We start from the raw sequence: 115,343 nt of genomic DNA, 5'->3' as shown, positions 1-115,343 counted from the left end.
AGTAGTTCAGGGCTTAGTTGCTATACTGTCAGCTATTTGGACGACAATTACTAGCACAGCGTCGTCTATGTGGTCGGCGTTAGTGAGCACAGCGTCGTCAATTTGGTCGTCGCTAGTTAGTACAATAAGCTCAATCGTCTCTAATATTGTTAGTGTCGTTAGTTCGGCGTGGTCGTCGGTACTAAGCACAACAGCATCAATATTTAGTTCGGTTGCCTCTACGGTATCAAGCATATGGTCGTCAATCGTGAGCGCGATAAGCTCATTCATTTCGAGCATTATTAGTACAGTAAGCTCAGGCTTCTCATCAGTATTGAGCACCGTGTCATCAATTCTAAGCTCCATAGCTTCGACTGTATCAAGTATATGGTCGTCAATTGTGAGTACGATAAGCTCATTCATGTCAAGCATAGTTAGTACAGTGAGCTCAGGTTGGTCGTCGGTATTGAGTACCGTGTCATCAATCCTAAGTTCAATCGCTTCGGCCGTGTCAAGCGCATGGTCGTCAATCGTGAGTGCGATAAGCTCATTCATGTCGAGCGTTGTCAGCACTGTAACAAGTGGTTGGCAAAGCGTCCTAAGCGCTATTACATCGGCTATGAGTGGCATTGTCAACGCTGTAACATCAGGCATGAGCCGTGTGGTTAGTGCTGTTTCATCAGGTGTGAGCAACGCAGTAAGCACGGCGAAATCATTCGTTGGTGCTATGGTGTCAGCTGGTGCAGACCTTATCAGAGGTATGATAAACGGTATTAAAAACATGGCAGGCTCATTAGTAAGCGCAGCAAAAGGCGTAGTGTCAAATGCTGTCAAAGGCGCTAAGAGCCTATTAGGCATACACTCGCCGTCGAAAGTGTTCAAAGAAATCGGTCAATACACTATGCAAGGTATGCAAATTGGCCTTAACGACCGAGGCAAGAAAGTAGTTCGTGACACAGCACGTATTGCACAATCTATGACAAACGGCTTTAACCCTAACTTGCAGGCACAGCCAATGGTACAGGGTATCAATCGAGAACTCGATAATATTTCAGCTAAAGGCCGAGTGCAGGCAAACCACACTACGACGTTTAAAGCCGAGCCCAATAAAACGACATTACATGTACAACTCGACACAGACGACGAAGTGCTTACGGCTAAAGTCAACGGCATAAATGCTCGTGACGGCGAGGTACTTTCATTTTAGGAGGTTAGACAATTGGACTTAAAAATTACAAAGCTAGACGGCTCCAGCTACACGCTGGGACAATATGGCGTTACGGTTAAAGATGTTGTCATCAGTCCGATTGAGGTTGAGCAGGAAAAACGAAATATCAAAGGCTTGCACGGAACATTTGACGCAGGTATGACCTACAAGGAGCGCAGTATTAGCGTTCCATTTGTTTTTGTTACCGAGAGCTTGTCATCATATCCACTATACAGAGACTTAATCTTTGAGCTGGTCTATGATGAACAGCCTTTTTATGTGCAGGAAATGCGCAGACCTCAGAGACAACAATATGAATTTAAAGACACGATTTACAATGATACAGCAGTCACAACAGACCAATACGGCTATGATACTGTGTTCGACAGCTCTCAAACAGACAACGAGGTCTCAACAGGTAAGCGCTACTTAGTGCGTATTACTGAGTGTGAGGAAATGGAACAATCAGGCAAAAAAGGTAAGGGCTCTATGAAGTTCACCACGACTGAGTTACCTTTTGCTGAAAGCATTGGCACGTCCTTAGACCTTGAAAGCAAAGGGCTTAACTACACTGAGGAGCCTATATGGTCTTATGGTATGGGCTTAATGCACGACCCTGATACTCGACACTACACATTTGATATTAGCCAAAGTAAAGAACATGATGTCTATAATTTCGGCAATGTGAAGATAGACCAATTCAACCAGCATTTAATTTTAAGGCTAACTTTCAATAGCAAGCCTAAAGGCAAAATCAAGTTTGGTTTTAATGGCACACAATGCGAGATTAATACAGACGAGGCCAATATCAAAAAAGGCGATGTCGTTACATACGAGTCAGGTGGCTACTTCAAAAATGGCCTTAGCATTTTAGTCAATACAAACTATGGTATTCCAGTAATGCAAACAGGCAAAAATAAACTTACATTCAACGAGAACTATGACATTGAGGCTCAAGTTGAGTGCAGATACTACTACTTATAGGAGGTCATTTGAATATGGCAAGAGACATCATTACAACGCCTTTAGACCTGAAAAACCTTGAAAACCACAATCGCAACTACAAAGAGTTGTATAACTTGATAGACGCAACTGATACACGACTCAGCGAGAACATGTGGGACGAATTAAGGAACGCAAACACAATGAAAATGCTGGAGCCCGTACAGACACATGAACAGCTACCAGCAGAAGCAAAAGAAAAATCACTCATCACAGTCATAGACGAGCAAAAGGTTTATGCCTATGTGCATGATGAGTGGCAGCAATTTAGCGAAATTGATTTAGATCCCTTTAGTCCTTTTAAAGATGAATTACAGACAATGATAAATAAACATGAGACAAAGGCTAACCAAATATTATCTGATACACAAACAGAGCATGATAAAGCTGTTGCTAAAATTAATGATTTAACGTCTGATTTTAATAATAATTACCAAACTAAATTAGATGCTTTTAATCAAGACTATCAAACAAAATCAACGCAACTCAAAAATGATTATCAAACTTACAGTTCACAAATAGATACGAATACAACAAATAGCTTATCTGATATTGATGATGCAAAAAATAATGCATTAACAAAATTAGATAACTTCCAAAATACCGATACATCGGAGTGGCAAAAACATAAATTAACTCGAGATGATGGCAAAACTAAAGCTTTATCTGACATTGATTTCGGTGATACAAGTCAATTAGATAGTCTAGAAACAGGTTTTTATTATGTTACTACAGCAGAAAATATTCCTGTTGGAGCGTCAAGTTACAACGGGTTTCTTGCTGTTTATCGACGAGATACTGACGAGGTCAAACGTATTGAATTCAAACCTTATGATTCTACTCAAACGTTTATAAAACGATTTTATGAAACATGGGGCGAATGGGAACCTGTGGACGGTACAAAGATTGAATTATTTACTGGAAGTGTTACTGAACCAGATGAACCTATTAACTTAAACGATGACCCGAGAAATTATAATTATTTAGTCGTTGATTTAAATCATATAGGTGGCGACGATACGGTTACAACTACTTGTGTTAAAGACTATATAGCCATTAGGACTTTTAATTTAGGCAATAGTGCAAGTGGGGCTACACTTATAGAAACAACACTAAAACTAGATAGTGACGACCCTACCGTGCTTAACACAGATGTTCATGTACGTGTTGAAACCGATACAGCAACAGGCGAAAGTTACATGCCTGAAATACTAAGAATTGTAGGTGTTAAATAATGTGGCATAAAAGAACTACGGCAAATATCAATGTAAATGAAGATAAAGAAATAACGTCCTATGCGACTGTCGGGGGCGTCGGTGGTATTGATGTCCCTTTAGACATTTTACCTGACGACTTCAGAGAAAATTTCGCTAGTAAATTCTATCTATATGAGGACGGCGTAATCAAACGCAACCCTGATTACACGCAAACTAGGTTTGATGAAGAGGAGCAATAGCCATGGCTTTAATTCTTAAAGACCTAAACAGGAACGCCTACCCTGTCGAAACGGTAACCAATCACATAGTGAGAATGAACGATGAGGGCATGTTGACGTTTAATGTTATTGAGAACGACCAAACAAAAGATTTTATAAATGACATATCAAAAATGTGGCGTGTAGAGAACGTGACAGGCGAAGCAGAGTCGCAAGCATACATTGTTGTCATTGCTAAGCGTAAAGCCTTAAAGGATAAGCAGGTCGTTGAAGTTACAGCTAAAGAAGCGCAGTTTGACTACCTAACCACACAACGAGTTTATGAAAATGTAACGGGTAGCCGAACAGCCGTAGACTTTCTCAATCTCGTTTTTGATGACACGCCTTACAGCTATGTCATGCTCGATAGTGCTCCAGCCATAGAGTGGGAAAATGCAGGCGACGGACAAACTAAGTTCGACATGTTCCTCAAATGGCTTAAAAGAAATAACTTCGAGTTTCAATACGAGGCTACATCAAAAACATTCAAGTTGGGCGAGCATATCTCTCGCCGTCCAGCTTATTATATATCTAAAAGACTGAACGCAAACGACATCAGTTTTGAAGAGGACGCAACAAGTTTCTATACATATGTCAGAGGCTTCGGCGACTATGAGGGCGAAGATAACATGCATGAGGCGAATTTAATTCGTGAATATCCTAAAGACGCTAAGAGCCCTATGATTGAATTATTCGGTATCAGAGAGGCTGAGCCTGTTACAGATGGACGTATCACAGATGAAAAGACTATGGACGCTAGGCTCAAAAAGGTTGTCGAAGAGTCGCTCAGCTTGAGCGTTGAGCTTGATTTCGTAACGTTAGGCAAAAACTACCCATTCGCTCAACCTGAAATCGGCGACGAAATACCTGTCATTGATGAAACGATTGACTTTAACAGAGTGCTACGCATACAAGAGATAAAAACAACTCGTGACGCACACCATAAAGTCATTAAGCAATCAATCGTGGTCGGCGACCCTAAACGCGAGACAAGATACAAGCGCAGTCAGGCTGGTACGATTTCAGACATGAAAGAATTGATCGCAGGACGCTCAAATATTCGTGAGTCTGTGTTGCCTAGTGCGATTAAAGAGGCCACTAAAATGCTACAAGACACTTCAAGTGAATTGTCATTTAGTGAGCAAGGCATTATGGCCGTTGATAAGGACAACCCAAACTATGTGACGCTACTCAATTCAAGTGGCTTAGGTGTCAGCAAAGACAGTGGGCAAACGTTCCACAATGCCATTACTCGAGGACAGATAAACGCAAGCCTCATCACAACAGGGTCTATGAACGCTGATTACATACGCAGTGGAACATTAGACGCAAACCTTGTTGAAGTAGTCGGAGGCGAGGGCGACAAATATGTCTCAATCGTCAATGATGAGTTAAGGCTAAATGGTACATTTACAAGAATGTGGCGAGGCGATACTACCACATACAACATCTTTACAAGTATGAAAAATGGTTATTTGAGATTTAGAAATAATGACCTAGACCGTTCCCTTTATTTTTCTGAGTTCGGTATTTCAACCTATGTAGACCAAACAGGGGAATATGTAGATGCTCCCGGTAACTCATCAGGGACGATTGCATGGTGGGATAAAACTTACAGCCCTGCAGGTTCAAATGGTATAACGATAAACTCCTACGGTGGGGTTGCAGCACTTACCAGCAACAAAAACCGTGTCATGGTACAAGCAGGTGGCTCAGTCAATTTGGAAAGCACACACTCTAACGTTTATATTCGACCTGACATTAGTCAACTGGGACAAAATACTTTCTCATTTAATATTGCAAATAATCGACAATATAAAGACGGTTACATTATGTTCGGCGACCATGACAATAATGCTTATGCGAGTGGTGTTCGTTTTAGCCGTGCATACGCTCGACTTGAGATAGTCGACACGAATTACAGCACAGGTGGCGACACGACAATAGAGGCAGGTTATGGCTCATTTAACACAGTAACTCGACGATCAGGTAACAGCTACGTGAATATCGCCCACCCTGATGTATTCAAAGTCGGGGCTGATGATAACGGCGACCGAGTAGCCTCAGGCACGATATACAACCGAACTTATTCAAATGACGCCAATGTCTATGTTACAAGTTACGGTACATTAGGCCGTGCTACATCAGCAAGCAAGTACAAACTGAGCATAGAAAATCAACATGACACGCCTGAATTACAGTATAGACACTCTAGCAAGTTGTTAGACCTTGACGTTAAGTCGTGGTTTGACAAATCAGAGTCAGAAATCACAGCCAAAGAGTGCGAGACAGGCAAACAGTGCAGTGAGGATAAGTTCAAACTACAAAGACATGTCGGGCTCATCGCAGAAGAGGTTGAAAGTGCTGGGCTATCTGAACATGTTACCTATGGAGCTGATGGCGAGGTCGAGGGTATTGAGTACGGTCGACTATGGATACACTTAATCCCTATCATCAAAGACCAGCAGAAACGCATTAAACAATTGGAGGCAACTATCAATGGAAAATAGTCAAATTAAAGAAGCAGTATTGCAAAATCGCTTAATGGAAGAAATTCAGCGAAGTACCAACCTACAAATTGAACTCGAAATGGTCTATCAAGAGTTACAACAATACAAAGCAGATAACGCTGAACTCGAACAATCCTCGTCTAATTAGTTGAGGGTTTTTATTTTGCGAAAAAGGCAGGTGGCTTTATGGGACATACCAACCCAAGCCGAAATTTTGAGCAGAGGCTAGGGGTTTTGGAAGAAAAAGACAGATATAATGATAGGCGTTTCAGAGACATTGAGGAAAAAGTCAAAGAGGATAAAAGGGATACAGATGGTACAGTCAAAAAACTGTACACCTCTTTAGAAGAAATCAAACAAAGCCAGCACACGCAAGAAAAGACAAATTTGAAAATGGACTACACGCTAAATTCAATCAATCGTGAACGTGAGATTGAAAGAGAAAACAAGAAGCAAAGCCAAAAGGACTTTAAGCAGTTGCGTTTCATGATGTTAGGTACAGTTGCAACGCTTTTTGGGTCTTTGCTATTAGCTTTAATCCGTAGTTGGTTAGGCATTTAAGGAGGTGAGGCAAATGTTAAACTTTTTATTTGAGCATGTAACCTTAGGCGCAAGTTTTTGGCAATGTTTTTGGTTTGGAAGCTGTAAATAATTAAGACGAAGTCGGCACATAGTGTGTCGGCTTTTTATTTTCTAGGAGGTATTAATTTATGGAACAGATTATCGCATTTGCAGGTGTCATATCAGTAATTACAATCGCATTAGTGCAAGTATTGAAAAAATCTAAGGTAGTACCTAAGAACTGGTTACCTGTTGCAGGTATGGTCGTTGGTGTTGTCATTGGTGGCGTCACGCAGTTCATTCCTGAAATTGTAACAGAGCTTTCATTCGGTGGCCGTTTATTAGCTGGTTTGATAAGTGGCTTAATGGCTACTGGCGTATGGGAAACTTTTAAAAATAGAGAGGGCAAGAACACAGAGAAACTAGGCGCAGGCGCACAAGCAAAAGCACCTAAAAAATAATTCATTTCAAGTCGGCACATGATGTGTCGGCTTTTTATTATGGAGGCTAAAATATGAAGAAACAAGAAGCAGTGAATTGGGCAGTCAAGCACATAGGCAAAGAGCTTACAGCAGGCCAGTCAAATGGTGCTCAATGTGCGACGTTTATTATAGAGTTTTTAAAAGACCATTTCGGCGTACACCCTACAGGTAACGCCAAAGACTTTATTGACTACAACTACCCTAAAGGCTTTCAAGTGATTAAAAATACAAAGGAATTTGTGCCACAAAAAGGCGACATTTTCGTATTGGATAACGGCAAGTATGGGCACACAGGCATGGTCACAAACGCCAATCAATACTTATTTGATAGTATAGACCAAAACTGGTATAACGCCTCTTCAATGGGCAGTCCAGCCTCATTTATACAAAACCATGTATATGATGATTTCGTAGGTGTCATTCGCCCACCTTACGAGGACGCAGAAAAAGGCATTACGACAGAGGCCACAAAGCTAGAAACGATTAACCACTCAATCAACTACACAATGAACAAACGAGTTGGCTCTCTTGACGGTGTGGTTATTCACAACACAGCTGACAGCATTTCAGCTAAAACGCAGTATAACCGTTTGAGCAATGCCTCAGTGGCACGCTATGAGGCAGGTGTTGCGCACTACTACGGCGACCACAAGACAATGTGGCGTGCAATCGACACGTACCGTATTGCATGGCATGTCGCAGACACATACGGCAACGGCCACTATTTAGGCTATGAGGTGTGTGACTCAATGGGTGCCAGCAACAAGGAGTTCGCTAAGAACGAGCAGGCTGTATTCAAGCAAGCAGGCATTGACATGCTCTACTATGGCATGGAGCCTAATAGGAAAACAGTCAAACTACATAATCAATTCGTACCTACGGCATGCCCACACAGAAGCATGGCGTTACATGTTGACTTCGACCCTGTCATCAGTGGTGCGCCACCTAGAGCGAAACAGCTAGAAATGCAAGATTATTTCATCAAGGAAATTAAGAAGTATTACAACAACCCAACACTTGAAGCTGGCGAGCCTGACAATGTACCTGACGGCGTGACAATCCCAACAGACAAACAGAAGAAAAATCTTGTTAAGGCTAAAAGTAAGAAAGTCGGCAATAAGTGGCGTAGAAATACACACGGCATTTTATGGAAACCTGAAAAAGCTACATTCACGGCCTCATCAGACATCTATACGAGATACAACGGCCCTTGGACTGGCTGGGCAATTGCAGGCATGCTGTATGCAGGTCAGTCAGTAAATTACGATGAAGTGTACGACTTCGACGGCTACATATGGATAGCATGGACGACAAGTTCAGGCTCAAGAGTTTACATGCCTATAGGCTACTCAGCAGGTAACGGCCAACGTGCAGGCGAGGCATGGGGGACATTCTCATAAAAGGCGTTGACCTTTAAAGTTTTTAGATGATAATTTGGAAATACAATTCTAAATTACTCTCTGTCATATAATTTAGAAAATATATTTAAGGGGAACTTTAAACGATGAAAAAAGGAATATTTGGCTGTTTTGGCTGTCTAGGTTTAATCGTCGTGATTATTGCGTTTTTTGCTATTATGAGTGCAATTTTCACAGGAGGTAATGACTCAAGCTCAGAAAGTAGTAAAAAGTCTACAAGTAAGGATAATGGGAAAACTTACAAAGTAGGCGACACAGTCAAACTAGACGGATTAGAATTTACAGTGAACGACGTATCAACAGCAAACCAAGTTGGGACAAATGGCGTTGAACAAAATGCCAAAGGCGAGTTTGTTGTATTAAACGTTACTGTGAGGAACAACAACGATAAGGGCTTAATGATGAACAGCAACTACTTTAAACTTATCAAAGGGGACACAACGAGTGAAGCTGACACCGTTGCTAGTACATCAGCCAATCAAGAAAACTCGCCCGATGATACAGGCTTTTTAGGGGAAACAATCAACCCTGAAAATGAACAAACGGCTAAGGTCGTGTTTGATGTCAGCTCTAATATAGCTAACTCAAATGACAAAGTAGTTCAAGTACAATCAGGCGCATTTGGAACGAAAACAGCAAAAATTAAATTGAACTAATCCTAATAGGCAGGTACTCTCTAAGTGCTTGCCTTATTTTTATATAAAATATATATATGCTTACAGTAAACTTTCTTTTAAAATAAGATAGCATAAGTTAAATAGGTATGTTACGGTGGAATTGTGCTTTCTCATGAGCACCTCGTTATTATCTTTAACAGGCACTACGGTGTCTGTTTTTTGTTTTAAATAGAATTATATGATATATTACAGTCAGAGTTTGGAAACTCTTTTGAATTCTCTTAACTAGAAGTGGGTAACTTTAATCAGTTGCTCACTTTTTTTAGTATTTATAAACATCATTGTTAAAACTTATATAATATGTTAAATTACTTCACAGAGTTCACATGAACTCCGAACAATTTAAATGTTATATTTCAGACAGGCTCCCCCAAAAGTCTGTCTGATTTTTACGTTTAATAGGATTATTAGTGGGAATAATCATAAAACATGCATTGAATACACGATTTTCTTTTTACTCGGAATTGTTAATGATCATCTAAGCATGTCCCTAGATGGTCTATTAATTTAAAGATTGTAATATTTAGAAGTGAGTGTTAAAGTATTAATTGTCCTAATACCTCTATTAGGTTTTATATTTTCATTTCAATGACAAGCATTTATTGCTTGTCTTTTTTTTAATGTTTATTATAATATTTAAAGTGTGTTGATTTATAGATTGATGAGTATCTATAGATTAATATATGAACATCTTTTCAGAGTGAACATTCTATCGGATTGTTTGCTCTGTTTTTTATTTATATGTTATCTTTTAATTACATGCTATTGAAAATTAAAGAAAGCCCTAATTTAAATTTACACTAATTTAAGACTCCGTGATTTTAATTAATCAATTTAATTTGCTTTGTGCTGTCTATGCATGTCCCTAGACAGTGCTTTTTAATATAAAGTTGAAAATGAGTTTGTTAAATGTTAGGATTAATTTATCCTAATTACAACTAGGACACATTAATTTTTTTATATTCAGAGTAAGTTATCCCCATAGCTTGCTCTTTTTATTTATCTTGTGTTATCTTACATTCATACCACTGTTCAGAGAGTAGGCATTTAGATGCTTGCTCTCTTTTTTGTGTTGAATAATAATTTATGCTAAATTAATAATAGAGTTTAGCCAACTCTATACATTCATTTTCCGAAAATCGTTATAAGCTTAAGTAGACAGAGCCCCAAACTCTGTCTACTTTTTTGTATTATAACAACTGAATATAAGAAAAATTATGCATTATTACCTTTACATAGCTATTCTAACATGTCCTTGGGTGGATGTTTTTAGATCGCTTTTATGTTTTATCTAATCTTGATTAAATAAATTACTTAGTATATAGTCAACAGCAAAATTATTAGCTATAATTAAGTAAAGTATGATAATATTATAAATCTACCTTTGTTTAATAATTGGTAGAAAAATTATGGTAGTGCGTAAATAGAGTAGTCTCCTAGGGCTACTCTTTTTTGTGCAAAGATATATGTTTGTTGAATATAATTGGATAAATAAAGCTATGTATGTTATTGTTTATTAATCCTAAGTACAAGTTAGGATTATTTATATTTATATCGAAGAGCGGGCTTACTCTAGAAGCTTGCTCTTTCTATTTGTTTTATATAAATATAAGTGTTAATCTATTTTATAGAAAGTCATACTTTCTGTTTTCTTTATTAAAATTCTCTGACATGAGCAGGCTACCCGTAGCCTGTTCTTTTTTGTTTAAATAAATTACTTAAGGGTATAAAGCACCACATGCAAAATAATAACAAATTGAATTGAACCCCAATTAGTTATGCTATTTTATGTTAATATTCTTCAATTGCCCAAGCATGTCACTGGGCATATTATTATGATTGTTAGTAATCACAAATAGGATAGGAACTTAGGTGCTTGCCCTATTTTTTTGTGGTATAATATAGGTGTAGTATACGAGAGATACCGTAGGCAATAACTAATCCCGGCTGGTGACTTCTTCCAGTCCAGTATCTAACAATGAGAGTATGCCCCTCACCATATGAGAAGGTAGAAATCGCAATTGTATTAAGGCATAGTGCCACGGGATATTATTATCCTTTTTTAAACAAGCCACTGAAATATTTGTGGCATGATAGGGTGCATTTGTACTCATATCAAGAGCTATAGGCTCACCCAACCACCCATGACACTGGGTGGTTATTTTTTATGATTTAGTTTAATTTTATAGGGTATAATAATTATCCCTTACTACTGTCTCCAAATAAATAAAAAGGAGATTTAATATGATAAATATTATTTCAGCAATTGGCTCCATGGGAACATTTATAATGGCAATATTTTATTTTGTATCGGTATCAGTTCAACTTTATCAAATGAAAATTAGTTTTATACCTGCGCTAGGTTTTAATCAAATTCTTTTAGAAAAAGACAAGAATAAAAAACTAAACTTGAAAAACATGATTATGAATTCTAATGAACATGAAGATCATTTAAAGTTGTATAATCTTGGTGGCGGGGCAGCTAAGAAAATAACTATTGAAATTTTATTAGGAGAAAACAAAGTTATTCAGACTAAATATGTTAGTATGTTGCCTAGTAAAGAAGGATATATGTTACCTCTTAATAAAAAAGTATTTGATGAACTAGATAAAACTATTCAGAACAACGGTTATGAGTCAGATTTGAATATAAAGCTAACATACTATCATAATGTGAGTAGAAAACAGCACGAAGTATTATTAAGAGGAAATATTGATAGTTTTAATACCTATGAAAATAAAAGTATTTATGAGTTACAGTTTATTCAAGTGAATTAGCAATATTTATTTACAAAAATATAAAAATCATTTATTGTTAATTTTGCACACCTTAGGGTGTGTTAAGACAAGGGGAGAATTGTTGCACACCCAATAGGTGTGTGAAGACGTTAACTCCCGTTATAGTCTTAGAAGAGCCACCCTTAACTGGGTGGTTTTTATGTTTATAATATAAATATCTGTGGTAAATTAAAATAAGCGTCATAGAACGCTTCCCAAAACTCTTTGAACAATCTCTTAACAAGCTCACCTGTTTAGGTGGGCTACTTTTTTATTTACATATACGAACATTTGTTCTATTATATAGGTGAGGTGATAATTATGAAACTCAATTTAGATTGGAATAAAGACTTCCAAGAATTCCAAGAAATACTTAATTCAAATATAAATCCTGAATGGCTATACAATGCTAAAGCTAATATGATATTGACCCCTGCATATACTGGCGAGGGGAAACAATTCTTTTACACTCAAGATATAATTAAAGCTAGTGAAACGATACCATTTTACTGAAGGTGTTTATATGAAAGTCATTAATTCTGATATGCCAGAGCCCTACAAATACGAAACCGATTATCGTAAAATACCCCGCGAATATCTTAATCAACGCATACCAAAGGGGAGAGGGTCAGTCAAATGGCAACCCTTTACTACAATACCTGAGTAATATGAACGTATAGAGCAATTTATTGAGAAGCAGAACAAAATTGATAAACCTATTCTAAGTGATGACCAATTAGCAGAGTTGAATGATAAACTTGCCTATAAAATGTTTAACAACCCTGAAACAAAAGTGAAATATTATAGTCGAGGCTACATTGAAATGTTAAATGGTTTCGTCCATAAAACAGATGCACTAAAAGGTGTGCTAGTTTTAAATACTAAAGGTGAAGATATAGAAATTCCCTTAACAGATATAGTGTATATAGAATGAATTTATATACGATTTATTAATTTATAGTGAATTAATATACATTATTCACTGAGTATCCAAGTATCCACTCTTTTTGAAGTGTAAAATTTCCCTAGTATCCACCGTATCCCAAAAATTTTTTTGGATACTCGGGTGGATACGGCACGATGCTATGGCACACCTGGTCTCAAGGGGTATAGTATCCATAGTATCCATAAAATCCCTAATTGACTTTAAAATAAGATTAGGGGGTATAGAGAGTGTAATATTTCCTATACAACTCCATAACACGTACTTATAAAAGTTTGAGCGCAGTTTTTTAGTGCATTTGGGATACGATAAGGGTTGAGACCAGTAGTGGTATGGTATTGAGCCGTATCCACTTAAAAATTTAGGGATATTTGAAAAAATGTATAAAATACTCAACTGAAAAACAATTAAGCTCACTTTCATTTAAGTGAGCTTTTTAGCGCTGTTTTCTATAAATGTCTTAATGACAGTATTTTATGATGTCTGGGTTTTTGGGTGTTCAACGTTTATTGCACTGCCGCCAGTTGGATTATTATAAGCAATAGTAATGATTGATAGCGTAATAAAAATGACTGCTAATAGTAAAGTGGTCAAACGGTATTTCATAATTCGTACACCCCGATGTTTAATAAATTAAATATATTGTGACATATAGCTATTTGGGTGTCAAAATACATTTTTATTACGAACAAAAAATAGCCTAGACATCAATTTATAATGTCTAGACTAATAATTATCTACTGCTGTAATGCTATGTTGGAATCCTTGATAAAAAACGTCTAAATTGTCTAAAAAGCTACCTACCATGACAGCGATGACAACGCAAGTGATACTAAGTACGATTTGTTTAGAAGAAATGCTACCATGTTTTTCTTGTTTATCTACTAAATTATATGCAATAAAGACGGCTGCGATTGCACCAATTAAAATTGTTAAGACCATTTAAGCCCCCTAGGTTTAAATACTTTGTTTTCAATACAAGTTAGTGTAACAAATGGTTGCCTAGCTCTAAAGTTAAATAACAATAAAAAACCTTACAATTATGTAAGGTTTTTTACGAAGTTCTGTTATAAAGTTATTAAAAGGTGACAATTTTAACTTCAAAACACTGACAGAATAACTATTAAAGCTGTCATAGGTTTGTAATGTATACGATATTTTACGGAGACTATTTATCTATAGCTTTAGTACTAATATCTTTCGATTTTAAGAATTTCTTAATTTTATCTTGTTGTTTTCCGTTTACTTGACCAGCGTATTTTGTAGAAACATCGACTACGTTTAATTCATTTTGAGGTTGGTAATCAAGTTGTTCGATATCATCATCGACGTTTTTAATTGTGCTATTTAATGATGTGAAATATTTGATGATGCGATCTACATTTGTCTTGTACCCTTTAGGAAGGTTATTATTTTCGACGAATTTTTTAAATCTAACATCATTTTTAATGGCATTACGTGATAAGTCTGACAGGCGTTTTGACTGTTTATCCGTAATTTTTTTATCTGAATTTGATTGTTTATCTAATTTGTATTGCATTAAATATTTGTTATCAAGAATTACTGAATTAACCTCTAGATATTTTTTGATAGCCTTATTCATTTCTTCTTTGCTTATATTTTCGCCACTTTTATTAGAGTGGAAAATATCTTTTTCAGTAAGGACTTTTACGTTTTTAGGTGCATGCTTTTCGCTATGTTGGTTGTCATCATGATCTTCATCGTTTGAGCAAGCTGCCAGTACGACGGCTAATATCATAATGAGCGATAATAAAATACGCTTTTTCATTTCGTGTAGTAATCTCCTTTATAAAAAATTAATCATTAATTGAAATGTTATTAGTATACATACTATAGCCTACCATTTTTAAAAGTGTATTCAAATGACATTTTTTGCGAGAAACGCACAATCTAATGAACAAAATCTCACAATTTCAGCATGAGAGATTGTTTAAGAAATAATGCTTAATAATTATGATAAGGATTTTAACTTGTGTTCAAGGACTAAATAAATCATACATAAAGTGATGATATAGAGTAATGCTTCTGCGATTAATAAGCTACCGTTTCTATATGATATAATCAGCAGCAAATCAATAATAGTAAATGGTATGCCAAGTGCAGCATAGAGTTTGAAGAATTTTTGGTTTAACTTTTTATATGTAAGTTGTGCGGTTTCCCAATGGGTAGTGCTTAGCATAGCGCGTTTAGTTTGATAAAGCATAGGGCTTTTTTGGGTAGTGTTTTTATGTGTAGTAATAATCCTTTTGGAGAAATGTAAATGGATTATTGCTGTGATAAGTAATAACATATAAGGTCGTCCAATCACGTTAAAGTAAATCATATGGTATAGCATAAAAAAAGAGGAGTCAACTTAGACTCCTCTTAAAACTACATAATATTTGATTCAAGTTTAGTGACGAATAATATAATCGAAAGCATTTAATGCGGCATTTGCGCCTGCACCCATTGAAATAATGATTTGCTTATTACGGTCGTCTGTTACGTCACCAGCGGCAAATATTCCAGGAACACTTGTCGCATTTTTACGGTCAATCGTAATTTCTTTAGCTTCATTCAATTCAACATATTCATCTAACCATTCAGTGTTAGGTAATAATCCAATTTGAACGAAAATACCGTCTAATTCAATAGTATGCTCTTCATTTGCACTGATATCATTATATTTTAAACCGGTTACTGACTCTTCACCAATAACTTCGGTAGTTTGAGCTTGTTTAATAACTGTTACGTTTGATAGAGAGTTTAATCGTTGTTGTAATACATCGTCAGCTTTTAACTCTGCATTTCTTTCTAGTAAAGTTACATGTTTAACTATTCCTGCTAAGTCAATGGCAGCCTCAACGCCAGAGTTACCTCCGCCTACAACTGCAACATCTTTACCTTCGAATAATGGACCATCACAGTGAGGGCAGAATGCCACACCTTTGTTGATAAGTTCATCTTCACCAGGAACTTGTAGTTTACGCCAACGTGCACCAGTAGCAATAATTACAGTTTTACTGCGTAATTGCGCATCATTATCTAAAGTAATAACAATGTCTTCATCTGTTTTCTCGATACCACTAGCACGAACGCCAGTCATAACATCGATATCATCATATTGTTTAATATGATCTTCTAAAGCAGATGAGAATTTTGGTCCATCCGTTTCTTTAACTGTTACAAAGTTTTCAATGGCAGCAGTATCATTTACTTGTCCGCCAATGCGGTCTGCAACGATACCTGTGCGTAACCCTTTACGCGCTGTATAAATGGCAGAAGTACCACTTGCAGGGCCACCGCCAAGGATTAAAACATCGTAAGGTGCTTTGTCGTTAAATTCAGATGGGTCAGCCTGACTACCTAAACTAGTTAAAATATCTTGTACTGTCATACGACCATTACCAAACTCTTCTCCATTTAGGAAAATAGCAGGTACAGCCATTATATTTTCGGATTCTTCTTTAAAGATAGCTCCGTCAATCATTGTATGAGTGATGTTAGGGTTTAATAAACTCATTAAATTTAAAGCTTGGACTACGTCAGGACATTTTTGACAAGTTAAACTGATATAAGTTTCAAAATGTAGTGGACGGTCTAATGCTTTGATTTGATCTATAACTGCTTGTTCTTCTTTTGGTGGGCGACCACTAACTTGTAATAAAGCTAGAACAAGTGAGTTAAATTCATGACCCATTGGTAAACCTGCGAAAGTAACGCCAGTATCTTCGCCTGGACGGTTTACTGTAAAGCTAGGTGTACGTTTTAGGTCAGTTTCTTCTACACTAATGTTAGATGACATGCTAGAAACTTCATCTAAAAGTTCTTTTAACTCTTTAGATTTATCGTCAGAACCAAGACTAGCTCTTAATTCTACGTCACCTTCCATTAATTGAAGTAATTGCTTAAGTTGTGATTTCAACTCATCATTTAGCATTTGACATCAATGCCTCCTTAGATTTTACCTACTAAGTCAAGTCCAGGTTGTAATGTTTCTGAACCTTCTTCCCATTTTGCTGGGCAAACTTCGCCTGGATGTTGACGAACATATTGTGCTGCTTTGATTTTGTGAACTAATGTGCTTGCGTCACGGCCAATTCCGTCAGCATTAACTTCTGCTGCTTGAACAACACCATCAGGATCAACGATGAAAGTACCGCGTTGAGCAAGACCTACTTCTTCGTCTAAAACATCAAAGTTACGAGTGATAGTTTGAGAAGGGTCACCAATCATTTGATATTGGATCTTGTTGATAGCTTCTGAATGATCGTGCCAAGCTTTGTGTACGAAATGAGTATCAGTAGATACTGAATATACATTAACGCCTAATTCTTGTAATTTATCATATTGACCTTGTAAGTCTTCTAACTCAGTAGGACATACGAATGAAAAGTCTGCTGGGTAGAAGCAAACGACACTCCATGAACCTTTTAAGTTTTCGTCTGAGATTTCAAAGAATTCATCTTTCTTTGGGTCATAAGCATTTGCTGTGAATGGTAAAATTTCTTTATTAATTAAAGACATAAAAAAACATCCTCCTAAATTGTATGTTGACTATCTTGAGATTAGAATTACAGAACAGATTGTTCTGATTGTTTATTTATAATAATTCTAATCTTTGAAACCTATTATTACATTTAATTTTTATTTCGTCAACATAGATGTTTCGTGCTTGTAATGATAAGGAATGTAGATTTTAAAAGGTTTTGGGACGACATATAGAAAGTATAGTTTGTTAATTTCTATAGTTCATTATTAAGATAATTTTACATTTCCTTAATATCAATTAGATATTTTTATTCTCAACTAACTCATTTATTTTAAAATTGTTAGGGTTATTTTAATTGATGATATTGATCAAAGGCAATTGTGTGTTGGGTGTTATCGCTTACATAAAATTTGTAATACATCGTGATAATAGTTATGAATTTTCATTAAATTCTTTGTCGCTTTAAATTATAAATTAATTTAGTGAGATAGCTTTAAAATCACTTAAAATAGGGTAAGCAATAAGTAAGTATATTGTTCTTATATTTGTTATTATTTATTAAACAAGCACATAGAAAAGAGGTTTTAACGTGACGAATTATGTTTACGACTTAATGAAAAAACACCATTCAGTTAGAAAGTTTAAAGACAAACCACTTTCTAATGATGAAGTTAAAAAGTTAGTTGAAGCAGGTCAAAGTGCTTCTACTTCTAGTTATTTACAAACTTATTCCATTATAGGTGTCAATGATCCACGAGTGAAAAAAGATTTGAAAGAAGTTTCGGGACAACCATATGTTGTAGATAATGGTTACTTATTTGTATTTGTAATGGATTATTATAGACATTCATTAATAGATGAAGATAAGAAAAGCGACATGGATGTCTCAATAAGTTCTACTGAAGGGCTTTTAGTAGGCTCGATTGATGTAGCATTAGTAGCTCAAAATATGGCAGTGGCAGCAGAGGACATGGGTTATGGCATGGTTTATTTAGGTTCCTTACGTAATGATGTTCACCGCGTGAAAGAAATACTTAATTTACCTGAACATGCTTTCCCACTATTTGGAATGGCTGTTGGTGAACCTGCTGACGATGAAGATGGGGCACCAAAACCGCGGTTGCCGTTTGAACATATTTTCCACGAAAATCTATACAATAGTAATGAACAAGAACAACGTAAAGCATTAGAAGATTATGATAAAACTGTAAGTGATTATTATCATAAACGTACAAATGGTGAACGCAATGAAACGTGGTCTAATCAAATTGCTCGCGCATTAGGAAGTAAGCAAAGATTAGACATGTTAGATGAATTGAAGAAATCAGGTTTCTTAAAACATTAAAGTTTCGTGTTAAGTATTTTTCTGTGATTTACGCGATTAAAAGTTAATTATAAGGAAGGAGTTGGTTGCATTGAGCATGTTTGATAAATTATTTAAAAATAATGATGACAATCGTGATTGTACACCTGAAGAAAATAATGCTAACCAACAAGTACAGGGCAATGAAGATGTACTTACTCCTTCGCAAGCACAAGACTACTGGGCGAAAATTGCTAGTAAAGTTATTGTCAGTGCAACGAATTGTGTAGATCATATGGCTGAACGTATCTTTATACTTATATCGTTTGATGAGAAATCGCCCACCATGGATATATTTTTCCAAATGAATGGTCAAATTAGAATGTGGAATGATTTAGACAATCCGCAACAAAAAAAGGTGATTTATCAAAGTTTGTTGCCACAAGCTGTAAACGTAGTAAAGCAAGTGAATAACCTGTATGACCGTGCAGACGTGACGCGTATTGCCTACTCTCAAATTCAGTTCGAATTTGAAAGTAAAACATGGTACTTACATGATATTTCACAGGCATCAATGGAAGCGCAATTAGATAAAGAAGCAGCATTCTTAAAATGGTTTGATGATGTCTCACGTGAAATTAAGAATCTAGCCGTTGATAGTGAACAAAAAATCACATGGGGTCCATTTAAACCACATAACCATTAAAAAAGCTCAATAGCGATTGCTATTGAGCTTTTCTCTTATATATTAACTTAACTATTGGCCGTTAATTCACCGTAAGACTCTTCGTGATAAACATCTTTATCTAAGTCGTTAGTTAATTTTGCTGTACCTACACCTGCTAACATTGAGTCATTAACGTTTAATGCTGTACGTCCCATATCAATAAGAGGTTCTACAGAAATTAAGACACCTGCTAGTGCAACAGGTAAGTTTAATGTTGATAGTACTAAAATAGATGCGAATGTTGCACCACCACCAACACCGGCAACACCAAATGAACTAATAATAACGATACCAATAACTGATAAGATAAACTGTAAGTTTATTTCAACGTGAGCTACTGGTGCTACCATGATAGCTAACATTGCAGGATAAATACCGGCACAACCATTTTGACCTATTGAAAGTCCAAATGAAGCTGAGAAGTTCGCAATCCCGTCAGGTACACCTAAACGCGTTTTTTGAGTTTGAACGTTTAAAGGTAATGAACCTGCACTTGAACGTGATGTGAATGCGAAAAGCAATACTTCACCAGTTTTCTTAATATATGTTAAAGGGTTTAATCCCAAAATCATAAGAATAATCATGTGAATGATATACATTAAGATTAACGCTACATAAGATGCGATAACGAATTTACCTAGCGTCCAAATTGCTGCAAAATCGCTTGTAGCAATTGTTTTAGCCATGATAGCTAAAATACCATATGGTGTTAAACGTAAAACGAAAGTAACGATAGCCATTACTAATGCGTATACTGCATCGATACCACGTTTAAGTAAGTTGCCTTGTTCAGGTTGTTTACGTAATACGCGTAAAAAGGCGAAACCGATAAATGCTGCGAAAATTACAACGGCAATTGTTGATGTTGCACGTTGACCCGTGAAATCTAAGAATGGGTTACTTGGTAACAACTCAATGATTTGTTGTGGCAGTGTTTTAGCACTCATATCTTTCGCTTGGCTAGCTATTTCGCTACCTCTAGAACCTACCGTGCCACCTAAATCGATAGATGAAGCATCTAAATGGAAAACGATAGCAGTTAAGATACCGATAATAGCAGCGATACCAACAGTTCCTATTAAGAAGATGAATATCCACATACCAACTTTGGCGAACTTATCACCAATTTGTATTTTAGTAAACGCAGAAACGATAGAGATAAAAATTAACGGAATAACAATCATTTGTAAGAGGGAAATATATCCATCTCCAGCAATACTTAGCCAATCCGTAGTTTGTTTTGTTATTTTGCTATCCACACCATAAATTAAGTGTAGCGCAATACCGAAGACGATACCCACGCCTAACGCAGAAAAAACACGTTTAGGGAATGATACGTGTTTTTTAGCCATAATACTTAATCCGATGATGAAGGCCACAAAAATAATAATGTTTAAAATAGTAAGTAACATTGTCAGGACCTACACTTTCATATAATATTTTTTAATAAGCCGAGTTACTTAATAAGGATAGTAGCATTTATAAATATATTCAAGAGGGTTGCTTAATAAATATATATAATATTAAAAGATTATATATTCTGACAATTATAATTGTTTGGTATGTAAAAAGATCCATAATAAGGAAAATATAGATAAGAAGTTGACTTTGAGTAAAGCAAAATTAAAACAGCCACAACAGTTAATCGTGTTGTGGCTGTTAATTAAAAACTTATAAGTTAAATAAACGTGCGAAGAATCCTTTTTTCTCTGAAGACGGTGTTTCTTTAGTTAATGGTGATGATTGTGATGTTGTTGAATATCCATTGTCATTTGTTTCATCAGAAGATGATTCAGCTGAATGGCTATTTTCGTTATTGTTGTTTGTTTGGGCAGTAGATTCAGCTGAAGGAATTTGTGTAATTTCTTCTTCGCTTGTTTTACTGCTGTCAGTTGTATCTTCTTGTACATCTGATACAGAAGTCTCTTCATCAGTTGAAGACTGTGCCTCTGCTGATTGTGAATCGACTTGTGTGATTTCTTCTTCAGTAGCTTTTGTTTCGTTCTGTTTATTATTCTCTACAGTAGTGTTGCTGTTTTGTGGTTCTGCTTGTTTAGCTTCGTCAGTTGTTGCACTACTGTCTTCAGTGGCTTGAACTTGTTCTGAACTTTGATTAGATTGTGGTTTAGAACTTTCGGTATCATTAGCGACATTTGTTTGAATTAGAGCAGCTTGCTCAGATTGCGTTTTGTGAATTTCTGCTTGTGTCGTTTTGATTTCATCAGTAGAAGATTGAATTGTTTTTAAGGCTTCAGTGTTAGTGTCGAGTTTAGCAGTAATTTGATTTTGTAACTCGCGCAATTCGTTTTGCTGATTATGCACTTGGCTAATCATTTGGCCTAGCATATGACGTTCTTCGCGAATTTGTTGAATCTCGCTACGTAATTCTTCTACGACTTGGCTAACATTTTGGTTCGTAGGTAGGTTACTACTATCGTCTTTGACTAGCACTTGTAAGAAATCTTTTTCTTGTTCTAATTCATCGAAAGCTAAATCGTAACTATTTGTTTGTTTAACTTTTTCGGCGATGTCTTGGAATAACTCGATATCTTCTTCTTTAAAATCTGTAGCTTCTCTACCTCGATATTCTGTCTTGCTGAGTTGGTATCCACGTTCTTCTAAATGCTGAACTATTTTACGAACTTGCTTTTCGCTAAGTTCCACACGTTGGGCGAATTCTTTCGTTAACATAGAAATAAATCCTTTCTAAAAATAAATTTATGTATAGGGACGTTTGTCTTCGGTCAGTGAAACGTCAGTCTAACTTCTATGTCATTTTACCCCGTTTTAATAATGATTTCAAGTGTTGGTATACTTTAAACCTGCTTACGTAGATCCATTTGTTCTAACATAGGATAAATAATATGGCGTGAGATTTTATTAGCAAATACATACTTTAATATATAATTTGATTTGATACTTGTACCATAGATGTCTTTCGTTAATTCAATATTTGATTTAATAAATAAGTCCATTGGCTGCTCTTCAAAGTTATTTTTGATTGGTTGTCTAGGTGCTATGTAATCAATATCGTGTTGTTGTTCAAATCCATACTCCATTAATAAGCGACGTCTTTTATTAAGTACAATTGTTTTTTCATCGTCTATTGATTCATCTTCATCGATTTCTTGATCTACTTCGAGCATGATGAAATTAATGTCATGAGCGTGCAATTGGTTAGATAATTTATTTAGTTCTTTTTCCATCTCTTCAAGCGTTAGTCTAATCGTGGTGTCTCTATTTCCGTTATTTTCAGCTAACAAATAAATTAAAAAAGCTGAATTTGTAGTGGCTTCGTAATGCGCTGTAGCAATACTTACGACTGAGTTGTTATCAATACCAACAAGGAAAATATAATCATGTTGAGTATATTTATTTTCTAATGACTGACGGAAAATCTTTTCTCCTTCTTTAATAGAAACGTCTAACTTACCGTCGTATAAATTTAAGGCTTCATCGAATAAAGGATCTTGCACGGTTTTAACTATTTTAAATTCCATCTTCAACCTCCGTACTGTAGATTATTTGTGCTTATTGTAGCATACAGGTTAATTCGGTGTAATTATCAATTGTGCTAGCAAGCTTTATAAATAAAAAAAGAGTATTAGCCGTTACACTAATACTCTAAAAATTATTTAGCATTAAGATTTTGGTCCTTCTGTTTCTTCAGAATAATGATTACCAACAATTTTGCTATCATTATCATTTTTGCCTTCAGTAGCATATGCAGCGTTGTAGTTTTCTACTTCGTTATGTGAAGATTCATCTTTAGATATGACTAATATATATTTTCCTTCTTGGAGTTCATTTTTATAATGTTCCACTTTGTCTTCAGGCATATTGTAATGTGCAAATACAGCTGCTTCAGTATCTTCACCAGTAAGCAATTTAGCTGCCATATCACTTATGCCACCTGTAGTTGCTGTTAAATTGATTTCAGAATCATGTAAATCATCTAAATGCAGTTTTTTCTTACTAATTACAGATAATTCGTAATCATTATAACCTTCAGCTCTTTTTTGTTTAATTGCTTCATATAATTCATCTTTACCGTCTACAACTTTAAATTCAGCCATGGTTGTACCCTCCAATTAACTTCTTTCGATTACTCATTCTTTACCCTGTTACTCTTGATGTGAAACGATTTAATTAAATTATAAAACGAATATCGATTACTTACAAATGTTATTATACTCTATAATTAACCGCTTACAACTGTAGATTAAATAGTTAATGAGCATACACTTTGTATAAAGTGTATATTGAAAGGAATATGAAAATTTGGTATTATCGTATAATAATTTAACTAGCTCATATAATCTAAAGAATATGGCTTTAGAAGTTTCTACCGTGTTGCCGCAAACGACATGACTATGAGTAACAAGACAATACATACAATAACTATATCTTAATCATGTATAACCAAATGACAGTGATTTGGTTCGTACCATCCTAATTATTGGTTTACTAGCGGGAAAGGTAATTAATATTTAGGAGCATACAGCTGATTATTTTGGTCATTGGTCGCGTTTTTGTATTGCATGTTCACTCATAGATCCTGAAACTTCATTAGTTTGGGGTCTTTTTTGTACACATTACGAGGAGGTTTTTTCGAGTGGATTTGTTGAAACAAAGAGTTAAAGAGGATGGCGTGGTCATTGATGAAAAGATTTTAAAAGTAGATGGCTTTTTAAATCATCAAATTGATGCGCAACTTATGCATCAAATTGGTAATACTTTTCATGAACAGTTTAAAGATGAAGGGATTACTAAAGTGTTAACTATTGAAGCATCGGGCATAGCTCCAGCGATTATGGCAGCACTACATTTTAATGTACCTTGTCTGTTTGCTAAAAAGGCAAAGCCAAGTACATTAACAAAAGGTGTTTATCACGCAGATATACACTCTTTTACTAAAAACAAAACGAGTACTGTCATAGTGTCAGATGAATTTCTTTCCGAAGACGATCGTGTGCTAATTATTGATGACTTTTTAGCAAATGGTGATGCTTCATTAGGACTTAACGAAATTGTGCAACAAGCTCAGGCGACGACAGTTGGAATTGGAATCGTCGTCGAAAAGAGTTTCCAACAAGGTAGACAACGCTTAGAGGGGGCAGGATTAAATGTATCTTCTCTATGCAAGGTTGCCTCTCTAAAAGGGAATAATGTCACATTCGTCGATGAAACAGTAAGTGAGGAAGTATGAAGACCTTTATTTTAAGTGTTCAACATTTACTTGCTATGTATGCAGGCGCAATACTTGTTCCAATCATTGTTGGTACAAGTTTGCATTTTTCATCCGAACAAATTGCATTTTTAGTAACCGTTGATATTTTCATGTGTGGTGTCGCTACATTTTTACAAGTATGGAAAGGTACTGGGACAGGATTACCTATAGTATTAGGTTGTACCTTTACAGCGGTAGCACCGATGATATTAATTGGCCAAACCAAAGGTATTAGCGTGCTCTATGGTTCGTTATTACTATCAGGTGTTTTAGTAATCATTATTGCACCGTTTTTCTCTTATATAGTAAGGTTCTTCCCACCGGTAGTAACTGGTAGCGTAGTAACAATTATTGGTATTAATCTTATGCCTGTAGCAATGAATTATTTAGCAGGTGGGGAAGGTGCTAAAGATTACGGTGATGGTAAAAATATTCTTTTGGGGATCGTTACGTTACTCGTAATCTTGATTGTACAACGATTTACTAAAGGATTTTTAAAATCAATTGCCATTCTCATTGGTTTAGTTGTGGGCACAGTACTTGCTTCGTTTGTTGGCGTAGTTGACGTTAAACAAGTAGGTGAGGCACATTGGTTTGCATTACCACAACCGTTTAGATTTTCCGGACTTAGTTTTGATTTAGGTGCGACAATCGTCTTTTTCATTGTAGCTTTAGTTAGCTTAATTGAGTCTACAGGTGTTTATCATGCTTTAAGTGAAATTACGGGTAAGCAATTAACACGTAAAGATTTTCGTAAAGGATACACAGCTGAAGGGATAGCTATTGTATTAGGCGCAATTTTTAATTCTTTTCCATATACCGCTTATTCACAAAACGTAGGCTTAGTATCTTTATCAGGTGCCAAGAAAAATAAAGTTATTTACGGTATGGTAATATTATTAATAATTTGTGGATGTATTCCAAAACTAGGCGCAATGGCTAATATGATTCCGTTACCTGTTTTAGGTGGCGCGATGATAGCTATGTTTGGCATGGTGATGGCATATGGTGTTAGTATATTAGGTAATATCAATTTTAAAAATCAAAATAATATGTTGATAATAGCCGTTTCAGTTGGACTAGGTACGGGCATAAGCGCTGTTCCTCATGCTTTTAAGGCGCTTGGCAGTCAGTTTGCTTGGTTAGTACAAAATGGTATCGTACTCGGGGCATTATCAGCGATTATTCTGAATTTCTTCTTTAATGGCATTAAGAACGATCAAAAATCATAAGTTATGAAAATAACTATAAACAAAATGGAGGCTGCTTAATAATGTGGGAAAACAAGTTTGAAAAAGAATCTTTAACTTTTGATGATGTATTACTATTACCGGCGGAGTCAGATATTTTACCTAAAGAGGTAGATTTAAGTGTTCAACTGTCAGATAAAATTAAATTAAACATTCCTGTCATTTCTGCAGGTATGGATACTGTAACAGAATCAAAAATGGCAATTGCAATGGCAAGACAAGGCGGGCTAGGCGTTATTCATAAAAATATGAATATCGAAGATCAAGCAGATGAAGTCCAAAAAGTTAAACGTTCTGAAAATGGTGTCATTACTGATCCATTTTACTTAACTCCATCAGAAAGTGTATTCGAAGCAGAAGCGCTTATGGGTAAATATCGAATTTCAGGTGTACCAATTGTTAATAATGAAAAAGAAAAGCAATTTGTAGGAATCATTACAAACCGTGACTTACGTTTTATCGAAGACTTTTCAATTAAAATTTCTGATGTTATGACGAAAGAAGATTTAGTTACAGCACCTGTAGGTACGACACTAGAGGAAGCAGAAGATTTATTACAACAACACAAAATCGAAAAATTACCATTAGTTGAAGATGGCAAGTTAAAAGGCCTTATCACTATTAAAGATATCGAAAAAGTATTAGAATTCCCTCACTCAGCTAAAGATGAACACGGTAGATTATTAGTTGGTGCAGCAATTGGTATTGCGAAAGACACTGATATTCGTGCAGAAAAATTAGTAGAAGCAGGCGTGGATGCATTAGTTATTGATACTGCACACGGACATTCAAAAGGTGTTATTGAACAAGTACGTCATATTAAAGAAAAGTTCCCTCAAGTTACATTAATTGCTGGTAATGTTGCTACTGCAACAGCAACTAAAGCACTATATGAAGCGGGTGCTGACGTAGTGAAAGTTGGAATTGGACCTGGTTCAATTTGTACAACACGTGTTGTAGCAGGTGTGGGCGTTCCTCAAATTACAGCTGTTTATGATTGTGCCACTGAAGCACGTCAACACGGTAAAACAATTATCGCAGATGGTGGTATTAAATTCTCAGGCGATATTATTAAAGCACTAGCTGCTGGTGGCCACGCAGTTATGTTAGGTAGCCTACTTGCAGGTACTGAAGAAAGCCCAGGAGAAACTGAAATATTCCAAGGTAGACAATATAAAGTATATCGCGGTATGGGCTCATTAGGTGCAATGGAAAGTGGTTCAAATGACCGTTATTTCCAACAGGACAAAACACCTAAAAAATTCGTGCCTGAAGGTATCGAAGGACGTATTGCTTTCAAAGGTGCTTTACAAGACACTGTATATCAATTAATGGGCGGTGTAAGATCAGGTATGGGTTACACTGGTTCTAAAAACTTAGAAGCATTAAGAGAAGAAGCTCAATTTACACGTATGGGTCCTGCAGGACTAGCAGAAAGTCACCCACATGACGTTCAAATTACTAAAGAGTCACCAAATTACTCATTCTAAGTCAAAGGAGATAAACACTTATGGAAATGGCTAAAGAGCAAGAGTTAATTCTTGTTTTAGACTTCGGAAGTCAATACAATCAATTAATCACGCGTCGTATACGTGAAATGGGCGTATATAGTGAATTACACGACCACGAAATTTCTATTGAAGAAATTAAATTAATGAACCCTAAAGGTATTATCTTATCTGGAGGACCAAATTCAGTATATGAAGAAAATTCATTTACAATTGATCCTGAGATTTACAACCTAGGTATTCCAATTTTGGGCATTTGTTATGGTATGCAACTAACTACGAAATTATTAGGTGGTAAAGTTGAACGTGCCAATGAACGTGAATATGGGAAAGCAATTATCAATGCTAAAACAGACGAATTATTCTTTGGTTTACCTGAAGAACAAAATGTTTGGATGAGTCACTCTGATAAAGTTATCGAAATTCCTGATGGTTTCGAGGTTATTGCAGATAGTCCAAGTACAAATTATGCAGCTATTGAAGATAAATCACGTCGTATCTACGGCGTACAATTCCATCCAGAAGTACGACACACTGAATATGGTAATGATTTATTACGTAACTTTATCCGTCGCGTGTGTGAATGTACAGGCGAATGGACAATGGAAAACTTTATTGATATCGAAATAGAAAAAATTCGCGAGCAAGTTGGCGACCGTCGTGTCTTATGTGCAATGAGTGGCGGTGTTGATTCATCAGTCGTTGCAGTATTGCTTCATAAAGCAATTGGTGATCAATTGACATGTATCTTTGTTGACCATGGCCTGTTGCGTAAAGGTGAAGGCGACATGGTTATGGAACAATTTGGTGAAGGCTTTAATATGAATATTATTCGTGTTAATGCGCAAGAACGTTTCATGAACAAATTAGCCGGCGTTTCAGATCCAGAACAAAAACGTAAAATAATTGGTAATGAATTCGTATATGTTTTCGATGATGAAGCATCTAAGTTACAAGGTGTAGACTTCCTTGCACAAGGCACACTATATACTGACGTTATCGAATCAGGTACAAAAACAGCTCAGACGATTAAATCACACCACAACGTAGGTGGCTTACCTGAAGACATGGAATTCCAACTTATAGAACCAATCAACACGTTATTTAAAGATGAAGTACGTGAATTAGGGATTGAATTAGGTATTCCTGAACACTTAGTTTGGAGACAGCCATTCCCAGGTCCAGGACTTGGTATTCGTGTATTAGGTGAAATCACTGAAGATAAATTAGAAATCGTTAGAGAATCTGATGCTATCTTACGTCAAGTTATCCGTGAGGAAGGTCTTGAACGTGAAATATGGCAATACTTTACTGTATTACCAGGCATCCAGTCAGTCGGTGTCATGGGAGACTACCGTACGTATGACCACACAGTAGGTATCCGTGCAGTGACATCTATCGATGGTATGACAAGTGACTTTGCCCGTATCGACTGGGAAGTCTTACAAAAAATCTCAAGCCGTATCGTTAACGAAGTAGACCACGTTAACCGCGTAGTCTATGACGTAACTTCTAAGCCACCAAGCACAATTGAGTGGGAATAATAGGATAGAATGAATTACCCCCTTAAGCACAGGCTTAAGGGGGTGTTTTTGTGTGTTGAAAATATGCTAACTTTGTGAATAGAGTTTCTTAATCTATATTTTTATAAGATGAATTTTGTAATGATTATGCTTTTTATTAACACCATAGATTAACTGTTGTCTAGAACATTACCCATTGAAATTTTTCTTCATAATACGTTTCTCTTAGTTGATATTTTTACGTGAAATATATTATGCTTTAATTTGAAATTATTTATTTCTTCATCTGTTAGTCTATTAAAAACTCAAATTGAATATGTCTTTTGTATTAGTGTATGATTGAATATTTATATGAGTAGAAATATCATATAATATCGAATGGATTATTTAACAATCAAAGCATGTAAGTATTTGATGAATAGAATCCGCTAAAGACAGTTACACCCTTAAAATATAAGGTGACAAAAATAAACGTGTAACTTTGACTAATAAAAATGTTTGAAGGTTGTGATTATCATAAATAAGAAAGAAAAAATTGTGCAAGCTGCTATTGATATATTTTGTGAAAAAGGTATAGATAAAGCCAATGTATCTGACATTGTAAAAGAAGCTAATATTGCTCAGGGCACTTTTTATTTATATTTTTCGTCTAAATTAGCAGTTATGCCGTCTATTGCAGAAGTAATGGTTAATAAAATAATAAATGAATTAAAAAGCGAAGTTGATAGTTCTTCAATTGATCAACAAATCAAACAAATTATTAATGTTATTTTTAATGTAACGAATGAATATAAAGAACTTACAATGTTAGTATACTCTGGACTAACTCAAACACAGTTTATAGGGGACTGGGAAAGTATATATAAGCCTTTGTATGATTGGATAGAAAGCTTATTAATGAGTGCTAAAAAGGGTGGATTAATTAATTCAACAATTAATATTAAATATACTGCTAAAATTATTGTAGGTGCCATTGAATCATCAGCAGAACAAATCCACATTTATGATAGAGAAGAAATAGACAATGTTAAAGAATATAAAAAAGAATTAGAAAAATTTTTACTTAACGGTTTGAAAATATAAATTTTTATAGTAAAATGACTGACAGTCAGTCATTTTTGATTTTTTAGGAGAGATTGTATGAATAAAGCTTGGTATTACGTTAAACTAACGGCTTTATTTGAAGTATTATGGATTTTTGGATTTAATGTTGCTAGCAGTTGGTGGCATTGGCCAATTATAATACTGATTATTATTTTAGATTTTACTTTTCTTTCAAAAGCATGCGAAAAGTTACCAACTGGAACTGTTTATGCTGTTTTTGCTGCTTTTGGCACATTGGGAACTGCATTCATGGATATTTTTATATTTGGTGGAAGTATTAATTTTATAAAAGTATTTTTTATGATTGTCATAGTTATTGGCGTAATAATATTAAATTTTGCAGATAATAAAACAGAGAAATCTCCAAAAGAAGGAAGTAATTGAAATGGGTTGGCTATACGTTTTTATTGCAGCAATATTTGAAATAATTGGCGTTGTTGGCTTAAAAAAGTTTACTTATAAAAAAAGTGTTACTAATTTAATGTTCTTTAGTGGAGGATTTTCCGGAGCTTTTATTTTTCTTTATATTTCCTTCAATTATCTTCAGATTAGTATAGCTTATGCTGTTTGGATTGGTTTAGGAACTGCTTCTGCTGTTTTGATTAATATGTTGTTCTTTAATGAATCTAAAAATATTGTGCGAATAATAGGCCTTTTCATAATAGTTATAGGAGTAATAGGCCTTAAAATTGTTTCGTAATTACTTGAAAATTAAATTTATAAAAAAGGGGGGAGTAGTGTGATGGATGCTAAGAAAATAAAAAGAAAAAAGATTGATGAAAGAACATTTTGGTCTGGCATGATAGTAGTGTGGTTAAGTATATTGATGTTTACGCCTTTATTCATTTTTATTTTTATACGTCAATCCCAAGGTTTAAGCCCAGCTGAATTCGCAATGCCTGATATGAATATGGCACAAATGGGTGTGTATTGGTCATATCCGATTCTACAAGCATCAGGAATAATAGCGTTGTTTTGGTCATATTTAAGTGTATTATTGGGGCTTATGACGTCCAGCAAAGGAATAAAGTGGCTACCGATTAAAAAAGCAAAGATAAATAGTTTACATCGACAAATATCGCTACTAGTAATCGGAATGATCCTTGTTCATGCAGTGGCTACATCTTTTAATAATATGGGAGATAGTTTTATAACATCTTTTATTCCATGGCAGGCACCATGGGAAGGTGGTAATTTTAGTTATAATTTAGGTATCTTCGGCTTCTACCTTGCAATATTACTAGGTCCTACTTTCTATTTAAGAAGCAAATTAAGTACAAAAGCTTGGTTGTTTGCACATAGGTTTACTTTACTTATTTATATACTATCTTTATGGCACACTTTAGTTTTGGGTACTAATATTTCTTATTATTCTTGGGTTGAGCCATTCATATGGATTCTTCAAATTCCACTATTATTACTTTTGATTAGACGACTTTTGAAGTCTTCAATTAGTAAAAAAAAGTATACCAAAAATGGATATTTTTGGAATCGAATAATCCGTTATGGAATGGTTGGCCTATGTGGAGGAGCTATAATCATAGTTTTTATTATTATATTAACAGGGAATACTGGGTTTCTTTCAATGACTTAAAAATAAATCAATAATTAAATACAGGAGGTATTATTATGAAAAAATTAATGTACAGTTCAGTGCTATATACTATATTAGGGTTGTTAAGTGGACTATTTTATAGAGAGATGACTAAAGCTGAAAATTTTAGTGATTTCTCCCAATTAAACATTGTTCACACACATTTACTAGTATTAGGAACGATTATGTTTTTAATATTCATGGTTATTGAAGCACAATTTAAATTGACAAAAAACAAGAAATTATTTAATAGCTTCTTTTATATATATCACTTAGGTTTACTTGTAACTGTAGCAATGCAATTTGTAAATGGCATCTCTACAATTAAACAATTAAGTGTAAGTCCAGCTATTGCTGGTATTGCAGGTTTAGGTCACATATTATTATCTATAGCATTTGTCTTTTTCTTTATTTTATTAGGGAAAAATATTGATAAGAAATAAGATTGATTTGCAAAATAAGAAAAGCATAGTTTGTAGAATTGAAATAAGGGAGATCCATTAAAAAGCAAAATCAACTTAATATGTTATAAGCACTATTATATAGTTAGTATAAACATAAAACATTATCTATAAAATCAAATTTAAGACTGATTGGGACATAAAGAAATAAAATAATGCCCCCTTAAGCACAGGCTTAAGGGGGTGTTTTTGTGTGTTGAAATGTAAAAAAGGGGCAGATTAAGAAAATGTTATAAAATTTAAGCAAATTTATTTATAGCTTTTACCAAATAATTCGTATGTTAACCAACTAATTAACATCAAAATGATTGCAATTGTAACGGGCAAAGCTCCTTGAAGGAATGGTAGTACTTCATGATTAGTAGCAAGTGTAATAGCTTTTAGTACAAAAGTAGTTATTAATAAAATTAATCCTAATAGCCCTATCAGTTCACCTACATTAAATAAAATAGGATGTTTGAGTTTTTTACTATCTTTGATAATTTTATCTGTCAAAAAATCATCTCCTTTGAGTAATTCATCAATAGTTATATCGAAAATTTTACTTAACTCGATAAGTGTTTCAATATTTGGATAACCTTTTTCACGTTCCCATTTTGAAATCGATTGTCTACTTATATTTAACTTTTGTGCTAAATCGTCTTGAGATAAGTTAAGTCTTTTTCTTTCTTCTTTTAATTTGCTATGAAATTTCATTTTCCTTCCCCCTTATTGATGAATTTAAATGATGATGACAGATTATGTAAGAGCGTTCTAGTAGCAATGTGTAACTATATAGTTGCATTATTGATGTGATACGTTTTACAAGAATATTTTTATTGTATTTTCTCTAATTTATTCATCATATCTTTACCCATTTGCTCAGTTACATAACTATAAATTTGTAAGGGAGTCTTATATGGTCAGTGTGACCTACGTCTTTCATTATCGGTTTCAGAGATAAGCCAAGATGTGATTATTAAATACACTAAAGATATTATTTAATAACTTTTACTATCTAAATATTTATTGTCAATTACATCTTTTGTGATGTGCTCTAATCGAGATTTATCCATGTTGCCATGTTTTTTATGATTTCTGCCATGTTTATTGGATAATTTGTCAGTGTAATCATCTAACATATAAAGTTTAAAATTATGTCTGGTATCTAAATCAGAAGGGTCTTTAATTTCATAATGGTTAACGATAGAGCGCCATTTTACATTTTTGATTTTGTTTTTATTTTCTTTTTTATCAATGTCAAATTCAATACTTCCGCCTAAATCATTACTAGTGGTACCGGTTTCTTGTCCATTTAAAAAATTACCAAGTGAATAAGCGACTAATGTTTTATGACCATTTGTCCCTTTTTTCCATTCGACTGGTTGTATTACGTGGGGATGCATTCCTATGACAACGTCGACATTTTTCTTTGCTAAAAAGTCAGCAATGTCTTTTTGTTTTGAGTTTGGTTGGTGACTGCCTTCATTACCCCAATGCATAGAAACCATGACAACGTCACTTTTCTTTTTAGCTTTTGCGATATCTTTGCTCATATTTTGTTTGTTTATATAATTTATTTGATAAGGGTGATCTGGCTTCAAACCATTTGTACCAAATGTATAACTAAGCATAGATATTTTGGTGCCTTTTTTATTTAATATTGGCGTCTTATCTCTTTCTTTCTTTGAATCGAACACTCCAGTAAATAATGCGTTTGTTTGATATTTTTTCCATACATCAATATTATTTCTTAAACCTTCCGTTCCTTGGTCAAGAGCATGATTATTTGACCCGTTAATTAAGTTGAATCCTGTATCAATCACGTCTTTTGATATTGAACTAGGCGTGTTAAATCGCTTAAAACCAGAATAAGGTATATCATCACCACCTAAAGGTGATTCTTGATTTATATATGCGACATCACTATTATGTATATAAGGTTTAATATGGCTATACATTGGTTTGAAATCAAAAGTATTTTTACCTACCTTTGCATCATTATAAACTACCGGGTGTATAAGGTTGTCACCAACCGCAACAACCTTTAAATTTTTACTATCTTTTGGTAAAGAAAAACCAACGACTATTACTGCTAAAATAATTAGGGTTGAAATAACGACTAAAAGTTTTTTCATGACTGACTCCTTAGCTATAAAACAATGTTCTTTTTTTCTTAAATCTGTAAATCAAATAAATATTGCTGGCGCAAATATAGATACACATAAAAGAGGGATATATAAAATTATATAGTTGCAATCTTATTTGTACTTGCCAAACTACATAATATCCCTCTAATTTAAGTTATATTACTTCCTATTATAGTCATCTATAGTAACGCCATTTTTTTCAACTTGTTTCTTGTTTGATCTGATTAACAATGAGCTGTTTATTACAAATAAAATTGCTAAAATTACTAATGCTACAGTTCCACCTATATGAGTGAAATTCAATATGAATAATATAATCATAAGTATAATGTTGATTGTATGATGTATCATCAGTGCTTTACTCATTTTATCCCCCTTTAAAATAATCCTATTTCTTTTCCTTACTTTTGAACAATTTACGTTTGCTAACTTTTAATGGTAGTTTAGAAATTATTTTTCTTTAAATAATTTACCTAAATAAGTTCCAAATAATAATGAACTAATCGCTACTAAAACAGAGACGAGTATATTTGCAAATTGTTCGTCAAAGTTACTAAAAATAAAGTAATATATCAAAAATGAGAGTACTAACCATAATATAATTGAAATAACTATTTTCATATTAATCCTTTCAAATCAAAATTTGATGAGCTAGGTTTAGCTAAAATAATTGGTTTGTTTAGATTAATTTGGTCTCTTTTTGAATTTCACCAAGTAGATTTTTAGTTTTAAACTTCTTTTTGAACATATCATAACCAGTTAAAAAATCAAGACCATATAAACATTATAGTTTATTTAAATATATAAATTGAGTGCTACTAATTTTAATTTGTGATAATAAATTAAATAGGCCAATCGCATATACATTGCCTTGCCGGGTATAAAAATCATATAAAGATTAAAGGTAGGGGTAATAATTATGGGAAATGTAAGAGGTATTAATCATGTAGGTCTAACAGTACCTAGTATCGATGCAGCAACGCAATTTTTTAAAAAAGCATTTGGTGCTAAGGTAGCATATGATGGATTGAGTTATGGTGATGAACCTAGGGAAGGTGCAGAAGTTGAAAGACAGTTAGGCCTCTCGCAAGGTGCCAAGATTGTTAAACAACGAATGATTGTGATTGGCCACGGTGCCAATATAGAAATGTTTGAAATTGAAAGTAGTAATCAAGCTGATCCATTAGAATTAGAAGATTTAGGTTATAACCATATTTCGTTATTTGTAGAGGATATGGATCAAGCGATTCAAGATGCTGAAAGTGCAGGAGCAAAGCCGTTATCAGAAAAACATGATAACTCTAGATATGAAGATAGTAAGGGCAGTAGTAGTGTTTATGTGGAATCGCCGTGGCGTAGTTTGATTGAACTACAGGCAATACCAAATGGCTATTATTATCCTGAAGATAGTGAAAGTACAGTCTTTATTCCAGATGAAACAAATTAATTAAAAAAACCCCTCGAGCAGAAGCTTGAGGGGCTATTTTTTTAATGAACACCACGCATTAATAAACTAAAAAAGTAATTGTATAAGTTATAAAGGGATAATACTGTTGGACTAAAAAAGAGGGTGAGAAAAGGGATATGGTGTAGAGGGTATTATATTTTGTGGCATTATAAAGAGGAAATGCAAGTATTATCAAAAGGGCATATTACTTATTAGCTATTTGTGAAACTAAAAATCTATAGAAATAATTTCTTAGAAATCACAACATAATACGTTGTGTTCAAGCTTCACCCCATTTCATGATTTTTTGATAATGCAAACAATTTACGGATTATCTAGTGTAATGTAAATTGTATCTTTTCTCTCTATTGGTTTAATTTTACTACATAATAGAAAATAAAAACTTTCTGAAATTTACTAAATAGGAATTATTTTTTAATTTTTTCAATATTAAAGTCGGTTTTTATATTAAAAACTTTAACGTAAGCAAAGTTATAACGGGATTGATTTTAAGAGTGATCGTTATTTAATTGAAAATATGTTATGTTTTACACAATGATATTATCAGGGAGGAAATGATTGTGAGGAAATTTAGTATACTAGTAACGCTAACTTTATCAGCGATTATGTTGGCTAGTTGTGGTAATGATAATTCTCAAAGCAAAGATAAGCATCAAAATGAAGAGAAGGATAATACTCAAAGTAAGCAACATGATAGTAACAAGCATAAATCTAGTCAGGATAATAAAGAAAGTAGCAACACTCATGATGCTCAAAACGACAATAAAGAAAATAGCAATACTCATGATGCTCAAAACGATAATAAAGCAGCTCAAAGTAAAAAAAGCCATTTAACTCAATCCAATTCGGAAGAAATTGAGTATGCACGTGTTTGGAATCAATTAGGGCCATTGAAAAACAACATGGAAGGTATGAACGAACTTAATGTAACTAAGATTGCTAAAGGAAGTAAAGTTAATCCAAACGTGAAAAATAGTGCGGTTTATCCAGAAGATGTTGTGAAATTAGCTGCACCAATGAAAGCCGGAGGTTCTGTTACGTATAGTAGTAATGGAGATGGCACAATTAATGTGTATAAAAATATTCCATACAATTGGGTTGATTCTTCTCAAAATGATAGTAGTAAAACAGAACAAGCAACTAAAGAAGCAATTTCTAAAAATATTCAAACAGTTAAAATTAAGCCAACTGATAATGAACAAGTAGCCCAGTTAGCTAGTAAAATAAAATACCAACAACAGTAACGTAAAAAGTTATTATTTATAAAAAGCATGATACATAACGACAATCCTAGTCTTATGTATCATGCCTATTTATAGCAGTTTTATTAAGTTGTACCATTCAACACCACCATGAGTTGAATCTGAGACACCATAATTTGTATAACCGTATCCTTCATAAAATGATGTTAATGAAGCTCTACAAGTTAAAGTTACTCCATTTCTATTGTGCTTTTTAGCTAGGTTTTCAAAGCGTTGTAACAATTGACCTGCTAAACCCTGACCTCTATATTCTTTTGCGACAACTACACCTAATATAGATAAATAACCACCTTCAGATGGATTAGGTTGTATAGTTTCGAATAAGTCATCCGTAATATACATTGTGCTAACGACAGGGCCATTAATATAACCGGCTATTTTATCCTTATCTAATGCAACGATAAAAGTGTCATTAATATTATGTATTCTATCAATGAGCGCATTCTTGGTAGCGGCTTCGGCTGATGTAAAGCCAGCGTTTTCAATATCTAAAATTTGGTTTAAGTCGGTTATTTTAGCATTTCTGAATTCAAACATGTTATTACTCCTTTCAATTTTAATTCTCTAAAGAAAAATCATATTATTAATATACGCTTATATGTTTCATTATGACAATAAATAACGACACACTTATTTTATTAAAAACAGAGATGACATTGCGTATAACAATAATTAATGAAAAGCGGTTCCCAACCTAAATTGAACTCATTAGACGCATATGATTAAATTAATGAATTAGAGCACTATAAATAATATTGAAAAAATTGAAGGTGAGACAATGAAATCAAGTGCACAGATTACAGCTCAAGGTGCTTATGTACCACAAAAGATTATGACTAACCAAGATTTTGAAAAAATTATAGAGACTTCAGACGAATGGATACAACAGCGAACTGGAATAATTGAACGTAGAATTACTGCACAAGACGAGTATACGAGTGATATAAGTTATAAAGCCGTGTTGGATTTACAACAAAAATATAATGTCGAATTAAGTGATGTTGATATGATTATTAACGCGACTTTGACGCCAGATTATAAAACGCCTAGCGTGGCCTCATATGTACAGGCAAGATTAGGAATTAAAAATGCAGGTGCTTTAGATATTAATGCAGCATGTGCCGGTTTCGCATACGGTCTTAATTTAGCAAATGGATTAATAACTTCAGGTCAAAATAAAAAAATATTAGTAATTGGTGCTGAGACATTATCAAAAATTACTGATTATGAAGATAGAAGCACATGTATTTTGTTTGGTGATGGTGCAGGTGCCTTTTTAGTAGAATATAGCGAAACCGAAGCGAGTTTTATTGCGAGTACATCAGGATCTGATGGCGACAAAGGCCATAATTTATATTGCAGTGAATTATCTCAAGAAATGTTTGGCGAACAATTAGAAAATGAAGGCAATATTGTTCAAAATGGTCGCGGAGTATATAAATGGGCGGTTGGCAATGTCCCAAATATCATCGACGAAACAATCAATAAGAGTGATTATAACAAAGAAGATATAGATTGGTTTGTGCCACATAGTGCCAATGCTAGAATGATTGAGTCAATTTGTGATAAAGCTAATATTACTAAAGAAAAAGCACTCATGAGTCTGGCTTATTATGGCAATACATCATCAGCTACAATACCGCTTGCTATTGATTTAGCTGTTCAAGAAAATAAAATTAATAATGGCGACATATTAATGCTTGTCGGTTTCGGTGGAGGACTTGCTTATGCTTCGACATTAATTAAATGGACCTTATAAATTAAAAACTAAAGACATGCGGTTTCTAATTTCTTTGCTTGAAAAATTCAAAAGCATTACTGTAGTAGCACTATATGGCGTTTTTCATACTAGTTACAGTGAAGGCGTAAGTGTACAGACTATAATGTAAAAGGTGACTAGGTGTTAGTGTTATTAAATAATAAGAAGAAGCGGACCCGTTTCATCGGGCCCGCTTTTGTATCCATATGTGTGCCATCAACAAGAATGAATAGACGTAATGACTGTACCTAATTTACATATTTAGGGTTAATGCCGTATTTATTTGATTGTTCATTACCTCTCGTACAACACACTGCAAGAGAGATAATACCTAATATTAAGAATGCAGCAACTATAACGATGAAGATAACAGCAATAATTATATTAATCACATTATTAAAAGTAAAATCAATATTTATACTTGGTATTAAATCGTTAATGTCAGCTAAAATTGAAAATACAAATAAAATAACAGGTATTTTCATCGTCATATCTAAATCGTGAAACCGTCTTACAGTCACTGTAAAGCTAGGCACTAAATTCACAATTGAAAATACAGTAGCTATTGTATAAGTCAACCATGAAGGTAATGGTAATACTGAATTAAGTATGCTTGCTACAATTTCAATAATTAATGTAGCTAATATAGGATACCAAAATTCCTTACGTCGAGCCCTACCATGAATTTTTAAAGCGTTAAGCCAGTATAACTTATAGTAATGTAACATATAGTAGCCACCTTATTTGTAAATAATTTATATTGTGTTAAATAATAATACGTTTACACTAATATACCAAATTATTATAAATTAAAAAAGTGATTATTAATAGTTTATAACAATGTTTCGTATGAAACATTTAAAAAGACCACACACCACTATATAGGTGTGTGGTCTTAATTTATTTATTTGTAGTAAGAGACGTTTGTTTTTTGTCGTTTTTTATAAGTAATGTACAAATAAATCCAATGATTAATAAGATAGTTGTAAAGATAAATGCAGCATCTATACCTTGTACTGTTGCGTGCTGATTCATCACTGTTTTGCTTTCTGTCATCGCATGTTGAGCTGCATAACTTTTTCTAACGATGGCTAAAATAGTAATCATAACTGCCGTACCAATTGCACCTGCCATAATACGTAAGAAGTTCATAATAGCTGTACCATGAGAGATATTTTCGGCATTTAGTGAATTAACACCTTTCGTATTTAAAGGCATAATGATTAAAGCTACTGAAAACATTCTTATTGCATATATTACGACAACGTACCAATAAGGTGTGTTTGATGATAAGAAACAATGTAATATTGTCATTATTATCAATAGTATAAAACCAGGAATAGCCAATACTTTCAAACCGTATTTATCATAAATTTTTCCTGTGTAGACTGACATAAATGCATTTACAACCGCGCCGGGTAAGATAACAAAACCTGAAAGGATTGCAGATAAACCTAAACCAGATTGGATATAAATAGGGATTAATAATGCTGGCCCAACGATACCGATAAATAGAATCATTGAACTTACTGATGATAATGCAAAAGTTCTATTGGCGAATACGTTTAAATTTAATAAAGGATTATCGATCTTAATTTGTCTAGTTACAAAGATACCAACAATGACTAAACCGACAATTAATGAAATAATAACGATAGGTGAATTAAAGCCTAAGTTACCTGCACTACTAAAGGCATACAACATTAGACCAAATCCTAATGTAGAATAGACGACAGATGTCTTATCTAATTCTCTATGTTTTGTAGTGTTATTACTTTCTACAAAGATGATACCTATAATAAATGCGATAATTGCTATTGTCGCAACAACGATAAAAGGTGCTCTCCAACTAAATGTATCAATTAAGAACCCTGTAAGTGTTGGTCCGATAGCTGGTGCTGATTGTGCAACAATACCAGTAAGACCCATCGCGAAGCCACGTTTTTCGGAAGGGAACAAAGTAAATACTGTAAATTGCATTAACGGAAGTAACAAACCAGCGCCAATAGCTTGAATTACTCTGGCTACCATCAGTAAACTAAAGGTAGGAGAGAAGGCTGCCAAAATGGAGCCGATTAAAAAGGCACTCATCGAGAAAATATATAATGGTCGCGTGTGGAATCGATCCATTAGAAAAGCAGTTAATGGAATCATAATCCCATTGACTAACATAAATCCTGTGATAAGCCACTGGGCAGTCGTTTCATCAATCTTTAACCCAGTTGTAATAGCTGGTAAAGCAGTGTTAAGTAATGTTTGGTTAAGCATTGCAACGAAGGCACTGCCAAGCATTACTAAAATAATTGTATTTCTTTTTTTAGTCGATATCATTTCGGACGACATAAACATTACCTCTTTTCTAAAACTTCACAAGTATAAATTTTAACGCTTTTTAGTTAGCAAAGCAAACCTGTTGGTTTTAAAAACTAATATAAAAATTATTAGAATTTTTAAAACATTAAAGTTATGGGTTAGAAAAAGAGGAATAAAAGTTTAAAATAGAGTGTATATAAGTAAAAAAATGTTAAGTGTTTTCAAAGCAGTATAAGTGTGACAATGATGAATTTTATAATAAATAAAAATAGAGTTTACATATAAATTGGAGGAGTAGCATGGATGAGTCAGCTAAAATAACTAAAAATTGGGCAATCGTCTTTGCGATTGTGTTCGTAGCTTCTACATTACGTGCGCCCTTAACTTCAGTTGGTCCAGTTATAGAGCACATAAAAGATGCGATGCATATTAATAATAGTGTTGCAGGTATTTTAACAACAATACCATTACTCGTATTTGCTATAGTTTCGCCTGTGGTATCAAAAGTAGTTGATAAGTTAACGATGTCACGTACGATCGTTTACAGTACGCTATTATTAATAATAGCGCTAATCATAAGGGTGTTAGGAGATTTCAATTTATTTATAATTGGGACGATATTGTTAGGTATAGCGATTGCTTTTGGTAACGTCGTATTACCAAGTTACGTCAAATGGTCGTTCCCGGCTCAAATAGGTATTGCGACTGGGATGTATAGTGGGACAATGAATTTCACTGCTGGGATAGGCGGAGGAGCGAGTGTGCCATTGTCTCAAATGACCTCATTAGGCTTCCGTGTTTCATTAGCATTTTGGATTGTATTTGGTATTATTGCTTTGGCACTGTGGTTGCCTAACGTGAGTAAAGGCGTCAAAAGTGAACAGCGAGATCATATCAATCAATCAAAACAACCAGATAGTAATAAAAAAGTTAAAGTACTTAAATCAAAATTAGCATGGACGGTAGCTATGGTAATGGCATTTCAATCGATGATTTTTTATACAAATGTGGCTTGGATGCCTACTATTTTGATAGATCGTGGTTTAAGCCCAAGTACTGCAGGTTACTTATTTATGCTAAGTCAATTTGCACAAGTACCCATGACTTTTGTTTTTCCTATATTGGCATCTAAATTGAAGGACCAAAGAATATTAGTTATTATAATTGCGTTTTTATTTATTACTGGATACTGTCTATTCTTTACACATGCTTTAATATTCTTAGTGATAGGTATCCTCATTATAGGATTGGCAATGGGCGCGTGCTTTAGCCTTTGTATGACATTTTTCTCTATTCGTGCCCGTACTAGTAAAGGTAGTATAGCCTTGTCAGGTTTTGGACAATCTATTGGTTATTTGATAGCTGCAGTAGGACCATTTTTTGTAGGTTGGTTGCACGATACAACGGGAGATTGGAATTCAGCAATTATAGCTTTGATAACGATGGCGGTACTCGTACTAATATTTGGTTATCCAACTGCTAAAAATAAAGTGATTGAGGATCAGCAATAATAATTTCATAAAGATGTATACTTAATTTTTGACTTACTAACATGGAGTGACAAATAAAAATGATTAAAGTAAAAGAACCTAACCCAATTTATTTAGAAAATGAAGACGCGCAACATGCAGTATTATTATTACATTCATTTACTGGAACAGTGAGGGACGTAAAATTGTTAGCCACTAAACTAAATAAAGCTGGTTATACTTGCTTAGTACCTGCATATCGAGGACATGGACTAATGATTTCGGAGTTAATGCAGTATACCATACAAGATTGGTGGCAAGATGCATTAGCAGGTTACCAACAATTAAAAAATGAAGGATATAAAAAAATTACAGTATTAGGTGTCTCGTTAGGTGGCCTATTATCTTTAAAACTTGCTGAGGAACAAAAAGTACACTCAGTAGTAGCCATGTCTACGCCATATAAAAAAGATGATGCAAGTTTAGAAATGCGTCTAAGACATTATGGTTCACGTATGGGGCAACTTATTGGTTTAGATAATGACGAAATTAATCGACAAATTGAATTAATCCCTCAATATGAAGCAGGTTTATATGAGTTTAAGCGTATGGTTGATGATATTATGTCTAATGTTAAACATATAGATGTTCCAATTGCGATCAAGTATGGTAAAGAAGATGAACTTTCATATGAGAAAAGTGCTAATTATATTTATAAACAAATTCAGCATTCTGAAAAGTCGATTAAAGGTTATGACTTAGCCCACCATTTAATGACGCAAGGCAAAGGTAAGGAAGCAGTTGAACAAGATACATTAGCTTTTTTAGCGCAATTTAATTAATAGAGAATTAATGACGACAAGCAGAGTGAATATTCACTCTGCTTTTTTTTATTCATAACAACGGAAACTTTTGGTGATTTTTTACTTTTCTAACGCTAGATTTTACTACTTTACTAATTCGACTTCTCAATAAAAATCAGAAGAATATAATAACATCAGAAAATAATTTTTTAAGTGTAGAGAGGAGATTTCGATGCCACTATGAAGAGATATTTTAATGATTTAAGTAAAAAGAATTACAAAAATTATTCATTAAGAAAGTACAAAGTAGGCGTTATTTCAGCATTAGTTTCTTCAGTTTTAATATTTGGATTATACAATGACACAATTGAAGCTGCTGAAGGAGAAAATAAACAAATTAGTTCAGCAAAAGTTACACAAAGTAACCAACCAGCAGTTCAACAAGGCAAAGCATCAACTGCACAGAGGAATAAATTAGGAACAACAGTTGGATCGATTTTAGGTAAAGGTGTGGCAAGTGTAGACAAAAATGGTTTTGTTACGCTATCAGACGGCACAAAAATACCTTTTATTGGTAGTTTCTCAGGTTCCCCAGCTAAGCCTAAAAAGTCACCCAGTCAAAATAATAAACAACCAACGGTACCACCAGTCTCAACACCACCAGCTACTGATAAACAACCTGATGTAAAAGATAATCAAGCTAGTAAACAAAATGGCGTAAATAGCAATGTTCCGCTAGAAGGTAGTAATACAAGTAATAGTCAGGTCCAACCACAAGACAACCAACAACAATCTGGTAACCCATCACCTGAATTGAAAGGTGTTAAACCACAAGATAGCGCCCAGAACGATATTAAAAAGCCACAAAACGAGGGTACACAAGATAATCAAAATAATAAACAGCCAACGGCACCATTTATTAAGAAGCAACCTGACGCAAAAGATAATCAAGTTAGTCAGCAAAACGATACAGCCAATGATAAAGCGATTAATAGTAGTCCGCTAGAGAAGGGTAATGCAAGTAAAAGTAAGGTCCAGCCAAAAGACAACCGTAAACAACATGGCGCAACAGATGAGCAGAGAAGAAAGATAAAAGAAGCGGTTGAAGAAATTTTTGGTAAAGGTTCTGTGGAAACTGTAGACCAAGATGGCACTGCTACACTAAGAGATGGCACAGTAGTACCTTTTGTAGGTAAATTCTCAAATCCACCATCTCAACCAAATAAGAATACAGTAAAACCAAGTCAAAATAATAAACAGCCAACGGTACCATCAACCTCAACATCACCATCCAAGGAGAAACAACCTGACGTAAAAGATGATCAAAATGGAGTATCAGATGAACTGAAAAAGCAATTGAAAGAATCAGTTGAAGAAATTTTTGGTAAAGGATCTGTCGAAAGTGTAGACCAAGATGGCACTGTAACGCTAAGAGATGGCACATTAATACCGCTTGTTAAAAATTTACCAAGTCCACCATCTCAACCAAATAAGAATACAGTGAAACCAAGTCAAAATAATAATAAGCCATCGGCACCACTAGCCCCATCACCATCACCATCGCCTTTCGGGTCGCCTTATGGTAATGATAATGGAGCAATAAGTCCTGAATTGTCTGATTGGCTTTTACCAAAACGTCCGAAAAACAAATCGGAAGTAAAGCCGAAACCACAACATAATAATTCAGTTGGACCAAATAATAGCGACTCTCCGAAAGGGCAAGAAGTTCCTAAAGGCGGAAATACATCTTCAAATAATGCGAGTGTAGTACCACCAGTTTCACCGTTATCGCCTTATGGTAGTAATAATGGAACAGTAAGCCCCGATTTAGCTGGTTGGCTTTTACCAGAACGTCCGAAAAACAAATCGGAAGTAAAACCACAAACTAATGATTCAGTTGCACCAAATAATAATGACTCTTCAAAAGAGCAAGAAATTCCTAAAGGCGAAAATAAAGGTGGAAATGCATCCTCGAATAATACGAGTGTAGTACCGCCTAGTAATAATACTCAAGGTTCTCAAAACCCATCACCAAAAGAAGTTCCTAATGCGATGTCTAATTCACAATCTCAGTCGTCTCAACAAAATCAAAATTCACAGCAAAAACCAGACGCAAAAGATAAAGAAAATAGTAAACCAAACAGTGGAATCATTAATCAAATACTAAGCAATGTTCCGATTGTAGATGGCAATGCAAATAATAGTCAGGATAAACAAAAAGACAATCCGAAACCAGAAGTAAAAGATAAAGAGAGTAGTAAGCAAAACAATGGAATCATTAATCAAATACTAAGCAATGTTCCGATTGTAGATGGCAATGCAAGTAATAATCAGGACAAACAAAAAGATAATCCAAAACCAGACGCGAAAGATAAAGAAGGTAGTGAACAAAATAGAGGAAATAATAATCAACCATTAAGTAATGCTCCACTAGAAAATAGTAATGGAAGTAATAGTCAGGCCCAACCACAAGAAAATCAAGAACAATCGGGTAATCAAGCATCTGAAATGAAAGACATGAAACCACAAGATAATGCGCAGAAAGATACTAAAAAGCCACAAAACATGGGTGAAGCAGAGGGACAAAATAATAACCAACCACTAGCGCCTCCATCTACGAATCAACAACCAGACGTGAAAGATAAACAGGATAGTGAGCAAAACGAAGGAAACAGTGATAAACCATTAAGTAATGCTCCATTAGAAAATGGTAATGGAAGTAATAGTCAGGCTCAACCACAAGAAAATCAAGGACAATCGGGTATCCAAGCACCTGAAATGAAAGACATGAAGCCACAAGATAACGCGGAGAAAGATACTAAAAAGCCACAAAACATGGGTGAATCAGAGGGACAAAATAATAACCAACCACCAGCGCCTCCATCTACTAATCAACAACCAGACATGAAAGATAAACAGGACAGTGAGCAAAACGAAGGAAACAGTAATAAACCGATGAATAGTGCTCCACTAGAAAATGGTAATGGAAGTAACGGTCAAGCCCAACCACAAGACAATCAAGGACAATCGGGTAATCAATCACCTAAAATGAAAGATATGAAACCACAAGACAACCCGCAAGAAGATATTAAAAAGCCACAAAGCATGGGTGAATCGGAGGGTCAAAATAGTAACCAACCGCCAGTACCACCAACTGTTGAGCCACAGCCTGAGGTTAAAGATAGAGGAGATAGTAAGCAAAACGAAGGAAACAGTGATAAACCGATGAATAATGTTCCGTTAGGGGAAGATAATGGAAGTAATGGTCAGGCCCAACCACAAGACAACCAAAAACAATCGGGTGATCAAGCACCTAAAATGAAAGACATGAAATCACAAGATAATGCGCAGAAAGATATTAAAAAGCCACAAAATATGAGTAAACAAGAGGGTCAAAATAAAGTAGCACAACCTCCAAGAGATGCTTCAAGTAAATTAGCTACAAAACCAAAAGCTAATCCATCTGATCACAACTTAAATAAAAATGGAAAATTAGCATTAGACCAATCTAAAGGCCATAAAGTGAAAAATGATGATTCACGTGTAGCGAAAGCTAATAATATGATGCAATCAACGCCAAAAGCAGCTAATGTTAAAAAAGTTCAGAAAGTGGCAGCGACAAATAATAAGGCGAATGTTGTAACTGCACAAAACATGAAACAAGGAAAAACTACTACGTCTGCAACGAAAAATAAACAAAATGCATCTAATAAGAAATTACCAAATACTGGGGATAGTACTCCAGCCACTACACCAATGCTAGGTGCAGTATTATCATTATTAGGTACTATAGCTTTAATAGGTAGACGTAAAAAGCAACAAGATTAATACTAATTATAAAAGGCATACCATCAATAAAAATTGATGGTATGCCTTGATTGTTGTAGGTATTATTGTTTCACCCAAAAGTTTGTATAATCTTGTTTCTCGGATATTTTGAAGTCTATAATCTTTTTCAGTAATTTATAGTCTACTTCTTGTGTCCATAAAATACGATATAAATTTGCAGTTTGACTGTAGCCAGCTTGTTCTATTTGAGGACTAAACTGTTTCATCCCTGTGGCTTCTGGATTAATGGAAAAATGTTGTTTAGCGCTACTAAATCCAATTATAAATGTGCCATGGTGTGTGAACATTGGTTGATTCCATTTTATTGTAGTTTCTAGTTCTGGATAATTTTCATGAATCCAATTAAATATTGTTGTTAGTTTATCTCTATGGTTGTCGTCTTTTATCGTTTGTAAATATTCATTAAATATTGCCATTTTTCATAGCCTCCTAATCAGTTGTCCAATATTTAATAACAACTGTTAGCATCAGTATATATTACTTATACTATTTAATCAGTTGAAATGTATTGTTTCTAACTGAAAGAACAAATCAATGTATTAAGACATGCTTTGTTGGGATTTATTTCTTAGGAAATAATCTATGATTAGTCCTAGTATAGCTAATATTATAAATGGCAGTAGCCACGCTAATTGATAATTTGAAAATGGTAAGAGTTTATACAAGGCGTTAATGTTTTTACTAATATTGAAATCGGATAAAATTTGCAAAATTGATATAACCAAAGTAATAATTGTTGGAATAATAAAAGCATATTTTAATTCGATTTTGATAAACATACTAACAAAGGACATTAACACTAAAACGATAGATGTTGGATAAATAAATGTTAATAATGGTACTGCTATTTGTAAGATTAAATTTAAACCTAGTATTGATACGATAAAACCGAGTAATGAAAAGAGTAAAACGAATTTTTTATAAGATATCTTAGTCAACTTTTTCATTGCAAATGCTGAACATGCATTCACTAAACCAATACAAGTCGTTAGGCAAGCAAGTATTACGATGATTCCGAAAATAAGATTGCCTAAAGGTCCAAATACGCGTAATGTATTATAAGTTAAAATATCAGTACCATTTTTAAAGTCGTGATGTACTGTTGTTGCACCTAAATAAGCTAATGAAAAATAGATTACTGCTAAAAGAATGGCAGAAATAAAACCAGATTTAGCGACACTTGTCATTAGTTGTTTGTGTTCAGAAATACCATTTAGTTTAAATGTTTGGACGATGACTACTGAAAATGCGAGTGCAGCAACTAAATCCATAGTGAAATAACCTTGTAGCACACCTGAAACGACTGGCATATGAACATATTCACCGGTAGGGTGTTTTATAGATGTTTCCGGGTGAATAAAGACGAGTACACATAGTAATAAAATAATAAATATTAATATAGGTGTTAAATATTTACCTAAATTATCGACAATTCTATTAGGATATAATGAGACAATATAAACTACAAAGAAAAATAATAATGAGAAGATAATTAGTGTAAAGTGATTATGTACGGGCAAAATATTTTTAGTTCCTATTTCATATGCTACGTTAGCGGCACGTGGTATACCATATAAAGCACCAATAGATAGGTAGACACATATTGCGAATACTAGACCGAATATCGGATGTACTTTACGTCCAATACTTTCAACGCCGCCGTTCATATAGGCGACTACGATAACTGTTAAATATGGCATAATAATACCTGTGATAGCAAAGCCACACATTGCTAACCACATATGATTTTGTGCAGTATAACCTAACATAGGTGGGAAAATAAGATTACCTGCTCCAAAAAAGAATGAAAAAAGCATTAATCCTGAGATTATAATTATTTTATTCATGTTGATGTCTCCAACTATTTTTATATTAAATATTCTAGAAAATTAAATTTCCGAAAAACGAATATAGCATAACATAGTATTGTACAGAGTACAAAGAATTTTCTGATAACAAGACTTTCAAATTCACAAAAAAAGACATTACTAAAAAGTAATGTCTTTAATTCTGTATAAGCTAAATGTTATTAAACTGATTGCTTATCTCTATCAATAGTCTTATTGGTTTGCTTAATATTCATATAATAATTGTAAGGTTGTTTACCCATTACGAACCTAAAGATTTTAAATTCTTTTAAAAATGTGCCAACGCCTATACAGATACCTAATACGAGTAGTAATGAAATTGCTAAAAAGACGACTGTATGACGTTCGAAAATACTTGTATATTTAAATAAAGATTCCAAAATAATTGGGTGTAACAAGTAAATAAAGAATGAAAATGCACTTACTATGGCGACACTGTTGTACATTAGTTCATTGAAATGAATACATATGCCTAATAATAGTAAAAACATAAGAACATTAAATACAGTTAAAGTATCTGTAAAGCTTGTGACATTCCAATAATCGTGAGGATAGGCGGTTATAAACACAATATATGCTATAGCAGCAAGTGTTATAACAATGACAATATAATTTTGTAAAAATGATAATATCGCTTGATAATTATATCCGATAAATCCACCTACGAAAAAGTAAAATATCCAACCAAGAATAAATGTGTTTTCGCTTAATGGATAGTAATGTAAAAATGCATCATGAAATTGTTCATGCGAGTTAAAAAAGTATAAAAATGTTTGTTGTACTATAAATGATGCGATCAATAAAACCTTACTATTAAATAACTTATGGTTAATTTTATAAATGATATAACTTAAGATGAAAAATTGCATTATTATTAAAATGAAATAGCCATACCATTGGCCTAATATTACATTTTCTAAAAATTGATGTTTAAAAGATGAAGCTGTATATAGTGCTTCACTGTAACTATAAAATGTGCCCATAATTAAATAAGGTATAAATATATATTTAAATCGTTTAATAAGGTATTGAATGTTTACTTGTTTATAACTGAGTGTCGTTAGTAATTGAGACAACATTATAAAAGCAGGTGTCCCAAAAATAATAAGGTTACGTAAATAATAAAGAAATTTTAATGAATTTTGATCGATATGTTCATTTTCTAATGTTAGCTGTGTTAAAAGATGGGTGACGATTATAATCATACATGTAAAAGTTCTGAGATAAACAAGTTCAATCTTATTTTTCTTCATTATGAAAACCATCCCAACGTTTTATTAATTTATTGAATGAATTTTGATTGACGAGTATTCTCGGTAATAAATAATTATTAGTATTTGGTGTAATAGGTTTTTCTTCTAAGGTGAATCCATATTTTATGCCTGCTTTCTTTACAGCCGGGATGCTTGAGCGATTCATCTGACCATAAGGGTAAGCTATAGCTTTATTGTTAATATTGAATGTTTGATGTAGATATTGATTACTGTCTTTAATATCTTCTGTAAGTTGCTTTTGAGGTACTGTTAAAAATTTAGGTTTATCATGTTTTTGTAAATCATGAAGATTATTTGAATGAGAAGCAAATTCCCATAAACCAGAATCTTTCATTTCTTTAAGTTGATTAATGTTGATTAAATTTAAATTATGAAAATCTTGTGATCCAACGTGTTGCGTTATCACAAACCCAGTACTCGGAACTTTATGCTTTTTCAAAATAGGATAAGCATTATCATATATATCCTGATTCATATCATCAAAATTTATCCATACGCTCCGTTTCGGGAACTTTCCTTTTTTCTTGTATTTTATAACTTCATTAAGTGTTAAAAAGCGAGCATGATGCTGTTTTAACCATTTAATTTGTGAATCGAATTGCTTTGAAGAAACACTATAATTTTTCAATTCTTTACTGCTTGAAAAATTTAATAAAAAGTTATTATAAAGATTGTCCTTTCTTACTCTATGATAATTTAAAGCTAGAAGACTATTATCACTATAATCTAATTTCTTTTTGGCTTTCGCTTCAGTATTATGTGAATAGGCGATTAATGTGAATGTAACGACAAGTAACAAGGATATAATTAGTTTAGTTGTTTTCATGTATATCTATCTGCCTTTTTATTAATGATCATTCGTATTATAAATAATAGAAAGATAAAAATTGTGAAAATTCCCATAGACGTAAGTAAATTAATAAGCTCGCGACTTTCTATATTTAGTACAACCCTAATTAATGCCACGGACTCAATATTTGATCTGAAAAGCGTTCCCAAATATACAACGATAACTGTTAAACAATAGACCCAAAAAACTAATGAAACCAATATTAGTACACTTTCACGAAATAGATTAAGCGTTGATGTTACTGTTGGATATTTCCTCTGTCTGGGCTTGACCATGTCGCGTATCCTCCTTTTTTCCTTTTGATTGCGTTTGGTAATGCAAAGATAACTACAGCGGCGTTAATTAGCCAATACATAACTGGATACCAACTTAAGAAGATTAAACCAAAGAGATTTTTCTTTTCATAACGACTGTCTATAGCTAAAGCAATGGTGAACTGAATAATGTTAATAAACGTCATTGTAAAAGCGGACAGTAAGAATATTGAAAAACTGTATTTAAAGAAATAATAGTCAAAGAAATTTGCTGAGATAATTATAAAGGCGAGGTATATAAGAACCAAATATACCCAGATAATTGAGCATAGTTGTTCAATCATTAAAAAGATAAGTGCGAAGCGTTTTGATTTCATTGTTGCTATAAAGTCCCTCAATATAACTTCATGTCCACCTTGAGCCCAACGCACTCTCTGTTTCCACAAACTTCCCAACATTTCTGGAACTAACATCCAACAAAAAGCATTCGGTTCATATTTAATTTGAAAATTGTGGAGATGTAATTTCCATGAAACTGCTATATCTTCTGTGATCATGTCGGTATCCCAGTAACCCACTTTTTCCAATGCGCGTTTATTGAAGAGCGTAAATACACCAGAAACAGTGTTTATTGCACCACATAGCGATTGGCTGCGTTTGATACAACCAATGATACTAGCGTATTCGATTGTTTGAATTTTACCTAAAATTGAACTTTTATTTCTAATTCTTGGGTTTCCTGTAACTGCCCCTAGATTTGGATCGTTTTTAAAATTGCGTATCATCCAATAAGGCGCGTCTTGGTCAACAATGGCATCAGCATCCAAACACATAACATAATCATATTTGGCATGTGTAACACCAGCATTTAGTGCATTTGCCTTGCCTCTATTATTTAATAAATCTACAAATTTAAAATCATATTCATTTAGCATCTCACGTACAATGTCTGCCGTATTATCAGAACTACCATCATTAATAACGATGATCTCTTTATTCTTATAATTTAAAGCCAAGACATTATGAAGCGTGTTTCTAATTGTTTCACCTTCGTTATAACAAGCGATCAAGAATGAGATTCCTAATTCATCATCATAACGAGATAATTTTTTTGAACGGCCAAACTCTTTACTTAAGTAGTATATTAAAGAGCCGACAATCCAATAAATCGACATAAAAATGGGATAAAATAATAAAAAATTAAAATATTTTATTTACACAACCAACCTTCCGTTCGGTAGTTCTGGAAACTAATATTAGTTTAAACTGTTTATTTTTGCAACTTAAAATTGCTATACTTAAACAGCAACATTTGTTACTTAAATGTAATATCTTGTAATGAAGATTGTTCAAAACATAAATGAGGTGCTACTGTTTTGAAAGATAAGATTATAGATCATGCAATAACTTTATTTGCTAAAAAAGGTTACTATGGTACGACTTTAGGCGATATTGCAAATCAAGTTAACTTGAAAAAGGCAAGTATATATCATCATTTCAGAAGTAAGGATGAAATTTTTACTGAGAGTGCATATGAATGTATAAATTATTTACGTGATTTTATTGTTAATAACATGCGTGAAAACACCTATTCAAATAGTGCTCTATATCAATTTTTATTTAAATTCATCTTCGATGTGGAAGATCGTTATATAAGACTTTATGTTCAATTAGCTTTTATACCGCAACAATTTAGTGAAGAAATTTATAATAAAATACAAAGTATTCATAAAATAGTTGATGAAGAAATAGTTAAGTTTTACCAACAAAACCAATATTCAATTAACGTAGAAGAATTTCATAATATGATTATGATGTTTTTAGAAAGTTGGTATTTAAGATGCACTTTCATAGAACGTTTTGGAGATTTGGAAGAAAATAAGAATAAATTTAAAGATGAAGTCTATTCAATTATTAATCAAATGACAAATGAATAATTATATATTTTTGTAATAAACCAAAATATTTGTAATAATAATTACACAAATTTTCGTTGTGTGCTATTAAGAAAAAATAAAAATTTGACTATTTTTATTTAACTTGAGAATATGAAATGATGTGTAAAATTTATTAAACCTAGTTCTTAATTAAGGACTAGGTTTTTTTATGTGAATTAATTTGTTTCTATTGAGTTCCTTTGTTAGACATGATATATTATTTTCTGCGCTCATTGAACGCTTTAACGTAATAAAGTTAGAAGGATGACGATTATGAAAAATCAATCGCAATGGAAAACATCGACTGGATTTATTTTAGCCAGTGCAGGTTCTGCTATAGGTTTAGGTGCAATGTGGAAGTTTCCATACATGGCGGGCGTATATGGTGGCGGCGCCTTTTTACTTTTGTTTTTAATTTTTACGCTGCTTGTAGGTCTACCTCTATTAATTATGGAATTTACAGTTGGTAAAATGGGGAGAACTTATACCACTAAAATATATGAAAAATTAACAGCGCGTAAATGGCTAAATATAATTGGGTGGAATGGTAACTTAGCTGTATTTATTTTATTTGCCTTTTACAGTGTTATTGGCGGATGGATAATCATTTATCTATTTAAAGTGCTTATGCAATTAGTTACTTTTAATGACAGTGCATTAAGTAAAATTAACTTTGATCAAATTATTACTAATCCATGGCTTACTATTGTTGGCCAAGGTATATTTATCTTATTAACCATGATTATTGTCATGTTAGGCGTAGAACAAGGGTTAGAAAAAGCTTCGAAATTTATGATGCCATTATTGTTTATATGCTTAATTATTATCGTCATTAAATCACTATCATTAGATGGGGCAATGGCAGGCGTGCGTTACATATTGGAACCACGTTTAGATGATATATCGGTAAAAGGGATCTTATTCGCGTTGGGACAATCGTTCTTTACGTTATCATTAGGAACGACTGGTATGATTACTTACGCAAGTTATGCATCGAAAGAAATGACAATAAAAACTTCGGCAATCTCAATCGTTATCATGAACATTTTGGTATCAGTATTAGCAGGACTAGCTATTTTCCCAGCAATTTCTGCTTTCGGTTATAAACCAACTGAAGGGCCTGGATTATTGTTTAAAGTGTTACCTAGTGTCTTTGAACAAATGTCTTTCGGTACGTTGAGTTACTTTGTATTTTTAATTTTATTCTTGTTTGCGGCGCTAACATCTTCTATATCATTATTAGAACTTAACGTTTCTAACTTTACCAAAAATGATAATACAAAACGGAAAAAGGTAGCTGTAATAGGTAGCATTTTAGTATTCCTATTAAGTATTCCTGCAACGTTATCGTTTGGTAGTCTAAGTCATATACAATTTGGTGTTGGATCTATATTCGATAATATGGACTTCCTCGTTTCTAATATATTAATGCCATTAGGTGCGTTAGGAACGACTTTAGTAGTGGGACATTTATTGAAAATAGAAGAACTCAAAGCGCATTTTGGTAGAGACAAATTTAAATTGTTCATACCATGGTATTTATTGATTAAATTCGTACTACCTGTGGTTATTGTTGTTATCTTTATCGTCCAATTTATCTAAATAATTTAGAAGCTTTGTGGTGTTTTACCACAAAGTTTTTTTAAAAAACATTTTTATAAAAAATTAAATTGTACTTGACTATTGACTATAATAAAAACTTATAGTAAAGTTTTATTACATTTCATTCTATATAAATATTTATATAGAATATTTTTTAACATCTATATGTAAGCGGTTGCATTTTGCGACTCATAATTTTTGTGATAACGATCAAATTAAAATAATAAGGGGCGTGCTAAATTAGATAAAATTGCTTAACTTTATATTTTGATTTTCCATTGAGACAAAAGGACGAAAAATTGAATTTTGTAGTAACTAAACTGTTTAATAGAGGTGTTAGAAATGAAAGACAAACAACAAAAGTATAGTATAAGAAAATTTAGCGTAGGTGTATCGTCCATTGTTATTGCATCTTTATTTTTTATAGGTGCTGGAACGGCGTCTGCTGATGAGTCACAACAAGCCATTCAAGATAATGACAACAAGACGGAGACGACCTCTCCTGATCAAAGTAACCGTGCGAAAGTTGACGAGGGGCAACAAAATAATGTAGATGATACTACTGTACATAATAACGAAAACGTCGCTAATACAAATAATTCAATAGATGTAACGAACGAGCACAATGCACAAACTAAGCAAGCTCAAGAGAATAGAGAAACAGAAGCAAATAATGAATCAATTAATGATAAGAAAAATGAAACTAATGAAGGAGTTTCACAGCAAGAATCACAACAAGCTTCTTCAAAAACTGATTTATCAAAACAACAGCAGACAAGCGATAATGACAACAACCAAACAACAGAACAAACAGATGAAAATGATGCCAAAGAACAAGTAGTAAATAAAGCTACACAAAGTGAAGATAATCGTACTTCTAATAAAGAAAATCAACAAAATACAAAAAATAATGATAGTGTTGATGATAAGAAAAATGAAGTAGATACAGCTTTACATAATAGTAAGAAGGATAAACCAAAAGATGTAGAAGAACCATCAAATAAGCAACAAGACATCGAAAACGAACAAGACTTATACAATAAAACAGATGAATTAAATGCAAGCACACAAGAAACAACAAAAAATAAACAAGATGCTATAAACGATCAAACAACAGTAGCAACACAACAAGATAAAGAAACTTCATTAAATGCATCAAATAAAAATAAAATAGCGAACCAAAGTGAGAATGTTAATAATAACAAAGTAACTGAACATGACGAAGATACTAGCACAGCTACTAGTAACAAGCAGGATAGTGCATCTTATGACAGTATAGAAAAGTTAGCAGCTGAAAAGACAGCAAATCATAAAGATGATAAGGCACCGGCAGACGGTATCAAGTCTTTAAAAAATAACGCTGTTGCTACAACGAATACAAAAACGACACAACGTGAATCAGAAAATGTAACAGATCAACCTGGTAAAAAAGCGAAGCAAGGAGAATATAAAAATCAGGATCCAATTATTTTAGTGTATGGTTTTAATGGGTTTACTGATGATAAAAATCCTATCGTTTTATCTCATTACTGGGGTGGAGATAAATTGAATATTACACAAGACTTAGAACAAAATGGTTATAAGGCATATGAAGCAAGTATCGGCGCATTGAGTAGTAATTACGATAGAGCTGTGGAACTTTATTACTATATTAAAGGCGGTCGCGTTGATTATGGTGCTGCTCATGCTGCTAAATACGGTCATGAACGATACGGTAATACGTATGAAGGCGTTTATAAAGATTGGCAACCAGGTCAAAAAGTCCATTTAGTAGGGCACAGCATGGGGGGACAAACTGTACGCCAATTAGAAGAATTACTAAGAAATGGTAACCAAGAGGAGATTGATTATCAAAAAGAACATGGTGGTACAATTTCTCCACTATACCAAGGAGATCATGATAATATGATTTCTTCAATTACGACTCTAGGTACACCACATAATGGTACACATGCAGCAGATGAACTCGGTAATGAAGCGATTGTACGTCAAGCTATTTATGATTTTGTGAAATTAAGAAGTAATAAACTTACGAATGTTAATTTTGGCTTGGATCAATGGGGATTCAAGCAACGCCCAGATGAAACATTTATAGACTATGTAAAACGTGTTAAAGAAATGAGTAAGTTGTGGACGACTAAAGACAATGCGCTTTATGACTTAACAAGGGAAGGCGCTACGGAATTAAATCGTCAAACATCGATCAATCCTAATATTGTATATAAAACTTATACAGGAGAAGCGACACATACTTCATTACTAGGCAGACAAAGAGCCGATTTAAATTTATACTTACCATTTGCATTAACATCTAATGTTATAGGCAAGGCTAAAGAAAAAGATTGGCGCGAAAATGACGGTCTTGTTTCTGTTGTTTCTTCACAACATCCTTTCAATCAACCTTATACGGATGCAACTGATAAGGTACAAAAAGGCGTATGGCAAGTTACACCTGTACGTCATGGTTGGGATCACGTCGACTTTGTGGGGCAAGATACTTTGGATGCCACACATAGTAGAAAAGAATTACAAGACTTTTGGCATAATTTAGCTGCAGACCTTGTTCGTGATGAACAAGTAACTTGATTAATAATTTGAATAAGGAGGCTATACTATGACTGGAGATTTTGTGGGATTATTAGCATCAATATTTAGAGTGCTTAAATCAATATTTTCATAAGTTATAAAACAACCTGATTATATAATCAGGTTGTTTTTGTATTCGGCAATATTTTATGAATATCTAAAAAAGGGTAAATAAATAGAAATTTCACAAGAACAATGAGCACCAACAAATGGCAATATTATAGGCGTCTCGTATTGTTGTAAATATGAAGGAAAAATCAAGATACTAAGCGATAAAATGGACCAAATATTAAAAACTAAATTGTTGAACAATACTAGGAGGGCAAAGTAATGAAACTAATAGAATATACCACATCATATTTTAAACAGCTTGAAGATTATCAGTTATCTGAAGCGCAACTTCAATTTACTGGTCGTCCATTAGAAAATATATATAAGCAACAGGGTAAAAGAAATCACCCAATGCTATTATTGAATGATTGCGATGAGATTGTTACTTATTTTGGACTGCAGCAAGACCATGAATTTCACGAATACTATCCCAATCAACAAACATGGCTTATGCGTTCATATTCAACCGACTTACGCCATTTACGTAAAGGCTACGGCAAAGCGTCATTAACATTACTGCCAGATTTTATGCACCAAAACTATCCTGAGATAGAAACTGTGATATTGGCAGTAAATGAAAAAAATCAAGCGGCACAAAAATTATATAAATATGGTGGGTTTGTTGATAGTGGTCGTCGAGTATTAGGAGAAAAAGGAACATTAATCATTATGGAACTAACTTTATAAGGGTTGGGTGCTGTTAAGTACCCAATCCTATTTATGTAGAATTTCATCATTAATGAAATAAGTAGCAATAGATTAAATAGAATAAATAAAGATTCGAAAAAATCAGAAAATAGTGTTGACGATATATAGTGAATACCATATAATTCATATAATCTTATCAGAATAATAAGGAATATTGGAGGTGCTAGCGTTGATTGAGTTTCGCAATATTGACAAGAGATTTCATAAGAAAAAAGAGACCATTCACGCATTAAAAGATGTGTCATTTACTGTAGAGCAGAATGATATATTTGGAGTAATTGGTTATAGTGGCGCTGGTAAAAGTACACTCGTTCGATTGGTCAATCAATTAGAGAGAGCCACAAAAGGACAAGTCATAGTCGATGGACATGAGTTGGATACATATAAAGAACAAGAATTACGTACTGTAAAGAAGCAAATTGGCATGATATTCCAACATTTTAATTTGTTAAATGCTAAAACAGTTTACAAAAATGTAGCAATGCCACTGATTTTAAGTAAAAAAAATAAATCAGAAATAAAACAAAAAGTAGAAGAAATGCTTGATTTTGTTGGCTTAGCAGATAAAAAAGATCAGTACCCAGATGAATTATCGGGTGGACAAAAACAACGTGTAGCAATTGCTCGTGCATTGGTCACTAACCCTAAAATACTTTTATGCGACGAAGCAACAAGTGCTTTGGATCCGGCTACAACGAGTTCAATTTTAGATTTATTACAACGAGTTAATAAAACGTTCGGTGTCACAATATTGATTATTACCCATGAAATGGGCGTAATACAAAAAATATGTAATAGAGTAGCTGTTATGGAAAGTGGTAGTGTAGTTGAATTAGGCGACGTTAAGCAAGTTTTCAGCCACCCTCAAACACAGACGGCTAAAAACTTTGTGTCGACAGTTATCTCAACAGAACCTTCAAAAGAGTTACAGCAAACTTTTGACAGCCGAGATGACGATAATTATCAAGACTACAAGTTATTTTTAGATTCCGCACAAATTAATCATCCTATTATTAATGAACTTACCCGACATTATCATTTAAATGTTAATATTTTATTCTCATCAATGTCTACGATTCAAGATGAGACGGTGTGTTATTTGTGGTTAAGAATAGAACGAGATAATAGTTTTAATGAACAAAGTATTAAACAATACTTTGACACTAAAGCAATATCATTTGAGGAGGTGCACTAACATGTTCGGATCGAGTATCGACAGTAGTCAATTGTTTGAAGCATTATACCAAACGCTTTATATGGTAACTGTATCATTAATAATTGGTGCTATTATAGGTATCCCATTGGGTATATTACTTGTTGTTACACGTAAAAACGGTGTTTGGCCCAACGTAGTACTTCATCAAATTTTAAACCCAATAATCAATATTTTGAGATCTATTCCTTTTATTATCTTATTAATAGCAATCGTACCATTTACGAAGTTATTGGTAGGTACTTCTATAGGTACAACTGCAGCAATCGTACCATTGACTGTGTATGTTGCACCTTATATTGCACGGTTAGTAGAAAACTCACTATTAGAAGTTGATGATGGTATTGTAGAAGCGGCTAAAGCTATGGGAGCTTCTCCTATTCAAATTATATGGCATTTCTTATTGCCAGAAGCGCTCGGTTCATTAATATTAGCCATTACGACGGCAATAATTGGTTTGATTGGCGGTACAGCTATGGCTGGTGCTGTTGGTGGCGGAGGTATTGGTGATTTAGCTCTTGTCTATGGCTACCAACGTTTTGATACATTAGTCATTATTATTACAGTAGTTGTGTTAGTTATTATAGTTCAAATTATCCAGTCATTAGGAAATTATTTGTCTAAAAAAATTAGAAGAAATTAAATATATAGGGGACATGCGTAATGAAGAAATTATTATTTTTAGTCGTCGCAGCATTGGTTGTTTTAGCTGCTTGTTCAGGTGGGAAAGAAAAGGTAACTGTAGGCGTTGCATCAAATGATACTAAGGCATGGGAAAAAGTAAAAGAATTAGCCAAAGATAAAGATATTGATTTAGAAATCAAGCAATTCTCAGACTATAACGTGCCTAATAAAGCATTAAGTGATGGGGACATCGATATGAATGCATTCCAACACTTTGCATTCTTAAATGAATATAAAAAATCGCATAAAAATGCTAAAATTTCTGCTGCTAGTACTACGGTTCTAGCTCCGCTTGGAATTTATTCTGATAAAATAAAAGATATCAAAAATGTGAAAAATGGAGCCAAAGTTATTGTTCCTAATGACGTGTCTAATCAAGCACGTTCATTGAAGTTATTAGAAGCTGCTGGGTTAATAAAATTAGACAAAGGTTTCGGTTTAACAGGATCTATTAAAGATATTAAAGATAATCCTAAGCATTTGAAAATAAAAGCAGTAGATGCGCAACAAACGGCGCGTGCGTTATCAGATGTTGATTTATCAGTAATTAATAATGGCGTTGCATCAAAAGCGGGATTAGATCCGAAAAAAGACCCATTATTCCAAGAGAAAACTTCATCTAAAGCGGTTGAACCGTATATAAACGTAATTGCTATAAATGATAAAGATAAAGATAATAAAACGTATAAAGAAATAATTAAGTTATATCACTCTAAAGAAGCGCAAAAGGCACTTAAAGAAGATACGAAAGATGGCGAAAAATCAGTCGATTTATCTCAACAAGAAATTAAAGAAATTGAGCAACGATTAGCAAAATAATATGTAAAAAAAGTGAAGGGCGAACCTTCACTTTTTTTTATGAAATTTAATAAAAAACCTATATTAAGAAGCATTAGAGTCATATGATATGATTAACTTTTAAAAAAAGTAAAATTGTTTAACACAATAAAAAAAGAAAATATTTTTTTTAGCTTTGCGAACCATTGTAATAATAATGTCATATAAATAATACACTAATGTCAAAATAAAAGTTGTATAATATGAATGTGAGTAAAAGTGAATCGTGAAAAATACAAGTTTGGGAGGACTGAATTTTGCATAAAAAAATTATAGCTACTATTTTTGGGACTAGTGCACTAGCTGCTGTAGCAGCAACGAATGCGGATGCCGCTACTACTTATAAAGTAAAAAGTGGGGACTCTTTATGGTCGATCGCAGATAAATATAAAATATCAGTAAGTAAGTTAAAATCATTAAACAAGTTAACTTCAAATGTGATTTTTCCAAATCAGGTGCTTACTGTTTCGGGTACTACAAGTACAAAGAGTACTACAACTACTACATCAACCGCTAAAACATACACAGTTAAATCAGGGGATTCATTATCTGCAGTTGCGTCAAAATATGGTACAACTTATCAAAAATTAATGTCACTTAATGGTTTGAAGACTACAGTTATTTATCCGGGACAAAAGTTAAAAGTATCTGGTACTGCAACAACTACAACTACGAACACACCTGCTAAGACTACGAGTACAGCTAGTACATCTACATACACAGTTAAATCTGGAGATACTTTATCAGTGATCGCATCAAAATATGGTACAACATACCAAAAGATCCAATCACTAAATGGTTTATCTAACTTTATTATTTATCCAGGTCAAAAATTAAAAGTACCTGGTACAAGTACAACAACTAAAACTGGATCATCTACTGCTTCATCTGGTTATAATACACCTATATTCAATCATGCTAATTTATATGATTGGGGACAATGTACATGGCATGTATTCAATAGACGTGCTGAAGTTGGCAAAGGCATTAGTACATATTGGTGGAATGCGAACAATTGGGATACAGCAGCTGCACAAGATGGTTATACAGTAGATCATCGTGCTACAGTAGGTTCTATTTTGCAAACAGATGCTGGTTATTATGGACATGTAGCGTTCGTTGAACGTGTAAATAGTGATGGAAGCATTTATGTTTCAGAAATGAACTATAGTGCTGCGCCAGGAACTAAAACATTTAGAACAATTCCAGCAACACAAGTTTCTAGTTACAAATTTATTCACTAAGATATTAAAAAGCAGTTTATTTAGCTTTAAGCTAAATAAACTGCTTTTTAATCGTTACGTAAAGATTTAATACGTTTAGCCGTAGTTAACAATGTGCTAGCAAAAGTAAACGTTGAAAATACTTTAGCAAATTTTTTCGGAGACTTTAAAGCTGTATAAAAGTCTAAAGTAGCACCTATAGTAGATATTGCCATACTAGCGTATAATAACTTTTTATTTCTAGAATGATAGGCATACCAGTTGAAACCATCAATCGCTATACCAGCAAAATTCACTGCGTTTGATATGCGATTAATGTTATTTTTTATAGCCATTTTGTTATAACCTCCTGATATTACTGTGGATTAATGTTTAAAATTATATAAATATTTAGTTTAATCATAGATAATATTAAATACGCTATATCTCATTTTTACAAGACAATATGATAACATAACTTATAACAGTGTAAAAATAATTGAGATATAAATGAGGGGTAATAATGATAACTTGTGTATGTTTAGTAGTTGAAAAGGGTGATGCCTTATTACTCGTTCAAGCGAGAGATAGGGCGAAGTATTATTTTCCAGGAGGAAAAATTGAAGAAGGCGAAACTTATGAACAAGCACTCATCCGTGAAATTGATGAAGAATTAAATGTGACGCTCAATCCTAATAAATTGAGTTATATTAATACAGTGATCGGCGAAGCTTATCCGCAAAAAAATACATTAACCAAACTTATTTGTTATAAGACTACAGATACAATAGATTGGGAAAATATACGTTCGTGCAATGAAATTACGGCTGTAAAATGGATGTCGAAATCAGAAACGGAACACATTGCACCTGCCGTATTAACATGGATAGAACAAATTGAGAAAGCGTAGGTGGATAATATGATGTTTACAAAATACACATTGTCATCATGGCGCTATATTAAGAACTTCAATATTGTCGAAAGTGATAGACGTTTTACAAAGACACCTGCGGAAAACATCCAGTTAGCACAAAAAAATTCAGAAAGATTTCCAACATTAGTCTTTAACGATAATCAGCAGTGTGTCGCCTTTTTTACGCTACATATCGGAGAAGGGGTTAAACCTTATACAGATAATCCAAATGCTATTTTCTTCAGGTCTTTTAGTGTAGACAGCGAATTCAGAGGAAGAGGCGTTGGTAAAGCTGTAATTGAAAATTTACCGGTGTATATTGCTGATACATTTCCGACGGTAGATGAAATTTATTTAACGGTAAATACCGACAATGAAGTCGCATTACAACTATATAAGAAATGTGATTATTGTTATGTAGGAGATGCTGATTTAGAAGGTAAACCAGTACATATTTTAAAATATACTATATAGCCATGTCATGAAATGTTACACATTAAGTAACATTTCATGACTCATTTTTGCTATTAGCTAAACGCCATTGTATTATCCAAAACAAAGGAGTGGATGCAATGAGTGTTTATGATACATTATTCTTATTTTTGTGCACGTTACTTGTCTGGTTGATGACACCGGGTTTAAGTCTGTTTTATGGTGGTTTAGTACAATCGAAAAACGTTTTGAATACGGTGATGCAAAGTATGTCTGCCATTGTTATTGTTACATTTGCGTGGGTGATTGCCGGGTTTTCTTTTAGTTTTGGTCAAGGGAATGCGCTCTTTGGAGATCTTACATATTTAGGATTAAATCATGTTGGGTTCGACGTTCAAAAAGACTTATCTCCACATGTCCCTTTAGCCTTATTCATGTTGTTCCAATTAATGTTTTGTACCATAGCAGTCTCAATTTTGTCTGGTTCCATAGCCGAAAAGATGAAATTTATTCCTTATTTAATATTTGTTTTTTGTTGGGTATTGCTCGTTTATAGCCCTGTAGCACACTGGGTTTGGGGCGGTGGCTGGATTGATCATATTGGTGCTATCGATTATGCTGGCGGAACAGTAGTACATATATCTTCAGGGGTTTCGGGGTTAGTACTGGCAGTCATGATAGGTGCTGGGAAGAATTTCGATAAACGACCACCACATAATTTAGTTATTACGTTAATTGGAGGCATATTTGTTTGGTTAGGCTGGTATGGTTTTAACGTAGGAAGTGCTTATACTTTTGATTCGATCGCATTAACTTCATTCGTTAACACGGTACTAGCAGCAAGCGCGGGTGCCCTTGGTTGGTCTATTGTAGAATACGTTCAGAAAAGAACGGCAAGTCTCATAGGTATGTTATCTGGAATGTTAGCTGGTCTAGTAGCTATTACACCTGCAGCTGGATTTGTGAGTTATGGCAGTGCAATTATTATTGCTATCATCGGTGGTGTATGCTGTTATTTTGCAATTAATTATATCAAAGTTAAATTGAAATATAATGATGCATTAGATGCCTTCGGAATTCATGGTATTGGTGGTGTAGTCGGAGCGATTTTAACGGCGGTGTTTCAATCTCATAGTGTAAATAGCTCTATAAGTAACGGTGTCATCTTTGGCGGTAATATTATGGCGCTAGTCGTACAAATTGTTGCCGTAATTGCGACGATTGTGTTTAGTGGTGTAGTGACGTATTGTATCGCTAAAGTTATTAGTTTTGTAACTGAGCTTGGTACTTCAGAAGTGGAAGAAGAAAAAGGTTTGGATAGCATAGTGCACGGTGAAAATGCTTATTTTAATGGAGAATTAAACAAATTAAATAGACGTTATTAAGAACAAAAACCAAGATATTAATATCTTGGTTTTTTTATTCGTTATATTCTTCTGTAGTTTGTATGGGGTGTTTGCTAGATTTAATCATTTTGGCAGTTAGCCAAGCTGTAATCGGTATGCTAATTGCCACTGCAATCCCGCCTAATATAATAGATACAAATTCTTGAACGAAAATTTTAGAGTTTATAATGTGGCCGAACGAATAATTCAATTTAAAAAACCAAAAGAATAACGTTAATTGGCCACCGAAATAGGCGAGATAAATCGTGTTGGCTGAAGTAGCTAAAATTTCTCGACCTACACGCATGCCGGAATGGAACAAATCAGCCTGTGATAAATTATTATTCGTTTCATACAATTCATAAATAGGCGAACTTATCGTTATTGCCAAGTCGATCACAGCTGCAATCACGGCTAATAAAACAGTGAAGACCATAAATTTAACCATGTCGACACCTATGTTCATCGAAAATACATACGTTTCGTCTTGTTGTTCTGTCGTGAATCCTTGTAAATGACCTATAGAAACAGATAGGTAGATACCGGCGATTAAAATGATAGTTGTTAATATTGTAGCGTAAAAGGCGGCCTTAGTTTTGATATTGTAACTATTAAGTACGAATAAGTTACAGGCAGCAACTGCAATACAAAAAATTACGGTTACGATATAGACAGGTGCACCTAATACGATGAAAATGATAGCGAATAAAAGAATTACAAAGTTTAAAAACAACGTTAAAAATGAAACTAACCCTTTTTTGCCACCAAATATAATCATCAATGCAAAGAGAATAACGGCTAAAATAGTTATTGCATTCATTGTTTCGCCCCTCTCAATTTATGAACAAATTGCATTAGTAAGATGGTTACAGGGATTGTTAGGACGATACCTATACCACCAGTAATCGCTCGTGCTACTTCTAAGGACCAATTCATTGATAATGTATAAGTGATGGTATTGGCGTTTTTAATATAGAGTAATATCATCGGTAAACTACCTGACAAGTAAGAAAATAATAGGATGTTTGTCATCGTTCCCATAATGTCTTGTCCGATATTACGACCAGCTAATGCCCAACGTGTCATTTCTATATTTGGATTACGTCGTAATATTTCATACATGCCACTTGCTATAGTTATTGCTACGTCCATTACAGCACCTAAAGAACCGACGATAACTGAAGTTAAAAAGACTTCTTTAGGAGGTAGTGTTAAAAAGGTCATTGTTTCAAATTTTAAGCCTTCTCCACCAGTAAGTGCTATGACCAGATGTGTGATACCGATACAAATAAAGGTGCCTAGCAATGTACTTACGATTGTTACTAACGTTCGCCAATGCCATCCGGTTACTAAGAGTAATGTACATGTTGTAGAAACAATTATTGCTATACTCATTAAGCCAAACAAATTAAAATCTGGCGCAACGTTATGAATAGCAATGGCTGAAAGTACCGCTGCTGTATTTATAATTAAGGATAAAATAGACTGTAAACCGACTTTTCTACCTACTAAAAGTATTGTTAGTAAAAATATACCAGTTACAACGACGACTAAACTATCCCGTTTTTTCTCCAAGATATAGCCGTCACTTGGTTTTTTATCTATGTGCATAAGAACTTTATTATTTTTAGAGAATTTCTCACTGTCGGCTTGTGAGGATACATATGAATTTTTGATTTTTGCTGTTTGGCCTTCAAACTTGCCATTCAACATATGTATAGTCAGTACCTGTTGATGCTTTGTATCTGAATTATGATGTTCATCCGTTACTTTAGATGTTTTGACATTTTGTACGTCAGTAATTTTTCCGATAGGCATATGATAGAATTTATCATTTACTAAAGTAAATAAAAACAAACCGATAAAACAGACGCAAAAAATAAGAATAATCCAATTAAATGGACGCTTGAACTTTGATTTTAAATTCATGAATATGACTCCAAACCTACTTATTTTGACAACGTGATTATACGCCCGCAGTAGTAATATTTCAAAAATTTATACTACGGTTAGCGTATTTTATTTTAATGATAGGTTGATGCTCTACTTAGTAAATTGTTGATCGTCGTCTTTAATTCTTTGATGTCGTGTTTATGATTGTCTTTACGTAACGCACAACAAATTGTGCGTTTTAATTGTGTGTGTTCGAGAGAGATTTCAATCCATTGTTGATCGTTTTTATCTAGCGTTTGGTATGAAGGCGCAATAATATAGCCTCTTTTTTTGGTTAATAAATACTTTGCGAGTTGTTTATGTGTAATGGTACGAACTGGTTTTTTAGTTTGTTGTTCTATTGTTTGTATAATGTTCGAAGGCATACTGTATAGTTGATATATTTGTGTGTTTGTAAATTGTGACAATGGGGGATTTGTTGCCATTGCTATAGGATTATCTTTTGGTACGTATATATGATATGTTTCTTCAAATAACGGTATAACTTCAACGTCATTATTATGTTTAATGTCAGGCGTTAAATCCATTAGTGCAACATCGATTTGATTAGAGAAAATTGCATTAGCAATTTCAGTTTCTTCCATTAACATGGGTTCGATTTTTGTGTCGCTAGCATTTTCAAAAGTTTGGATGAGTAATGACAGTACTTGAGAAATATAACTGTTTACATACCCCAGTTTAATTGTAAAATTATCGAGTTCTGATTGATTATGGAATAATCGTATCGTTGACTCGGTCTGTTCTATAATTTTTTTAGCTTCCGTAAAAAGCGTTTGTCCTGCTTCGGTTAGATAGATATTTCTACCTTGTCTTTTAAACAAAGTGATTTGTAACTCTTCTTCTAATTGTGTTATTTGTCTACTGATTGCTGATTGAGCAATATCAAGTTCTAATGCGGCTTCAGAAATATGTTCGCGTTTAGCAACTTCTATAAAATAACGTAATTGCTTAATTTCCAATGGTTTTCACCCTTCCTCGCACAATCGTTCTAATAATTAGAATAATATCATCTATTTTATATATTGAACAGAATAATAAGGTGATATATAGTATAAGCTATTCATAAAATATTCTGAATTTTTCGTAAAAGGGGTGAACGTCATGCTCAAAAAGAATGGCACAAAATTAGGCTTATATGATAGTCGAGAAGAACATGATGCTTGTGGTATTGGTTTTTATGCCAATATGAATAATAAACGTACGCATGATATTGTATTGAAATCATTGGAAATGCTACGTAGATTAGACCATCGTGGGGGAATTGGGGCTGACGGTGTAACTGGTGATGGCGCAGGTATTATGACTGAAATACCATTTGAATATTTTGAAGAACATGTCGATTTCGACCTACCAACCGAAGGGCAATATGCCGTTGGGTTATTTTTTACTAATGAAAAAATTGCTGGGTCTAAACATGAGAGTCCATTTAATGCTTTCTTTGAAGGCGAAGGGCTTGAAGTATTAGGTTATAGAGATGTGCCTGTAGATACTGATGCAATCGCACCTCACGTGGCAAAAACGATGCCTCACATTCAACAAGTATTTGTGAGTTTGAATGATGTTGCACACAAAGAAAAAGCACTTTATTTAGCGCGTAAACAATTAGAACATTATGGTAATGATCAAGAGCTAGAGTTGTACTTCACTAGTCTTTCACACAAAACAATTGTTTATAAAGGCTGGTTAAGATCGGACCAAATCAAATCACTATATAGAGACTTATCGCATGAATCATACGTTTCTAAATTGGGGCTAGTACATTCACGTTTTAGTACTAATACATTTCCTAGTTGGAAACGTGCGCATCCAAACAGATTATTGATGCATAACGGTGAGATTAACACTATTAAAGGTAATGTTAACTGGATGCGTGCACGTCAAGCACGTTTGGTCGATACTGTATTTGGTAAAGACAAACATAAAATACATGAAATTGTCGACGAAGACGGTAGTGACTCTGCAATTGTAGATAATGCACTAGAATTTTTATCATTGTCGATGGAACCAGAGAGAGCGGCGATGTTGTTAATTCCTGAACCTTGGTTATACAACAAATCCAATGATGCCAACGTACGTGCATTCTATGAATATTATAGTTATTTAATGGAACCATGGGATGGTCCTACAATGATTTCGTTTTGTAATGGAGACAAAATCGGTGCGCTTACAGACCGTAATGGATTAAGACCGGGTCGTTATACAATTACAAAAGATAATTACATTGTGTACTCTTCAGAAGTTGGTGTGGTCGATGTACCTGAAGACAATGTTGCATATAAAGGACAATTGAATCCAGGTAAACTATTATTAGTAGATTTTAATAAAAACAAAGTAGTCGAGAACAATGAATTAAAGTCACATATCGCAGACGAATTGCCATATGAAAGTTGGTTAAGTCAATTTAAAGTAGATTTAGATCTACGTAACGTCGCTTATAAATCATCAACATGGGATGAAGATACGTTAACGCGTCTGCAAAAGCAATTCGTTTATACCAAAGAGGAAATGGACAAGTATATGACTGAACTTGTCGAAAGTAAAAAAGATCCAATTGGTGCAATGGGGTATGATGTGCCGATTGCTGCTTTAAATGAAGAAGATGAATCGCTATTTAATTATTTTAAACAACTATTTGCACAAGTTACGAATCCACCGATTGATGCGTATCGTGAAAAAATAGTGACGAGTGAGTTGTCTTATTTAGGCAGTGAAGGTAATTTGTTAAATCCTACAGAAGATGCCTTGAATCGTATCCAATTATCTAAGCCAGTGCTTACTGAAGCGCAATTAGAAGCGATAGAAGAAAGTCGTTTTAATGTAAAACGATTATCTACCGTTTATAACAAAGGGCTAGAAGAAGCACTCGAAGAACTTGGCGATGATGCGATAGCAGCTGTTAAAAATGGTAGCGAAATTATCGTATTAGATGATAGCTATTTAGTATTGCAAAATGGCTATGCAATTCCGACGTTATTAGCAGTAAGCCATATTCATCAATTGTTAATTCGTAAAAACCTACGTATGGATACAAGTATTATTGCGTTATCCGGTGAAACGCGAGAAGTACATCATGTTGCCTGTTTATTAGGTTATGGTGCAAATGCCGTTATACCTTATTTAGCGCAACGTACAATTGAACAACTGACACTTAATGGACGTATCGAAGGTGAAATTGAAGAGACGGTTCAAACGTATACAGATACTTTATCAGAAGGTGTTATCAAGGTTATGGCTAAAATGGGTATTTCTACAGTTCAAAGTTATCAAGGGGCACAGATCTTTGAAGCAGTAGGATTAGCTCATGAAGTTGTTGATAAATACTTTACCGGCACTAAATCTAAATTGTCCGGTATTTCTTTAGAATTAATTGATAAAGAAAATAAGGCAAGACAAAGTAAGTTGAGTAAATATATTCAACCAGGTAGTACGTTCCAGTGGCGGAAGCAAGGTCAGTATCATGCGTTTAATCCAACTTCTATTCATTTATTACAACATGCATGTCGACTCAATGATTATGAACAATTCAAAGCATTTTCAAATGAAGTAAATACTAAACGTACAGATCACATTCGTCATTTGATGGAATTTAAAAAGCAAGCACCAATTAGTATAGATGAGGTAGAACCTGCAAGTGAAATCGTACATCGTTTTAATACGGGAGCGATGAGTTATGGTTCTATCTCGGCAGAAGCGCACTCTACATTAGCCGAAGCAATGAACAAAATCGGTGGTAAGAGTAATAGCGGTGAAGGTGGCGAAGACCCTAAACGTTATATTATTGACGAGGAAGGTCGCAACCATTCGAGCGCAATTAAACAAGTAGCTTCTGGACGTTTTGGGGTAACAAGTGATTACCTTCAACATGCGAAAGAGATTCAAATTAAAGTTGCGCAAGGCGCTAAACCAGGGGAAGGCGGACAATTACCAGGTAGTAAAGTATATCCTTGGATTGCTGAAGTAAGAGGGTCTACACCAGGTATCGGTTTAATTTCACCACCGCCACATCATGATATTTATTCAATTGAAGATTTAGCACAGTTGATTCATGATTTAAAAAATGCAAACAAAGAAGCAAATATAACAGTAAAACTTGTATCGAAAACAGGGGTCGGTACAATAGCAGCAGGTGTAGCTAAAGCATTTGCAGACAAAATCGTCATCAGTGGTTACGACGGTGGTACAGGAGCTTCGCCAAAAACGAGTATTCAACATGCAGGTGTGCCATGGGAAGTTGGCCTAGCCGAAACACATCAAACATTAATGATGAATGATTTACGCTCACGTGTGAAAGTTGAAACAGATGGTAAGTTATTAACTGGTAAAGACGTGGCATATGCATGTGCACTTGGTGCAGAAGAGTTTGGTTTTGCTACAGCGCCACTCGTAGTACTAGGTTGTATCATGATGCGCGTGTGTCATAAGGATACATGTCCAGTTGGTATAGCTACACAAAACCAAGATTTACGTGCTTTATTTAACGGTAGAGCTGATCATGTAGTTAACTTTATGCATTTTGTAGCAGAAGAGTTGCGTGAAATTTTGGCGGAATTAGGATTAAAATCTGTAGATGAATTAGTTGGCAGAACAGACTTATTACAACGTGCACCTCATCTTAAAGATCGTCCAAAGGCAAATACAATGGATGTCGAAGCGTTGCTATATAAACATGACGGTGATCGTTTTAACAAAATTGAACAGAATCACCATCTTAAAGAAGGTTTTGACTTAAATTATTTATATCCAGATGCTCAAGAAGCACTAGAACAAGGTAAATCTTTTAAAGGTGAATATACTATTAATAATGAACAACGTGATGTAGGTGTAATTACAGGTAGTGCTATCACACGTGCTCACGGCCCAGAAGGCTTACCTGAAGATACGATTTTCGCCTATACAGAAGGTCATGCAGGTCAGAGTATAGCTGCATACACGCCTAGTGGATTAACTATTCATCATACTGGCGATGCAAATGACTACGTTGGTAAAGGTCTATCCGGAGGTAAAATTATTATTAATGCTCCAAATGAAACACGTGAAGATGAAATCATTGTCGGTAACGTTTGTTTCTATGGTGCTTCTCAAGGTAAAGCGTTTATTAACGGACGCGCAGGTGAAAGATTCTGTATACGTAACAGTGGCGTCCAAGCTGTCGTCGAAGGCATTGGTGACCACGGTCTAGAATATATGACTGGTGGACGTGTACTCATACTTGGTGACGTTGGTAAAAACTTCGGACAAGGTATGAGTGGTGGTGTAAGTTATATTTTCCCATCAGATGTAGAACGATTTAAAGAAGTGAATAAGTTAGATACTTTAGATTTTGATTTTGTAACAGTTGAAGAAGAACGTAACGTAATTAAAGCAATGTTAGAAGAACACGTTAAATATACAAATAGTAAAAAAGCAATTGAGGTACTTAATGATTTTGACAATATAGCTGATAAAGTGGTCAAAGTCATTCCGAAAGATTTCAAATTAATGATGCAAAAAATCGATATTCAAAAACGTGAAACACCTCAATTAGATGAAGCGTTACTTAATGCATTTAACGATAAACGCACTCATTTAGAGCCAAATCAACAATTGACAGCTGTATATTAATCATTAAGGGGGGATTTGCATGGGTGAATTTAAAGGATTTATGAATTATGATAAACAACAACTCGATGAATTATCGTTAGTTGATCGTTTGAAAAATCACTCTGCATTCCAGCAGCGCTTCACACGTGAAGAAGCATCTATACAAGGTGCACGTTGTATGGATTGTGGTACACCATTCTGTCAAACGGGTGAACCATTTGGACGTGAAACGATTGGTTGCCCTATTGGCAACTATATTCCTGAATGGAATGATTTAGTATATAGAAAAGATTTTAAAGCTGCATATGAACGTTTGATGGAAACAAATAATTTCCCGGAATTTACAGGATATGTTTGTCCAGCACCATGTGAACAATCATGTGTAATGAAAATCAATCGTGAATCAGTGGCCATTAAAGGCATTGAACGAACAATTATTGATGAAGCTTATGAGAATGGTTGGGTGCAACCGACTGTGCCTGAAGTTCGTAAGGATGAAAAAGTGGCAATAGTCGGTAGTGGTCCAGCTGGGCTAACTGCGGCTGATGAATTGAATAAATTAGGCTATAACGTGACGGTATATGAACGTGCGCAAGAAGCGGGCGGACTACTTATGTACGGTATTCCTAATATGAAACTAGATAAAGAAGTTGTACGTAGAAGAATCAGAGTTATGGAAGAGTCAGGCATCGAATTTCAAACGGGCATTGAAATTGGTGTTGATATTTCAAAAGAAGCATTAGAAGAATCTTATGATGCGATTATTTTATGTACAGGTTCACAAAACGCACGTGATTTACCTTTAGAAGGCCGTATGGGTCAAGGTATCCACTTCGCTATGGATTATTTAACGGAGCAAGCGGAATATTTAAATGGTGAAATCGATGAAACAACAATTACTGCAGAAGGTAAAAACGTCATCGTTATTGGTGCAGGTGATACAGGTGCCGATTGTGTTGCGACAGCATTAAGAGAGAATTGTAAATCAATTGTACAATTCAACAAGTATACAAAACAACCTGAAGCAATTGAATTTGAGACGAATGAACATTGGCCATTAGCAATGCCAGTATTCAAAATGGATTATGCACATAAAGAATATGAGGCTAAATTTGGTATGGAACCAAGAGCTTACGGTGTGCAAACAATGCGTTATGACGTCGATCATATTGGTAATGTTAAAGGTGTTTATACTCAAATTTTACAGGAAACTGAAGAAGGTATGGTCGTCGTAGATGGTACTGAACGTCATTGGCCAGCCGATTTAGTTTTATTATCAATTGGTTTCGTAGGTACAGAAACTACAGTGCCTCATGCATTTGATATCCAAACTGAACGTAATAAAATTGTTGCAGATAATAAAGACTTTAAAACTAATCAATCTAAAATATTTGCGGCAGGTGATGCACGAAGAGGCCAAAGTCTAGTTGTTTGGGCAATACAAGAAGGAAGAGCTGTAGCCGATTCGGTAGATAGTTTCTTAAAAGCGAAAGCGCCTGTTTAATAATAAGTATTTTTATTGACTTTTAAAACGAGCTATAATATTATTAATATTGTGTTCGTTTGGAGGAATACCCAAGTCCGGCTGAAGGGATCGGTCTTGAAAACCGACAGGGGCTTAACGGCCCGCGGGGGTTCGAATCCCTCTTCCTCCGCCATTAATAAATAATCCAAGACTAATAGATACAAAAGGCAAGTATTCAATAATTTGAATGCTTGCCTTTTTTAATGTGTTTGGCACATACGACCCAATAAATTTCTAATTGGTAAGTGAAGGTTACGTTTAAATGAAAGCCTTTACATAACTTGTCTATACATGTATAATCTCATTAAGATATAAAGATGGGAGTGGATTATCTTGGCTGTAAAAAGAAAAGATGTTCAGGATATAGTTGCAGCAATTGGGGGAAAAGAGAATGTCGACACAGCCACGCACTGTGTCACGCGTTTACGTATAGTGTTGAAAGATGACGATAAGGTAGATAAGGATAAATTAAGTGAAAACGATTTGGTGAAAGGTCAGTTTAAGGCGGATAACCAATATCAAATCGTTATTGGTCCTGGCACAGTCGATGAAGTATATAAACAATTTATCGAAGAAACGGGTTCTTCTGAAGCATCTAAAGATGATGCGAAAGTAGCAGCGACGCAAAAGGGAAATGCGTTGCAAAGACTAATCAAATTATTGGGTGATATATTCATTCCGATTTTACCAGCTATCGTTACTGCTGGGTTGCTTTTAGGTATAAATAACTTATTAACGATGGAAAATCTATTCGGCCCAGATCCATTGGTTAAACAATTCCCGCAACTTGGAGATTTCTCGGATATTATTAACGTCATTGCGAATACAGCATTTACATTTTTACCGGCACTTGTGGGTTGGAGTAGTATGCGTGTATTCGGTGGAAGTCAAATTCTAGGTTTGGTATTAGGTTTAATACTTATGAATCCTCAATTAGTACCGCAATCTGAGATTGCTAAAGGGCATATCCCTACTTGGAATATTTTCGGCTTACACATTAAACAATTAAACTATCAAGGACAAGTATTACCAATATTACTAGCAACATATGTGTTAGCGCAAATTGAAAAATTCCTAAATAAACGTGTGTTAGACTCTATTAAAATGCTCGTTGTAGGACCTGTCTCATTATTAATTACAGGCTTTTTAGCATTTATCATCATTGGACCAGTGGCTTTATGGATTGGTACTGGTATTACAAATGGTGTGACATTCGTCTTTGAACATGCTGGTTGGTTAGGCGGTGCGATTTACGGATTATTATACGCACCATTAGTTATTACAGGACTACACCACATGTTCTTGGCTGTAGACTTCCAATTAATGGGCAGTCACTTACAAGGCACATACTTATGGCCAATCGTTGCAATCTCAAATATTTGTCAAGGTTCTGCTGCTTTTGGTGCATGGTATGTCTATAAAAAACGTAAAATGGTTAAAGAACAAGGTTTAGCTGTCACTTCAGGTATTTCTGGTTTCTTAGGAGTAACAGAACCAGCAATGTTTGGTGTCAATTTACCTCTAAAATATCCATTCTTAGCGTCCATTCTTACTTCTTGTGTATTAGGAGCGATTATCGGTGCCAGTGGTGTACTTGGTAAAGTTGGCGTTGGTGGTGTACCAGCATTTATCTCGATTCAAAAAGAATTTTGGGGCGTATATTTAGTTTGTACATTATTAGCCATTGTCGTACCGTTTGTTTTAACAATCATCTTATCTAGATTTAGTAAAGAAGAAACAAAAGAATTGGTAGAAGAGCAATAAAGAATGTAGATCAAAAATAAACTCGCTATTTTGATTTAGCGAGTTTATTTTTCATAAAAGAGTAAAGGTGGAATTATTCATGGCGCAAAATGATTGGAAAAAGGCCGTAGTTTATCAAATTTATCCTAAGTCTTTTAATGATACAACTGGGAACGGAGAAGGCGACATTAACGGCATAATTGAAAAACTGGATTATTTACAATTTCTAGGTGTAGATTATTTATGGTTAACGCCGGTGTATGAATCCCCGATGAACGATAACGGTTATGATATTAGCGATTATTATAAAATTAATGACCGATTTGGTAATATTGATGATTTAAAATCGTTAATCGAACAAGCGCATCAACGCGACTTGAAAATTATGTTAGACATAGTAATTAACCATACTTCAACGGAGCATGAATGGTTTAAACAAGCGTATTCAAGTGTCGATAACCCTTATAGAGACTATTACTTCTTCAGGCGTTCTGCTAATGATGCGCCACCTACGAACTGGGAGTCTAAATTTGGTGGTAATGCTTGGAAATTTGACCCTGAAACAGAGACTTATTATTTACATTTATTTGATGTAACACAAGCGGATCTGAATTGGGACAATCCGCAAGTAAGAAGTGAACTGTACGATATTATCAATTATTGGATTGATTTTGGCGTGGATGGTTTCCGCTTTGATGTGATTAATCTCATTTCGAAAGGTGAGTTTAAAAACTCTGAAAAAATAGGGAAAGAGTTTTATACAGACGGTCCTCGTGTACATGATTATTTACATGAAATGAATCGACATACTTTTGGTGATAAAGACATGATGACAGTGGGTGAAATGTCATCTACTACGATTGACCATTGTATTAAATATACTAATCCTGAACGACAAGAATTAAGCAGTGTATTCAACTTCCATCACTTAAAAGTAGATTACGTCGATGGAGAAAAATGGTCTAATGCTAAGTTAGATTTCGTGAAGTTAAAAGAAATATTAATGGAATGGCAGCTTGGTATATATGAAGGTAAAGGATGGAATGCTATATTTTGGTGTAACCATGATCAACCTCGTGTCGTTTCAAGATTCGGCGATGATACAACAGAAGATTTAAGAATACGAAGTGGCAAAATGTTAGCCATTGCATTGCATATGCTGCAAGGTACACCATATATTTACCAAGGTGAAGAAATAGGTATGACTGACCCACATTTTACTTCAATAGAGCAATATCGAGACGTAGAATCATTAAACGCATATCAAAACATGCAAAATAAAGGGTATGATGAAGCGGACATTATAGAGATATTAGGACAAAAATCACGAGATAATTCTAGAACACCAGTACAATGGACTAATGAGCGCAATGCAGGGTTCTCTACTGGAACGCCGTGGATAGAATTGCCTAATAATTACAACACTATAAATGTTGAAGCAGCTATTGCTGATAAAAATTCAATTTTGTATGTATATAAAAAATTAATTGAATTAAGACACAAACACGATATAGTGACGTATGGTAGTATAGAACCATTATATATGGATGATGAACATTTATTTATCTATAAACGTCATTATAATGATGAAACTTGGCTGGTCATTACTAATTTTTCGAAATCGACTATAGCATTACCGAAAGATTTAAATATCGAAGGCAAAGTCGTACTGCAAAATGGTGAATGTAACAATGGCACTATAGATGGTTTTGGAGCGATAGTAATTGCTCAATAAAAGGTAGAAGAGTTGAAAACATGGGAAAGAAAAAATTTGTTATTATATATGAAACGTTGAAAGAAGCAATTTTATCAGAAGAACTAACTTACGGTGAACGTATTCCTTCTGAACACGATTTAGTCGAATATTATGAAGCTTCACGTGAAACTGTTAGAAAAGCACTTAACTTATTAGTTAGCGACGGTATGATACAGAAGATTAGAGGTAAGGGCTCTGTTGTTATTTATCAAAATATTACAGAGTTTCCGTTTGCTGACTTAATGAGCTTTAGTGAAGTAAAAAATGATTTACAATTACAATATCAAACGAAGGTAATAAAATTCCGACAGATTAAAGCAGAGGAAGAGCCGTACATTAAGGAACAACTAGGACTAACGACCAATGCTGTTTTATGGCATATAGTTAGATTGAGAATGTTAAATGGTAAAGTGAAGATTATCGATGAAGATTACCTTGTGGCAGATATGGTGCCAGATATTACTATAGAAGATGCACAATCATCAATTTATCATTATATAGAGCATGTATTGGAACTTGAAATTAGTTATTCTAATAAGACGATTACATTTGAACCTTTTGGCGAATTAGAATTTGAGCAATTTGGTAATATAGAACCACCTTATACTGCTACAGTTAGAGGGATTGTTCATTTAAAAAATACAGAGCGGTTTCAATACAATATATCAAAACATCTGGCTACTGAATTTAGATTTAATGATTTTTCGCGCAGAAGAAAATTATAAATAGTGTTTTGAGCGTTAAAACGAGCTATAAAATAACAATTATCAATAAGTTCGGTCATATGTCTTGCATTGAAGTTGTAAATTATAGTATTATAAACTTTGCCGTGCTAGGTGGGGAGGTAGCGGTTCCCTGTACTCGAAAACCGCTTATGCGAGGCTTAACTCCTTTGCTGAGGGTGTATTTTTGTGAAGTCTGCCCAAAGCACGTAGTGTTTGAAGATTTCGGTCTTATGCAATGTGAACCCATGAATCATGTCAGGTCCTGACGGAAGCAGCATTAAGTGGATTATCATATGTGCCGTAGGGTAGCCGAGATTTAGCTGTCGACTTTGGTAACGTTTGTGAATTACACTCGATGCAAAGGTGCACGGTTTTAAATTTTAAAATAATTAACTTACATAAATTGAGAACGACTTATAGTTGCTATAAGTCGTTCTTTTTTATATTATGATGAAAAAATATTATGACGAGAATATTTGCGGATAATAGTGTAATATTTACATAACGAAAACGATGGAGGGACATCTATGCAAATATATCTAAGTACCTTAACTGAAAACGATTATGAAACGAGCTTAAAAGCAATTGAAGAAGCATTTAAAAATGTCGAAGTGTCAAATCACGACGAGCAGCAACTTGTTAACAAGATTAGAAAATCTGAGGCATATAATTATGAATTGGAAGTTGTGGCTAAAAATGACGCGGGTGATGTAGTAGGACATGCGCTATTGTCTGAAGTAACAATAGAAGATGAACAGGAACAACATGTTGCTTTAACATTAGCTCCAGTATCAGTCGCATCAGAATATCGAAATCAAGGGTTGGGCAAAGCGTTGATACAAGCAGTAGAAGAACGTGCTGAAAATCATGGTTATAAGACAATTGTAGTGTTAGGTGATCCTGAGTATTACCAAGAGTTAGGTTATGAGCGTGCTAGTAATTATAAAATTTTTGCCCCTTTTGATGTTCCTAAAGGTTATTTTATGGTTAAATTTTTCACTGATACAAATAGACCTTCAGGAAAAGTGAATTATCCTTCTGCTTTTAATTGATAGTCATAATTTGAGTGACAATGCTATAATGTGTAATGAATGTTATTGGAGGTGCGAGTGTGAATTACCAGGCTTTATATAGAATGTTTAGACCTCAAGCGTTTAGTGATGTCGTAGGTCAAGAACATGTAACTAAAACTTTACGTAATGCAATTTCAAAAGGGAAACAATCCCATGCATATATATTTAGTGGACCTCGTGGAACTGGTAAAACGAGTATTGCTAAGGTATTTGCGAAGGCAATTAACTGTTTGAATAGTGATAATGGGGAGCCATGTAATGAGTGTGCGATATGTAAAGGCATTACACAAGGGACTAATTCTGACATTATAGAAATTGATGCTGCAAGTAACAATGGTGTCGATGAAATAAGAAATATAAGAGACAAAGTAAAATATGCACCGAGCGAATCAAAATATAAGGTCTATATTATTGATGAGGTCCATATGTTAACTACAGGCGCATTTAATGCCTTATTAAAGACTTTAGAAGAACCACCAGCACACGCTATTTTTATTTTAGCGACTACAGAACCACATAAAATACCTCCAACTATTATCTCAAGAGCACAACGTTTTGATTTTAAATCTATTAATCATGATCAAATTGTAGAGAGATTGAAGTTTGTAGCAGAAGAACAACAAATAGATTATGATGATGCAGCACTTGATTTTGTAGCCAAAGCTTCAGAAGGTGGCATGCGAGATGCGTTAAGTATTATGGATCAGGCTATTGCATTTGGAGATGACCATTTAACATTGCAAGATGCTTTGAATGTAACAGGTAGTGTTGATGACGAAGCGCTCAATAAATTGTTCTCACAAATTATAGATGGTGATGTGAAGTCGGCTTTTAGCACATATCACCAATTTGTAGCAGACGGCAAAGAAGTAAATCGTCTCATTAATGATATGATTTATTTCGTTAGAGATACCATTATGAACAAAACTGCAGATGCCAGTACTGAATATGATGCATTAATGCATTTTGAATTAGAAACGTTGTATCAAATGATAGATATAATAAATGATACGCTCGTGTCGATTCGGTTTAGCGTGAACCAAAACGTACATTTCGAAGTCTTGTTAGTTAAATTATCTGAAATGGTGAAAGAACAACCACAAACGATTCAAAATGTTGCTACGACAAGTGTAGCATCAGAGCCTAATAATGATGTTTTGCTGCAACGTATGGAACAATTAGAAAACGAATTAAAGACTTTGAAGACACAAGGAGTAACTACGCAAACGGCGCAACCAGCCAAACCGCAACCAAGTAATCGAGGTAGTAAGTCTAAGAATATTTTCTCAATGCAACAAATTACTAAAGTGTTAGACAAAGCGAATAAAGAAGATATTAAATTGTTGAAAGACCATTGGGAAGAAGTTGTAGATCATGCTAAAAATAACGACATGAAATCATTGGTTAGTTTATTACAAAATTCAGAGCCCGTGGCAGCTAGTGAAACGCACGTGTTAATCAAATTTGAAGAAGAGATTCATTGTGAAATCGTTAATAAGAATGATGAAAAGCGCGAAAACATAGAAAATGTCGTATGTAATATTATAGATAAGAGTGTTAAAGTTGTTGGCGTACCATCAGATCAATGGATGAGAGTAAGATCAGAATACTTACAAAATAGAAAGTCTAATGATGGTGCTACTTCTAATGATAATAATGATGAGCACCAACAAGCTACAGAAACAGAAGAAGTAGATGTAGTTCAAAAAGCGAAAGACTTATTTGGTGAAAACACAGTTAACGTTATCGATGAAGAGTGATACATGACAATAAATATAAAGGCATGTATAATATTAGCAAAGCATAATTTTAATAATACAAAGAATAACTAAGGAGGATTTACATTATGCGTGGTGGCGGAAATATGCAACAAATGATGAAACAAATGCAAAAAATGCAGAAGAAGATGGGCGAAGAGCAAGAGAAATTAAAAGAAGAACGCGTTGAAGGAACTGCAGGTGGCGGTATGGTTACTGTAACAGTGACTGGTCACAAAGAAGTAGTAGACGTAGTTATTAAAGAAGAAGCGGTAGACCCAGACGACATTGAAATGTTACAAGATTTAGTGATTGCTGCTACTAATGAAGCGATGAACAAAGCTGATGAATTATCACAAGAGCGCTTAGGTAAGCACACTAAAGGCTTAAACATTCCAGGAATGTGATAACATGCAATATCCAGAACCTATTTCTAAACTGATTGACAGTTTCATGAAATTGCCAGGCATTGGACCGAAAACGGCACAACGTCTGGCATTTCACGTATTAGATATGAAAGAAGACGATGTCGTTCAATTTGCGAAAGCGTTAGTAGATGTTAAACGTGAATTAACTTATTGTAGTGAATGTGGACATATTACAGAGCAAGACCCGTGCTATATATGTCAGGATAAACAAAGAGATCGTTCTATTATCTGTGTAGTTGAAGATGATAAAGATGTTATTGCTATGGAAAAAATGCGAGAATTTAAAGGTTTATATCACGTGCTTCATGGTTCTATATCTCCAATGGATGGAATTGGACCAGAAGACATTAATATTCCTTCTCTCATTAATCGTTTGAAAGATGAAGGTGTAAAAGAATTAATATTAGCGATGAACCCTAACTTAGAAGGGGAATCTACAGCAATGTATATTTCACGTCTCGTAAAACCAATAGGAATAACAGTAACTAGATTAGCGCAAGGCTTATCTGTTGGTGGGGATTTGGAATATGCAGATGAAGTAACGTTATCGAAAGCTATTATGGGTAGGACTGAGATGTAAAGCTATCGCTATTAAGCGGTGGCTTTAATTTTTTATAAAAAACTTTAAAAAATTGTAAAGTTTGTAAATGAAGGGAATACTCAGTTTATACGAAGTATTATTGAGTAGTTACGCCTTATTAAACGAACTTAAATTATATATTTCGAATTATAGTTCGGAAATTAAAACATTCGAACCTCTATTTAAAAGGATTAGTGTAAATTTTACCGTTGTACATTCTTTGAAATGCCTGTATAGTATTTACTTGTCGAGCGAAACAAAACGACGAACATTAAATAACAACTTGAAAAAACTTTTAAAAAGTTATTGACATTTAGTTGAAACTTCTGTAAAATTAATTCTTGTTGATTAAACAAATGAACATTGAAAACTGAATTGCAATATGTCAACGTTAATTCCAAACACAACGATACAATCGTTGGTTTAAACGTGTTAGAGATAACACACAATTAGTATTTTATGAGCTAATCAAACATCATAATTTTTTATGGAGAGTTTGATCCTGGCTCAGGATGAACGCTGGCGGCGTGCCTAATACATGCAAGTCGAGCGAACAGATAAGGAGCTTGCTCCTTTGACGTTAGCGGCGGACGGGTGAGTAACACGTGGGTAACCTACCTATAAGACTGGAATAACTTCGGGAAACCGAAGCTAATGCCGGATAACATGTAGAACCGCATGGTTCTACAGTGAAAGATGGCCTTGCTATCACTTATAGATGGACCCGCGCCGTATTAGCTAGTTGGTAAGGTAACGGCTTACCAAGGCAACGATACGTAGCCGACCTGAGAGGGTGATCGGCCACACTGGAACTGAGACACGGTCCAGACTCCTACGGGAGGCAGCAGTAGGGAATCTTCCGCAATGGGCGAAAGCCTGACGGAGCAACGCCGCGTGAGTGATGAAGGTCTTCGGATCGTAAAGCTCTGTTATTAGGGAAGAACAAGTGCGTAAGTAACTGTGCGCACCTTGACGGTACCTAATCAGAAAGCCACGGCTAACTACGTGCCAGCAGCCGCGGTAATACGTAGGTGGCAAGCGTTATCCGGAATTATTGGGCGTAAAGCGCGCGTAGGCGGTTTCTTAAGTCTGATGTGAAAGCCCACGGCTCAACCGTGGAGGGTCATTGGAAACTGGGAGACTTGAGTGCAGAAGAGGAAAGTGGAATTCCATGTGTAGCGGTGAAATGCGCAGAGATATGGAGGAACACCAGTGGCGAAGGCGACTTTCTGGTCTGTAACTGACGCTGATGTGCGAAAGCGTGGGGATCAAACAGGATTAGATACCCTGGTAGTCCACGCCGTAAACGATGAGTGCTAAGTGTTAGGGGGTTTCCGCCCCTTAGTGCTGCAGCTAACGCATTAAGCACTCCGCCTGGGGAGTACGACCGCAAGGTTGAAACTCAAAGGAATTGACGGGGACCCGCACAAGCGGTGGAGCATGTGGTTTAATTCGAAGCAACGCGAAGAACCTTACCAAATCTTGACATCCTTTGACCACTCTGGAGACAGAGTTTTCCCCTTCGGGGGACAAAGTGACAGGTGGTGCATGGTTGTCGTCAGCTCGTGTCGTGAGATGTTGGGTTAAGTCCCGCAACGAGCGCAACCCTTAAGCTTAGTTGCCATCATTAAGTTGGGCACTCTAAGTTGACTGCCGGTGACAAACCGGAGGAAGGTGGGGATGACGTCAAATCATCATGCCCCTTATGATTTGGGCTACACACGTGCTACAATGGACAATACAAAGGGCAGCTAAACCGCGAGGTCATGCAAATCCCATAAAGTTGTTCTCAGTTCGGATTGTAGTCTGCAACTCGACTACATGAAGCTGGAATCGCTAGTAATCGTAGATCAGCATGCTACGGTGAATACGTTCCCGGGTCTTGTACACACCGCCCGTCACACCACGAGAGTTTGTAACACCCGAAGCCGGTGGAGTAACCATTATGGAGCTAGCCGTCGAAGGTGGGACAAATGATTGGGGTGAAGTCGTAACAAGGTAGCCGTATCGGAAGGTGCGGCTGGATCACCTCCTTTCTAAGGATATATTCGGAACATCTTCTACGAAGATGAAAGGAATAACGTAGACATATTGTATTCAGTTTTGAATGCTCATAGAGTATTCAAAGATTGTACATTGAAAACTAGATAAGTAAGTAAAATATAGATTTTACCAAGCAAAACCGAGTGAATTAGAGTTTTAAAAAGCTTGAATTCAAACTAAAATAATCGCTAGTGTTCGAAAGAACACTCACAGATTAATAACATTTTGGGTTTTGAGTTAGACGTTATGTTTGACTTAAAAACAAAAAGATTAAGTTATTAAGGGCGCACGGTGGATGCCTTGGCACTAGAAGCCGAAGAAGGACGTTACTAACGACGATATGCTTTGGGGAGCTGTAAGTAAGCGTTGATCCAGAGATTTCCGAATGGGGAAACCCAGCACGAGTCATGTCGTGTTATCAACATGTGAATACATAGCATGTTTGAAGGCATACCCGGAGAACTGAAACATCTTAGTACCCGGAGGAAGAGAAAGAAAAATCGATTCCCTGAGTAGCGGCGAGCGAAACGGGAACAGCCCAAACCAACAAGCTTGCTTGTTGGGGTTGTAGGACACTCTATACGGAGTTACAAAAGTTATTGTTAGACGAAGTATCTGGAAAGATACATCAAAGAAGGTAATAATCCTGTAGTCGAAAACGATAACCCTCTTGAGTGGATCCTGAGTACGACGGAGCACGTGAAATTCCGTCGGAATCTGGGAGGACCATCTCCCAAGGCTAAATACTCTCTAGTGACCGATAGTGAACCAGTACCGTGAGGGAAAGGTGAAAAGTACCCCGGAAGGGGAGTGAAAGAGAACTTGAAACCGTGTGCTTACAAGTAGTCAGAGCCCGTTAATGGGTGATGGCGTGCCTTTTGTAGAATGAACCGGCGAGTTACGATTTGATGCAAGGTTAAGCAGGAAATGTGGAGCCGTAGCGAAAGCGAGTCTGAATAGGGCGTTGAGTATTTGGTCGTAGACCCGAAACCAGGTGATCTACCCATGACCAGGTTGAAGTTCAGGTAACACTGAATGGAGGACCGAACCGACTTACGTTGAAAAGTGAGCGGATGAGTTGTGGGTAGCGGAGAAATTCCAATCGAACCTGGAGATAGCTGGTTCTCTCCGAAATAGCTTTAGGGCTAGCCTCAAGTGATGATTATTGGAGGTAGAGCACTGTTTGGACGAGGGGCCCTTCTCGGGTTACCGAATTCAGACAAACTCCGAATGCCAATCAATTTAACTTGGGAGTCAGAACATGGGTGATAAGGTCCGTGTTCGAAAGGGAAACAGCCCAGACCACCAGCTAAGGTCCCAAAATATATGTTAAGTGGAAAAGGATGTGGCGTTGCCCAGACAACTAGGATGTTGGCTTAGAAGCAGCCATCATTTAAAGAGTGCGTAATAGCTCACTAGTCGAGTGACACTGCGCCGAAAATGTACCGGGGCTAAACATATTACCGAAGCTGTGGATTGTCCGTAGGACAATGGTAGGAGAGCGTTCTAAGGGCGTTGAAGCATGATCGCAAGGACATGTGGAGCGCTTAGAAGTGAGAATGCCGGTGTGAGTAGCGAAAGACGGGTGAGAATCCCGTCCACCGATTGACTAAGGTTTCCAGAGGAAGGCTCGTCCGCTCTGGGTTAGTCGGGACCTAAGCTGAGGCCGATAGGCGTAGGCGATGGATAACAGGTTGATATTCCTGTACCACCTAAATTCGTTTTAAGCGATGGGGGGACGCAGTAGGATAGGCGAAGCGTGCTGTTGGAGTGCACGTCCAAGCAGTAAGACTGAGTGTTAGGCAAATCCGGCACTCATAAGGTCAAGCTGTGATGGGGAGAGGAAATTGTTTCCTCGAGTCGTTGATTTCACACTGCCAAGAAAAGCCTCTAGCTAGAATATTAGGTGCCCGTACCGCAAACCGACACAGGTAGTCAAGATGAGAATTCTAAGGTGAGCGAGCGAACTCTCGTTAAGGAACTCGGCAAAATGACCCCGTAACTTCGGGAGAAGGGGTGCTCTCTAGGGTTAACGCCCGGGAGAGCCGCAGTGAATAGGCCCAAGCGACTGTTTATCAAAAACACAGGTCTCTGCTAAACCGTAAGGTGATGTATAGGGGCTGACGCCTGCCCGGTGCTGGAAGGTTAAGAGGAGTGGTTAGCTTCTGCGAAGCTACGAATCGAAGCCCCAGTAAACGGCGGCCGTAACTATAACGGTCCTAAGGTAGCGAAATTCCTTGTCGGGTAAGTTCCGACCCGCACGAAAGGCGTAACGATTTGGGCACTGTCTCAACGAGAGACTCGGTGAAATCATAGTACCTGTGAAGATGCAGGTTACCCGCGACAGGACGGAAAGACCCCGTGGAGCTTTACTGCAGTCTGATATTGAAATTCGGCACAGTTTGTACAGGATAGGTAGGAGCCTTAGAAGCGTGAACGCTAGTTTACGTGGAGGCGTTGGTGGGATACTACCCTCGCTGTGTTGGATTTCTAACCCGCACCATTAATCATGGTGGGAGACAGTGTCAGATGGGCAGTTTGACTGGGGCGGTCGCCTCCTAAAGAGTAACGGAGGCGCTCAAAGGTTCCCTCAGAATGGTTGGAAATCATTCACAGAGTGTAAAGGCATAAGGGAGCTTGACTGCGAGACTTACAAGTCGAGCAGGGTCGAAAGACGGACTTAGTGATCCGGTGGTTCCGCATGGAAGGGCCATCGCTCAACGGATAAAAGCTACCCCGGGGATAACAGGCTTATCTCCCCCAAGAGTTCACATCGACGGGGAGGTTTGGCACCTCGATGTCGGCTCATCGCATCCTGGGGCTGTAGTCGGTCCCAAGGGTTGGGCTGTTCGCCCATTAAAGCGGTACGCGAGCTGGGTTCAGAACGTCGTGAGACAGTTCGGTCCCTATCCGTCGTGGGCGTAGGAAATTTGAGAGGAGCTGTCCTTAGTACGAGAGGACCGGGATGGACATACCTCTGGTGTACCAGTTGTCGTGCCAACGGCATCGCTGGGTAGCTATGTATGGACGGGATAAGTGCTGAAAGCATCTAAGCATGAAGCCCCCCTCAAGATGAGATTTCCCAACTTCGGTTATAAGATCCCTCAAAGATGATGAGGTTAATAGGTTCGAGGTGGAAGCATGGCGACATGTGGAGCTGACGAATACTAATCGATCGAAGACTTAATCAATTTTAAATGTTTTGATTGGTAAAATGATATTTACTTACTATCTAGTTTTGAATGTATAACTTTATACATCATTGTCTGGTGACAATGGCAAGGAGGTCACACCTGTTCCCATGCCGAACACAGAAGTTAAGCTCCTTAGCGCCGATGGTAGTCGGATTTACATCCCGCTAGAGTAGGACGTTGCCAGGCAATACAAGAGACCTAAGGGTCTCTTTTTTTATGTCTAAAAAAGGAGCTTAACTTCTTAGATAATGATTGAAGCACTTTAAGACCGCAAGGTCTGTTTTTATAAATTAAAAATAAAGCATTAAAAACCTTTGGCGCAGAGAAAACGTTTGAAGCTGACGAACTCAGGTCGTCGCGCTACGCGCTTACGAGCAGGTAAGCAAGTTAGCGACGAGTGCAAGTGAGGAAAGATGCGAGCGTTTGCCTCAAGCCAAAAAAGCTTCTTAGCGCCGATGGTAGCAGATTTACATCCTGCTAGAGTAGGTGTTGCCAGGCAATCAAGAGATCTAAGGGTCTCTTTTTTTATGCCTAAAAAGAATCTTAACTTCTTAATTAATATGTAAAACACTTTAAGACCGCAAGGTTTGGTAATGATAATTTCGAAATAAAGATTTATAGGCTTCGGCGCAAAGAAATTGAAAAGGAACACAGGTGAACAACACCTGTGTAAGCCACATTAAAATCAAAGAGTACGCATTCATTTACTTCATACACCAGTCTCTTTTAAATCACTTCAAGACCGTAAGGTCTATAATCAATTTTAAATAAAAGATAAAGTAATTTACTAATAAAATTTTGAAGAAGCGAAAGTGATACTTTATAATATATTAGTAATACTAAAGAGTGGATGTGTATGGATGATGGCATTACCCTTAACTAATAAATTGAAATCTTTGATGGAAGAAAATCCAATTTCTATGCATGTACCAGGGCATAAAAATAATACGATTGGTAGTTTGGACAAACTAGATATTAATATGGATATGACTGAAATAACTGGATTGGACGATTTACATCATCCAGAAGAAGTGTTACATGAAAGTATGGCCAATATAAGCAAACATAAAGACTATGATGCTTTTTATTTGGTTAATGGTACTACGGCCGGTATTTTATCAGTCATTCAAGCATTTGCTCATGCATCAGGAGATTACATTATTCCAAGAAATGCACATAAATCAGTTTTCCATGGCCTTGAGATAGCACGAGGGAATGCACTATTATTGGGAATGGATATAAGCCAAGATACTTTTCAATATTTAGGACCGACAGCTAACAATGTAGATTACTTTAAAAATGATCATAAATTAGCGGTTTACACTTATCCTAACTATTATGGAGAGTGTTTCGATATAAAATCACAGATTGAATATTTACATAAACTGCAAATACCCGTATTAGTCGATGAAGCTCATGGCGCTCATTTTGATTTGGAAGGTTTTCCACAGTCAACGCTAAACTTGGAGGCGGATTTTGTCGTTCAATCTTATCACAAGACATTGCCTTCACTAACAATGAGTTCTGTATTGTTTATACATAAGGACGCTCCATTAAGACAACAAGTAATCAATTATTTAAGCTATTTTCAATCTTCAAGTCCTTCCTATTTGCTAATGTCTAGTTTAGAGTTAGCGCATGATTTTTATAGAAATTATAAAAGTGACATATTTTTCGAAAAACGGCAAACGCTTATTAATGAATTAAAGCAACAAGGTTTAACAGTAATTGAAGTAGATGATCCATTGAAACTTTGTGTGTCTCATCATGCGTATAATGGATATGAATTACAAGAGTTATTTGAGACGCAAAACATTTTTATAGAGTTAGCGGATGAAAATCAAATATTGTTTGTGTTGCCATTATGGCATCAACATGATACGTATCCATTTAATAAGTTATTAAAAAAAATAAAGCGTCTAAAATTATCAAAGCAGAGCTCGATATCTCAAGAAGAGCAAATGAAAACGACAACTATTGGCCATTATAAGTACAGTGCTAATAGCAGGACACGAACAGTTAACGTTAAAGAGGCCGAAGGTGAAATTTTGGCGACGCATATAGTACCCTATCCACCAGGTATACCAATTATGTTGAAGGGCGAAAAAATAACAGCAAATATGGTAAAATTATTGCAATATTGGTCTAACCAAAAGCTAAGAGTAGAAGGAATAAAAAATAACTATATAGAAATTAAGGATGAATAAAATGTCAGCATTTATTACGTTTGAAGGCCCAGAAGGTTCAGGGAAAACGACCGTACTACAACAAGTCGCATCAAAGTTACAAGGTGAGTTTGAAACAATTGTTACTAGAGAACCAGGTGGCGTTACTACAGGAGAACAAATTCGTGAAATATTATTAGAAGGTGGAGATATGGATGAACGTACAGAGGCTCTATTGTTTGCAGCATCTAGACGTGAACATCTTGTAGGCAAAGTTATTCCATCGCTCGACCAAGGCAAAGTGGTTTTATGTGATAGATATATTGATAGTTCTTTAGCATATCAAGGCTATGCAAGGGGTATAGGTGTAGAAGAAGTTAAAGCAATAAATGAGTTTGCAATTAACGGTCTATATCCTGATTTAACTATTTATTTAGATGTGAGTGTTGAAGTGGGACGACAACGTATCGTATCTAACTTACGTCAACAAAATCGTCTAGATCAGGAAGATGTAGCCTTCCATGAAAAAGTAGTTGAGGGCTATCATAAAGTTATAGACAGTGATTCTTCTCGCTTTGTTGTGATAGACGCCAATCAAAATGTCGAAGAAGTAGTGGATGCAACGTATAAATCTATTCTCAAATATTTAGAAAAATTATGATATAATAATGTGAAGAGGTGTATGAATATGAAAATGATTATTGCGATTGTCCAAGATCAAGACAGCCAAGAACTTTCAGACCAACTCGTGAAAAACAATTTTAGAGCAACAAAACTTGCTACAACGGGTGGATTTTTAAGAGCAGGTAACACGACATTCCTTTCAGGTGTTGAAGATGAACGTGTAGACGATATATTAAAAGTTATCGATGATACATGTGGTAATAGAGAGCAACTTGTATCACCAATTACACCAATGGGTGGTAGTGCTGATTCTTATATTCCATATCCAGTTGAAGTTGAAGTTGGAGGAGCGACGGTATTTGTAATGCCAGTTGAAGCTTTCCATCAATTCTAAATTTATGGTTGCTATATATGCATGTGTAATTCATGAAGGTAAACATTTTATTACCATATGAATTAACTTGCTATATATGCAGCCTTTTTATATAAAGGAGTATTTTTGTGATGGATGAACAAGAAATGCTGACAAATGCTTATCACTCAAATAAATTATCACATGCTTATTTATTTGAAGGTGATGATGCACAAACGATGCAACAAGTAGCTTTAGAATTTGCGAAACTTATTTTATGTAACGATAACGAACAGTGTCAGTTAAAAGTAGATACATTCAACCATCCTGATTTTATGCATGTCGCTTCTGAAGAAACTACAATAAAAAAGGAACAAATAGAACAACTTGTTAGACATATGAATCAATTGCCAATTGAAAGTGACCATAAAGTATATATTATTGAGTCTTTTGAAAAATTAACAGTTCAAGGCGAGAATAGTATTCTAAAATTTTTAGAAGAACCACCAGAAAATACGGTAGCCATTTTGCTTTCTACCAAGCCGGAACAAATTTTAAATACGATTCATTCAAGATGTCAGCACATTTATTTTAAACCTATTGATAAAGAGCGGTTTATTGAAAGACTTGAAGAGCATGAAATTTCACGACCTGTTGCTGAGTTATTATGTACATATACGACGCAACTAGATACAGCAATTAGTATAAATGAGGAAGCCGATTTAGCGACGTTACGAAAAAGTATTTTGCGATGGTGTAATTTATTGCTATCAAATAAATATATGGCTTTAATTGGTATCGTTGATTTATTAAAGCAGGCTAAAAATAGACGTTTGCAATTGCTAACATTAGCAGCAATTAACGCTTTTTTTGAAGATATTATGCACGCAAAAGTTGGCATAGATGATAAAATGATTTATCAAGATATTAAAGTAGATATTACAAACTATGCGAGTAAAATTGATTATAATCAAATCGTTTTAATGTATGATAGAATAACTGAAGCGAATAAAAAATTAAATCAGAATGTTAATCCGACGTTAGTATTCGAGCAGATTGTTATAAAAGGGGTGAATTAAACATGCAAAATGTTGTAGGCATTGACTTTCAAAAGTCAGGTAAATTAGAGTATTATTCCCCGATGAATTACGACTTGGAAGCGGGACAATGGGTAGTTGTTGAATCTAAAAGAGGAATAGAAATGGGACGCGTTAAATATGCGCCTTTAGATGTTGCAGATGAAGACGTAACTTTACCATTAAAAGAAATTGTACGTGTAGCTTCAACCGAAGACAGAGAAAAATATGACCAAAATGAGCAAGACGCCAGTGAAGCGATGGAGTTGTGTAAATCAACGATTCAGCAATTGGATTTATCAATGAGATTGGTTAATTGTGAGTTTACGTTAGATAAATCAAAGGTAATTTTTAATTTTACTTCTGATGACCGTGTAGACTTTAGAAAATTGGTGAAAATATTAGCTCAAAAATTAAAAACACGTATTGAGTTAAGACAAATTGGAGTTAGAGATGAAGCTAAATTACTAGGTGGCATTGGCCCGTGTGGTCGTTCATTATGCTGCTCGACGTTTTTAGGAGATTTTGAACCGGTTTCTATTAAGATGGCTAAAGATCAAAATTTATCGTTAAACCCAACGAAAATTTCTGGTGCATGTGGCCGTTTAATGTGTTGTTTAAAATATGAGAATGACTATTATGAAGAAGCTCGTGCTCAGTTACCAGACGTAGGTGACAATATTGAAACGCCTGATGGTAATGGGAAAGTAATAGGTTTGAACATTTTAGACGTCTCAATGCAAGTTAAAGTCGAAGGTTTCGAACAACCACTTGAATATAAAGCAGAAGAATTAGAAGCATTTAATTAGGAGGCTTTAGCGACATTGGATAGAAGTGAAATTTTTGAAAAGCTTTCACGCTTAGAACGCCAAATTGATGAAGTTAACAACAACATGACTGAAATGAAAAATTTAATGGTTGAGTTAGTAGAAGAAAATGTAGCATTACATATTGAAAATGACAATCTGAAGTCTTTAATTCACAAAGATGAAGCGTCTGCTACAAAGAAAACTACAAAATCTTCTAACGCCAAACAGCCGTTACGCAGTAAGGATAACCTTGCCATGTTATATAAAGAAGGCTTTCATATTTGTAAAGGTGAACTATTTGGTAAACATAGAAAAGGCGACGACTGCTTATTTTGTTTAGAAGTTTTAAGCGAATAGTTTTTAACAGTAAATTAATAAGTTATTAAAGGATGAGATGTTAGTGATAGGCTTGAATAATAGCAAGCATCGCCATCTTATCTTTTTTTTGGAGGAATAATATGGAATTGTTAGAGCATGAGCGGTTAGATTATCTGATGAAAGAACATCTGCGTATCATTCAAAATGACGAGGTGTTTTCTTTTTCTACAGACGCGCTATTATTAGGTCATTTTACCGAAGTTAGAAAAAATGATTCAATCATGGATTTATGTTCGGGTAATGGTGTGGTGCCATTATTATTGTCATATAAAACAAAACGCCAAATAGATGGTATCGAGATACAGCATCAATTAATAGATATGGCAAATCGTAGTATTGCTTTCAACCAATTAACGGCTCAGATTCAAATGTATGAGATGGATTTGAAAGCGGTCCGTACGCAATTTAAACCGTCGCAATATAGTTTAGTTACATGCAATCCACCGTATTTTAAAAGTAATCAATTACATCAACACCAAAAAAATGCACATAAAATTGCTAGACATGAAATTATGTGTTCATTGGAAGATTGTTGTATAGCTGCTAGGCATTTATTGAAGCAAGGTGGTAGGTTGGTGATGGTCCATCGTGCTGAGCGTTTAATGGATGTATTGTCCAATATGAGAGATAGTGGAATAGAACCCAAGAAGTTATATTTTGTGTATAGTAAAAAGGAAAAAGATGCCCAAACGATTGTTGTCGAAGGACGCAAAGGCGGTAATCAAGGTTTGACAATACAACCACCATTTTATATTTATAACGAGGATGGGACATATACATCAGAAATGAGAGAGGTATATTATGGATAGTCATTATGTCTATATAGTGAAATGTAAAGATGGTTCGCTATATACAGGATATGCTAAAGACGTAGAACAACGTGTAAAGAAACATAATTTAGGTCAGGGTGCTAAATATACTAAAAATAGAAGGCCAGTGAAACTCGTCTATCAAGAAATCCATGATACAAAGTCGAGCGCTTTAAAGAGAGAGTATGAAATAAAAACTTATTCAAGAAATAAAAAACTGCAATTAATTAAGGAGGCGCAATAAATGGGAACGCTATTTCTAGTAGGTACACCAATAGGCAACTTAGCCGATATAACGTATAGAGCCGTTGAGACGCTTAAATCTGTTGATATGATTGCGTGTGAAGACACGAGAGTTACTAGTAAATTATGTCATCATTACGATATTTCAACAGCATTGAAATCGTATCATGATCATAACAAAGAACAACAAACAAGTGTGCTTATTGAACAATTAACTGACGGTTCGGATATTGCATTAGTCTCCGATGCAGGATTGCCGCTTATAAGTGATCCTGGATATGAACTTGTAGTGGCAGCGCGAGAAGCGGGCATACGCGTCGAAACGATACCAGGACCGAATGCAGGTCTTACAGCTCTAATGGCAAGTGGATTGCCTTCGTTTACTTATACTTTTTTAGGATTTTTACCAAGAAAAGAAAAAGAAAAATTACACGTTTTAGAAAATCGCATGTATCAAGACAGTACGCTAATCATTTATGAATCACCACATCGTGTAAAAGATACATTAAAAGCAATTGCTAAAATTGATGCAGAGCGTCAAGTTTCACTGGGGCGCGAGCTTACTAAAAAATTCGAACAAATCGAAACGCAATCCGCAGAACAGTTATTAACTGCAGTCAACGAGGCGCAAATCCCTTTGAAAGGCGAATTTGTTATTTTAATCGAAGGAGCAACCGAAGTAGAAGATACAAGTTGGTTTGAAAATATGACGATTGATGAACATGTGACTTCTTATATTGAGCAAGATATGAAACCAAAAGCTGCTATAAAACAAGTGGCTGAAGATAGAAATATGAAAACGAGCGAAGTTTATAATATTTATCATAATGTGAATTAAAGATGGCTTATTTTTATAATAAATAGAGTAGTTTTTCTATAATATTGACGTGTATTTTATTAATTTAAATAGAAATAAAAAGGTACCAAATATATAGCGATTTATGGTATTGTAGATAAGATAGAGCATATAATTATATTTAATAAAATCAGATGTTTATTGAGTGTACATAGAAGTAACATGGTGTCGTCAAAATATGAGTTATAAGTAATCTTATGCATAATTCAACACATCAAGACTTCATTGAAAACAAATATTAATTTAGATATATTTATAGTGTAAGAAACGAGGAGGAACAATGATGGTGAAAGATACATTTTATATCACTACCCCAATATATTATCCGAGTGGAAACTTGCATATCGGTCACGCCTACACAACGACTGCTGGTGATGTGATTGCACGCTATAAAAGAATGCAAGGTTACGATGTAAGATATTTAACTGGGACAGATGAACACGGTCAAAAAATTCAAGAAAAAGCACATAAAGCGGGTAAAACTGAGCTAGCTTATTTAGATGAAATGATTTCTGGTATCAAAGCTTTATGGGAAAAATTAGAAATTTCTAATGACGACTTTATTCGTACTACAGAAGAACGTCACAAAGAAGTCGTACAACAAATATTTGAACGTCTTTTGTCTCAAGGCGACATATATCTAGGTGAATATGAAGGTTGGTATTCAGTACCTGATGAAACATACTATACTGAAACACAACTTGTAGATCCAGTATATGAGAATGGCAAAATTGTCGGCGGTAAAAGTCCAGATTCAGGGCATGATGTGGAATTAGTCAAAGAAGAAAGTTACTTCTTCAACTTGTCTAAATACACAGATCGTTTGTTAGAATTCTACGATGAAAATCCTGATTTTATTCAACCACCTTCACGTAAAAATGAAATGATTAATAACTTTATTAAACCAGGTTTAGAAGATTTAGCTGTATCTCGTACTTCATTTGATTGGGGTATTCGTGTTAAATCAAATCCTAAACACGTTGTATACGTTTGGATTGATGCACTGGTAAACTATATTTCTTCATTAGGGTACTTGTCAGATGACGATTCATTATTCCAAAAATATTGGCCGGCAGATATTCATATTATGGCTAAGGAAATTGTCCGTTTCCATTCAATTATCTGGCCAATTTTATTAATGGCACTTGATATTCCATTACCTAAGAAGGTCTTTGCACATGGTTGGATTTTAATGAAAGACGGTAAAATGAGTAAATCAAAAGGTAACGTCGTAGATCCTAACGTATTAATTGACCGTTACGGTTTAGATGCTACACGTTATTATTTATTACGTGAATTACCATTTGGTGCTGACGGTGTATTTACACCTGAAGGATTCGTTGAACGTACGAATTATGATTTAGCCAATGACCTTGGGAACTTAGTGAATCGTACTATTTCAATGATTAATAAATATTTTGATGGTGAATTGCCAGCTTATAAAGGTGCTCAAAACGACTTAGATAAAGATATGGAACAAATGGCGTTAGACACTGTTAAAACTTACCATGAAAACATGGAAAATTTACAGTTTTCTGTTGCTTTATCTACAGTATGGAAATTTATTAGTCGTACTAATAAATATATCGATGAAACGACGCCATGGGTTTTAGCTAAAGACGAGAGCCAAAAAGACATGTTAGGTAATGTAATGGCTCACTTAGTTGAAAATATTCGTATCATCGCTGTTATCTTAAGACCATTCTTAACACATGCACCATACCAAATCTTTGAACAATTAAATATTAATAATCCAGAGTTACATGAACTTGCTAGCGTTGAGTCTTACGGTGCATTAACTGAACCGATTACAGTAGTTGAAAAACCAACGCCAATCTTCCCTCGTCTTGATAGTGAGGCTGAAATTGCATACATCAAAGAATCTATGCAACCACCAAAAGAAGATAATGCTGAAGAAGAAGTACCTTCAAAAGAAACAATCGATATCAAAGATTTCGATAAAGTAGAAATTAAAGCAGCAACAGTAACTGATGCTGAACAAGTTCATAAATCAGATAAATTATTAAAAATTCAAGTTGACTTAGATTCAGAACAACGACAAATAGTTTCTGGAATTGCTAAATTTTACAATCCAGAAGATATCATTGGTAAAAAAGTAGCGGTTGTTACTAATTTAAAACCAGCGAAATTAATGGGCCAAAAATCTGAAGGTATGATTTTATCAGCCGAAAAAGATGGTGTCTTAACATTAGTAAGTTTACCAAGTGCTATTCCAAACGGTGCAGTAATCAAATAATAAAGTAAAAGGGAGCGATTAAATATGTTAATCGATACGCATGTACATTTAAATGCAGAACAGTATGACGAAGAATTAGAAGCGGTCATCGAGCGTGCTAGAGAAAATGGTGTCGATCGTATGTTTGTCGTAGGATTTGATACGCCTACAGTTGAACGTACAATGGAATTAATCGATCAATACGACTTTATTTATGGCATTATTGGATGGCATCCTGTTGATGCTATTGATTGCACAGAAGAGCGATTAGAATGGATTGAAGAACTAGCAAAACATCCAAAAGTTATTGGCATTGGTGAAACGGGGTTAGACTACCATTGGGATAAGTCACCTAAAGATGTCCAACAAGCATTGTTTAGAAAACAAATTGCTTTAGCTAAACGCGTCAATTTACCAATAATTATTCATAATCGTGAGGCAACGCAAGATTGTGTGGATATTTTAAAAGAAGAACATGCTGAAGAAATTAGTGGTATTATGCATAGTTTCAGTGCTTCACCAGAAATAGCAGACGAAATCATTAATAAATTAAATTTCTATGTTTCATTAGGTGGGCCAGTTACATTTAAAAATGCTAAACAGCCTAAAGAAGTTGCACAACATGTCCCATTTGATAGATTGTTAGTGGAAACTGATGCACCATTTTTATCACCACACCCATATAGAGGTAAACGTAACGAACCAGCGCGTGTCACACTTGTTGCAGAGCAAATTGCAGAACTACGTGGTGTAAGCTACGAAGAAGTGTGTGAGCAAACGACTAAGAATGCAGAAACTTTATTTAAATTATAAAGTTAAAAGAGAAAGATATTGGTCTAATATTTGGAATTGAAAGTATCACAATATCCATAAATGTTAAGCCGATATCTTTCTCATTTTTTATAGGAATGAATATATTGAGAAGGTGAAACAATAAATGAAAATAAATGAATTTATTGTAGTTGAAGGTCGTGACGATACAGAAAGAGTTAAATCAGCTGTAGAATGCGATACGATTGAAACTAATGGTAGTGCAATTAATCAAGCAACACTTGAAGTGATTAAACAAGCCTATGAAACAAGAGGTGTCATTGTATTAACTGACCCCGATTTCCCAGGTGATAAAATAAGAAACACGATACGTGATTATATACCAGGCGTCAAACATGCTTATGTAGACAGAGATAAAGCACGTAATAAACGTGGTAAAATTGGCGTAGAACATGCTTCTACAGAAGTCATTAAAGATGCATTGATTAATGTTAGCACACCATTTGAAGAGGGAAATGAATCAATAAGTAAGGATGTATTAATAGATTTAGGCTTAATTGTTGGTAATGATGCACGTAGAAAGCGAGCGATACTAAGCCAAAAATTAAATATTGGACATTCCAACGGGAAACAATTAGTGAAAAAATTAAATGCGTTTGGCTATACAGAACAAGATGTACGTGAAGCGCTATTAGACAAGAATGGAAGTGAAAAGTAGTGGAAACTAAAGATATTGCTACACCATCTCGAACAAAGGCTTTATTGGCGCAATATGGTTTTGATTTCAAAAAAAGTTTAGGTCAAAATTTTCTGATTGATGTTAATATCATTAATAATATTATTGATGCGAGTCAGATTGATGATGAAACAGGTGTTATTGAAATTGGCCCAGGTATGGGGTCTTTAACTGAACAACTTGCTAAAAATGCCAAAAAAGTAGTTGCTTTTGAAATAGATCAACGCTTAATACCGGTCCTCAATGACACGCTAGCGCCATATGATAATGTGACCGTGATTAACGAAGATATTTTAAAAGCCGACGTGGCACAATATGTGGAACAACATCTATCAAATTGTAAACGTATTATGGTCGTGGCAAATTTACCTTATTATATAACAACACCGATACTTTTAAACTTAATGCAACAGTCGCTACCGATAGACGGTTACGTAGTTATGATGCAAAAAGAAGTGGGCGAGAGATTGAATGCGCAAGTCGGTACAAAAGCTTATGGTTCTTTATCTATCGTAGCGCAATATTATACAGAAACTAGTACAGTACTTACTGTGCCTAAATCTGTGTTTTTACCACCGCCAAACGTGGATTCCATCGTTGTCAAATTAATGCAACGTTCTAAACCGATTGTAAACGTAGATGATGAAGAGCAGTTTTTCCGCTTAACAAAAGCTGCGTTTAGTCAGCGGAGAAAAACGATAAATAATAATTATCAATCGTTATTTGTGAATGGTAAAAAGCTGAAGGCTAAGATTGGCGAATGGTTAAAAAGTTCGGATATAGAACCTACTAGACGTGGTGAAACGCTTGCAATAGAGGAGTTTGCGACACTTTATAACAATTTAGAAAAATTTCCCGAATTACAATTTTAATCTATTGACATTCTTGCTTTAGCTTGCTAAAATTAATCGTTTATTTGACAAAATCGCGCGCAATGTGTTATTATACAACTTGTAGCGAGGTGGAGCAATATGCCAAAATCTATTGGAGACATCAAAAATTCACTTGATTGTCATTTAGGAAACCGTATTGTACTCAAAGCAAATGGCGGTCGCAAGAAAACAATTGAACGTTGTGGTGTGTTAAAAGAAACATATCCGTCTGTATTTATTGTCGAACTTGATCAAGACAAACATAACTTTGAGCGTGTGTCTTATACATACACAGATGTTTTAACTGATAACGTACAAGTTTCTTTCGAAGAAGATAGCCATCAAGAAGCAATTGCACACTAGAGAAAAGCATTTCAATAATTACATATATTTAATCAGAGATGCGCTGGCATCTCTTTTTTTATGCGTAATTTTATGATTGGTTTATAAACCCATTAGCATTTAATTGAAAATAGAGAAAATATTCTAATTTGAAATTTATACCATAAATTTTCTCGAGAAACTTAAATTATCTTGCTAGAATTTCCGTACATTATGTTAAAATCGATGTATTACCATATCGAATCGAAAGAGGGTGGGGATATGATATACGAAACGGCGCATGCTAAGATTAATCTTACATTAGACACACTCTTTAAACGAGAAGATGGTTATCATGAAGTTGAAATGATTATGACGACAATTGATTTAAATGATCGTTTGTCGTTTGAAATTAGACATGATAATAAAATTGTAGTCGAAGTAGAGCAAAATTATGTACCCTCCGATCATAAAAATTTAGCATTTAAAGCTGCCGAAGCGATTAAAAAGCATTATAATATTAAGCAAGGTGTAACGATAAGGTTAGAGAAAGACATTCCAGTTTCAGCCGGACTGGGGGGCGGATCTGCAGATGCAGCAGCTACTTTAAGGGGCATGAATCGACTTTTTAATTTGAATCTATCTTTGGAAGAGTTATGTCAAATCGGGATAAATATTGGCACAGATATTCCTTTCTGTATATATAGCAAAACGGCTATTTGTAAAGGTAAAGGTGAAATTGTGGAACTGTTAAATAAACCACCATCTGCATGGGTTATTATCGCAAAACCAGATGTAGGTATTTCATCACCCGATGTGTTTAAATCACTTACATTAGAACATGATTTTCTAGTGCATACAGAGTCATGTTTGAGTGCTTTAAACTTTGGAGATTACGAGGCTTTATGCCAAAGTTTATCAAATAGATTGGAAACAGTAACGCACAAAATGTATCCGGGTATCACCAAGTTAAAAGAAAACATGTTAAATAGTGGTGCCGATGGCGCTTTAATGAGTGGTAGTGGACCGACAGTCTATGCGTTAGCTAAAAATGAGCGACAAGCAAAGCATATCTATAATGCTGTTAATGGATGTTGTAATGAAGTTCAATTAGTAAGATTACTAGGTTAGAAAGGATGAAGCACGATATGAGATACAAGAGAAGTGAACGTATTGTTTTTATGACGCAATATTTAATGAATCATCCCAATAAATTAATACCATTAACGTTCTTTGTCCAAAAGTTTAAACAGGCCAAATCATCAATCAGTGAGGATGTTCAAATTATAAAGACAACATTCCAAAAAGAAAAATTAGGTACTGTGACAACTACTGCTGGTGCAAGTGGCGGCGTTACATATAAACCTCAAATGGGCAAACAAGAAGCTACAGAAGTTGTAGACGAGTTAATTGAATTACTACAAGAGAAAGATCGTTTATTACCTGGTGGTTATTTATTCTTATCAGATTTAATGGGTAACCCAATTTTGTTAAACAAAGTTGGCAAGTTAATTGCAACGCTTTATATGGATGAACAATTAGATGCAGTAGTAACGATAGCTACGAAAGGTATTTCTTTAGCTAATGCTGTAGCAAGTGTATTAAATTTACCAGTAGTAGTTATTAGAAAAGATAACAAAGTTACTGAAGGATCTACCGTTTCAATTAATTATGTTTCGGGTTCTTCTCGCAAAATTGAAACAATGGTGTTATCTAAACGTACATTGCCTGAAAATTCTAATGTACTCGTTGTTGATGATTTTATGCGTGCTGGTGGTTCGATTAATGGTGTAATGAATTTGATGAATGAGTTTAAAGCACATGTCAAAGGGGTATCAGTACTTGTAGAATCAAAAGAAGTTAAACAACGATTGATAGAAGATTATACTTCCTTGGTTAGATTATCTGATGTAGATGAATACAATCAGAAATTTAACGTAGAAACAGGCAATAGTTTAACTAAATTTTCTTAAAAGGAGCGATTACGACAGCATGAAAGTAATTAATACAAATAATGCGCCCGAAGCTTTAGGGCCATATTCACACGCAACTGAAATCAATGGTTTGTTATTCACATCGGGACAAATCCCATTAAATACTGACGGTCAAATCGTTAGTGATGATGTACAAGAACAAACACGACAAGTTTTAGAAAATTTAAAAGTTGTACTAGATGCAGCTGATTCAAGCATTGAATCAGTCGTTAAAGCTACAATCTTTATTAAAGATATGAATGAATTTCAAAAAATAAATGAAATCTATGGTGAGTATTTTGATGCACATCAACCTGCGAGAAGTTGTGTTGAAGTTGCACGCTTACCTAAAGATGTGAAAGTTGAAATTGAATTAATTGCTAAAGTGAAGTAAGGATTTATAATTCTCATTAATTTTGTTATGCTTCTTTACAAAGAGACAAACTAGGGGGGCTCACTACATGAAAGTGACAGATGTAAGACTTAGAAAGATAGACACAGATGGAAGAATGAAAGCGCTCGTATCAATTACTTTAGACGAATCATTTGTGGTACATGATTTAAGAGTAATTGAAGGCAACTCAGGTCTTTTCGTCGCAATGCCAAGTAAACGTACACCAGATGGTGAATTCCGTGACATCGCGCATCCAATTAACTCAGAAATGAGACAAGAAATTCAAGATGCAGTGATGAAAGTCTATGAAGAAACAGACGAAGTTATTCCTGACAGAAATGCACAGTCATCAAATGATGAAGAGAATAATGACGAAGCATAAAAGATTTGAAACGATTAAAATGAGATAAAAATATAAATTAATCAAGCAGTTATACTGACTATTTAATAAATCAGTATAACTGCTTTTTTTATTGGTCGAACACATATTAAGATGAATTATTGGAAAGCTATAAATAGAAATGTAGTCATAAAATATACTATAGTTTTTAATTTTAGTGATTTAATAGTGACAAAAATATATTAAATTACAACTTTTCGTAAGTGTACGATTAATTTTAAAAAATGAAATTATAATGATATAACAGCATGTAATGACTCATTTAACGGGAATTAAAAGAATATAAGTTGTGTGAATATAAAAGCATATGTGATTTAAAATATTGCTGTTATGTGACATTAGTTGTTTGAGTCTTGAAACTAATACTTACGTTAAATTATAATAATACTGAAGTGTATATTTTAATGGAGGGTTAGCGTTCATGCAAAGACATGCAATAGTACTGGCAGCAGGTAAGGGTACGCGTATGAAATCACAGAAATACAAAGTCTTACACGAAGTTGCAGGTAAATCAATGATTGAACATGTTGTTGATAATGTAAAACATTCTGGCGTTGAAACAATAATAACAGTTGTAGGACATGGCGCAGATAGTGTAAAAGAAGCATTAGGCGAACAATCGCTATATAGTTTCCAAGAAGAACAATTAGGTACTGCTCATGCTGTTAGAATGGCAGAAGAACATATAGGTACTCAAGAAGGGACAACATTAGTTGTTTGTGGTGATACACCATTAGTGACTGCAGAAACATTAAAATCTTTAATTGAACATCATGAGCAAAGTCACGCTCAAGCTACAGTGTTGTCAGCAACTGCGCCTAATCCTTTTGGATATGGACGTATTGTAAGAAATGACAGCGAAGCATTAACAAAAATTGTAGAACAAAAAGATGCAACAGCTGAAGAACAACAAATTAACGAAATTAGTTCAGGGATATTTGCTTTTGATAACGCAACGTTGTTCGCCAAGTTAGCAAATGTAAACAATGATAATGCACAAGGAGAATATTACTTACCAGAAGTATTATCATTAATACTTAACGAAAATGGTAAAGTTGAAATTTATCATACAGATGATTTTGATGAAATCATGGGTGTTAATGATCGTGTTATGCTAAGTGTCGCTGAACAAGCGATGAGAACACGTATAAACGAACAACATATGCGCGACGGTGTTACAATCATTGATCCACAAACTACATACATTGGTAAAGATGTAAAAATAGGACAAGATACAACAATCGAACCTGGCGTTAAATTAACTGGTAAAACTGTTATAGGTTCTAATGTTATAGTAGGCCAGCACTCAGAAATAGCTGACAGTAGTATTGGTAACGGTGTGAACATTAAACAATCAGTGATTAACGAATCTAAGGTCGCCGACGAGGTTAATATTGGGCCTTTTGCGCAACTAAGACCTGGTTCGGACCTTGGTAATAAAGTTAAAGTAGGTAACTTTGTAGAAGTGAAAAAATCAGTCGTTAAAGATGGTTCAAAACTTCCACACTTAAGTTACATTGGTGATGCTGAAATTGGTGAACGTTCAAACGTTGGTTGCGGTTCTATTACAGTTAATTACGATGGTAAGAATAAATTTAAGACAACAATAGGTAATGATGCATTTATAGGATGTAATACTAATCTTGTTGCCCCTGTTACAGTAGGCGATTTTGCATTTATTGCTGCAGGTTCAACAATAACAGACGATGTACCTAACAACAGTTTGGCATTAGCGAGAGAAAGACAAACGACTAAAGAAGGCTATTTTAATAATAAATAAAGAGTGAACTTTTAGACAAACATGCTTTGACTGTTAAAATCAGGATACAGACTTTTATCAGCTTAAAAAGAAGTTTCGTATTGTCTATTTATTTAAACATATGGAAGTAATTAATTGGAGGACTATAAATGTTAAACAATGAATATAAAAATTCTGCTTTAAAAATATTTTCTTTAAAGGGTAATGAACCTTTAGCTCAACAAGTAGCAGATAGCGTGGGTATTGAACTAGGAAAATGTTCTGTTAAACGTTTTAGCGATGGAGAAATTCAAATCAATATTGAAGAAAGTATACGTGGTTGTGACGTCTTTATTATCCAACCAACTTCTAATCCAGTTAACTTACACTTAATGGAATTATTAATTATGATCGATGCATGTAAACGTGCTTCAGCTTCGACGATAAATATTGTAGTTCCATATTATGGATATGCTAGACAAGATAGAAAAGCACGTAGCCGTGAACCAATTACTGCAAAATTAGTTGCTAACTTAATCGAAACAGCTGGTGCCGATCGCATGATAGCTTTAGATTTACATGCGCCACAAATTCAAGGCTTTTTCGACATTCCTATCGACCATTTAATGGGTGTGCCAATCTTAGCTGATTACTTCCAAAATGAAGCAGATATTAATCCAGAGGAATGTGTTGTCGTTTCACCAGACCATGGTGGTGTGACTAGAGCACGTAAATTAGCAGATATATTAAAAACTCCAATTGCAATCATTGATAAGCGTAGACCAAAACCAAATGTTGCAGAGGTAATGAACATTGTTGGTGAAATTGACGGACGCACAGCAATTATTATAGATGACATCATTGATACTGCAGGAACAATTACATTAGCTGCACAGGCATTAAAAGATAAAGGTGCAAAAGAAGTTTATGCTTGTTGTACGCACCCAGTATTATCGGGTCCTGCCAGAGAGCGTATCGAAAATTCAGCAATTAAAGAGTTAGTTGTTACTAATTCTATTCAACTCGAAGATAGTCGCAAACCTAAAAACACTAAAGAATTGTCAGTAGCAGGCTTGTTAGCTCAAGCAATTATTCGTGTCTACGAGCGTGAATCAGTTAGTGTGCTGTTTGACTAATTAATCACAAAAAGGTATAATATGCCTATTCGTGTAAAAACGAATAAATAAACACTTACAAGCAACTAAAATGTTGATGGGTAAGTGAGGAGCTCTATTATAGAGCAATTATGAAAGGTGGAAATGAGCATGGCTTCATTAAAGTCAGTCATTCGTCAAGGGAAACAAACACGTTCAGATTTAAAAACATTAAGAAATTCTGGTAAAGTACCTGCAATCGTATACGGTTACAGTACTAAAAATACTTCAGTTAAAGTTGACGAAGTAGAATTTATTAAAGTTATCCGTGAAGTTGGACGTAACGGTGTAATCGAATTAGCTGTAGGTTCTAAAACTATTAAAGTAATGGTTTCAGACTACCAATTCGATCCACTTAAAAACCAAATCACTCATATTGACTTCTTAGCTATCAACATGAGTGAAGAACGTACTGTTGAAGTACCAGTTCAATTAATCGGTGAAGCTGCAGGAGCTAAAGAAGGTGGCGTTGTTGAACAACCACTATTCGACCTAGAAGTAACTGCTACGCCTGACAACATCCCAGAATCAATCGAAGTAGACATTACTGAATTAGAAGTAAATGACAGTATCTCAGTAAGTGATCTTAAAACTACTGGTGACTTCACAATCGAAAACGACGAAAACGATTCAGTCGTAACTGTAGTTCCTCCAACTGAAGAACCTACAGAAGAAGAAATCGAAGCAATGGAAGGCGAATCAGCTACTGAAGAACCTGAAGTTGTTGGTGAAGACAAAGAAGATCAAGACAGCGAAAACGAAGAAGAGTCAGAAGACAAAGAATAATATTTGTTCGGACGATTGTTTCCTAAATTTTAAATTTAAAAGCACCGTGCTTATTTGCTTAAGCAGGTGCTTTTTTATGTTAATATAATGAATGATATGAAAAATACAAGATGCGAGTTGATTTGCTTTTCGTTAGTATGATCAATACTCGCACAATATATAAATGGTAATTAATGGAGGAAACAAGAATGAAATGTATTGTTGGCCTTGGAAATATAGGTAAACGTTTCGAATCTACGCGACACAATATTGGATTTGAAGTGATAGATTATATTTTAGACCGTAACAATTTTTCTTTAGATAAGCAGAAATTTAAAGGCGCATATACGATTGAGCGTCTTAACCAAGAAAAAGTTATGTTTATAGAACCCTTAACACTGATGAATCTATCTGGCGAAGCCGTGGCACCTTTAATGAATTATTATGATATAGATGTAGATGATTTAATCGTGCTATATGATGACTTAGACTTACCTCAAGGTGAGATAAGATTAAGACAAAAAGGGAGTGCCGGTGGTCATAATGGTATGAAATCTATCATTAAAATGTTAGGCACGGATCAATTCAAAAGAATTCGTATTGGAGTGGATAGACCAAGTGGTGGTATGTCTGTTCCAGATTACGTATTACAAAAATTTTCAAAACAAGAAATGGTTACTATGGAAAAAGTTATCGAACATTCAGCTCGCGCTGTGGAATCTTATATAGAAACTTCACGTTTCGACCAAGTGATGAATGAATACAATGGTGATGTCAATTGAAATCAATAATTACAGATTATATAAATAAAGATAAACGTTATCAAGAATTAAACGAAGTATTTGGGAAAGACAATATTTTAGTTACAGGCTTGTCTGCTGCGGCAAAAGCAACGATTATTGCAGAGAAATATTTAGAAAGTAAGCAACAATTACTCGTTGTTACGAATAATTTATATCAAGCAGATAAACTAGAAGCGGATATATTACAATTTGTAGATGCGAATGATGTTTATAAATATCCGATGCAAGATATTATGACGGAAGAATTTTCTACGCAAAGCCCTCAATTTATGAGTGAACGTATACGTACATTAACGGCACTATCTCAAAATGAGAGAGGCTTATTTATCGTGCCGTTAAATGGCTTGAAAAAATGGTTAACGCCTGTCGAATTATGGCAATCTCATCAAATTACTTTGTCTGTAGGTGAAGACATAGATGTAGATGACTTACTAACTAAATTAGTCAATATGGGCTATAGACGCGAAAGCGTTGTGTCGCATATCGGTGAATTTTCATTACGTGGTGGCATTATTGATATTTATCCATTAATAGGCGAACCAGTAAGAATTGAATTGTTTGATACTGAAATCGATTCTATTAGAAATTTTGATGTGGAATCACAAAGATCTAACGATAATATGCAAGAAATTAGTATTACGACAGCTAGTGATTATATTATTACAGACGATGTTATTAAACATACAAAGGAAAAACTTACTGAAGCATATCAAGAAACGCGTCCGAAAATTGATAAATCCGTACGTAATGATATTAAAGAAACATACGATAGCTTTAAACTATTTGAAACATCATTATTTGACCATCAAGTAATGAGAAGATTAGTTGCGTTTATGTATGAACAACCTGCAACAATAATAGATTACTTCCAAAACGATGCCATCGTAGCAGTAGATGAATATAATAGAATTAAAGAAACTGAAGAAACTTTAACGACTGAAGTCGATGACTTTATGCAAAACTTAATCGAAAGCGGTAAGGGATTTATCGGTCAAAGTTTCCTAGATTATCAAAATTTTGAAACATTGCTAAAAAAACATCCAGTTGCATATTTCACATTATTTACGGCAACAATGTCAGTGAAACTGCAAGAAATCATTAAATTCTCTTGTAAACCAGTGCAACAATTTTACGGACAATACGATATTATGCGTTCAGAATTTCAACGTTATATTGCTAATGACTATACGATAGTCGTTTTAGCTGAAACGGAAACAAAAAAAGAACGTATTCAATCTATGTTGAATGAAATGCATATTCCAACGTTCGTGGATGTTGCAGAAAACGAAATTCAGGGCGGACGTGCCATTATTACAGAAGGAAGTTTGTCTGAAGGTTTCGAACTACCATATATGCAACTTGTCGTTGTTACAGAACGAGAATTATTTAAATCACAACAAAAGAAAAAGCGCAAACAACAAAAAACAATGACGAATGCCGAAAAAATAAAATCCTATCAAGACTTAAAAGTTGGAGATTATGTCGTACACGTGCATCACGGTGTCGGTAGATATTTAGGAGTCGAAACATTAGAAGTTGCGGGCGTACACAAAGATTATATTAAGTTGCAATATAAAGGGACTGACCAGCTATTTGTACCCGTAGATCAAATGGATCAAGTCCAAAAATATGTCGCGTCCGAAGACAAGATGCCAAAGCTTAATAAATTAGGTGGCACTGAATGGAAGAAGACAAAGGCTAAAGTACAACAAAGCGTTGAGGACATTGCTGACGAATTAATAGAATTATACAAAGAGCGTGAAATGTCTGTAGGATATCAATATGGACCTGATAGTGCAGAACAAAACGACTTCGAATTAGATTTCCCATACGAATTAACACCCGATCAAGCGAAATCGATTACTGAAATTAAAGGTGATATGGAACAACAAAAACCGATGGATAGATTGCTTTGTGGTGATGTGGGTTACGGTAAAACGGAGGTCGCTGTCCGCGCAGCATTTAAGGCAGTATTAGAAGGAAAGCAAGTGGCATTCTTAGTACCGACGACGATTCTAGCGCAACAACACTACGAAACGTTAATTGAACGTATGCAAGATTTCCCTATTGATATTGAATTAATTAGCCGCTTTAGAACGACTAAAGAAATTAAAGAAGTAAAAGAAGGCTTAAAGTCAGGTAAAGTTGATATCGTAGTGGGTACTCATAAATTACTTGGTAAAGATATAGTTTATAAAGATTTAGGGTTATTAATCGTCGATGAAGAACAGCGCTTTGGTGTTAGACATAAAGAACGTATTAAATCGTTAAAAACTAATGTCGACGTACTGACATTAACTGCGACACCAATTCCAAGAACATTGCATATGAGTATGCTAGGCGTGCGTGATTTATCGGTTATTGAAACGCCGCCAGAAAATAGGTTCCCTGTACAAACTTATGTCTTAGAACAAAATTCTAATTTCATAAAAGAAGCATTAGAGCGTGAATTATCTAGAGATGGACAAGTATTTTACTTATATAATAAAGTACAGTCTATTTATGAAAAACGTGAGCAATTACAAATGTTAATGCCGGATGCTTCTATAGGTGTTGCACATGGGCAAATGACCGAACGAGATTTAGAGGAAACAATGATTGGTTTTATTAACCATGAATATGACATTCTTGTAACGACAACCATTATCGAAACAGGTGTAGATGTACCCAATGCTAACACGCTTATAATTGAAGAAGCGGATCGCTTTGGGCTTAGTCAGTTATACCAATTAAGAGGTAGAGTTGGACGTTCTAGTCGTATTGGTTATGCTTATTTCCTTCATCCAGCTAATAAAGTACTTACTGAAACGGCAGAAGATAGATTACAAGCGATAAAAGAATTTACCGAACTAGGTTCTGGTTTCAAAATAGCAATGCGTGACTTGAATATACGTGGTGCAGGTAATCTACTAGGTAAACAGCAACACGGATTTATTGACTCAGTCGGTTTCGATTTATATTCTCAAATGTTAGAAGAAGCGGTTAATGAAAAACGAGGCATCGCCCCTGAACAAAATGATGCGCCAGAAGTGGAAATAGAATTGAATATTGATGCTTATTTACCAGCAGAATACATTCAAAACGAACAAGCTAAAATAGAAATTTATAAAAAACTTAGAAAAATCGAAAATGAAACACAACTGATGGATATTAAGGATGAACTTATCGATCGTTTCAATGAATACCCAGCTGAAGTGGAACGTCTGTTAGATATGATGGAAGTCAAAATACATGCTTTACATGCAGGTGTGACGTTAATTAAAGATAAAGGTAAAACAGTAGAAATTTTCCTATCTGAAAAAGGTACTGAAGACATCGATGGGGAAGCATTGTTTAAACAAACCCAACCATTAGGGCGTGCAATGAAAGTTGGCGTTCAAGATGGTAAAATGAAAGTAACATTAACCAAATCAAAACAATGGTTTGAAAATCTTAAGTTTTTAGCGAAATGCTTGGAAGAAAGTATGGTAATTAAGGATGAAGTCTAAGTCTACTACGGCATTTAATGGTGTCATTGTACTGACAATAGCGTTAATCGTCGTAAAAATTTTAAGTGCTATTTATCGCGTACCGTATCAAAATGTTCTGGGTGATTCAGGTTTATATGCGTATCAACAAATATATCCAATAGTAGCATTAGGTGTAATCTTATCGATGAACGCTATACCTAGTGCACTAACCCAAACATTTGGTACTGGACGTAATGATGCCAAATTTGCTTCGGTATTAATCAAATTACAATATGTGTGCATTGCCTTTTTCTTAATATTATTTATATGTGCAAAATGGATAGCACAATTTATGGGTGATACAAATTTAGCACCAATGATTAGTGCTGCAAGTGTCAGCTTTCTATTTTTTAGTACATTAGGTGTGTTAAGAGGCTACTATCAAAGTAAGCAAGAAATGAATATTCCTGCGATTTCACAAGTAGTAGAACAATTTGTGCGTGTTGTAATCATTATGATAGCCATTGCTTTGTTTGCATATCGAGATTGGTCGATTTATGCAGCTGGCACATTAGCTATTCTCGGTTCAGGATTTGGATTTTTAGCTTCTAGCCTTTACCTAACGTTGCATAAACCTTTTAGCATTTCGGAAAAGAATAAGGCAATAGAATGGAAAAAGTTAGCACTGGCAATAGTCGTCTTTGCTGTCAGTCAGCTTATTGTTATTTTATGGCAAGTCGTCGATAGTTTTACGGTTATTCATGCCCTTACATTGAATGGACTAGACTTTCAACAGGCGATTTCTAGTAAAGGTGTCTATGATAGAGGCGCATCATTTATTCAAATGGGTTTAATCGTTACGACTACATTTTGTTTCGTATTAATTCCGTTACTGACAGATGCTAAAAATAATAAACAAATTGTATTGATGAATCGTTATACTAACGCTTCATTAAAAATAACATTGCTTATTAGTACTGCAGCAGGTATAGGTCTAATTAACTTATTGCCGGTATTAAACAGAGTGTTTTTTGAAAATAATAGCGAGACGGTCACGCTTGCGGTATACATGTTAACGGTAATTTGTGTGTCTTTAATTATGATGGAAATGTCATTATTACAAGTAATGAATCAAGAAAAAATGATTTTTATTAGTTGTATTGTAGGTATAATAATTAAGGCTTGTCTCAATATTTTACTTATACCACATCTACAAATGCTGGGCGCTAGTATTGCAACGGTAGCCTCACTAGTCGTCACAGTCATAATTTTGCATGTAAATGTCAAAAAGTTTTACCAGTTATCAGGGCTACAAACGTTTATACTAAAATTGGTAGGCGCTATGGTATTAATGAGTATTGCAGTGCAATTCGTGTTGTGGATTATTCCAACTACCGGACGATTTACGGGTTTGATTGAATTATTACTTTCAGCTATGGCAGGCATTATTGTGATGGTCGGTGCTATAATATGGATGAATTTATTTAAATATAGAGAACTAAAACACCTACCACTAGGAGATAAGATTTATCATTTAAAGAGAGGTAAACATTAATGAGACATAAAATTACGATTGTTGGACTTGGTAACTATGGTTTGGATGAATTGCCGTTAGGGATTTACAAGTTTTTACAACAACAAACGATAGTCTATACACGTACGAAAGAACATCCTGTGATTAATGAGTTATCAGATTTGCTAACATTTTATAGCTTTGATGATATATATGAAGCAAATGATACTTTCGAAGCGGTGTATGAAGAGATTGTTCAACAATTAGTCTCTTTAGCACAAGAACAAGAGGTCGTATATGCAGTTCCGGGTCACCCACGAGTAGCCGAAACAACAACTACGCTGTTATTAGATTACGCACAAAAGCACGCGGATTTAGAAGTAGAAGTTTTAGGTGGTAAAAGTTTTATTGATGATGTTTTCGAAGCCGTGGCAATAGACCCAAATGATGGTTTCACTCTACTAGATGCAACATCACTTGTGGCTGAACAATTAAATAAACGTAATCATGTGCTAGTTACTCAAGTATATAGTTCGATGGTTGCTGGTGATTTAAAGGTAACGTTAATGGAAATATATCAAGATGATCATGAAGTTTATATCGTGAATGGTGCACGCGGCAAAAATGCTCAAGTTATTGCAACGCCTCTTTATGAATTAGATCACCACATAGATGGTTTTACTAATTTATCAAGTGTGTTAATACCGAAAGATACGGAAAGTGAACATTATTACAGTGACTTTAAATATGCTACCGATATTATAGATAGACTAGTGGATGATAATGATGGTTGCCCATGGGATAGAACACAAACGCATGATTCATTAAAACGCTATTTATTAGAAGAGTCATTCGAATTATTTGAAGCGATTGATAACGAAGATGACTGGCATATGATAGAAGAGCTAGGAGACATTTTATTACAAGTACTTTTACATGCAAGTATTGGTAAAAAAGAAGGTTATTTCGATATAAATGAAATCGTTTATAGCTTAGTAGATAAAATGATTCGTAGACATCCACATATTTTCGGTGATCAAGAAGCGGAAAATATAGAAGACCTTAATGCTATATGGGCAGATGCTAAGGCACAAGAAGGCAAAAAAGAACGTGTTAAATTTGAGAAAGTATTTGCGCAATATTTCTTGAAAATGTATGATAAAACAAAAAATATGACGTTAGATGAAGAAGCGTTAAGACGCTTTTTAGAACAAGGAGGAGAAAACGATGAGACTAGATAAATATCTCAAAGTTTCTAGATTAGTAAAACGTCGTACTTTAGCAAAAGAAATTAGTGATCAAGGTCGCATTTCAGTTAATGGAGCTACGGCAAAAGCAGGCACAGATGTTAAAGTTGATGACGAACTGATAATTAAATTTGGTCAAAAAGTAATTACGATAAAAGTTACTGGTTTAAGTGAACATGCCACAAAAGAAAATGCTAAAGGCATGTATGAGCTAGTAAAAGAAGAGAAAATAAGTGAATCATAACAAGGAGGTGGCAAGCTATGAGTAAAAAAGTTGAAAATATAGGCAATACTTTCACTTCTGCTGAAAATAAGAAGAAGCAGCAACAACGTATGAGACGTAAAGTTGTACGTAAAAGAGTTACTTTATTTGGCGGTATATTAGTCGCGATTATTATCATTCTTTCAATCATGCTTGTCACACAAATGAAAAGCAATGACGAAGCAACTGTAGAAAGACAACATAAAGAGCAAAAATATCAAAAGCAACAAGATGAAGAATTAGCATTAAAAGAAGAACTCAATAACTTAAACAGTAAAGATTATATAGAAAAAGTTGCCCGAGATGATTATTATTTGAGTAACGATGGAGAGGTAATATTTAAACTGCCGGGAGACAAGTCAAAACAGCAAGAAAAAGGATCCAAACAAGATAAATAAAGATTTTTTTATTTAATTCAAATACTATTGTTAAATTGAGCGAACAGGAATATAATAAGGTTAAAATCGAATCAAATCGGGAGGATTTATTTACAATATGTCAATCGAAGTAGGAAATAAGCTTAAAGGTAAAGTCACTGGTATTAAAAAGTTTGGCGCATTCGTTGAGCTACCAGAGGGGAAAAGTGGCTTAGTTCACATAAGTGAAGTGGCAGATAACTATGTTGAAAACGTAGAAGATCATCTATCTGTAGGGGATGAAGTTGAAGTTAAAGTACTTACAATCGCTGATGATGGCAAAATCAGCCTCTCTATTAAGAAAGCAAAAGACCAACCTCGTAAACCTCAAAATAAACCGAGTCATAAACAAGCTCAAGCAAAACCAGAAGATTTTGAGAAAAAACTAAATAACTTCTTAAAAGATAGCGAAGACAAACTAACATCTATTAAACGTCAAACTGAGTCTAGACGCGGTGGACGCGGAGCTAGACGTTAATATAAATTTTTAGTCTACAATATAGGTTAAAGTTAATTGGGAAATTTACAGTTATCTTTAATGTTAACAATCACAGACTGTTTCTTGATTGAAGGAAACAGTCTATTTTTATTGAAAAATCCAGTATAACTAAAGTGAACGGATTTGTCGTGAAAGTTGTTGTGAGGAGGGATGAATATTGGAAGTGAATACAACTGAGTGGGATGACAACAGTCATATCGTTTTAGCGGTATCCACAGGTATCGATAGCATGGTATTACTACATTTATTAAGTACTACTTTAAAAGCCAGTTATAGAAAACTTACTTGTTTACACGTTAATCACGGATTAAGACATGCATCTAACGAAGAAGAACAATTTATTCAACAATATTGCAGAGATTTAAATATTCCCTTACATACTAAAACGTTGAATCTTAGCCATATCGTAGATGAAGGTAAAAGTATTGAAAACGAAGCACGACTTTTACGTTATGATTGGTTTGATAAGCAAATGAAGGCATTAGGCGGTGATGTATTATTAACTGCGCATCATCAAGATGATCAAATCGAAACGATTTTTTATCGACTTATGACTGGCAAATCGACGCGTAGTAGTTTAGGTATCGCTGATGTGAGTTGGAGAGAGGGCTACAAGATTGTACGTCCATTACTCAATGTGTCAAAACAATATATTCACCAATATCAAACTCAATATCAGGTGCCATTTTATGAGGATGAAACAAATCATCAAAATGACTATGTCCGTAATGATATTCGAAATCGCATACTGCCAGCAATTGAACAAAATGCTCAACTTAACGCGCAACAATTGCTAAAATTGAAAGTATGGCATGATGAGCAATTACTACATCTACAAAAAAGGGCACAAGCATTTTTACAAATTAGCAGTAATGATGATTTAACGTCACCGTTGTATATTTCAAGGTCTGAATTTAATGCCTTAGACTATTCTTTACAAATAACGGTGCTCGACGAGGCTTTGAAGAATTTGCACACTGGATTAGCATTTTCG

Annotated in this window: 105 protein-coding genes, 1 tRNA gene, 3 rRNA genes, 1 other RNA gene, 1 pseudogene and 1 riboswitch (2 of these 112 cut by a window edge); of the genes and pseudogenes, 84 read left to right on the top strand and 27 right to left on the bottom strand. The window is 34.8% G+C overall.

Annotated features, from left to right (window positions below; genetic code table 11):
* The 13 genes from ISP08_RS11935 to ISP08_RS12995 form a co-directional block, all read left to right on the top strand.
* A protein-coding gene (locus ISP08_RS11935) for a phage tail protein (RefSeq protein WP_195718764.1) crosses the window boundary here: on the top strand, nucleotides 1–1,186 show its 3' end. The gene continues 2,243 nt to the left of window position 1, outside the view; the window shows 1,186 of its 3,429 coding nt (coding positions 2,244–3,429); its start codon lies beyond the left edge, outside the window; its stop codon occupies nucleotides 1,184–1,186.
* 12 nt (nucleotides 1,187–1,198) lie between these two features.
* Nucleotides 1,199–2,170, top strand: a complete 972-nt coding sequence (locus ISP08_RS11930; protein ID WP_195718763.1) for a phage tail domain-containing protein — start codon at nucleotides 1,199–1,201, stop codon at nucleotides 2,168–2,170.
* 14 nt (nucleotides 2,171–2,184) lie between these two features.
* A complete protein-coding gene (locus ISP08_RS11925) occupies nucleotides 2,185–3,423 on the top strand; it encodes a hypothetical protein (RefSeq protein WP_195718762.1) in 1,239 nt (412 codons plus the stop codon).
* Nucleotides 3,423–3,644 (top strand): DUF2977 domain-containing protein, encoded by a 222-nt coding sequence (locus ISP08_RS11920; protein ID WP_195718761.1) that lies wholly within the window; start codon nucleotides 3,423–3,425, stop codon nucleotides 3,642–3,644. The genes ISP08_RS11925 and ISP08_RS11920 overlap by 1 nt, the downstream gene beginning before the upstream one ends.
* 2 nt (nucleotides 3,645–3,646) lie before the next feature.
* On the top strand, nucleotides 3,647–6,172 hold the full coding sequence (locus tag ISP08_RS11915; protein WP_195718760.1) for a tail tube TT1 domain-containing protein: 2,526 nt from the start codon (nucleotides 3,647–3,649) through the stop codon (nucleotides 6,170–6,172).
* On the top strand, nucleotides 6,162–6,320 hold the full coding sequence (locus ISP08_RS11910; RefSeq protein WP_195718759.1) for a hypothetical protein: 159 nt from the start codon (nucleotides 6,162–6,164) through the stop codon (nucleotides 6,318–6,320). Before ISP08_RS11915 ends, ISP08_RS11910 begins: the two co-directional genes overlap by 11 nt.
* 86 nt (nucleotides 6,321–6,406) lie before the next feature.
* Nucleotides 6,407–6,733 carry a DUF2951 family protein gene (locus ISP08_RS11905; RefSeq protein ID WP_229294132.1) on the top strand — a complete coding sequence of 109 codons (327 nt, stop codon included), beginning with the start codon at nucleotides 6,407–6,409 and terminating at the stop codon, nucleotides 6,731–6,733.
* 149 nt (nucleotides 6,734–6,882) lie between these two features.
* A complete protein-coding gene (locus ISP08_RS11900) occupies nucleotides 6,883–7,194 on the top strand; it encodes a holin (RefSeq protein WP_195718757.1) in 312 nt (103 codons plus the stop codon).
* A gap of 53 nt (nucleotides 7,195–7,247) precedes the next feature.
* Entirely contained in the window at nucleotides 7,248–8,615 is a 1,368-nt protein-coding gene (locus ISP08_RS11895) for an SH3 domain-containing protein (protein ID WP_195718756.1), read from the top strand.
* Nucleotides 8,616–8,719: 104 nt separating this feature from the next.
* Entirely contained in the window at nucleotides 8,720–9,289 is a 570-nt protein-coding gene (locus ISP08_RS11890; RefSeq protein ID WP_195718755.1) for a DUF4352 domain-containing protein, read from the top strand.
* Nucleotides 9,290–11,554: 2,265 nt separating this feature from the next.
* Nucleotides 11,555–12,088, top strand: a complete 534-nt coding sequence (locus tag ISP08_RS11885; RefSeq protein ID WP_195718754.1) for a hypothetical protein — start codon at nucleotides 11,555–11,557, stop codon at nucleotides 12,086–12,088.
* A 321-nt stretch (nucleotides 12,089–12,409) separates the two neighbouring features.
* Nucleotides 12,410–12,601 (top strand): hypothetical protein, encoded by a 192-nt coding sequence (locus tag ISP08_RS11880; RefSeq protein WP_195718753.1) that lies wholly within the window; start codon nucleotides 12,410–12,412, stop codon nucleotides 12,599–12,601.
* A gap of 163 nt (nucleotides 12,602–12,764) precedes the next feature.
* Nucleotides 12,765–13,022 (top strand): YolD-like family protein, encoded by a 258-nt coding sequence (locus ISP08_RS12995; protein ID WP_316673912.1) that lies wholly within the window; start codon nucleotides 12,765–12,767, stop codon nucleotides 13,020–13,022.
* Between the two features lie 483 nt (nucleotides 13,023–13,505).
* On the opposite strand, the gene ISP08_RS12960 is transcribed toward ISP08_RS12995, so the two are convergent.
* The 5 genes from ISP08_RS12960 to ahpC form a co-directional block, all read right to left on the bottom strand.
* On the bottom strand, nucleotides 13,506–13,637 hold the full coding sequence (locus ISP08_RS12960) for a hypothetical protein (RefSeq protein ID WP_267904786.1): 132 nt from the start codon (nucleotides 13,635–13,637) through the stop codon (nucleotides 13,506–13,508).
* 120 nt (nucleotides 13,638–13,757) lie between these two features.
* A complete protein-coding gene (locus ISP08_RS11870) occupies nucleotides 13,758–13,973 on the bottom strand; it encodes a hypothetical protein (protein ID WP_048794503.1) in 216 nt (71 codons plus the stop codon).
* A gap of 226 nt (nucleotides 13,974–14,199) precedes the next feature.
* Nucleotides 14,200–14,820 carry an NDxxF motif lipoprotein gene (locus ISP08_RS11865; protein WP_048794502.1) on the bottom strand — a complete coding sequence of 207 codons (621 nt, stop codon included), beginning with the start codon at nucleotides 14,818–14,820 and terminating at the stop codon, nucleotides 14,200–14,202.
* Nucleotides 14,821–15,444: 624 nt separating this feature from the next.
* The gene (ahpF, locus tag ISP08_RS11860; protein ID WP_048794500.1) at nucleotides 15,445–16,971 is read right to left on the bottom strand and encodes an alkyl hydroperoxide reductase subunit F; all 1,527 of its coding nucleotides are present in this window, start codon (nucleotides 16,969–16,971) and stop codon (nucleotides 15,445–15,447) included.
* Between the two features lie 17 nt (nucleotides 16,972–16,988).
* Nucleotides 16,989–17,558: an alkyl hydroperoxide reductase subunit C gene (gene ahpC, locus ISP08_RS11855; protein WP_195718751.1), complete on the bottom strand. Its 570-nt coding sequence runs from the start codon at nucleotides 17,556–17,558 to the stop codon at nucleotides 16,989–16,991.
* Nucleotides 17,559–18,112: 554 nt separating this feature from the next.
* Here ahpC and nfsA point away from each other — a divergent pair.
* The gene (nfsA, locus tag ISP08_RS11850) at nucleotides 18,113–18,868 is read left to right on the top strand and encodes an oxygen-insensitive NADPH nitroreductase (protein WP_195718750.1); all 756 of its coding nucleotides are present in this window, start codon (nucleotides 18,113–18,115) and stop codon (nucleotides 18,866–18,868) included.
* Between the two features lie 76 nt (nucleotides 18,869–18,944).
* Entirely contained in the window at nucleotides 18,945–19,532 is a 588-nt protein-coding gene (locus ISP08_RS11845; protein ID WP_195719348.1) for a hypothetical protein, read from the top strand.
* 47 nt (nucleotides 19,533–19,579) lie between these two features.
* On the opposite strand, the gene ISP08_RS11840 is transcribed toward ISP08_RS11845, so the two are convergent.
* The 4 genes from ISP08_RS11840 to ISP08_RS11825 form a co-directional block, all read right to left on the bottom strand.
* Nucleotides 19,580–20,965, bottom strand: coding sequence for an L-cystine transporter (locus ISP08_RS11840; RefSeq protein WP_411847784.1), 1,386 nt, complete (start codon nucleotides 20,963–20,965; stop codon nucleotides 19,580–19,582).
* A gap of 259 nt (nucleotides 20,966–21,224) precedes the next feature.
* Entirely contained in the window at nucleotides 21,225–22,244 is a 1,020-nt protein-coding gene (locus ISP08_RS11835) for a hypothetical protein (protein WP_195718749.1), read from the bottom strand.
* Between the two features lie 125 nt (nucleotides 22,245–22,369).
* A complete protein-coding gene (locus ISP08_RS11830; protein ID WP_195718748.1) occupies nucleotides 22,370–23,053 on the bottom strand; it encodes a hypothetical protein in 684 nt (227 codons plus the stop codon).
* A gap of 141 nt (nucleotides 23,054–23,194) precedes the next feature.
* Complete coding sequence (locus ISP08_RS11825; protein WP_195718747.1) at nucleotides 23,195–23,629, bottom strand: general stress protein; 435 nt, start codon at nucleotides 23,627–23,629, stop codon at nucleotides 23,195–23,197.
* A gap of 215 nt (nucleotides 23,630–23,844) precedes the next feature.
* Nucleotides 23,845–23,947: riboswitch (purine riboswitch) on the top strand.
* A 221-nt stretch (nucleotides 23,948–24,168) separates the two neighbouring features.
* Here ISP08_RS11825 and xpt point away from each other — a divergent pair.
* The 9 genes from xpt to ISP08_RS11780 all read left to right on the top strand — a co-directional run bounded on the left by xpt (nucleotide 24,169) and on the right by ISP08_RS11780 (nucleotide 32,205).
* Nucleotides 24,169–24,762, top strand: coding sequence for a xanthine phosphoribosyltransferase (gene xpt / locus ISP08_RS11820; RefSeq protein WP_048794493.1), 594 nt, complete (start codon nucleotides 24,169–24,171; stop codon nucleotides 24,760–24,762).
* Nucleotides 24,759–26,015, top strand: coding sequence for a xanthine permease PbuX (pbuX, locus tag ISP08_RS11815; protein WP_195718746.1), 1,257 nt, complete (start codon nucleotides 24,759–24,761; stop codon nucleotides 26,013–26,015). The genes xpt and pbuX overlap by 4 nt, the downstream gene beginning before the upstream one ends.
* A gap of 41 nt (nucleotides 26,016–26,056) precedes the next feature.
* Nucleotides 26,057–27,523: an IMP dehydrogenase gene (guaB, locus tag ISP08_RS11810; RefSeq protein WP_048794491.1), complete on the top strand. Its 1,467-nt coding sequence runs from the start codon at nucleotides 26,057–26,059 to the stop codon at nucleotides 27,521–27,523.
* 20 nt (nucleotides 27,524–27,543) lie between these two features.
* Nucleotides 27,544–29,085, top strand: a complete 1,542-nt coding sequence (guaA, locus tag ISP08_RS11805) for a glutamine-hydrolyzing GMP synthase (protein ID WP_195718745.1) — start codon at nucleotides 27,544–27,546, stop codon at nucleotides 29,083–29,085.
* Between the two features lie 486 nt (nucleotides 29,086–29,571).
* Complete coding sequence (locus ISP08_RS11800) at nucleotides 29,572–30,147, top strand: TetR/AcrR family transcriptional regulator (RefSeq protein WP_244138700.1); 576 nt, start codon at nucleotides 29,572–29,574, stop codon at nucleotides 30,145–30,147.
* 57 nt (nucleotides 30,148–30,204) lie between these two features.
* A complete protein-coding gene (locus ISP08_RS11795; protein WP_195718744.1) occupies nucleotides 30,205–30,552 on the top strand; it encodes a DMT family transporter in 348 nt (115 codons plus the stop codon).
* Between the two features lies 1 nt (nucleotide 30,553).
* Nucleotides 30,554–30,868, top strand: a complete 315-nt coding sequence (locus ISP08_RS11790) for a DMT family transporter (RefSeq protein WP_195718743.1) — start codon at nucleotides 30,554–30,556, stop codon at nucleotides 30,866–30,868.
* A gap of 39 nt (nucleotides 30,869–30,907) precedes the next feature.
* Nucleotides 30,908–31,762, top strand: coding sequence for a ferric reductase-like transmembrane domain-containing protein (locus ISP08_RS11785; RefSeq protein WP_195718742.1), 855 nt, complete (start codon nucleotides 30,908–30,910; stop codon nucleotides 31,760–31,762).
* Between the two features lie 35 nt (nucleotides 31,763–31,797).
* Nucleotides 31,798–32,205, top strand: a complete 408-nt coding sequence (locus ISP08_RS11780) for a DUF2871 domain-containing protein (RefSeq protein ID WP_195718741.1) — start codon at nucleotides 31,798–31,800, stop codon at nucleotides 32,203–32,205.
* A 267-nt stretch (nucleotides 32,206–32,472) separates the two neighbouring features.
* Here ISP08_RS11780 and ISP08_RS11775 read toward each other — a convergent pair whose 3' ends face one another.
* The 5 genes and pseudogenes from ISP08_RS11775 to ISP08_RS11760 all read right to left on the bottom strand — a co-directional run bounded on the left by ISP08_RS11775 (nucleotide 32,473) and on the right by ISP08_RS11760 (nucleotide 34,973).
* Nucleotides 32,473–32,919: a helix-turn-helix domain-containing protein gene (locus ISP08_RS11775; RefSeq protein WP_195718740.1), complete on the bottom strand. Its 447-nt coding sequence runs from the start codon at nucleotides 32,917–32,919 to the stop codon at nucleotides 32,473–32,475.
* Between the two features lie 119 nt (nucleotides 32,920–33,038).
* Nucleotides 33,039–33,178 (bottom strand): annotated as a pseudogene (locus tag ISP08_RS12905) (tyrosine-type recombinase/integrase); the annotation flags it as partial.
* A gap of 25 nt (nucleotides 33,179–33,203) precedes the next feature.
* Nucleotides 33,204–34,340 carry a CapA family protein gene (locus tag ISP08_RS11770; protein ID WP_195718739.1) on the bottom strand — a complete coding sequence of 379 codons (1,137 nt, stop codon included), beginning with the start codon at nucleotides 34,338–34,340 and terminating at the stop codon, nucleotides 33,204–33,206.
* A gap of 171 nt (nucleotides 34,341–34,511) precedes the next feature.
* A complete protein-coding gene (locus ISP08_RS11765) occupies nucleotides 34,512–34,718 on the bottom strand; it encodes a hypothetical protein (RefSeq protein WP_195718738.1) in 207 nt (68 codons plus the stop codon).
* An 84-nt stretch (nucleotides 34,719–34,802) separates the two neighbouring features.
* Nucleotides 34,803–34,973: a hypothetical protein gene (locus ISP08_RS11760; protein WP_195718737.1), complete on the bottom strand. Its 171-nt coding sequence runs from the start codon at nucleotides 34,971–34,973 to the stop codon at nucleotides 34,803–34,805.
* Between the two features lie 298 nt (nucleotides 34,974–35,271).
* On the opposite strand from ISP08_RS11760, the gene ISP08_RS11755 reads away from it, so the two are divergent.
* Both ISP08_RS11755 and ISP08_RS11750 read left to right on the top strand, forming a co-directional pair.
* Nucleotides 35,272–35,799, top strand: coding sequence for a VOC family protein (locus ISP08_RS11755; protein WP_195718736.1), 528 nt, complete (start codon nucleotides 35,272–35,274; stop codon nucleotides 35,797–35,799).
* 581 nt (nucleotides 35,800–36,380) lie between these two features.
* Nucleotides 36,381–37,064 (top strand): hypothetical protein, encoded by a 684-nt coding sequence (locus tag ISP08_RS11750; protein WP_244138699.1) that lies wholly within the window; start codon nucleotides 36,381–36,383, stop codon nucleotides 37,062–37,064.
* A gap of 69 nt (nucleotides 37,065–37,133) precedes the next feature.
* Here ISP08_RS11750 and ISP08_RS11745 read toward each other — a convergent pair whose 3' ends face one another.
* Complete coding sequence (locus ISP08_RS11745) at nucleotides 37,134–37,619, bottom strand: GNAT family N-acetyltransferase (protein ID WP_195718734.1); 486 nt, start codon at nucleotides 37,617–37,619, stop codon at nucleotides 37,134–37,136.
* Between the two features lie 241 nt (nucleotides 37,620–37,860).
* Here ISP08_RS11745 and ISP08_RS11740 point away from each other — a divergent pair, with 241 nt between their 5' ends.
* Entirely contained in the window at nucleotides 37,861–38,841 is a 981-nt protein-coding gene (locus ISP08_RS11740; protein WP_195718733.1) for a ketoacyl-ACP synthase III, read from the top strand.
* A 248-nt stretch (nucleotides 38,842–39,089) separates the two neighbouring features.
* Here the strand turns inward: ISP08_RS11740 and ISP08_RS11735 are convergent, their stop codons facing one another.
* Nucleotides 39,090–39,569 carry a DUF805 domain-containing protein gene (locus tag ISP08_RS11735; protein ID WP_195718732.1) on the bottom strand — a complete coding sequence of 160 codons (480 nt, stop codon included), beginning with the start codon at nucleotides 39,567–39,569 and terminating at the stop codon, nucleotides 39,090–39,092.
* A gap of 172 nt (nucleotides 39,570–39,741) precedes the next feature.
* The gene (locus ISP08_RS11730) at nucleotides 39,742–41,184 is read right to left on the bottom strand and encodes an MDR family MFS transporter (protein ID WP_195718731.1); all 1,443 of its coding nucleotides are present in this window, start codon (nucleotides 41,182–41,184) and stop codon (nucleotides 39,742–39,744) included.
* Nucleotides 41,185–41,453: 269 nt separating this feature from the next.
* Here ISP08_RS11730 and ISP08_RS11725 point away from each other — a divergent pair, with 269 nt between their 5' ends.
* The 3 genes from ISP08_RS11725 (at nucleotide 41,454) to ISP08_RS11715 (ending at nucleotide 47,254) form a co-directional block, all read left to right on the top strand.
* On the top strand, nucleotides 41,454–42,665 hold the full coding sequence (locus ISP08_RS11725; RefSeq protein WP_195718730.1) for a CynX/NimT family MFS transporter: 1,212 nt from the start codon (nucleotides 41,454–41,456) through the stop codon (nucleotides 42,663–42,665).
* Nucleotides 42,666–42,724: 59 nt separating this feature from the next.
* Complete coding sequence (locus ISP08_RS11720; protein WP_195718729.1) at nucleotides 42,725–43,465, top strand: alpha/beta hydrolase; 741 nt, start codon at nucleotides 42,725–42,727, stop codon at nucleotides 43,463–43,465.
* Between the two features lie 201 nt (nucleotides 43,466–43,666).
* Nucleotides 43,667–47,254 carry a YSIRK-type signal peptide-containing protein gene (locus ISP08_RS11715; protein ID WP_195718728.1) on the top strand — a complete coding sequence of 1,196 codons (3,588 nt, stop codon included), beginning with the start codon at nucleotides 43,667–43,669 and terminating at the stop codon, nucleotides 47,252–47,254.
* A 62-nt stretch (nucleotides 47,255–47,316) separates the two neighbouring features.
* On the opposite strand, the gene ISP08_RS11710 is transcribed toward ISP08_RS11715, so the two are convergent.
* The 6 genes from ISP08_RS11710 to icaA form a co-directional block, all read right to left on the bottom strand.
* Entirely contained in the window at nucleotides 47,317–47,691 is a 375-nt protein-coding gene (locus ISP08_RS11710) for an iron chaperone (protein ID WP_195718727.1), read from the bottom strand.
* A 123-nt stretch (nucleotides 47,692–47,814) separates the two neighbouring features.
* Nucleotides 47,815–49,122, bottom strand: a complete 1,308-nt coding sequence (gene brnQ, locus ISP08_RS11705; protein WP_195718726.1) for a branched-chain amino acid transport system II carrier protein — start codon at nucleotides 49,120–49,122, stop codon at nucleotides 47,815–47,817.
* 182 nt (nucleotides 49,123–49,304) lie between these two features.
* Entirely contained in the window at nucleotides 49,305–50,396 is a 1,092-nt protein-coding gene (icaC, locus tag ISP08_RS11700) for a polysaccharide intercellular adhesin biosynthesis/export protein IcaC (RefSeq protein WP_195718725.1), read from the bottom strand.
* The gene (gene icaB / locus ISP08_RS11695) at nucleotides 50,383–51,243 is read right to left on the bottom strand and encodes an intercellular adhesin biosynthesis polysaccharide N-deacetylase (protein WP_195718724.1); all 861 of its coding nucleotides are present in this window, start codon (nucleotides 51,241–51,243) and stop codon (nucleotides 50,383–50,385) included. Before icaB ends, icaC begins: the two co-directional genes overlap by 14 nt.
* Entirely contained in the window at nucleotides 51,240–51,542 is a 303-nt protein-coding gene (gene icaD / locus ISP08_RS11690) for an intracellular adhesion protein IcaD (protein WP_048792336.1), read from the bottom strand. Before icaD ends, icaB begins: the two co-directional genes overlap by 4 nt.
* A complete protein-coding gene (icaA, locus tag ISP08_RS11685) occupies nucleotides 51,506–52,735 on the bottom strand; it encodes a poly-beta-1,6 N-acetyl-D-glucosamine synthase IcaA (protein WP_195719345.1) in 1,230 nt (409 codons plus the stop codon). Before icaA ends, icaD begins: the two co-directional genes overlap by 37 nt.
* A 162-nt stretch (nucleotides 52,736–52,897) precedes the next feature.
* Between icaA and ISP08_RS11680 the strand changes: the two genes are divergently transcribed.
* From ISP08_RS11680 to ISP08_RS11645, 8 genes are all read left to right on the top strand, one after another.
* Entirely contained in the window at nucleotides 52,898–53,458 is a 561-nt protein-coding gene (locus ISP08_RS11680) for a TetR/AcrR family transcriptional regulator (protein WP_195718723.1), read from the top strand.
* 270 nt (nucleotides 53,459–53,728) lie between these two features.
* Nucleotides 53,729–55,060 carry a sodium-dependent transporter gene (locus ISP08_RS11675; RefSeq protein WP_195719344.1) on the top strand — a complete coding sequence of 444 codons (1,332 nt, stop codon included), beginning with the start codon at nucleotides 53,729–53,731 and terminating at the stop codon, nucleotides 55,058–55,060.
* 342 nt (nucleotides 55,061–55,402) lie between these two features.
* Nucleotides 55,403–57,646, top strand: a complete 2,244-nt coding sequence (gene lip, locus ISP08_RS11670) for a YSIRK-targeted triacylglycerol lipase (RefSeq protein ID WP_195718722.1) — start codon at nucleotides 55,403–55,405, stop codon at nucleotides 57,644–57,646.
* Nucleotides 57,647–57,976: 330 nt separating this feature from the next.
* Nucleotides 57,977–58,444, top strand: coding sequence for a GNAT family N-acetyltransferase (locus tag ISP08_RS11665; protein WP_195718721.1), 468 nt, complete (start codon nucleotides 57,977–57,979; stop codon nucleotides 58,442–58,444).
* Nucleotides 58,445–58,634: 190 nt separating this feature from the next.
* The gene (locus ISP08_RS11660) at nucleotides 58,635–59,660 is read left to right on the top strand and encodes a methionine ABC transporter ATP-binding protein (RefSeq protein ID WP_195718720.1); all 1,026 of its coding nucleotides are present in this window, start codon (nucleotides 58,635–58,637) and stop codon (nucleotides 59,658–59,660) included.
* Nucleotide 59,661: 1 nt separating this feature from the next.
* The gene (locus ISP08_RS11655; protein WP_195718719.1) at nucleotides 59,662–60,321 is read left to right on the top strand and encodes a methionine ABC transporter permease; all 660 of its coding nucleotides are present in this window, start codon (nucleotides 59,662–59,664) and stop codon (nucleotides 60,319–60,321) included.
* Nucleotides 60,322–60,341: 20 nt separating this feature from the next.
* Complete coding sequence (gene gmpC / locus ISP08_RS11650) at nucleotides 60,342–61,181, top strand: dipeptide ABC transporter glycylmethionine-binding lipoprotein (protein WP_195718718.1); 840 nt, start codon at nucleotides 60,342–60,344, stop codon at nucleotides 61,179–61,181.
* A 275-nt stretch (nucleotides 61,182–61,456) separates the two neighbouring features.
* On the top strand, nucleotides 61,457–62,443 hold the full coding sequence (locus tag ISP08_RS11645; RefSeq protein ID WP_195718717.1) for a LysM peptidoglycan-binding domain-containing protein: 987 nt from the start codon (nucleotides 61,457–61,459) through the stop codon (nucleotides 62,441–62,443).
* Between the two features lie 47 nt (nucleotides 62,444–62,490).
* Here the strand turns inward: ISP08_RS11645 and ISP08_RS11640 are convergent, their stop codons facing one another.
* On the bottom strand, nucleotides 62,491–62,757 hold the full coding sequence (locus tag ISP08_RS11640; protein ID WP_048792326.1) for a hypothetical protein: 267 nt from the start codon (nucleotides 62,755–62,757) through the stop codon (nucleotides 62,491–62,493).
* 167 nt (nucleotides 62,758–62,924) lie between these two features.
* Here ISP08_RS11640 and ISP08_RS11635 point away from each other — a divergent pair, with 167 nt between their 5' ends.
* From ISP08_RS11635 to ISP08_RS11625, 3 genes are all read left to right on the top strand, one after another.
* Nucleotides 62,925–63,311: an NUDIX hydrolase gene (locus tag ISP08_RS11635; RefSeq protein ID WP_048792325.1), complete on the top strand. Its 387-nt coding sequence runs from the start codon at nucleotides 62,925–62,927 to the stop codon at nucleotides 63,309–63,311.
* Between the two features lie 9 nt (nucleotides 63,312–63,320).
* Nucleotides 63,321–63,788, top strand: a complete 468-nt coding sequence (locus ISP08_RS11630; RefSeq protein WP_195718716.1) for a GNAT family N-acetyltransferase — start codon at nucleotides 63,321–63,323, stop codon at nucleotides 63,786–63,788.
* 98 nt (nucleotides 63,789–63,886) lie between these two features.
* Nucleotides 63,887–65,131 carry an ammonium transporter gene (locus ISP08_RS11625; RefSeq protein ID WP_195718715.1) on the top strand — a complete coding sequence of 415 codons (1,245 nt, stop codon included), beginning with the start codon at nucleotides 63,887–63,889 and terminating at the stop codon, nucleotides 65,129–65,131.
* A 34-nt stretch (nucleotides 65,132–65,165) separates the two neighbouring features.
* On the opposite strand, the gene ISP08_RS11620 is transcribed toward ISP08_RS11625, so the two are convergent.
* From ISP08_RS11620 to gltC, 3 genes are all read right to left on the bottom strand, one after another.
* Nucleotides 65,166–65,951, bottom strand: a complete 786-nt coding sequence (locus ISP08_RS11620) for a YibE/F family protein (protein WP_195718714.1) — start codon at nucleotides 65,949–65,951, stop codon at nucleotides 65,166–65,168.
* Complete coding sequence (locus tag ISP08_RS11615) at nucleotides 65,948–67,060, bottom strand: YibE/F family protein (protein WP_195718713.1); 1,113 nt, start codon at nucleotides 67,058–67,060, stop codon at nucleotides 65,948–65,950. Before ISP08_RS11615 ends, ISP08_RS11620 begins: the two co-directional genes overlap by 4 nt.
* 95 nt (nucleotides 67,061–67,155) lie before the next feature.
* Nucleotides 67,156–68,043: a glutamate biosynthesis transcriptional regulator GltC gene (gltC, locus tag ISP08_RS11610; protein WP_048792320.1), complete on the bottom strand. Its 888-nt coding sequence runs from the start codon at nucleotides 68,041–68,043 to the stop codon at nucleotides 67,156–67,158.
* Between the two features lie 142 nt (nucleotides 68,044–68,185).
* Between gltC and gltB the strand changes: the two genes are divergently transcribed.
* The 43 genes from gltB to tilS all read left to right on the top strand — a co-directional run.
* Entirely contained in the window at nucleotides 68,186–72,685 is a 4,500-nt protein-coding gene (gene gltB, locus ISP08_RS11605) for a glutamate synthase large subunit (RefSeq protein WP_195718712.1), read from the top strand.
* A 19-nt stretch (nucleotides 72,686–72,704) separates the two neighbouring features.
* Nucleotides 72,705–74,168: a glutamate synthase subunit beta gene (locus ISP08_RS11600; protein ID WP_048792318.1), complete on the top strand. Its 1,464-nt coding sequence runs from the start codon at nucleotides 72,705–72,707 to the stop codon at nucleotides 74,166–74,168.
* A 61-nt stretch (nucleotides 74,169–74,229) separates the two neighbouring features.
* Nucleotides 74,230–74,322, top strand: a tRNA-Ser gene (locus ISP08_RS11595).
* A gap of 200 nt (nucleotides 74,323–74,522) precedes the next feature.
* Nucleotides 74,523–75,953, top strand: coding sequence for a PTS system trehalose-specific EIIBC component (gene treP, locus ISP08_RS11590; protein ID WP_195718711.1), 1,431 nt, complete (start codon nucleotides 74,523–74,525; stop codon nucleotides 75,951–75,953).
* Nucleotides 75,954–76,032: 79 nt separating this feature from the next.
* A complete protein-coding gene (gene treC, locus ISP08_RS11585) occupies nucleotides 76,033–77,667 on the top strand; it encodes an alpha,alpha-phosphotrehalase (RefSeq protein WP_195718710.1) in 1,635 nt (544 codons plus the stop codon).
* Between the two features lie 20 nt (nucleotides 77,668–77,687).
* The gene (treR, locus tag ISP08_RS11580) at nucleotides 77,688–78,413 is read left to right on the top strand and encodes a trehalose operon repressor (RefSeq protein WP_195718709.1); all 726 of its coding nucleotides are present in this window, start codon (nucleotides 77,688–77,690) and stop codon (nucleotides 78,411–78,413) included.
* A gap of 102 nt (nucleotides 78,414–78,515) precedes the next feature.
* Nucleotides 78,516–78,784: signal recognition particle sRNA large type (gene ffs / locus ISP08_RS11575), an RNA gene on the top strand.
* Nucleotides 78,785–78,940: 156 nt separating this feature from the next.
* Nucleotides 78,941–79,465 carry a GNAT family N-acetyltransferase gene (locus tag ISP08_RS11570; protein WP_195718708.1) on the top strand — a complete coding sequence of 175 codons (525 nt, stop codon included), beginning with the start codon at nucleotides 78,941–78,943 and terminating at the stop codon, nucleotides 79,463–79,465.
* 59 nt (nucleotides 79,466–79,524) lie between these two features.
* Entirely contained in the window at nucleotides 79,525–81,246 is a 1,722-nt protein-coding gene (gene dnaX / locus ISP08_RS11565) for a DNA polymerase III subunit gamma/tau (RefSeq protein WP_195718707.1), read from the top strand.
* A gap of 86 nt (nucleotides 81,247–81,332) precedes the next feature.
* Nucleotides 81,333–81,650, top strand: a complete 318-nt coding sequence (locus tag ISP08_RS11560; RefSeq protein WP_048794400.1) for a YbaB/EbfC family nucleoid-associated protein — start codon at nucleotides 81,333–81,335, stop codon at nucleotides 81,648–81,650.
* Nucleotides 81,651–81,654: 4 nt separating this feature from the next.
* Nucleotides 81,655–82,251 carry a recombination mediator RecR gene (gene recR, locus ISP08_RS11555; protein ID WP_048794399.1) on the top strand — a complete coding sequence of 199 codons (597 nt, stop codon included), beginning with the start codon at nucleotides 81,655–81,657 and terminating at the stop codon, nucleotides 82,249–82,251.
* 484 nt (nucleotides 82,252–82,735) lie between these two features.
* Nucleotides 82,736–84,287, top strand: a 16S ribosomal RNA gene (locus tag ISP08_RS11550).
* A 275-nt stretch (nucleotides 84,288–84,562) separates the two neighbouring features.
* Nucleotides 84,563–87,485, top strand: a 23S ribosomal RNA gene (locus ISP08_RS11545).
* Nucleotides 87,486–87,559: 74 nt separating this feature from the next.
* Nucleotides 87,560–87,674 (top strand): 5S ribosomal RNA (rrf, locus tag ISP08_RS11540).
* The 16S, 23S and 5S rRNA genes sit together here, the layout of an rRNA operon.
* A gap of 677 nt (nucleotides 87,675–88,351) precedes the next feature.
* Complete coding sequence (locus tag ISP08_RS11535) at nucleotides 88,352–89,695, top strand: Orn/Lys/Arg family decarboxylase (RefSeq protein ID WP_195719589.1); 1,344 nt, start codon at nucleotides 88,352–88,354, stop codon at nucleotides 89,693–89,695.
* Nucleotide 89,696: 1 nt separating this feature from the next.
* Nucleotides 89,697–90,314 (top strand): dTMP kinase, encoded by a 618-nt coding sequence (gene tmk / locus ISP08_RS11530; protein ID WP_195719572.1) that lies wholly within the window; start codon nucleotides 89,697–89,699, stop codon nucleotides 90,312–90,314.
* Between the two features lie 27 nt (nucleotides 90,315–90,341).
* On the top strand, nucleotides 90,342–90,671 hold the full coding sequence (locus tag ISP08_RS11525) for a cyclic-di-AMP receptor (RefSeq protein ID WP_048793357.1): 330 nt from the start codon (nucleotides 90,342–90,344) through the stop codon (nucleotides 90,669–90,671).
* 110 nt (nucleotides 90,672–90,781) lie between these two features.
* Nucleotides 90,782–91,708, top strand: coding sequence for a DNA polymerase III subunit delta' C-terminal domain-containing protein (locus ISP08_RS11520; RefSeq protein WP_048793356.1), 927 nt, complete (start codon nucleotides 90,782–90,784; stop codon nucleotides 91,706–91,708).
* 2 nt (nucleotides 91,709–91,710) lie between these two features.
* On the top strand, nucleotides 91,711–92,514 hold the full coding sequence (locus ISP08_RS11515) for a PSP1 domain-containing protein (RefSeq protein WP_048793355.1): 804 nt from the start codon (nucleotides 91,711–91,713) through the stop codon (nucleotides 92,512–92,514).
* A 15-nt stretch (nucleotides 92,515–92,529) separates the two neighbouring features.
* Nucleotides 92,530–92,871 (top strand): DNA replication initiation control protein YabA, encoded by a 342-nt coding sequence (yabA, locus tag ISP08_RS11510; RefSeq protein ID WP_048793354.1) that lies wholly within the window; start codon nucleotides 92,530–92,532, stop codon nucleotides 92,869–92,871.
* A 101-nt stretch (nucleotides 92,872–92,972) separates the two neighbouring features.
* Complete coding sequence (locus ISP08_RS11505; RefSeq protein WP_048793353.1) at nucleotides 92,973–93,701, top strand: tRNA1(Val) (adenine(37)-N6)-methyltransferase; 729 nt, start codon at nucleotides 92,973–92,975, stop codon at nucleotides 93,699–93,701.
* On the top strand, nucleotides 93,694–93,945 hold the full coding sequence (locus ISP08_RS11500; protein ID WP_048793352.1) for a GIY-YIG nuclease family protein: 252 nt from the start codon (nucleotides 93,694–93,696) through the stop codon (nucleotides 93,943–93,945). The genes ISP08_RS11505 and ISP08_RS11500 overlap by 8 nt, the downstream gene beginning before the upstream one ends.
* Nucleotides 93,946–94,782: a 16S rRNA (cytidine(1402)-2'-O)-methyltransferase gene (rsmI, locus tag ISP08_RS11495; RefSeq protein WP_195719573.1), complete on the top strand. Its 837-nt coding sequence runs from the start codon at nucleotides 93,946–93,948 to the stop codon at nucleotides 94,780–94,782. It begins immediately after the preceding gene.
* Nucleotides 94,783–95,083: 301 nt separating this feature from the next.
* The gene (metG, locus tag ISP08_RS11490) at nucleotides 95,084–97,057 is read left to right on the top strand and encodes a methionine--tRNA ligase (RefSeq protein WP_195719574.1); all 1,974 of its coding nucleotides are present in this window, start codon (nucleotides 95,084–95,086) and stop codon (nucleotides 97,055–97,057) included.
* Between the two features lie 24 nt (nucleotides 97,058–97,081).
* Nucleotides 97,082–97,849, top strand: a complete 768-nt coding sequence (locus ISP08_RS11485; RefSeq protein ID WP_195719575.1) for a TatD family hydrolase — start codon at nucleotides 97,082–97,084, stop codon at nucleotides 97,847–97,849.
* Nucleotides 97,850–97,973: 124 nt separating this feature from the next.
* Complete coding sequence (rnmV, locus tag ISP08_RS11480; RefSeq protein WP_048793348.1) at nucleotides 97,974–98,525, top strand: ribonuclease M5; 552 nt, start codon at nucleotides 97,974–97,976, stop codon at nucleotides 98,523–98,525.
* Nucleotides 98,525–99,415 (top strand): 16S rRNA (adenine(1518)-N(6)/adenine(1519)-N(6))-dimethyltransferase RsmA, encoded by an 891-nt coding sequence (gene rsmA / locus ISP08_RS11475; protein ID WP_195719576.1) that lies wholly within the window; start codon nucleotides 98,525–98,527, stop codon nucleotides 99,413–99,415. The genes rnmV and rsmA overlap by 1 nt, the downstream gene beginning before the upstream one ends.
* 99 nt (nucleotides 99,416–99,514) lie before the next feature.
* Nucleotides 99,515–99,778, top strand: a complete 264-nt coding sequence (gene veg, locus ISP08_RS11470) for a biofilm formation stimulator Veg (RefSeq protein WP_048793346.1) — start codon at nucleotides 99,515–99,517, stop codon at nucleotides 99,776–99,778.
* A 240-nt stretch (nucleotides 99,779–100,018) separates the two neighbouring features.
* Entirely contained in the window at nucleotides 100,019–100,867 is an 849-nt protein-coding gene (gene ispE, locus ISP08_RS11465; RefSeq protein ID WP_195719577.1) for a 4-(cytidine 5'-diphospho)-2-C-methyl-D-erythritol kinase, read from the top strand.
* Nucleotides 100,868–100,884: 17 nt separating this feature from the next.
* Nucleotides 100,885–101,709, top strand: coding sequence for a pur operon repressor (gene purR, locus ISP08_RS11460; protein ID WP_048793344.1), 825 nt, complete (start codon nucleotides 100,885–100,887; stop codon nucleotides 101,707–101,709).
* Nucleotides 101,710–101,728: 19 nt separating this feature from the next.
* Nucleotides 101,729–102,103, top strand: a complete 375-nt coding sequence (locus ISP08_RS11455) for a RidA family protein (protein ID WP_048793343.1) — start codon at nucleotides 101,729–101,731, stop codon at nucleotides 102,101–102,103.
* A 67-nt stretch (nucleotides 102,104–102,170) separates the two neighbouring features.
* Nucleotides 102,171–102,485: a septation regulator SpoVG gene (gene spoVG / locus ISP08_RS11450; RefSeq protein WP_048793342.1), complete on the top strand. Its 315-nt coding sequence runs from the start codon at nucleotides 102,171–102,173 to the stop codon at nucleotides 102,483–102,485.
* Nucleotides 102,486–102,924: 439 nt separating this feature from the next.
* Nucleotides 102,925–104,283, top strand: a complete 1,359-nt coding sequence (gene glmU / locus ISP08_RS11445; protein ID WP_195719578.1) for a bifunctional UDP-N-acetylglucosamine diphosphorylase/glucosamine-1-phosphate N-acetyltransferase GlmU — start codon at nucleotides 102,925–102,927, stop codon at nucleotides 104,281–104,283.
* Between the two features lie 128 nt (nucleotides 104,284–104,411).
* Nucleotides 104,412–105,377 carry a ribose-phosphate diphosphokinase gene (locus tag ISP08_RS11440; RefSeq protein WP_048793340.1) on the top strand — a complete coding sequence of 322 codons (966 nt, stop codon included), beginning with the start codon at nucleotides 104,412–104,414 and terminating at the stop codon, nucleotides 105,375–105,377.
* Nucleotides 105,378–105,506: 129 nt separating this feature from the next.
* Complete coding sequence (locus ISP08_RS11435; protein ID WP_195719579.1) at nucleotides 105,507–106,181, top strand: 50S ribosomal protein L25/general stress protein Ctc; 675 nt, start codon at nucleotides 105,507–105,509, stop codon at nucleotides 106,179–106,181.
* 188 nt (nucleotides 106,182–106,369) lie between these two features.
* Complete coding sequence (pth, locus tag ISP08_RS11430; RefSeq protein ID WP_048793338.1) at nucleotides 106,370–106,942, top strand: aminoacyl-tRNA hydrolase; 573 nt, start codon at nucleotides 106,370–106,372, stop codon at nucleotides 106,940–106,942.
* Nucleotides 106,939–110,451 carry a transcription-repair coupling factor gene (mfd, locus tag ISP08_RS11425; RefSeq protein WP_195719580.1) on the top strand — a complete coding sequence of 1,171 codons (3,513 nt, stop codon included), beginning with the start codon at nucleotides 106,939–106,941 and terminating at the stop codon, nucleotides 110,449–110,451. The genes pth and mfd overlap by 4 nt, the downstream gene beginning before the upstream one ends.
* Nucleotides 110,441–111,967, top strand: coding sequence for a polysaccharide biosynthesis protein (locus tag ISP08_RS11420; protein WP_195719581.1), 1,527 nt, complete (start codon nucleotides 110,441–110,443; stop codon nucleotides 111,965–111,967). The genes mfd and ISP08_RS11420 overlap by 11 nt, the downstream gene beginning before the upstream one ends.
* Nucleotides 111,967–113,166, top strand: coding sequence for a MazG nucleotide pyrophosphohydrolase domain-containing protein (locus ISP08_RS11415; protein WP_195719582.1), 1,200 nt, complete (start codon nucleotides 111,967–111,969; stop codon nucleotides 113,164–113,166). The genes ISP08_RS11420 and ISP08_RS11415 overlap by 1 nt, the downstream gene beginning before the upstream one ends.
* Complete coding sequence (locus ISP08_RS11410) at nucleotides 113,153–113,416, top strand: RNA-binding S4 domain-containing protein (protein ID WP_048793334.1); 264 nt, start codon at nucleotides 113,153–113,155, stop codon at nucleotides 113,414–113,416. The genes ISP08_RS11415 and ISP08_RS11410 overlap by 14 nt, the downstream gene beginning before the upstream one ends.
* Before the next feature lie 17 nt (nucleotides 113,417–113,433).
* Nucleotides 113,434–113,832, top strand: coding sequence for an FtsB family cell division protein (locus tag ISP08_RS11405; RefSeq protein ID WP_048793333.1), 399 nt, complete (start codon nucleotides 113,434–113,436; stop codon nucleotides 113,830–113,832).
* A 97-nt stretch (nucleotides 113,833–113,929) separates the two neighbouring features.
* Complete coding sequence (locus tag ISP08_RS11400) at nucleotides 113,930–114,328, top strand: S1 domain-containing RNA-binding protein (protein WP_048793332.1); 399 nt, start codon at nucleotides 113,930–113,932, stop codon at nucleotides 114,326–114,328.
* 178 nt (nucleotides 114,329–114,506) lie between these two features.
* Nucleotides 114,507–115,343, top strand: the 5' portion of a protein-coding gene (gene tilS, locus ISP08_RS11395) for a tRNA lysidine(34) synthetase TilS (protein WP_195719583.1). Its footprint extends 462 nt past the window's final position; the window shows 837 of its 1,299 coding nt (coding positions 1–837); it begins with the start codon at nucleotides 114,507–114,509; its stop codon lies off the right edge, out of view.

The organism is Staphylococcus lloydii (genome assembly GCF_015775975.1).
GTDB classification, from domain to species: domain Bacteria; phylum Bacillota; class Bacilli; order Staphylococcales; family Staphylococcaceae; genus Staphylococcus; species Staphylococcus lloydii.
Note: the sequence above shows the minus strand (reverse complement) of the source record. Positions and strands in the feature narration are given on the sequence as shown.

Bases quoted from the DNA above. Each gene is read 5' to 3' on its own strand.
- guaA (WP_195718745.1), top strand. From the start codon at position 27,544: ATGGAAATGGCTAAAGAGCAAGAGTTAATTCTTGTTTTAGACTTCGGA.
- ISP08_RS11520 (WP_048793356.1), top strand. From the start codon at position 90,782: ATGGATGAACAAGAAATGCTGACAAATGCTTATCACTCAAATAAATTA.
- ISP08_RS11795 (WP_195718744.1), top strand. From the start codon at position 30,205: ATGAATAAAGCTTGGTATTACGTTAAACTAACGGCTTTATTTGAAGTA.
- ISP08_RS11885 (WP_195718754.1), top strand. From the start codon at position 11,555: ATGATAAATATTATTTCAGCAATTGGCTCCATGGGAACATTTATAATG.
- lip (WP_195718722.1), top strand. From the start codon at position 55,403: ATGAAAGACAAACAACAAAAGTATAGTATAAGAAAATTTAGCGTAGGT.
- pbuX (WP_195718746.1), top strand. From the start codon at position 24,759: ATGAAGACCTTTATTTTAAGTGTTCAACATTTACTTGCTATGTATGCA.
- ISP08_RS11505 (WP_048793353.1), top strand. From the start codon at position 92,973: ATGGAATTGTTAGAGCATGAGCGGTTAGATTATCTGATGAAAGAACAT.
- ISP08_RS11440 (WP_048793340.1), top strand. From the start codon at position 104,412: ATGTTAAACAATGAATATAAAAATTCTGCTTTAAAAATATTTTCTTTA.
- ISP08_RS11895 (WP_195718756.1), top strand. From the start codon at position 7,248: ATGAAGAAACAAGAAGCAGTGAATTGGGCAGTCAAGCACATAGGCAAA.
- veg (WP_048793346.1), top strand. From the start codon at position 99,515: ATGCCAAAATCTATTGGAGACATCAAAAATTCACTTGATTGTCATTTA.
- ISP08_RS11665 (WP_195718721.1), top strand. From the start codon at position 57,977: ATGAAACTAATAGAATATACCACATCATATTTTAAACAGCTTGAAGAT.
- glmU (WP_195719578.1), top strand. From the start codon at position 102,925: ATGCAAAGACATGCAATAGTACTGGCAGCAGGTAAGGGTACGCGTATG.
- ISP08_RS11915 (WP_195718760.1), top strand. From the start codon at position 3,647: ATGGCTTTAATTCTTAAAGACCTAAACAGGAACGCCTACCCTGTCGAA.
- ISP08_RS11710 (WP_195718727.1), bottom strand. From the start codon at position 47,691: ATGGCAATATTTAATGAATATTTACAAACGATAAAAGACGACAACCAT.
- ISP08_RS11600 (WP_048792318.1), top strand. From the start codon at position 72,705: ATGGGTGAATTTAAAGGATTTATGAATTATGATAAACAACAACTCGAT.
- icaC (WP_195718725.1), bottom strand. From the start codon at position 50,396: ATGAAGAAAAATAAGATTGAACTTGTTTATCTCAGAACTTTTACATGT.
- ISP08_RS11455 (WP_048793343.1), top strand. From the start codon at position 101,729: ATGAAAGTAATTAATACAAATAATGCGCCCGAAGCTTTAGGGCCATAT.
- ISP08_RS11825 (WP_195718747.1), bottom strand. From the start codon at position 23,629: ATGGCTGAATTTAAAGTTGTAGACGGTAAAGATGAATTATATGAAGCA.
- ISP08_RS11920 (WP_195718761.1), top strand. From the start codon at position 3,423: ATGTGGCATAAAAGAACTACGGCAAATATCAATGTAAATGAAGATAAA.
- ahpF (WP_048794500.1), bottom strand. From the start codon at position 16,971: ATGCTAAATGATGAGTTGAAATCACAACTTAAGCAATTACTTCAATTA.
- ispE (WP_195719577.1), top strand. From the start codon at position 100,019: ATGATATACGAAACGGCGCATGCTAAGATTAATCTTACATTAGACACA.
- tmk (WP_195719572.1), top strand. From the start codon at position 89,697: ATGTCAGCATTTATTACGTTTGAAGGCCCAGAAGGTTCAGGGAAAACG.
- ISP08_RS11735 (WP_195718732.1), bottom strand. From the start codon at position 39,569: ATGTTACATTACTATAAGTTATACTGGCTTAACGCTTTAAAAATTCAT.
- spoVG (WP_048793342.1), top strand. From the start codon at position 102,171: ATGAAAGTGACAGATGTAAGACTTAGAAAGATAGACACAGATGGAAGA.
- ISP08_RS11725 (WP_195718730.1), top strand. From the start codon at position 41,454: ATGGATGAGTCAGCTAAAATAACTAAAAATTGGGCAATCGTCTTTGCG.
- brnQ (WP_195718726.1), bottom strand. From the start codon at position 49,122: ATGAATAAAATAATTATAATCTCAGGATTAATGCTTTTTTCATTCTTT.
- icaB (WP_195718724.1), bottom strand. From the start codon at position 51,243: ATGAAAACAACTAAACTAATTATATCCTTGTTACTTGTCGTTACATTC.
- ISP08_RS11415 (WP_195719582.1), top strand. From the start codon at position 111,967: ATGAGACATAAAATTACGATTGTTGGACTTGGTAACTATGGTTTGGAT.
- ISP08_RS11890 (WP_195718755.1), top strand. From the start codon at position 8,720: ATGAAAAAAGGAATATTTGGCTGTTTTGGCTGTCTAGGTTTAATCGTC.
- ISP08_RS11925 (WP_195718762.1), top strand. From the start codon at position 2,185: ATGGCAAGAGACATCATTACAACGCCTTTAGACCTGAAAAACCTTGAA.
- purR (WP_048793344.1), top strand. From the start codon at position 100,885: ATGAGATACAAGAGAAGTGAACGTATTGTTTTTATGACGCAATATTTA.
- ISP08_RS11720 (WP_195718729.1), top strand. From the start codon at position 42,725: ATGATTAAAGTAAAAGAACCTAACCCAATTTATTTAGAAAATGAAGAC.
- ISP08_RS11630 (WP_195718716.1), top strand. From the start codon at position 63,321: ATGATGTTTACAAAATACACATTGTCATCATGGCGCTATATTAAGAAC.
- ISP08_RS11780 (WP_195718741.1), top strand. From the start codon at position 31,798: ATGAAAAAATTAATGTACAGTTCAGTGCTATATACTATATTAGGGTTG.
- ISP08_RS11760 (WP_195718737.1), bottom strand. From the start codon at position 34,973: ATGAAAATAGTTATTTCAATTATATTATGGTTAGTACTCTCATTTTTG.
- ISP08_RS11770 (WP_195718739.1), bottom strand. From the start codon at position 34,340: ATGAAAAAACTTTTAGTCGTTATTTCAACCCTAATTATTTTAGCAGTA.
- ISP08_RS11625 (WP_195718715.1), top strand. From the start codon at position 63,887: ATGAGTGTTTATGATACATTATTCTTATTTTTGTGCACGTTACTTGTC.
- ISP08_RS11655 (WP_195718719.1), top strand. From the start codon at position 59,662: ATGTTCGGATCGAGTATCGACAGTAGTCAATTGTTTGAAGCATTATAC.
- ISP08_RS11730 (WP_195718731.1), bottom strand. From the start codon at position 41,184: ATGTCGTCCGAAATGATATCGACTAAAAAAAGAAATACAATTATTTTA.
- ISP08_RS11910 (WP_195718759.1), top strand. From the start codon at position 6,162: ATGGAAAATAGTCAAATTAAAGAAGCAGTATTGCAAAATCGCTTAATG.
- ISP08_RS11435 (WP_195719579.1), top strand. From the start codon at position 105,507: ATGGCTTCATTAAAGTCAGTCATTCGTCAAGGGAAACAAACACGTTCA.
- ISP08_RS11535 (WP_195719589.1), top strand. From the start codon at position 88,352: ATGGCATTACCCTTAACTAATAAATTGAAATCTTTGATGGAAGAAAAT.
- ISP08_RS11880 (WP_195718753.1), top strand. From the start codon at position 12,410: ATGAAACTCAATTTAGATTGGAATAAAGACTTCCAAGAATTCCAAGAA.
- ISP08_RS11525 (WP_048793357.1), top strand. From the start codon at position 90,342: ATGAAAATGATTATTGCGATTGTCCAAGATCAAGACAGCCAAGAACTT.
- ISP08_RS11790 (WP_195718743.1), top strand. From the start codon at position 30,554: ATGGGTTGGCTATACGTTTTTATTGCAGCAATATTTGAAATAATTGGC.
- ISP08_RS11515 (WP_048793355.1), top strand. From the start codon at position 91,711: ATGCAAAATGTTGTAGGCATTGACTTTCAAAAGTCAGGTAAATTAGAG.
- guaB (WP_048794491.1), top strand. From the start codon at position 26,057: ATGTGGGAAAACAAGTTTGAAAAAGAATCTTTAACTTTTGATGATGTA.
- ISP08_RS11755 (WP_195718736.1), top strand. From the start codon at position 35,272: ATGGGAAATGTAAGAGGTATTAATCATGTAGGTCTAACAGTACCTAGT.
- ISP08_RS11840 (WP_411847784.1), bottom strand. From the start codon at position 20,965: ATGTTACTTACTATTTTAAACATTATTATTTTTGTGGCCTTCATCATC.
- ISP08_RS11405 (WP_048793333.1), top strand. From the start codon at position 113,434: ATGAGTAAAAAAGTTGAAAATATAGGCAATACTTTCACTTCTGCTGAA.
- metG (WP_195719574.1), top strand. From the start codon at position 95,084: ATGGTGAAAGATACATTTTATATCACTACCCCAATATATTATCCGAGT.
- ISP08_RS11410 (WP_048793334.1), top strand. From the start codon at position 113,153: ATGAGACTAGATAAATATCTCAAAGTTTCTAGATTAGTAAAACGTCGT.
- recR (WP_048794399.1), top strand. From the start codon at position 81,655: ATGCAATATCCAGAACCTATTTCTAAACTGATTGACAGTTTCATGAAA.
- ISP08_RS11765 (WP_195718738.1), bottom strand. From the start codon at position 34,718: ATGAGTAAAGCACTGATGATACATCATACAATCAACATTATACTTATG.
- ISP08_RS11635 (WP_048792325.1), top strand. From the start codon at position 62,925: ATGATAACTTGTGTATGTTTAGTAGTTGAAAAGGGTGATGCCTTATTA.
- ISP08_RS11865 (WP_048794502.1), bottom strand. From the start codon at position 14,820: ATGAAAAAGCGTATTTTATTATCGCTCATTATGATATTAGCCGTCGTA.
- icaD (WP_048792336.1), bottom strand. From the start codon at position 51,542: ATGGTCAAGCCCAGACAGAGGAAATATCCAACAGTAACATCAACGCTT.
- ISP08_RS11830 (WP_195718748.1), bottom strand. From the start codon at position 23,053: ATGGAATTTAAAATAGTTAAAACCGTGCAAGATCCTTTATTCGATGAA.
- ISP08_RS11615 (WP_195718713.1), bottom strand. From the start codon at position 67,060: ATGAATTTAAAATCAAAGTTCAAGCGTCCATTTAATTGGATTATTCTT.
- ISP08_RS11740 (WP_195718733.1), top strand. From the start codon at position 37,861: ATGAAATCAAGTGCACAGATTACAGCTCAAGGTGCTTATGTACCACAA.
- ISP08_RS11485 (WP_195719575.1), top strand. From the start codon at position 97,082: ATGTTAATCGATACGCATGTACATTTAAATGCAGAACAGTATGACGAA.
- rnmV (WP_048793348.1), top strand. From the start codon at position 97,974: ATGAAAATAAATGAATTTATTGTAGTTGAAGGTCGTGACGATACAGAA.
- treC (WP_195718710.1), top strand. From the start codon at position 76,033: ATGGCGCAAAATGATTGGAAAAAGGCCGTAGTTTATCAAATTTATCCT.
- ISP08_RS11620 (WP_195718714.1), bottom strand. From the start codon at position 65,951: ATGAATGCAATAACTATTTTAGCCGTTATTCTCTTTGCATTGATGATT.
- pth (WP_048793338.1), top strand. From the start codon at position 106,370: ATGAAATGTATTGTTGGCCTTGGAAATATAGGTAAACGTTTCGAATCT.
- ahpC (WP_195718751.1), bottom strand. From the start codon at position 17,558: ATGTCTTTAATTAATAAAGAAATTTTACCATTCACAGCAAATGCTTAT.
- gmpC (WP_195718718.1), top strand. From the start codon at position 60,342: ATGAAGAAATTATTATTTTTAGTCGTCGCAGCATTGGTTGTTTTAGCT.
- ISP08_RS11420 (WP_195719581.1), top strand. From the start codon at position 110,441: ATGAAGTCTAAGTCTACTACGGCATTTAATGGTGTCATTGTACTGACA.
- ISP08_RS11845 (WP_195719348.1), top strand. From the start codon at position 18,945: ATGTTTGATAAATTATTTAAAAATAATGATGACAATCGTGATTGTACA.
- gltB (WP_195718712.1), top strand. From the start codon at position 68,186: ATGCTCAAAAAGAATGGCACAAAATTAGGCTTATATGATAGTCGAGAA.
- ISP08_RS12960 (WP_267904786.1), bottom strand. From the start codon at position 13,637: ATGAAATACCGTTTGACCACTTTACTATTAGCAGTCATTTTTATTACG.
- ISP08_RS11570 (WP_195718708.1), top strand. From the start codon at position 78,941: ATGCAAATATATCTAAGTACCTTAACTGAAAACGATTATGAAACGAGC.
- ISP08_RS11560 (WP_048794400.1), top strand. From the start codon at position 81,333: ATGCGTGGTGGCGGAAATATGCAACAAATGATGAAACAAATGCAAAAA.
- ISP08_RS11900 (WP_195718757.1), top strand. From the start codon at position 6,883: ATGGAACAGATTATCGCATTTGCAGGTGTCATATCAGTAATTACAATC.
- ISP08_RS11400 (WP_048793332.1), top strand. From the start codon at position 113,930: ATGTCAATCGAAGTAGGAAATAAGCTTAAAGGTAAAGTCACTGGTATT.
- ISP08_RS11835 (WP_195718749.1), bottom strand. From the start codon at position 22,244: ATGTTAACGAAAGAATTCGCCCAACGTGTGGAACTTAGCGAAAAGCAA.
- ISP08_RS11870 (WP_048794503.1), bottom strand. From the start codon at position 13,973: ATGGTCTTAACAATTTTAATTGGTGCAATCGCAGCCGTCTTTATTGCA.
- ISP08_RS11500 (WP_048793352.1), top strand. From the start codon at position 93,694: ATGGATAGTCATTATGTCTATATAGTGAAATGTAAAGATGGTTCGCTA.
- rsmI (WP_195719573.1), top strand. From the start codon at position 93,946: ATGGGAACGCTATTTCTAGTAGGTACACCAATAGGCAACTTAGCCGAT.
- ISP08_RS11640 (WP_048792326.1), bottom strand. From the start codon at position 62,757: ATGGCTATAAAAAATAACATTAATCGCATATCAAACGCAGTGAATTTT.
- ISP08_RS11745 (WP_195718734.1), bottom strand. From the start codon at position 37,619: ATGTTTGAATTCAGAAATGCTAAAATAACCGACTTAAACCAAATTTTA.
- ISP08_RS11715 (WP_195718728.1), top strand. From the start codon at position 43,667: ATGAAGAGATATTTTAATGATTTAAGTAAAAAGAATTACAAAAATTAT.
- ISP08_RS11775 (WP_195718740.1), bottom strand. From the start codon at position 32,919: ATGAAATTTCATAGCAAATTAAAAGAAGAAAGAAAAAGACTTAACTTA.
- treR (WP_195718709.1), top strand. From the start codon at position 77,688: ATGGGAAAGAAAAAATTTGTTATTATATATGAAACGTTGAAAGAAGCA.